Origin of the sequence: Streptomyces sp. NPDC048612, assembly GCF_043199295.1 — a bacterium.
Classification (GTDB): domain Bacteria; phylum Actinomycetota; class Actinomycetes; order Streptomycetales; family Streptomycetaceae; genus Streptomyces.
In genome coordinates this window covers 81062-194423 of the sequence record NZ_JBICVV010000012.1, presented here as the reverse complement: position 1 = coordinate 194423, position 113362 = coordinate 81062, and the positions used below count along the sequence as shown (strand labels likewise).

The window sequence follows — 113362 nt, the reverse complement described above, 5'->3', positions numbered from 1 at the left end:
GGTCCAGGCGAGGACGCGGCCCCGTCGGGTCATCCGCAGCTTGCCCGGCTTACGGGAGCCCTCCCCGGTCCGGCGCTCGGAGCCGGCGGGCCTGCGGCGCGATCCGGCGCCGGACGCGCGGGAGCCGCCGGAGCCACGGGAGCCGTCGCCGGATGAGCCGGGTGCGCCGTCGGCGCCCCGTCGGGCCGGCTCCTGGTGCGTCTGCTTGTCATGCACGCCGATGGCCCCTCTGGTCCTTCTGATACGGGTGATGCGGATGCTGCGGTACGGAGGGCGCGGTGGCTCCGGCGGCCGGCGGGACCGGCGGCGTCGGCAGCGGAGGGCGGATCGGACACCGGCGCCGGGCGGCAGCATGGGTAGGGCGGCGTAACGCCGCGCCTGCGGACCGGTGTTGCCGGGCGGGGTGAAGGCCCGTCACCACAGCGCGTCCGCGCCGTCCGGTCACTGGGCGGCGCTCCGGCCCGGTGCCCCACCGTTGTCCGGGTATGCGGCCTCCACCGGCTGACCGGCCCATCGCACCTCCGCCTCCGTGGGCGGGAAGTCCCAGGTCAGGAGTCCGCACCTCGTCGCCATCTCCCCCTCCGGCCACACCTGTTGCGCAGCTGCGCGCACTCTACCGGGAAGTTCTACAGGGTTGTAGAAGTCGCCTGGTGCGGAGCGGGTGCCGCGCGGTGCGCCGGGTCCGGCCCGGTGAGGTCAAGCATCAGTGTGCACTCAGAGCGGAGTTGCTGCCTTCAGAACGACGAACAGCGCAACCGCTGCGTTGAGCGCGGAGAGCGCGGAGGCGGCCGTGCCCGCCGCGGCGACCAGCGCCGCCAGACCCGCCGGGGTCAGCGCCGGCGGCCAGTGACGGGCCGGCGGCACGGGCCCGAGCAGCGCCGCCACCCGGCGCGGCACCGGCCCCGGTTCGGGCGCGGCGAACTGGGACAGTCCCACGGCCGCTGCGGGCCGCGCCACCAGCGCCGCCCGGCCCACCGCACGGGCGGTCAGCCGCCGGTCACCGACCGCCCGCGCCGCCTCCTCGTCCGCCCAGCGCTCGGTGGCGAAGGCGACCGCGGAACGCAGCGGCAGCAGCAGCGGGTTGACGCAGCCGGCCAGGCGGACGGCGAGCAGGTAGCGATGGTGACGGCAGGTCAGATGGGCCCGCTCATGGGCGAACAGGGCGCGCCGCTCGTCCTCGTCCAGGCTGCGCAGCATGCCGCGGGAGACCACGATCCGGCCGGGCCGCGCCGGACGGCCGGGGCGCGCGGGGGAGCCGGGCACGGCATAGGCGTACGGATCGTCGTCCGGCAGCATCGCGGGGCCGGCGCCGGCCGGCAGCGGCTCCAGCGCCCGGTGGGCACGGGCCCGGACCCGGCCGTACCGGCGCAGCGCGCCGGCGCACGCGGTGAGCGCGGCGGCCAGCGCCGGGATGGCGACGGCGCCGACCGCCTCGGCCTCCGGGACGGCGGCCCGTACCTGGGGATCGGACCAGCCGTCGGGCAGCGGGTTGCCGGGCAGCTGGGCGGTGCCGACGACCATCAGCAGCCCCAGGCAGAGGGTGCTGCACAGGCCGAGGACCGCGCCGAGCAGGGTCAGCAGCCGGGTGGTGGCGCGCGGGTGGAGATGCTGTTCCGCGAGCCGGGCGATCGGCAGTGCGGTGAGCGGCAGGACGAGCGGCAGGAACACGAAGACGCCCACCGGTCAGCCTCCGCGTGCTTCGTCCGAGGGGTGGTGGGGGGCCGGTTCCGGGCCGTCGCCGGGGCCGTCGGCCGTGGCGCGGGCGAGGAGCGTGCGCAGCAGCTGCTCGTCGTGGGTGGAGAGCGCGGAGACGAAGCTGGTCAGGACGGCGTCCCGGTCCGGTTCGCCGTCCAGGACGCGGCGCATCCGCAGGGCCGCGAGACCGGCCTCGTCGGCGGCCGGGGTCCAGACGTAGGCGCGGCCGGACCGCTCGCGGGTGACGGCCTGCTTGGCGTGCAGCCGGGACAGGATCGTCATCACGGTCGTGTACGCGAGGCCGCCGCCGAGCCGTTCCTGCACTGAGGCGGCGGTGGCCGGGCCCGGCGCCTCGTGCAGCGCGGCCAGCACCTGGGCCTCCAGCTGGCCCTGTCCGCGCCGGCGGACGCGCTCCGGGCCGGAGCCGCCGGCCCCGTCAGGACCAGGGGTTTCCCCGCCGCCCGGCGCCTCGCCGAAGGACTTGCCGCCCACTGTCGTCGCCTCCCGTCGCGCCGGGTGTCCCGCCGGCCGGGACGTCCGGGCATCTTACTGAGTGGCCGGATCGGGACGGTGGTGCGTCCGGCCCCGCGCCCGCGCCGTCATTTCCCGGCGCTTTACTTCTACACTCCTGTAGATTTTGAGGCTGACCCGGAACGCAGGCAACACCTGGAGGAAGCCATGGGAGTCTCGCTGGGCAAGGGCGGCAACGTCTCCTTGTCGAAGGAAGCACCCGGACTGACCGCCGTCACCGTCGGGCTCGGCTGGGACGTGCGTACGACCACGGGCGCGGACTACGACCTGGACGCCAGTGCGCTGCTGTGCACCGAGGCGGGCAAGGTCGCCTCGGACGCGCACTTCGTCTTCTACAACAACCTGACCAGCCCCGACGGTTCGGTGCGGCACACCGGCGACAACCTGACCGGCGAGGGTGAGGGGGACGACGAGTCCCTGGAGGTCACGCTGTCGGGAGTGCCCGCCGAGATCGCGAAGATCGTCTTTCCGGTCTCCATCCATGAGGCGGAGGGCCGGGGGCAGAGTTTCGGACAGGTCCGCAACGCGTTCATCCGTGTCGTCAACCAGGCGGACGGGGTGGAGCTGGCCCGCTACGACCTGAGCGAGGACGCCTCGGCCGAGACCGCGATGGTCTTCGGCGAGCTCTACCGGCACGGCGCGGAGTGGAAGTTCCGCGCGGTGGGCCAGGGCTATGCCTCCGGCCTGGCGGGCATCGCGGCCGACTTCGGCGTCAATGTCTGAGACCGGTCCTCCGGGCGGGGAGGGCGACTGCCGCCCTCCCCGCCCGTCACGGGCGCGAGCACGGCCGTCACCGTCTACAGCCCCGTAGAAAAGGCCTGGTCACAGCAGCCTGGCCCCAGGGAAACGGCCCATAACCCCCCATAGAGGGATGTGCCGGGCCGCTGCGGGGTACCGTGAAGACACCAAGGGACTCGGGGACCACAACACCGGGCGCGTCCGCCACCGCGGCCCGCCCGAGTGAGGTGAACACCATGCAGACTCTGTGGACCGTGGTCGTGCTGCTGGCGCTGGTGGCGCTGGGGGCCCTGTTCATCGCCCGGGTCAACGCCCAGCAGACCGGACGGATGCCCACCCACCGGTACGCGGACTGGAGGGAGTCCGTACGCCACCGGAGGCACAAGCGGCCCCAGGGCGAGGCCCACCCCGAGACCCCGGCGGCCGGACCGCCGCCACCTCCCGGCGCGGCGGGAAACGACCGGTGACGTCGACCGCCCGCTCCCTCCCGTCGGCCCGGGACTACGACGGGGCCGCCCCGTTCCCCGACGACGGCACCGCCGCCCCGCCGAGCAGCGGCCGGCGGATGTACGTGACGGTGACCGGCATCATCGTCGTCGCCCCGTTCGTCGGCCTGGCCGTCGGCATCCCCCTCCTGTGGGGCAGCGTCGTCGGCCTCACCGACCTCGTGCTGCTGGCCGTCTTCTACGTCATCAGCGGCCTGGGCGTCACCGTCGGCTTCCACCGCGGCCTCACCCATGGCAGTTACACGGCCGGCCCCGTGCTGCGCGTCGCGCTCGCCGTCGCCGGGTCGCTCAGCTTCCAGGGCGATGTCATCGACTGGGTTGCCACCCACCGCCGCCACCACGCCTATACGGACCGCCCCGGCGATCCGCACTCCCCCTACCGCTACGGCACCAGCCTGCGCGGCCAGCTGCGCGGCCTGGTCCACTCGCACATCGGCTGGCTCTTCGGCGACGACCCCACCTCGCACCGCCGCTTCGCGCCCGACCTGCTCGCCGACCGGGGCATCCGCGCGGTGGACCGGTCCTTTCCCCTGCTGTGTCTGCTCACGCTCGGCCTGCCGTTCGCGCTGGGCTGGGTGCTCGGCGGCTCCTGGGTCACCGCGCTGACCGCCCTGCTGTGGGCGGGGTTCATCCGGATCGCGCTGCTGCACCACGTCACCTGGAGCGTCAACTCGCTCTGCCACCTCATCGGTGACCGGCCCTTCCGCACCCGGCGCCACGACCGGGCGACCAATCTGTGGCCGCTGGCCCTGCTGTCGTTCGGCGAGAGCTGGCACAACACCCATCACGCCGACCCGACCTGTGCCCGGCACGGTGTCGACCGCGGCCAGCTCGATGTGTCCGCCGCCGTCATCCGCCTCTTCGAACGCCTCGGCTGGGTCCGGGACGTGCGCTGGCCCGACCCCGAACGGTTCGCGGCCCGCCGCCTCAGGAGCACCGCATGACCACCCCCGGGGACCCTCCCCATCCCGGGCGGCACCCCGCGCCGCCGCCCGTCGCCCGTCTGGCGATCGCCCCCCACACCGCGACGGCCCGGCGTCTGAACGGCCTCTGGTGGCCGCACTCGACCGACCTGCTGGCCGAACTCCCGGAGCTGCTGGCCGCGTTGCCCTTCGACTGGCCCCGGATCACCCATGCCACGGTGAACGGTGCGGTGTGGGCCGCCCTCCCCTCCCACACCCTCGTCGCCGGCCATGTCGTCCGCCTGCGCAGGACCACCGGCCGCCCCGGCCCGGACACCCTCTGCCTGGTCTCCGCCGGCCACGGCCGCTGGGACCTCCTGCTCATCCCGCCCGCCACCCCCGAGCCCGAGGCCGTCCGCAGGATGGCGGAGATGGCCAGCAAAGGGGAGTCGACACCGGCCTGACCAGGGCAGACGCGGCAGATCCCGCCCGGAGCGCGGGCCGCTTCGCCCGGCCCGCGCCGGGCACCCGACGGCACCTTGCCCAGCACCCCCGGAACGGCATCCACTGATCGGCCGACCGAGGGTGCGGCCGGTCCGCGGCCGGTCCCCGGCGGCCCCGGCTACTGCGTACGAGTGGTGTTCATCCGAAGAACGCCGCTCCGGGGGCGTCGGTACGTGAATCCGCCCATTACGTACTCATCATAAGAAAACGCAACAGAAGCGGCGCCATCCCAGTGGTGCACCGGAAGCGGCGCGACTGCGGCGAAGCGACAGAGGAAGCACAACGAAGCAGACGGAGTGGATCTCTCGGGGAGATCCCGACCGAAAGTGAGGGGCCATGGCTGCGACCAAGGTCATGAAGTTCTGGGCGGTGTGCCTTGCCGTCCTCGGCAAGCTGCTGGCATCGCTGGGTGTCTCCGCGACGGCATCGGCCGCCCGCCGGGACGCCGCACTGTACGAGCGGACCCTGGGCAAGGAGAACGCGGGCACCGAGGCCCCGGGCGGGAACGCCCCGGAGCCAGGACGCGGCGCCGCGCCGGACCACGATCCACAACCGGGCACCCGTGCCATTCCCGCACCGCGCACCGTCCCGCTCCACGGCCAGGCCGGCCCCGCCCGGCGGAGGTTTCCCCGCCCCGAGCTGCCGCCCACGATCAAGCAGCGCATCAGCGCCGAGGCCCATGGCACCTCGCCGGGCATGCGCAGCCGCCTCGCCATCGGCTCCGACGCCGTGACCGACGACGGTCACACGCCGCCCGCAGGGACCGCGCCGGCCGCCGGCCAGGACGCGGCGGACGCCCGCTCCGCGGTCATTCCGGCCGCCCGCAACCGTGCGCACACCGCCCGCTACGTCTGAACCGGCCCGCCGCACACCCCGTTTGAGGCATGCGCGGCGCACCTGGTCCGCGCGCCGGCACGGACGTGCACCGTACGCGGCGATGAACCCTCGAAGGCGCCGGGACGGACACCGGCCCGCAGCGACGGGCGGCCCGGCACAGCGACAGACAACCCAGCGACGGACGGCACAGCGACAGACGGCGCAGACGCAGCAGTTGGGCGGGACCGGCGATTGCGGTGAGTCCCGCAACGGCGGCGAGCCCGGCAACCGCGGTGAGCGCGGCGGTTCGCGACAGCCACGGCGGCGCCGGCGGTGACCGCTTCAGGCACCCTCTCCGCCACCCTTGCCGTCACCTTTTCCAGTACCGCAGAACCACCGGTTCTCCGACACCGCAGAACCCTCGGCCCAAGTGCCCCGACTTACCCGTGGCGCAGCAGCGGCGTATCGGCTTTCGCCGCGTCATGCGCGTTGTTTCTTAGCCTTCTTACCGAGCCCCAGCAGCGCGAACAAGGTCTCCGCTGCGCCGACGATCGCCATTATCAGTCCGGCCTTGTGCAGCGAGACGACCGGGGTTTCCACCTCTTTTGTGGTCAGCCAGAGGACCAGGCCGACGAGTGCCAGAACAATTCCTAAGACAACGCCCTTCATGGGATTCCCTCATTCCGTGTGATGGTGCCGGAGTCGTCGTACGGACCAGGATTCCGTCCGGCCGGCACCGGTGGATCATCCGCAGGTAGGCACTTTCCGCCCGCGGTCTGCCACTTTCTCTGTACTCCCGCCCGGGTCCGCGGCCGCGCGCCCGGAGCGTTCGCCTGCGCCCCCGCGGGGTTATCCCGTACTGCCGTTCCGGGGCAGCGGGAGCACCGCCCGTACCCGCCAGCGGCCCGGGGCGGTGGGGTCCGGGCCCGCGTCGAAGCTGCCGCCGACCAGGGCGGCCCGCTCGGACATCCCGGTGAGCCCGGTGCCCGCACCGGTGATCAGCTGCTCCAGAGGGCGCTGCCCCGCCCGGCCGCCGGGGCGGGCCAGCGGGCTCTCCACCGAGAGGGTCAGCTGCCCGCCGCCGGTCTCGCAGCGGATCTGCACCTGCCCCGCCGAGGCGTGCTTGAGGACGTTGGTCAGCGCCTCCTGCACGATCCGGTAGGCCGTCACCTCGATCACCGACGTCACCTCGGGGAACCGCTCGGGGAACGCGGTGTGCAGGGTCAGCGCGGCCGCGTCGGCGGCCGGGCGGGCCTGTTCGACCAGCGCTTCCAGCGCGTTCAGCTGCGGCCGGTCCCAGTCGTCGGCCTCCCCCCGGTCGGACCGCAGCAGCACCACCATCCGGCGCATCTCGGCCAGCCCCTGCACACTGTTCTCCCGGATGACCGAGAGCGCCTGCCGCACCGGATCGTCCTCGGCCGCGCCGTCCTTCCCCTGCCGGGCCTCGGTCAGGGAGAGCACGGCGCTGGAGTGAATGGCGATGGCGCTGAGGTGGTTGGCCACCAGATCGTGCAGCTCACGGGCCATCCGGGTGCGTTCGGTCTGCAGGGCGGTCTTGCGGTCCAGCTCGGCCAGCCGGTCGATCTGCGCGGCGCGCTGCCGCTCGGCGTCCGCCCGCTCCTTGTGGTTCCGGATCAGCACCGCCGTCCATACGGGAGAGACGAGCAGCACCGCGATGATGACCCCCGTCGTCACGCCCTGGGCGCGGTTGTCGAGGACGACCAGGGCGACGGTGGTCACCAGCGTGACCGCCACGCTCCCGGACTGCAGTACCCGGCACAGCCACGGCGCTCCGTACAGGGCCGCCGCGTAGAGCAGGTCCGTGAAGACGAAGAGGGGGGCCAGGGCGCCGTCGGCGGTCATCTGCACGGCGACGGTGAGCGTGCCGACGACGAGCGCGGCCACCGGCAGGGTGCTGCGGAAGGCGGTCGCGGTGCACAGCACGAGTACCGGCAGCACGGCCTGCCAGACGGGGATGTCGCCGCCCATGACCGGCGGCCCGCCCACGACGTAGAGGATCAGACAGCCGGCGAGGAAGCCGACGGCGAGTCTGAGGTCACGGAGCGGCAGGGGGACGCGGCGCGCGTGCGTAGGGGGGAGAAGGCGTGACCACACACTAGGACGGTACGTCGGCCGGTGGCCCGTACTCCTGCCCCGGGGGCCCGAATTCCGGGCGGTATCCCCTCCATCGAAGGATGTAGCCGGGCCTCGGCGGATGGGAGGACTCCCCGTCGGCCAGGGCCCGTTCCGGCCCCGTGGCGCACCGTGGTGGGGTTCCCCGCCGCGCACACCGGAATTCCTGGGACCACCCGGGTGAAACCCCCGCATGTCGCGGCTCCCGGACACCGGGTAAACCATATTGCCGGGTTAGTTGGTGCGTGCCCACCGGTCGTGGCGAGTAGCGCGTCACGGCGTTGCCGGAGCACAGCGGAGGAATGCCGTCATGCCGTCACCCCTCGCCAAACGGTCCGTCGAAATGCTGCTGTCCGTGCTGCTGGTCGTGCTGGGTGTGCTGGGCACGGCCGGCCCGGGTGCCGCGGCGGCCGGCTCGTCCGCCGGCCCGGCGCCGGACTGGGAGCGCATCGCCGCCTGCGAGAGCAACGGCCGCTGGCACATCAACACCGGCAACGGCTACCACGGCGGGCTGCAGATCGACCCCGCCACCTGGCGCGCCTACGGAGGCCGCCGCTACGCCCCGCGCGCCGACCTCGCCACCCGCGACGAGCAGATCGCCATCGGCGAGCGCATCGTCCGGGACCGCGGGCTGTCCGCCTGGCCCAACTGCGCCCGGACCACCGGCGGCGACGACGGCTCCGCCCGCGCCGCGGACCGGAGCACGCCGGACGATCCGGCCCCGCGAGCGGTCCCCCGTACCCGGGGTCTCAGCGCCCAGGGCCACGCCACCGCCCGCAGCTATGTGGTGCAGCCCGGCGACTGTCTCTCCGTCATCGCCCAGCGCACCCACGCCCCGGGCGGCACCAAGGCGCTGTACGACCTGAACAAGGACACCCTCGACCAGGGTCCGGACCACATCTACCCGGGGCAGCGGCTGCGGCTGCGGGGGTGAGACCGGCGCCGGACCCCGCCGCCGGGGGCGCCGGGGAGGGCCGACACGGTGAATCCGCTGATCGGTGCGAGTGAATGCGTGGGACGGGCCGTTGCGCACGCTTGGTGGATGGGGGCACGGCCGGTAGCAAGACCGCGGGTACCAACCGCGACGTGCAGGAGCACACAGTGAAGAACATGGCACGCATCAATGTTGTGATCGCAGGGGCTTGCGGTCTGCTCCTGGCCGTCGGCGGGGCCACACCCGCGCAGGCCTGGGACGGGCCGTTCGACGGGGACGGGGTGTGGAACAGCGACACCATCGCCAGCTTCCACGCCGGATTCACCTGCCGCCACCGGGCCAGGATCTGCATCAACGGGCCGCTGAACAGCGGAAACGTCCGGAACTCGCAGAACGTCCACCTGTCCGGCAACAACAGCAACAGCGGTAGCCCGACCAACGTCAACGGCAACACCAACGACGACGCGGGCGGCACCACCGGAGCCGAGAACAAGACCAGCAACAACCTGCAGCACATCGGCCGCGGCGGCCGGCAGAAGCTGTGACCCGACGCTGATCCGCCCCTCCGGCCCCGGCGCGCTCCCGGGGCCGGAGGCGTGTCCGGCCGGTGCGGTGGGCCGGGAGCCGCACGGCGTGCGGCGTGCGGGGAAACGGCGAGCGCCCGGCGGAGTCCGCCGGGCGCTCGGGGAACGGCTGGGGAAGCGGCCGTGGGCCGGCAGCCGTCCAGGGGTCGGGCCGTATCAGCGCAGGAGGCCTCCCAGGATGCGCTGCACGCTGTTCGCGCTGCCCGAGGAGGCGCCGGTCGTGGCGTTGGCGCTGTTGGTCGACCCGTTGGTGTTGGCGATGTTGCCGCTGTTGTTCGGGTTGCCGTGGTTCAGGAAGTTGCCGCTGTTCAGGCTGTTGCCGCTGCGTACCGGACCGTTGATGCAGGGGTGCGGCGACCGGAACACCGGCGACTTGTAGTTGAAGTCGGCGAGGCGGTTGTTGCAGACCACTCCGGAGACCATGCCCGCCACGGTGCCGACGTCGGCGCCCACGGCGGCTGCGAGCAGCGAATCGCCGGGGATCACCTGGGCCTGGGCGACACCGCTGCCGAGCAGCACCAGCCCGCACGCCCCGACGATGCTGCCCGCCTGCGCAATTCTTCTCACGTCGCTCCTCGCCTCGTCGTCCTGCGGATGCCAGACGTATCGTCCTGCCGCGGTCGGCCCGCGACGGTGTTCAACCCGCGAGGAGCAAAACCCCCGGCGGCCACAATCAGCCGGGTGGCCCAACACGTCGCGGGGCTTTCGCGCGACGGCCGGCCGAGTGCGGGCAGGCGGAGGGGGCCGGCGGCGGTCCGGGGCGGGCGGACCGCGGCGGGGCGGGCCGCCGGGCGCGGGGGCCGTCCGGCGCCCGGCGCACCGGGCTCAGATCACCAGCCGCTCCGGCATGGGCTGCTCGACACCGTCCAGCTCCAGCGTGCACCGGGGCATGGAGGGGACCAGATGCGGCTGGCGCAGCAGGATGCGGAAGGGGTGGGCGGGCTCCTCGGGGAGTTCGCCGGTCAGCACGTTCATCCCGGCGCTGTGTTCCTTCTGGTAGGCGACGACCTTGCCGTCGACCAGGAGCTCGATCTCGCCGGACCGGCCGGGCCCGACGTTCACCGTGATCGAGTGGTCACCCTGGTCCAGATGGAAGTGGTGGCTCTGCCCCATGACGCACCTCCGGCTCCTCGGTCGAGACCGGCGGCGCGGTCCGTACCCGCCGCGTGCCGGTCCGTCCTTCCAGCGTAGGTTCCGCGAGCGACAATTGTGGTGGGTGCCGGGCGGCCGGTTCACGGAGCGCGGGTCGGCGAGACCTGCCCGGGAGGACCGGGCGCCGGGCCGGCAGGAGACGACGATGAACGGCTCGGTCCGCGTCGGACAGGTGGTCGGGGTACCGCTGCGTATGCACTGGAGCGTGCCGCTGCTGGTGGCCCTGTTCGCGTACGCGCTCGGCCGGCAGGGCCTGCCGGTGTGGACACCGGGGCGCTCGGACGCCGTGTACGCGCTGGCCGGCGTGGTGGGGGCGGTGCTGCTCATGGGAAGCCTGCTGCTGCACGAGACGGCGCACGCCGCGACGGCCCAGCGGAGGCAGATCTCGGTGCAGGACGTGACGCTCTGGGCGCTGGGCGGGACGACCCGGATGGGGCGGCCGCCGACCGCGCGGGCGGCCTTCGCGGTGGCCGTCAGCGGGCCGCTGGCCAGCCTGGTCGTCGGCGGGGTCGTGCTGGGGGCCGGGATCGGGCTGCACGGGCTGTCCGGGTGGGCGGTGCCGTCGGTCGTGCTGGCCTGGGTGGGCTGGGCGAATCTGTTCCTGGGGGTGTTCAACCTGCTGCCCGCCGTGCCGCTGGACGGTGGGCGGGTGGTGCAGGCGGTGCTGTGGTGGCGCACGGGGGACCGGGAGCGGGCGGACCTCGCGGCCTCCCGGGGCGGCCAGGTCATGGGCGTGCTGCTGGTGGCCGCGGGCTGGATCTCCGTGCTGCGCGGGGCGCCGGGCGGGCTGTGGATCGTCTTCGTCGGCCTCTTCATCATGATCGTCGCCGGTGCGGAGCGGCGCCGCGCGGGCCTGCACCGGGCGCTGCGGGGCATCCGGGCCGGCGAGGCGATGACCGGCCCGGTGGACACCGGCGCCGACTGGCTGACCGTCCAGCGCTTCATCGACGAGGTGGCCGTGCACTCCCGGCACTCCGCGCTGCCGCTGCTCGACTTCGAGGGCCGCCCCAGCGGCCTGGTGCAGCTGCGCCGGCTCGCGACGGTCCCGGCCGCGAGCCGGGAGACGCTGCGGGTGCGGGAGGTCGCGACCCCGCTGTCCCAGTGCGCGGTCGCCGCCCCCGACGAGCTGCTGACCGAGGCGCTGGACAAGCTCAGCCTGCGGACCGGCGCCCGCATCCTCGTCGTGGACTCCGGGCACCTGGTCGGGATCGTCACCGGCAAGGACATCTCCCGGCTGATGCGGCGCGACACCCTGGGCGGCACGGGGAGCGGCTGACCGGGGGCTCCGGGGGCTCTTGGGGTGACGCGGCGGGCGCGCGCGGCGGCCCGTCGGCGCCCACAATGGTGGTACGGAACGCCCCCGGGGGATACGGGGCCTGCCGGAGCGGAGGCCCGGACGGGACAGGGGTATGGAGTACGTCACCGTGACCGCGCTGAGCCACCCCGGGCTGCTCCGCGACCACAACGAGGACAGCCTGGTGGCCGGCCCCTGGACGCTCTGCGGCACCATGACCGAGAACCCGCAGACCCTGGCGTTCCCGCTCGGCACCCCGCTCGTCGTCGCGGTCGCCGACGGCATCGGCGGGCAGCCGGCCGGCGATGTGGCCAGCGCGCTGGCCGTGCGGCAACTGGCGGCGCTGGGACCGACGCTGGACTCCGCGGACGCCGTCCGTGACGCCCTCGGCCTCTGCAACGACGCGGTGTACGCGGCCGCGGGCCAGAACCCGGAGCTGAGCACCATGGGGACCACGGTCGCCGGTGCCGTCGTCCTGGCGGAGTCGCTGCTGGTGTTCAACGTCGGCGACAGCCGGGTGCTCGATGCCACGACGGACGGTCTGCGCCAGGTGAGCGTGGACGACAGCCCGCCGCTGTCCCCGGGGCGGCGCACCACCTCGCTCGTCACCCAGGCGCTCGGCGGCACCCCGGAGTTCACCGCCGTCACCCCGCACGTCAGCGAGGCGCCGCTGTCCGCGGGCGACCGCTACCTGGTGTGCACCGACGGGCTGACCGACCCCGTCCCGGAGGACGCCCTCAACGACCTGCTGCAACTTCACACCGGCGGCCGGGCCGCCTTCGAACTGTGGAAGTCCGCCATCGAGGCGGGCGGCCCCGACAACATCACGCTGGCGCTGATCGTCGTCGGCGAGTAGGGCGGGGGAGCGGGCCTGGGGCTAACCCCACCCCACCTGTGAGGACTGCCGGATGGGCGGCGGGGAACCGCTCAACCACCCTTGTTCCATGACGACTTACGCCCCTCGCGCCCTGCTCCTCGCGCTCTCCGCCGCCACCGTCGCGGCCACCCTGACCGCCGCCCCAGTGGCCCGCGCCGAAACCCCCCGCACCCAGGGGCCCGCCCTCACCTGGCGGCCCTGCGCCCAGCCCGGCGGCCCCACCGGTCAGGAGTGCGCCCGGCTGCCCGTACCCCTCGACTACCGCGACCCGGACGGCCCGCAGCTCACCCTCGCCGTGACCCGGGTGCGCAGCGAGCGGCCCGCGGCCCGGCGGGGGACGCTGCTGGTGATCCCCGGCGGGCCGGGCGGGTCCGGGGCGAGACGGCTGGAGACGAAGGGCCGGGCGCTGCAGAAGGCGCTGGCCGGGACCTACGACCTGGTCAGCTTCGATCCCCGCGGGGTGGGCGGGAGCACGCGGACGGGCTGCGCTCTCGACCCCGGCGACCGGCATCTGGTGACCTTCCGGTCCTGGCCGGCGCCGGACGGAGAGATCGGCGGGAACGCCGCCCGCGCCCGGCGCATCGCCGAGGCCTGCCGCCACAACGGCGGGGCTGTGCTGCGCAGCCTCACCACCGCGAACGAGGTGCGCGACATCGACCGCCTCCGCCGGGCCCTGGGCGAGGAGAAGCTCTCCGCCTGGGCGTCCTCGTACGGGACGTACGTCGGGGCGGTGTACGCGCAGAAGTTCCCCCGGCACACCGACCGCTGGGTCCTGGACAGCATCGACGACCCCGATCCGTCCCGGGTGGCGCGCGGGTGGCTGGCGAACATGGCGGTGGGGGCGGACGACCGGTTCCCCGACTTCGCGGCCTGGGCCGCCGATCCGGCACGGGAGCACGAGGGGCTGCGGCTGGCGCGGCGGCCCGAGGACGTCCGGCCGCTGTTCCTCGCCCTGGCGGCGAAGCTGGACCGCGCGCCCAAGGACACCACCACACCGGGCGTCCCGCTGACCGGCAACCGGATGCGGCAGGCGCTCCAGAACGCCCTGCAGAGCGACGGTCTCTTCGCCGGGATGGGCCGTCTCGTCCGGCAGGCCCAGGACCCGGCCGCCGTGCCGGTGCTGCCCGACGCCCTCGCCGGGCCGATGCCGGACGAGGACGCGGCGGTCATGATGGCGACCATCTGCAACGACGTGCGCTGGCCGGCGGCGTCGGTGCCCGCCCATCGGCGCGCGGTGGCCGCCGACCGCGCCCGGCACCCGCTGACGGCCGGGATGCCGGTCAACATCACGCCGTGCGCCTTCTGGAAGGCACCGGAGGAGCGGCCCACCCGGATCACCGCCGACGGCCCGTCCAACATCCTGATGGTCCAGAACCGCCGGGACCCCTACACCCCGTACGCCGGCGCGCTGAAGATGCGCCGGGCCCTCGGCGACCGGGCCCGGCTGCTCACGCTCGACCGAAGCGGCCACGGCGGTCACGGCGCCTACCTGGACAACGGCACCGCCTGCGGCGACCGCACCGTCAGCACCTTCCTGACGACGGGCCGGCGGCCCGGGACGGACACCGAGTGCGCCGGGTGAACACGGTCCGGGCAGCTGTCAGGACGGTCCCTCGGACCGGAGCCGGATTCCCTTGAGGGCGGTGTCGAAGACCGGGCGGTACTTGGTCCACTCCGCGTTGGGCGCGCACAGATAGACCACGTACTGCGTGCCGTCGGAGCCGCTGAAGGCCACCTCCGCGGCCCGGAACTCCCGTGCCGAGCCGTCGAAGGTGAACTCCCAGTAGCCCGCGGGCCGTCCCCGGAACGTCGTGGGGTCCATCCTGACCCGCTCATAGCCCGGGTTGTCCCGGCGCGTCTGGTCCTCCTCGGTCTCCCGCCAGTGCCGGACCGGGTCGGACGCGCCGGCGAACGGGACGATGTTGACCCGCAGGCCCACCCGTTGGAGCGGGTGCACATAGGCGATGTCACCGCCGGGCGGATGCGACAGCTTCCAGCCCTTCGGCACGGGGAGGGAGACGCCGTGCCCCGGCTTCTGGAAGACGTATCCCGAGGGCAGCGGTGGCGGCGAGGAGGGCGGGGGGCTGGACGGGCCGGAGGCCGGGGACGATCCGGCCGGGCGGGGGTCCGTCGCACCGGCGCCGCCCCAGGGCCACAGCAGCACCCCGCCGGCCACGGAGGCGGCGACCGCGGTCACCGCGGCACTCCACAGGGCGGCACGGCGACCGCGCCGCCCTTTCCTGGCGGGGACCGCGGGGACCTCGGCGGGGTGCGGCCGGGTGGGCTGTTCGACCGGAACGGCCCGGGTGACGGACACCTCCTGGCCGCTCAGCAGGCGCTCGGCCTCATGGGCGGCCAGGCGTTCCCCGGGTTCCTTCCTCAGCAGCCCCTCGATCACCGGGGCCAGCTCACCGGCGCGGTGCGGAGGCGGGTACTCCTCGGTGACGATGGCGTACGCGGTCTCGATCGCGGTGTCCCGCTGGAACGGGGGGCGCCCCTCGACCGCCTGGTACAGCGTCGCCCCGAGGGACCACAGGTCGGAGGCCGGGCCGGGCTCGGCGATGTTGCTGCGGAGGCGTTCCGGCGCGAGGTACTGGATCGACCCGACCAGTTCGCCGGTCCGGGTCAGGGAGGGGGTGCCGGACTGCACGGCGATGCCGAAGTCGGTGAGGACGAGCCGCCCGTCGTTCCCCAGCAGCACATTGCCGGGCTTGACGTCCCGGTGCAGCACCCCGGCGTCGTGCGCGGCGCGCAGCGCGGCGGCCATGCCGCGGCCGATCCGCGCCGCTTCGGCGGGCGGCAGCGCGCCCTCGCGCTTCACGAGGTCGCCCAGGGTGACCGAGGGGATGTACTCCATGACGATGCACGGCAGGCCCTCGTCGTCGACGACGTCATGCACCACGATCACATGGGGGTGGGTGATCCGGGCGGCGCTGCGGGCCTCGCGGCGGGTGCGCTCGTAGAGCGTCTCGATCTCGTCGTCGTTCAGATGCGGCGGCACCAGCAGCTTCTTCACGGCGACCGGCCGCCCGAGCAGCTCGTCCTCGGCGCGCCACACCGTGCCCATGCCGCCCCGCCCGACCCGCTCCACCAGCCGGTACCGGTCGGCCACGAGCCGTCCCAGATCGGACACCGTGAGTTCTCCTCCCCCGCACCGGTTGAACAGCCTGCGGGAGCACCTTAGCCCGCGTATTCGAACGCGCCGAGGGGTGGCGTTCACGCGGTCGGCGCCCGGCGCCGGGGCGGTCCGGCGGGGCTTCTCCGCGGGGCGGCAACTGCCGTGAGAGCCGCCGTCGTTCGTCACCGGGCGGCGGCCACGGCCGTCGTCGCGGCCGCCGCGGGCGGATGCCTGGGTGCCGGTATGGCGCCTCCGGTGGTGCCGCGATGGCGCCACTGATGCCATTCATGCGCCAAAGTGACTTGCCATGGCGCCACGATGGTGCCACTATGGCGTTATGGACCTCACGCCCTACGTCGACAATCTCCGGCACGAGCTCGCGGTCGCCGCGGACGCGGGCGGAGACGAAGCCCGCGCCCTGGCCGAGCGGCTCACCACCCCTCTGGAGTCGGCCGTCCGGCTCACGCTGCTGAACGCCCTCTCCTCCGCCATGACCGAGATCACCCGTGACCTGGCGCCCGGATCGGTCGATCTGCGGCTGCGCGGACTCGACCCCGAGTTCGTGGTGACCGTGCCGTCGCTCCAGGACCCGTACGGACAGGACGAGTTGCCCGAGGCGGCGGCGAACGAGCCCCGGGCCGCGGTGCCCACGGCTCCTTCGGACGCCGACGAGGGCGGCACCGCACGGATCAACTTCCGCCTGCCCGCCCCCCTCAAGACCCGGGTCGAGGAGGCCGCGGGACAGGAGGGCCTCTCGGTCAACGCCTGGCTGGTGCGGGCTGTCTCCACCGCCCTGGAGCCGGGCGCCCCCAGCCGCAGCACCGGCCGCGGCCCCCGCCGGGGCCATCAGGGCTACACGGGCTGGGTCCGCTAGGTCGGCCGGCCGATCGGTGGCCGGCGGTCGGCCGACGGGGAGCGGCCGCCCGCCGGCCATCACCGGGACCACCGCCACCCCGCTCGTCACCCCCGCCACTCACCTCTCCACTCACCACTCGTTTCCTTCACTCACCCGCCGCCCGGCGGGAACTCACTCCAGCCATGAGGACGGCACAGCCATGCCTGCTTTCGACACTCCCGAACCGCTCTCCGCCACCATCGAACTCGACCTCGGCTCCGTCCGGATCACCGCGAGCAAGCGCACCGACACGGTCGTCGAGGTGCTGCCGAGCGACGCCACCGCGGACGCGGATGTGCGGGCCGCGCAGCAGACCAAGGTGACCTGCTCCGGCGGCAAGCTGCTCGTCAAAGGCCCCCGGAAGCGCTCCCTCTTCGGCAAGCCCGGCTCTCTGGACGTGACCGTCGAGCTGCCCTCCGGCTCGGACCTCCTGGGCACCTCGCCCATGGCGGACTTCACCGTCACGGGCCGGCTCGGCGAGTGCCGGCTCAAGACCTCGCTCGGCGACATCCAGATCGACGAGGCGGAGGCCGTCAACCTCCGCACCGACTACGGCGACATCCGGCTGGTCCAGGCGTCGGGCGACGCCGAACTCATCGGCGCGGGCCGGATCGACGCCGGCCGGATCGAGGGTGCGGCACTGGTCAAGAACGGCAACGGCGACACCGTGATCGGCGAGGTCACCGGCGCCCTGCGGGCGAACGCGTCCAACGGCCTCATCTCCGTCGGCGTCGCGCACGCCGGAGTCGACGCCAAGTCCGCCAACGGTGCCATCCGGATCGGCGAAGTGGCCCGCGGCCAGGTCGTGCTCCGGACCGCCGCCGGTGACCTGGAGGTCGGCATCCGTGAGGCCAGTGCCGCCTGGCTGGACGTGGCCACCGGCATCGGCCGGGTGCAGAACGACCTCGGGGCCACCGACGGCCCCGGCGACAGTGCCGAGACCGTCGAAGTGCGCGCCCACACCAGCATCGGCGACATCCTGATCCGCCGCTCCTGACCCGGCCCGGCCGCTCGCGGCCGGCCATGACCCACACGTCACCTCACCGGACCAGAACGGGACTGTCATGATCATGACTTCCGCGCCCGCCGTCTCCGCGGCGATCAGCGCCACCGGGTTAACCAAGTCCTACGGCGACAAGGTGGTGCTCGACGGCATCGACCTGCACATCCCCGAAGGCACCGTCTTCGCCCTGCTCGGGCCCAACGGCGCGGGCAAGACCACCACTGTGCAGATCCTCTCCACCCTGCTCCCCGCCACCGCCGGCCAGGCGCGGATCGCCGGCCACGACCTGGTGCGCGAGGCCGACGCCGTACGCACCGCGATCGGCGTCACCGGCCAGTTCGCGGCGGTGGACAACCTGCTCACCGCCCGGGAGAACCTCCTCCTCATGGCGGACCTGCACCACCTCGACCGGAGTGAAGGCCGCCGCCGGGTCACCGAGTTGCTGCACCGCTTCGAGCTGACCGAGGCCGCCGCCAAGCCCGTCGTCACCTTCTCGGGCGGGATGCGCCGCAAGCTCGACCTCGCGATGACCCTCGTAGGGGACCCGCGCATCATCTTCCTCGACGAGCCGACCACCGGCCTCGACCCCCGCAGCCGGCGCACCATGTGGGAGATCATCCGTCGCCTGGTCGCCGACCAGGGCGTCACCATCTTCCTGACCACGCAGTATCTGGACGAGGCCGACCAACTCGCCGACCGTATCGCCGTTCTGGACGGCGGCCGGCTGGTCGCCGAGGGCACCGCGGACGAGCTGAAGCGACGGATTCCCGGCGGCCATATCCGCCTCCGGTTCGCCGACCCGGCCCACTACTCCTCGGCCGCCGCCCTCTTCGACGCCACCGCACACGACAGCGAAGCGCTCACCCTGCGCGTCCCCGGCGACGGCAGTGTCACCGCCGTGCGCGCCGTCCTCGACGCCCTGGACCGGGCATCGGTCCGCGCCGAGGAACTGACGGTGCACACCCCCGATCTCGACGATGTCTTCCTCACCCTCACCGGCCGCGACAGGTCCATCGGCGAGGCCAACTCCCCGAAGGAGACCGCCCGATGACCACCATGGCCTACGCGGCCCGCGACGCCCGGACGATGCTGCGGCGCAATCTGAAGCATGCGCTGCGCTACCCCGCCATGACGATCTCGGTCGTCGCGATGCCCGTCCTGATGCTGCTGCTCTTCACCTATGTCTTCGGCGGTGCCCTGGGGGCCGGCATCGGCGGGACGGCCGGCGGCCGCAGTCCCGACTACATCGACTACGTCGCCCCCGGCATCATCCTCATGGCCGCGACCTCGGGCTCCCTGGTCACCGCGGTCGGCGTCTGCGTCGACATGACCGAAGGCATCGTCAACCGGTTCCGCACCATGGCGATCTCCCGGGCGGCCTTCCTGACCGGGCATGTCGTCGGCAGCGTCCTCCAGACACTGGTCAGCATCGCCCTCGTCATAGGCGTCGCGCTCCTCATGGGTTTCCGGCCGCACACCACACTGCTCGGCTGGCTCGCCGCCGCCGGTCTGCTCACCCTGCTCACCCTGGCGCTGACCTGGCTGTCGGCCGCCATCGGCCTGGTCGCCAAGAATCCCGAGACCGCCAGCAACATTCCCCTGCCGATGCAGTTCCTCCCCTTCCTCGGCAGCGCCATCGTCCCGCCGGAGTCCATGCCCACCGGGCTGCGCTGGTTCGCCGAGTACCAGCCCTTCACCCCGGTCATCGAGACCCTGCGGAGCCTGCTGATGGGCACCGGCGCAGGCAGCAGCGCGCCCGCCGCCGTGGCCTGGTGCATAGCCCTCACCCTGGCCGGCTACCTGTGGGCACGCACGGCCTTTCACCGCAGCGCCACCCGCTGACGGGCCGACGACCGGCCGACCAGCCGGTCCTGGCCCACGGGCCGATCCCGCCGCACGGGCCCGATCCCGGACCGCCAACCGATCCCGGACCGCCAACCGATCCCGGTCCGCGCGCCGTTTGCAGGCCGCCCCGGAAGGTCGCCCCGCAGTCCCGCAGTCCCGCACGCTGCTCCACGGGCCACTTCACTGCGCACGCGCCGTCGGCAGCCATCGCGCACCCCTCGCACAGCCACCGCGATTCCCGCCTCCTCGTGCACGGGCCACAGGCGCCCCTCGCCCGTCCCCATGCACAACCACCCTCCCTCACCGCGCACTTCACCGCGCCTACACCGTGCCCTTCGCCAGTGCCCCGGCACTTGAACCAGCGCATCGGGCGGCTCTCCGCCCGGCAGGTCGCTCGGCGCCTCGCCCGGTGCTCCGCCCAGTGCATCACCTGGCACTCCGCCCGGCACCTTGCCCGGCACCTCACCTGGGCCCGTCACCTGGCCCGTCACCCGGGCCCGTAACCCAACTCTCCGCCCAACTCCTCACCCCGTCTCTGCCCAGCTCTCCGCCGTATCCGTATCCGTATCCACCCGCACCGGAGGACCCCATGCAGCACGAACCGTCCGCACCCACCGCACCCGCCGTACCCACCGAAACCCCCGAAGCCGCCGCCGAGCGGGCCGTTCAGGAAGCAGCGGCGGAGCCCGAGCCCGTGACGCTGCCCCCGCTGGTCCACGCCGCGGGCCGTCCCTTCGACCCGCCCGCCGGGCTGGCGGAGCTGCGCGAGCAGCAGCCGCTGCGCCGGATGCGCTACCCCGACGGCCACGTGGGCTGGCTGGCCACCGGGCACGCCGTGGTCCGGGCGATCGCCGCCGACCCCCGCTTCAGCTCCCGGTACGAGCTGATGCGCTACCCCCTCCCGGGCGGCCCCACCGGCGCCCTGCCCCCGGCGCCCCTCGGCGATCTCACCGGTATCGACGCCCCGGAGCACACCCGCTACCGGCGGCTGCTGGCCGGCAAGTTCACCGTCCGCCGGATGCGCCAACTCACCACCCGCGTCGAGGAGATCACCGCCGAGCACCTCGACGCCATGGAGCGCCAGGGGCCGGTCGTCGACCTGGTGCGGGCCTTCGCCCACCCCGTGCCGGCCCTGATGATCTGCGAGCTGCTCGGTGTGCCCGAGCACGAGCGTGCGCGCTTCCAGGAGCACACCGCGGTGCTGGGCAGCCCGGACGCCGGGATGGCGGAACAGATCGCCGCCCTGACCACCCTCGCCGAGTTCGTCCGCGCACTGGTGGTGGCCAAGCGGGCCGGCCCCACCGACGACCTGCTCAGCGACCTGACCACCAGCGAACTCACCGATGACGAACTCGGCGGTATCGGCAGCTTCCTGCTGGCCGCCGGTCTCGACACCACCGCGAACATGCTCGGGCTCGGCACGTTCGCCCTGCTGAGCCACCCCGAGCAGGCCGCCGCCCTGCGCGGCGACCCCGGCCTCGCCGACCAGGCCGTCGAGGAGCTGCTCCGCTATCTGAGCATCGCCCACACCGGGATGCGGGCCGCGCTGGAGGACGTGGAGCTGGACGGCCGGCTGATCAAGGCGGGCGAGACCGTCACCCTCTCGGTGGCGGCCGCCAACCGCGACCCGCTGAAGTTCCCCGACCCCGACACCCTCGATCTGCACCGTAAGGCGAGTGGGCATCTGGCCTTCGGCCACGGCGCCCACCAGTGCCTGGGGCAGCAACTGGCGCGGGTCGAGATGCGGGTCGCCTTCCCGGCGCTGTTCCGCCGCTTCCCGACACTGCGGCTGGCCGTCCCGCCCGAGGACGTACCGCTGCGCGACGCCATGAACATCTACGGGGTGCATCGCCTCCCCGTCACCTGGGACACCCCTCACCTGGGGGACACCCGTCACCTGGGACACGTGGGCAAGGAGGAGTCCGGTGCGGCTGAGCATCGACCGTGACCGCTGTATCGGCGCCGGGATGTGCGCCCTGACCGCCCCCGAGGTGTTCGACCAGGACGCCGAGGACGGCCTGGTCCTGCTCCGCACCGACGCGCCGCCACCCGCGCTGCGCGCCACGGCCCGGCTGGCCGCCGGACTCTGTCCGGCCGCCGCCGTCACCGTGACGGTCACCGACCAAGCGGGAGCGGGCAGTTCGCCCCCTGCCGACCAGCCCTCCGACCCGTAGCGCCGACAGGCGACCCGCCCCTCGACCGCCGCTCGACCCGCCCCCTGGCTCGACAGGCGGCCCGCAAGCCGGCCCTGTCCGTCTCCCCGCCCGGGACAGGGAACCCGACCGCTCTCCCGCACGTCTTCCGGCTTGTTGGCATGTCGGTCCCTGGAGGAACCCGGTGGAACACAGGATGTTGGGGCAGCGGTACGAGCTGGTGGAGCAGCTCGGGCAGGGCGGCATGGGGGCGGTCCACCGGGCCGTCGACCACCGGCTGCGCCGTACCGTCGCCGTCAAGACCCTCTCCGCCGAACTGGCGATGCAGCCCGAGTTCCTCACCCGCTTCCAGCGGGAGGCGCATGCCGCCGCCGCGCTCAACCACCCCGGAGTGGCCACCATCCACGACGTGGGTGAGGACGCCGGCAGCGGCGCGGCCGAGCCCTATCTGGTCATGGAGTACGTGGCGGGCCGGACCCTCAGCCAGGTGCTGCGGGACGGCCCGCTGCCCGTACCGCAGGCCGTCGACGTCACGTGTCAGGTACTGGCGGCGCTGGAACACAGCCATGGGCACGCCATCGTGCACCGGGACATCAAGCCCGCGAACGTCATGCTCACCGCGTCCGGCGCGGTCAAGGTCGTCGACTTCGGCATCGCCAAGGCGCTGAGCGAGGCGGCCACCCGGCTGACCGGCACGGGCGTGGCGGTCGGCACCCCCGCCTACCTCGCCCCCGAGCAGATCAACGGCAGCGACACCGACCACCGCACCGACCTGTACGCGGTGGGCTGTCTCCTCTATGAGCTGCTGACCGGGCGTCCCCCGTACACCGGGGACTCACCGTTCTCCGTCATGCACCAGCATCTGGCCGCGGAACCGGTGCCGCCCTCCCAGCTGCGTCCGGAACTCCCGCCCGCCCTGGACGCGGTGATCGCCCGCGCGCTGGGCAAGCGCCGGGAGGACCGCTTCGCGGACGCCGCCACGATGCGGTCCGCACTCGCCGCCGCGCCCCGCTCCGCACCGGCTCCGCACGCTCCCACCCCCACCCCCACCGCACTCGACCCCGCGTCCGCCGCCCCCGCCCCGGCGGTCGCCCCGCCCGCCCCCGCCGGGAGCGCCCCGGCCGCGCGGCGGGCCCGACGGCGGCCGGCCCGGGTGGTGTTCCGGCCGACGGCCGAAGGCGCGGTCGCCCTGCTCGGCTGTCTGCTCTCCCTGGTCATATCCCGGACCGACATGATCGAGGTCGGTCAGTTCTCCCGGGTCGCGCTGCTCGCCGCCGTCGCCGGATCGTTCCTGCTGCTGTGGTCGGCACGGCTCGCCTGCGCGGTGGCCTGGGGCCCGGTGGCGGAGGCCGTGGCGGTGTGGTCCGAGCTGGCCCGCGCCAACATCGGCTGGGAAACCCACTACGTCATCATCGCCCTGGTCCTGGGCGTCGTCGGCGCACTCTGCCTCGCCGCCGGCTACAAGGACGAGCACACGGGCGGCTTCGCGCTCGTCGCCTTCTGGTTCACGTCCCTGGCGTCGGTCTGGTTCTTCCTCGACGACCTCCGCAAGATCGGCGTCTTCTACGTCCTGCTCCTCGCCGTCACCCTCACCATCGGAGCCCAGGTCCTCAAGACCCGCATCCGGCCCCCGTCACCGGCCCCTGCTGCCGGACCACTCGGCACGCAGCACGCCGGGACCGCCGCACCCCCGGTCGCCCCTTCAGCCCCAGTCGCCCCGGCCGCAGCACGGGCAGCGGCCGGCCGCAGGAGCCGCTCGGCCAGGTAGCCGACGCGGCCCGGTGCCGGCAGGGGAATACCTGCGGCCAGGCCCAGCCCCTTGAGCGGCCATCTCCTCCGCCCACGCGCGGGCGAGGCGACTCTCAGGGGCACGCGGGGCTCACCGGCAGAGGCTCGCCGGTACGGGCTCGTGGGCAGGGGCACGACGGCAGGTGCATGCCGGTACGGGCACGCCAGTCGGGGCTCGTCGGCAAGGCACGCCGTTACGGACTCGCCGACAGAGGCTCGCCAGGTACTTCAGGGACTAGCCGGGCACGTCACCGACGCGCCCGCATCCGCATCCGAATCCGCCTCAGCCCACGCACACAACTCCCAGCAGACACACATGCACCGGCGAGGACGACTCCGCCTCCGGCGCGGTCGGTGTGCTCGGGCTGGACGGCGCGGTCTGCCCCGGGGAGGTGTCCGAGCCGGAGCCGCCGGAGCTGCCCGAGCCGCCGGAACCGCCGGAACCGCCGGAACCGCCGGTGGCAGCGGGCGCGCTGGTCGCGGGAGCCGCGGCGTCGGTGTGCGCGGGGTGCGCCTTCCGCTCCGGTGCGGAGGCGGCGGGTGCATTCGCGCTCGGGGCCTCCGCGGTGTGGGACGGAGCGGACCGCGGCTGCCGGTCCGCCGTGGCGGGCGGCGTCGAGGCCGTGGTGGGGCGCGCATGCCGGCCGGACGGGAGCGACGGGCGGGCGCCGGGGTGTCGCGAGGCCTGCTCGTCCGACCGGTCCGACGACGAGGCGGCGGGCTCGGTCCGGGGCGTGGACACGCTCTCCGGCTCGGGCATCGAGGCCGCGTGGGTGCCGTTGGAGGCGGGCTTGTTCTGGAGCAGGCTGACGGTCAGACCGCCGCCGACGAGGGCGAAGGCGGTAGCGGCCGCGGCCCTGCGCCGGTGCTTCTTCCACCGCGCCAGCTGCCGCCGCCGAGCCGCCCGGCCCTGCCCGGTGGCCGAGGAAACCGCGGCACCGCCATCCACGTTGCCGCCCACACCGCCATCCGCACCGCCATCCACACCGTCAACCGAGCTCATCGCGCCCGCCGAGCCCATCGCGGCATCCGTGGTCTCCGCCCGCGCGGCTCCGGTGGCTCCGCCGCCGAACAGCGTGGCATCGGCGCTCCGGTCCTGGTACCGGCCCTGCCGGGACTCCGCCACCGCGGCAGCCGCGGCGGGGGCTTCCTCCGAAGGCCAGGACTCCCATGTCGCCGCGGCGCCCATCGCGCTCTGCCGACGGTGCGAAGGCGGGGCGATGTCCGGCGCGTAATCGCCACATCCCGGACAGACGAGCGCCCCGTTGAGGCTGCGACGGCACGACGAGCAGTAGTCCATCAGCGATCTTTCTGTGCTGGCTGCGTCGCCAGGGACGCCGGCGATCTGATCGAGCTGATCCAGTTCGCACGCGGGATCGAGCGGGCAGTAACGCTAACGACACCCACCGAGGGCCACGCGAAGGCCGTGTGACGCTTCCGTGCAGATTTCCCCTCGCCCCCGCCCGCACTCCGGACATGTCACGACGCGCGCCGGACCGAGAGTCCACACCTCCCTCTAATCAAGCTTGACTAGTCCTGCTCGCGGCTATACCTTCCTTCGCGTAGTCAAATTTGATGACTGGTTCCTCGGGCGGCCGACCGTCGGTCCGCCCGCCCGCCAAGACCAGTCGAGGAACCCGTGAGGAGTCTGCGTGACCTTCCTGCCGGATGCCGGATACGTCCCGACCGAAGAGGACCGCGCGAGCCTGGACGCCTGGTTCGCGGAGTACGACGCCCAGAGCGGACAGCGCAACGTCTCGAACATGGCCGACCTGGCGGTGTTCCCCCTCAACCTGGTGAGTGATGACGCGGCAGGCAACGGCCGCTCGGCGCAGTGGGACCGCGAGCAGTACCTCGCGACGATGACGCAGGTGATGGGCGAAGGCAGCGAGGACATCACCTTCGAGTCCACCCGCACCCCCGTCTTCCTCTCGCCCGTCCTGGCCGTGGTCTTCTCCGACTCGACCATGACCATGGACGGCCGGAGCCGGCAGCTGCGCTACGCCGACATCCTGATCAGGAACAACGGCACCTGGGCGTTCCAGACCATGATCCAGGGCGGCTGGGGCGACAACCTCTGACGGCCGGCCCCCGAGCGACGCCCCGCACCGTCACCGGCGGTGCGGGGCGTGGTGCTGTGCGGCGGGGGGCAGTCCGGGGCTTGGGCAGGGGCATTACCCCGGCCAGGAGGCGGGAGCCGTGTCGCTCAGTCCTGGGCCCAGGCTTCCTCTTCCTCGCGGGTGGTGTCGTAGGTGTGGCGGGCGGCGGTCACGGCTGGGAGGTGTGCCTCGGACCAGTCTGTGATGGCGGCGAAGAGGGGGGTCAGGGTGCGGCCCAGGGCGCTGATCTCGTACTCGACCCGCGGGGGGATTTCCGCGTGGTACGTGCGGATGACCAGGCCGTCGCGTTCGAGCCGGCGCAGCCGCTGGGTGAGGACCTTGGGGGTGATGGCCGGCAGGTGCCGCTGCAACTCGTTGAAGCGCAGCCGTCCGTGGTGTTCCAGCACCCACAGGATCGGCGTGGTCCAGCGGCTGAAGATCAGGTCGATCACCGGGTTGATCGGGCACACCTGATCCACGGATTCGGACACGGCTGCTCCTCGCCTCCCTGGCCCTGAGTGCGGCGAGGCCGCCTTCCCGGAGCCACTTTCCCATGGGAAATCACTATATCCGGGAAAGTGAGATGAGGGCGGGGTGCGTGGCAGGGCTGAGTTCGTGGCCGTGCCGGGGTGGCGCGGCCTTCCTCGCCCCTCATTTCGTGGTGACGCAGCTCACGTGCTGACCAAATGACGATTCTGGTCAGTCTGGTCTTACGCTGAAGCCATGGACATCACGAACGACAGTGGTCATGGCCGTCGTGCCCTGGTGGTCGGGCTCGGGATCAGCGGGATCGCCGCCGCTCTGCGGCTGCGGCAGGCCGGCTGGGACCCGGTCATCGTCGAGAAGGCCGCCTCCCGGCGGTCCGGCGGATACTTCATCGCCCTGTTCGGGGCGGGCCGTTCGGCCGCCCGGCGTCTGGGCATCCTGGACGGACTGACCGACCGCACGCCCCGCGACGGCGCCAACTTCACCATCGACCGCGTCGGCAACCGGCGCCTCGGGCTCGGCTACACGGACCTGCCGGGCAAGCCGTGGATGATGCTGCGCGGCGACATCGAACAGGCCGGTTTCGACCAGCTGCCGGCAGACCTCGACATCCGCTACTCCACCGTGCCCACCCATATCCGGCAGGACGCCGACGGCGTGGACGTCACCCTGGCCGACACCGCGGCCGGTACCTCGGCCACCGAACGCTTCGACCTGGTCGTCGGCGCGGACGGGCTCCGCTCCACCGTGCGGCAGCTCGCGTTCGGGCCGCACGAGAACTATCTGCGCCGGCTGAACTACATCGTGGCCGCCTTCCAGTTGAACGGTCCGGTCAGCGGCGTCTCCCCGGACGACGGCACCATCCTGCTGGAGCCCGACCGCTCGATGTGGATCTTCCCGTTCGCCGACCGTCCGCCGAGCGTGCTGCTCAGCTACCGGACCGACGACGTGGACGCGGAGTTCAGCGCGTCACCGGCCGAGCGGGTGCGCGCGGCATTCGGCCACGGGCCGACCGGCCGGACCCTGGGGGAGGCCCTCGACGCCCTGGAGACCGCCGACGACCTCCTCTTCGACTCGGTCGAGCAGGTCCACATGGACCGCTGGCACCGCGGGCGGGTGGTGCTCCTCGGCGACGCGGCCTGGTGCGTGACGCTCTACGCCGGCATGGGCGCGTCGGCCGGGATCGCCGGGGCGGACCTGCTCGGCACCATGCTGGACCGCCACCCCGGCCATGTCGGGCGCGCCCTGGCCGAATGGGAGCACGCGCTGCGGCCCTATGTGGAGCACTACCAGCACAACGGGACCCAGCAACGTCGGTTCTTCGTCCCGGCCAACCGCTTCCAGCTGGCCTTCCGCAGGGTGATGACGAGGGGGATGCGGACGCCGGCGACCTCCCGTGTGATCCGCCGCCTTCAGGCGCGGGGCAAAACAGCCCGCTTCAAGGAAATGGACATCGCCCGAGCATGATGGCTGCCGGACCCGCGTCTGCGGGTCCGGCTCCGCTCAGGCAAGGAAGTGACCATGGCAGCACTCGTCGAACAGGACTCCGCCAAGGCCGCCCGGATTCTCACCGTCGCACGGGAACTGGTGCTCAAGCGGGGGGTCAAGGGCGTGACCGTGGCGGAGATCGCCGAGAAGGCGCACGTCGGCAAGGGCACGGTCTACCTGTACTGGGGCACCAAGGAAGATCTGCTGGTCGGCCTGTTCGCCCGGGAGTTCCTGGCCGTCGTCGACGGCACCATCGATGCGCTGACCGCCGACCCCGACGCCGCCCGGCCCCACCGGCTCTGCCCGCAGCTCGCCCGCAACGGCCTGGAGCGTCCCTTCGTACGCGCCCTGCAGACCGGCGACTCCGACCTGCTGGGCGTCCTCACCCAGCACCCGCGCAGCACCGAACTCATCCACCAGCTGGGCCCGGCGGCGCTGATGTACACCGTCCTGCCGGTGTGGCGTCAGCACCGCCTGGCCCGCGCCGACTGGCCCCTCGACGAGCAGGCCTACGCCCTCCAGGCGCTCATGACGGGCTTCGTGCAGAACGCCACCCGTGCCCACACCCTAGGCAGCATCACCGTCGACACCCCCGACGCCGTCATGGCCGCCTCGGTCACCGCCCTGCTCGGCCCGGAGGAAGCCACCGCGTCCGGCCTCCGCGCCACCGCCGACGAGGGCCTCCGCCTCCTCGGCCACCGCCGCGAACTCGTCCTGGCCACGATCGCCACGGAGTAGGGGAGGCGGTACGTACCGGGGCGGGCGCGGCGGGCCGAGGAACGGGGACCGCCCGCCCGCTTGCTCACCCGCTCGCGCCTCACCCCTCTGAAGGGCTGTGCTGCTCGCTTCCGGGGCGGGGTAGCCGGGTCGCCATCAGTGCCGCGGCCAGTGCGCAGCAGGCTGCGACGGCGAAGGCCAGCGCATCGCCGTGGGCGAGGGCGTCGGCGCCCGTCGCGCCGCCCGCCGCCGGGTGCGACCGTGCGTAGGTGGCCGTTCCGGCGGCGGCCAGGGTGCTCAGGGCGGCGAGCCCGATGGCACCGCTGACCTGGCGGGTGGTGTTCAGGATGCCCGCGGCGAGGCCGGCGAGGGCCGGCGGGACCCCGCTGGTGGCGCAGGCCGTGACGGGGGTGAAGGACGCGCCGATGCCGAGCCCGAAGACGACGCCCGGCAGGCCGACCGTCAGGACGTACGGGCCGTGCCCGCCGAGCGTCAGCGCCAGCAGGCCGAAGCCCACGGCGGCCAGCGTCAGTCCGCCGACGGCGACGGCGCGGGCGCCGAACCGGGGGATCAGCCGCCCGGTCAGCAGGCCGGAGACCATCAAGGCGACGGCGACCGGCAGAAAGCCCAGGCCCGCGCGAAGGGGGCTGTAGTGGTGCACGTTCTGCAGATGCAGGGAGAGGAGAACCGGGCTGGCCAGGAAGGCCAGGCCGAGCAGGAACATGGTGGCGTTGGCCACCCGGACCGGACGCCTGCGGATCACCGACGGTGGGACGAGGGGCTGTTCGGCCCAGCGCGCCTGATGCACGGCGAAGAGGACGAGCGCGGCGCATCCGGCGGCGACGGGGCCCCAGACGCGGGCCGCCGCCCAGCCGTACGTGGCCGACTCCATCAGCCCGTACAGCGCGGCGGCCAGCCCGAGGGTCACCAGCGCCGCGCCCGGCAGATCGAGTCGCGCCCGGCCCCGTTCCCGGCCCGGCTCCTGGCCCCGTGCGTCCGCCCGTACGTCGAACAGGACGCGCCAGGCGGTGGCGGCGACGACCGCGCCGAACGGCAGGTTGATCAGGAACACCCAGCGCCAGTCGAGGAGTTGGGTGAGTATTCCGCCCAACACGGTGCCGGCAGCAGCGCCCACCGCGCCCACCGCACTCCACACCGCCAGGGCCCTGGCCCTCCGGGTCCCCTCCGGATAGGTCTGGGTGATCACGGAAAGGGTGGTGGGCATCAGCAGTGCCCCGCCCAGGCCTTGCACGGCGCGGGCGGCGAGCAGCGGACCGGCGTCCGTGGCGAGACCGCCGACCCCGCTGGCCACGGTGAACAGCGTGATGCCGGCCAGGAGGGTACGCCGCCGTCCGTACAGATCGCCGCAGCGTCCGCCGAGCAGCAGGAAGCCGGCGAAGGCGAGGGTGTAGGCGTTGACGACCCAGGGCAGCGTGGTGGGCCCGAGGCCCAGGTCGGCGCGGAGGGCGGGCAGGGCGACCGAGACGATCGTCGCGTCGAGGATCACCAGGAACACCACCAGGCAGGCCAGCGTGAGCAGCAGGCCGTCATGGACGGGCCGGGGTGGCTGTGCGGGCCGGGACAACCGCTTCGGCCGGGATAACCGCGTCAGCCGGGATAACCGCGCCGGTCGGGATGTCCCGGCAGGTGTGGGCTGTCGTGCGGGGGCGGACTGTCGTGTGGGGATGGACTGTCGTGCGGGCATGGCGGCACCTTCCGGAGTGGGAGGGAACGGCACGGAAGCGGAACGGCACGGAAGTGGTCGGAAACGGAGCGGCGCGCGGCGGGTGTTGAAGGCGCGGCGAGGTGCGTCAGGGGCATGCGCCGGAGCCCCGGACAGCGCCGAGTCCACAACAACTCAACTCAGGTTAGGTTAACCTAACTCATTTGTGAAACGGTTTCACTAACCACTCCGAGGCGCCTCATTAGGCTGAGGGCCATGCCCGCTCCCACGCCCGCGCCCACCCCCGGCCGCAGGCCCGCCGCCCGCTCGCCCCGGCCCGGTCGTCCCGCCGTGATCGACCGGGACGCCATCGTCGCGGCGGCGCTGGCGATGGATCAGGACCAGCTCACGATGCAGGCCGTCGCCCGCCGCCTGGGCGTGGCGACCTCCGCGCTCTACCGCTGGGTCGGCGGCCGGGAGGAACTGCTCGATCTGGTCAGCGCCGAGCTGAGCCGGCGCATCGTGCCCCGCCGTGAGCCCACGGCGGACGACTGGCACGACTGGCTGGCCGAACTCGCCCACGCCATCCGCCGCGAGTTCCGGGCGGTGCCCGGCTTCGCCGCCCGCGCCCTGACCGGCGGCCACCGGGCAGCGGGCCACGACGCCATCGCACACGGCGTGGTCACCGCCTTCACCCTCGGCGGCCTGTCACCCGAACGCGCTCACCAGCGCTGGTACGTCTTCGCCACCGCCGTCCTGGGCTGGCTCGCCGCCGAGGAATCCGGCCGCTTCCCGGCCCAGCCCCCGATGGACTTCGACGCCCTGGTGGAGGTGTTGCTGGCGGGGGTGCGGGGGTGATCGCTCCGTAGCGGGCCGAGAGGCAGAGCCTGCCGGGCTGCCGGACCGTCGGGCTACCGGACCGGCGGGGTGGTCACTACTTCCAGTACTTCGCCACCGCCTGTGCGTACGCCACCCGGTGGTCGAGCCTGTCGCCCCGGACCCGGAAACGGCCGCGCGCGGACTCGGTCATGGCCACCCGGCCGAAGAACTGCCCCGGCCGCTTCCAGGCCGTCCGCAACGGGGCGGTGACGGCGTCCGGCGGCGGGGAGTCGGAGAACACCAGGGCAACCAGGTACAGGAGGTAGAACGGCAGCTGCACCAGCCACAGGAGCAGCGACGGCACGGTCCCTTCCCGCCCGTGCAGCACAGTGCCGTCAGGCAGGTGGATCTCGTACAGGGGCCGCCACCACTTCTTCTGCCGTGGCGGCAGGGACAGTTCGGCCAGCTGCTCGCGGTCCGGGGTGAGCACGGCGAGGCGCCCGCCGTTCTTCCTGACGACGACGGCGAGCGGCGAGGCGCCTTCGGGATCGGCGGCGAGGGCGAAGCGCGGCGTGCACCCCTCGGGCAGGGACCAGCCCTCGGGGACGCCACGGTGCACATGCACGGGGGCGGAGCCTCGGGGACGCAGCTCATAGTGCGTCCCGTAGGAGTGGCGGGTGAAGGCGAGTGTCATGGACCGTGTTCCGTCTCGTCGCGTCGATGCGGGCCGCCGTTGCCGGCAGCGGCATTCAACAGGGGTGACGGGCCACGGGGTTGGCCGCCCTCCCCAGTGCGCGACATCGAGAGCCTGGGCACGGCTGAGACGGGCGGTGGCTCGGCACAACGGGGTGGTTCGTTGATATCCCCCTCACCGTCCTGGGACTTCCCGTACCCATTCCGATGCGTCCGCGAGAGAGGGGCCTGAGACCTCGTCGGCGCCGGCCGTGTGCAGAAGCCAGCGGAATTCGTCACAGGCGAAGAACGACTCACCCCAGCTGTCGACCCATACGCGTACCCGCCGTTCCTCCGCCGCCTGTGGCACGTCCGTCTGCGTCACGTCCCACCACGCCCAGCCCCTGAATTCGTTGTCCGGGGCGAACTCGAAGAGCCACCACTGCAGGTCCCACGGCTTGCCGTTGACCGCCGTGCGGTAGCGGTCCCTTCCGTGGCGGGAGAACTCCGGGATACGGCCCCCAGGGGCACCGCTGACCGCCGCGAACCAGGCGGGGATTCCGGCGGTCGGGAGGTCTTCGTCATCGAAGGACTCGGAAACGGCGAGGTCGAGTGCGGCGGAAAGGACCGACCGTACTCGACGGATGTAGTCGCGCGGGTCGGCCGAGGTGGCTACCGCGAATACGGCGAGCACCGGTGGTGCCTCCTCGGGAGAGGGCCGGGCCTCCACCCGCTGTCGTTCCCGGCGCAGGTCGTCGATCTCGTGAAGCAAGGGCACTCCTGTTGCAGGGCCTTGAGCGTAGGCCCCACCGCGGGGTGTGGCCCCCGTAGCCGCACCCCGCGTGCCTGTCCGCCAGCAGTGTGCTGCTGGACGGAACCCGCTGTCAGCTGAAGTGGAGGGAGCCTGTCCGGTCGAACATGCCGTGGTAGCCGAAGTGGGACGTCGACTCGCCCGGTCTCAGGGAGAACCTGGCGCCGGTGTAGTGGATGTGCTCGGAGAAGGTGACGGTGCGCTTGCCGGTGTTCCTGGCGGAGCCGATGCGGCCGATGCCCTGGGCCGGCAGATTGGGCACGCTGCGGGTGAAGGTCGTGTACCTGCCTTGGAAGTTGGGCTCCGCGAAGACCTGAACCTTCGCCCGGTCGGTCTTGAGCGGGCCCGCGGCGGCTGCGGGGCCGTCGGCGGCGGCCGGCAGTGCGGAGGTGAGGGTGAGGGCGGCTGCGGCGGCGCCGAGGGCGGCCAGGTGAGCGATACGCATGAGGACTCCTCTGGGCATTGGCTGGATGGCTGGTTATCGGGCGGATGCGCGGTGCTGGTGGTTCGTGCCGCCCTCTTGGTTCAGGACGCGGCGGGCGGCTGTCAGCCAGCGGTCCTTGCGGGTCTTCGCCGTGTCCAGGCGGCCGGTGTTCTGCCGGATCAGTCGGTGCTGGACGCGGGTCTCGGCCGCTGACCACACCTTCACCAGCTTGGTCGACTTCTGGCAGGCCACGTCGGCGCGGGCGGTGGCGCGTTCGGCCGGGGTGGGTTCGGACGTCTCCCAGCGCTTGTCGCCGGCAGCGGCGTAGGGGTCCGGGTAGTCGGAGCCGGTCTTCGCCATGCAGGTGTGCCACCGGCGCAGGGCGTCGCGTACTTCGGGGGTGCGCCGGGAGGTTTCCAGGGCGCTGCCGGTGAGCCGGTTGAAGGCGTGGAAGTCGAGTGGCGCGGTGTCGCCGACGAGTTGGCGGTCGGTGATCTTGAGGCAGCCGCCCTTGCCGGAGGGGCCGTAGGCCGCGCGCTGCACCTCGGCCGGGAGGGCCTCTCGGGTGTCCCAGGCACGGTTGCGCCGCACCACCGACGGCGGGTCGGGGCTCGGGTGGTAGCCGTGGCGGAGGGCCTCGACCTCGTCGGCTCCGTACCGTCGGAGGTTCGGTGGCTCGGTGTCCTGGGCGTCCACCCGCGGCAGGGACTTCCACTCCATCCCCCGGTTTTTCATGCACCGGCGCATGAGGATGTCCTGTGCGTCTTCCACGAGGTGGGTCTCGGCGATGGTCGACGCGTAGGCGTCCAGGGGAAGACGGAGCTCCCTGGCCTGCCGGGACACCGGCAGGGAGTGCGGGGCGGGGGTGGGCTCGTGCTCGGCGGCCGTGCAGGCGGTGGCGGTCAGGAGCAGCAGGGCGAGCGCGGTGGTGGTCCGGGCGCGGGAGGGCGGCATGGTGGCCTCTCGTCGTGCGGCGCGCGGTGCGCGTGGAGGGGGCGGCGGGGCAGCGGCCGGGTGCGGCCCCCAGGCAGGGCGGGGTGCGGCCCCCCGTTCGCCGCACCCCGCCCGTCAGCAGCTCTCCGTCAGCGGAGAGCAGGACGTCCGGTCAGCGGAACATGACGGAGGTCGTGGTGTCGGGCAGGCCGCGGTGGCCGAAGTGCGCCTCCTTGTCGCCCGGCGCCAGCGAGAACTTGGCGCCGTGCCCCTTCACGCCGGCGGCGAAGGTGACAGTGCGGTTGCCGAGGTTCTTGGCGGAGCTGATCGTGTTGTCCCAGCCGTCCTTCCGCAGGTCCCACATGGACTCGGTGAAGGTCGTGTTCCGGTTCTTGTACTTGGCGTCCTGCCAGACCTTCACCTTCCTCTTGGCCGCGAGCGCCCCGAAGTCAGACGCGTCCTGGGCGGACACCGTGTGGGACCGCTCGACGGACGGCTGGGTGTCGCCGGCGAAGGCCGGCAGGGCGACACCGAGGGTGAGGGCCGCGGCGGCGGTGCCCGCGATGGCTATGTGGCGGATTCGCATGAGGTGTTCCTTTGGCTAGCGATCACGTGGAAGGCGTGATCTCAGGTGAACTGTCAGGTCGCTCCGCGCTTCCCCGAAGCGGGGGAAGTGCGGTCCGACGAGATCGAGTTCACCGGCGGCGGAGTTGTTTAGCAGCCCCTCTGAGCTGCGCTAATCAATTCGCCGAGGCCGCTTCGGGCCCGCTCGCTTGCCGGTCACAGGGCGTTGCGGTCCGCTGACCTGGTGTTTATCGTGCATCGGGGACAACGGGGGAAGTTGGGGGAGGAAGAGGCGCATGGGGCGTCCGGAGAATCCGATCGATCCGCAGGAGGGGCCCCTGCCGCGCTTCGCCTACGAGCTGCGCAAGCTCCGGGACGAGGCCGGTGCGCCCGCCTACCGGGCGATGGCCCGGCGGGCCGGCTATTCCGCGGCCACGCTGTCGCAGGCCGCGGCCGGTGAACGGCTGCCGACCCTGCCGGTGCTCCTGGCCTACGTACAGGTCTGCGACGGCGACCCCGACGACTGGCAGCGCCGCTGGGAGGAGGCCGGGCGGGAACTGGCGCGCATCCCGCGCCCCGAGGACGAGAAGACCGACCCGCCCTACCGCGGGCTCGCACGGTTCGAGCCGGGCGACGCGGAGCTGTTCTTCGGCCGCGAGGACCTGGTGGGCCAGCTGGTGGAGCTGGCCGGACGGCACCGCGTCAGCGCCCTGGTGGGGGCCTCCGGCAGCGGCAAGTCCTCGTTGCTGCGCGCCGGTCTGGTCCCCCGGCTGCGCGATCCGGGCGAGGGGGCGGACCGGGTGCCGGCCGCGGTCCGGATTCTGACGCCCGGCCCGCACCCCCTCGCGCACGGCGCACGCCTGGAGCCGGCCGCCGGCCCGGGGGACACCTGGCTGCTGGTCGACCAGTTGGAGGAGCTGTTCACCCTCTGCACCGACCGTGAGGAACGGGCCGCCTTCCTCCGGAAGTTGCTGACCGCCTGCGGCGAGGACAGCCGGCTGCGCGTGATCCTGGCCGTACGCGCCGACTTCTTCGCCCGCTGCGCCGAACACGGCGCCCTGGCCGCGGCGTTGAAGGACGCTACCCTGCTCGTCGGCCCCATGGGCGGCGAACAGCTCAGGGCGGCGATCGTCCGGCCGGCGGCCGCCCACGGCCTGATCGTCGAGCGGGAACTGACCGCCCGCATCGTCGAGGAGGTCGAGGACGAACCCGGTGCGCTGCCGCTGATGTCCCACGCCCTGATGGAGACCTGGCGCCGCCGCCGGGGACGCGCGCTGACCCTCCCGGCCTACGAGGCGGCCGGCGGCCTGCGCGGCGCCCTCGCCCGTACCGCCGAGGACGCCTACCACCGGCTCACCCCCGCGCAGGCCGGCCTCGCCCGCCACCTCCTGCTGCGCCTGGTCGCCCCCGGCAGCGGCACCGAGGACACCCACCGCCCCACCCCGCGCGCCGAGTTCGCGACCGACGGCACCGCCGCGGGCGCCGACAGCGCCACGGTCCTCGACCAGCTGGCCCGCGCCCGGCTGCTCACCCTGGACGACGAGACCGTCTCCCTCGCGCACGAGGCGCTGCTCACCGGCTGGCCGCGGCTGCACGCCTGGATCGACGAGGACCGCGAACGGCTGCGGCTGCACCGGCGGCTGACCCACGACGCCACCGCCTGGCAGGAACTCGACCGCGACCCCGGAGCCCTCTACCGCGGCACCCGGCTGACGCGCGCCGAGGAGACCTTCGACGCCGCGGAGGGCGGCGCGCTCAACCCCCTGGAGCGGGCCTTCCTCGACGCGGGTGTCGCGGCGCGGGCGGCGGAGCGCGCCCGTGCCGCCCGCGCCGCGAGCCGGTCGTTCCACCTGAAGGTGGCCCTCGCCGTCCTGTGCGTGGTGGCCCTGGTGGCCGGCCTCGTCAACTGGCAGCAGCGCCGCGCCAGCGACCGGCAGCACACCCAGGCCGAAGCGCGCCGTATCGCCTCCGTCGCCGCAGGGCTCCGCTCCTCCGACCCGTTACGCGCCATGCGCCTGAGCGTTGCCGCCTGGCGGCTCGCCGACACCCCCGAGACGCGCGGCGCGGTGCTGGGGGCGCTGGCTCAGCGGGAGCGGGACGCCGAGGCGCTGCCCGACGGTGTCGAACCGGCCGAGGCACTTCTCAGCGGTGACGGACGGACGCTGCTGTACCACCCCGAGGGCGGACGCCTCGTGCACCACTGGGACGTTGCCACGCACCGGGAGCTGTCGGCCTTCCCCGTCAGGGACGAGTCGGTTTCGCTGGATGCGGCCACGCGTGGTGGCGGGGCGGTGGCGATGACGGACGGTGCCGGCGGCCGGCGCGTGTACGGCAGAGTGGGCGGGGAGATCCGTCTCCCGTCGGGGCCACCCGGTCCGCCGGTGTTCAGCGATTCGGGTCGGACCCTGCTGTACGCGGGGGCCACCGTCCAGTTGTGGGACTGGCGGCACCGGCGAGTCCTGTTCCAGCGCACGTTGCCGCGGCACAACGGGGAGTGGTTCTCCTCGGCGGTGAGCCCTGACGACCGGTATGTGGCGGTCTGTTCGCCGGAGATCCCCCTGACGGTGTGGGAGGTGGCCACGAAGCGGGCCGTGCCTCTGCCCCGTACGCTGCGGCACCGGCCGTGCGCATCGGAGTCCTTGACGTTCACCCCGGGCGGGCGGGGCCTGCTGTTCCTGGAGGGCGACGGGGGAGCCCGGGCACGGAGCCTCGCGACAGGACGTACGCAGTGGCGGATCAGGCACCCCGGCCTCACCGACGCCGTGCTGAGCAGTGACGGCACCCTGCTGGCCGGCCGGGACGCCGACGAGATCCTCGTGTGGCGCACCGGCAGGCCCGGCTCCCCGGTGCTGCGGCACCCGATCTCCCACGAGGACGTACAGCAGCTGCGGATCGACACCGGACACCGCGTGCTCCGGTATATCGGAGGGGGCGCGATCCGTACCCTTTCCCTCGCCCATCCCGTCCCCCGGGCGCGGGGTGTGGCACCCCTGCAAGCGGCACGGTTCAGCCCTGACGCGAGGCTGCTGGCCACCGCCGACCGGAACGGAGGCGACACCCGCGTCCGGTTGCTGGACACCCGCGACGGCAGTCTCTCCGCCGCGCCGCCTCCGGTGCGCTGCGCACAGGGGTGTGCCGACGAACCCTTCCTCGCCTTCCGCCCGGACGGACGCCGCCTCGCCTACGGAGCCCCGCTCGACGCGGGTGGACATCTGAACCTGTGGGACGCGCGTGCGCACCGCCGCATCCGTGTCCCGCGCGCCGTGCAAGGTGGCGCCGCGCCCCGGGTCACCACCGGCCTGTTCTCCGCGAACGGCGACTCCGTGCTGGCCGGCGACAACCAGGAATGCGCCTGCATCAGGGTCTGGAACCCGCGCAAGCGGACCGTGCGCACCGTGCGCCAGACCTTCGGGAATCTGCTGGCGGTACATCCCGACGGCCGCCATCTGGTCGTCACCGGGGGGTCGAACCCCGCCCGCCTCGTCGACCTGCGTACCCGCCGGATGCTGCCGCGCCTCCTCACCGGCGAGGGCACCACCGCCGCCGCCTTCAGCCCCGACGGCCGCTTCCTCGCCGCCGGGGATGCGGCGGGCCGGGTCACGCTCTGGGACGGGCGGGCCCGGCGCCAGCTCGGCCAACTGCCCGCCACCGGCGGCGGAACGGCGGACGGCAGGCCGGAAGCGGTGACCGCGCTGGCCTTCTCCGCCGACGGCGGAACCCTCGCCACCGCCGGGGACCGCGGCACCGTACGCCTGTGGGACGCGGCCTCTCACCAGCCCCTGGGCGGGCCGCTGCCCACCGTCCCCGGTGACCCGGTCCTCGCCCTGGCCTTCACCCGGGACGGCAAGGCCCTGCGCACCGCCGGCCGCCGCACCCCCGTGCAGACCCACACCACCGCCGCGGGCCGCGCCGTCCGCACCCTCTGCCACCGCGCCGACGGGGGCCTCTCCGCGTCGGAATGGCGTTCCTTCCTGCCCGGCGTCGACTACCGCCGCACCTGCTGAGGCGGCGGGACGGCGCGCTCCGCCGAGGCCCCCGGTCCGCCGAGGCCCTCAGTCCGTCGCCGGGCCGGCGTCGGTGTCCGCGGCCGGTGCGGGGGGCCCGGCCGGGGGAGTGCGTGTGGCCGTGCGGGCGAGGTTGTCCTCGATGCGCTGCAGGGCGTGCAGCGTCTCGGCCTGCTGGCCGGGGGTGAGGTCGCCGGTCGAGGCGCCTTCGAGTTCGGCCCAGATGCGTTCGACCTCGCGGCGCAGCGCCTGGCTGGCGGCGGTCGGTTCGATGATGACGACGCGCTTGTCGTCGGGGGAGGGGCGGCGGCGGACGAAGCCGGCGTTCTCCAGGCGCTTGATGCTGCGGGTCATGGTGGCGGCATCGGAGTCGACCAGGCGCACGAGGTCGGTCTGCCGCTGGGGGCCGAGTTCCCACAGGTGCATCATGACCAGCTCCTGGCCGAGGTGGAGGCCGAGGGGACGCAGGAGCTGTCCGGCGATCATGCGGTGCAGGCGGGCCACCCGGAAGATCGCGTGGCTGACCGGCCCCGCCTGGGCGGCAGCGGGCACCGGCACCGAGGCGCCGGGCGGCGTCGTCTTCTGCGGCTGACTCGGCGGTGTGTCCCGATTGCTTGTCCGGCTCATCACATGCGTCCTTTCCCGGCTGACCTTTGCCGGACAGTAATCCGGCTCACAGCTCGCCGGATGCAGCCAGGATAGCGACCCGCCGTGCTCCAGGGTGCCCTTGTGTTCAGTGGGTAGTTGCTGCACGTCAATGGGCGGTTTCCGGGCGGGCGGGTCGGCGGGTGACGTGGTTCACGCCAGGGCCGGGGAAGAGGTTGGCGCGTTTTACTTGTTCGGACAGGTAATGGTTTGCTGAGGAGCGCAGGCCGAGGGAGCGCCGCCCGTCCGGGCGGCCTCCCGCCCCTACCGAAGGAGTGATCATGACGACCGCGTTCGACCCGATCGAGCTGGGCGGCAAGCGTCTGGCCAACCGCATCGCGATGGCGCCGATGACCCGCAGCCGCGCCTACGGGCCGGGGGCCACCGCGACCGAGCTGATGGCGACCTACTACGCCCAGCGGGCAGGCGCCGGCCTGGTCATCACCGAGGGCGTCCAGCCGTCGGTGGTCGGCCAGGGCTACCCCGACACCCCCGGCCTGCACTCCGCCGAGCAGGTCGCCGCCTGGCGCCAGGTGACCGACGCGGTCCACCGCGAGGGCGGGGTGATCTTCGCGCAGCTGATGCACACCGGCCGGATCGGCCACCCCGGCCTGCTGCCCGACGGCCTGATCCCGGTGGGCCCGTCCGCCGTCGCCGCCAAGGGGCAGGTCTACACCCACCAGGGTCCCCAGGACTTCGTCACGCCGAAGGAGCTGACGCACGACGAGATCGTGCGGACGATCGCCGACTTCGCCGACGCGGCGCGCAACGCGATCGCCGCCGGCTTCGACGGGGTGGAGCTGCACGGGGCGAACGGCTACCTGATCCACCAGTTCCTCGCCCCCAACGCCAACCGGCGCACCGACGCCTGGGGCGGCGGCGCCGCGGGCCGGGCGCGCTTCGCCGCCGAGGTCACCACGGCCGTCGCGGAGGCGATCGGCGCGCACCGGACCGGCCTCCGGATCTCCCCCGGAACCCCCTTCAACGACATCGCCGAGACGGACCCGGCGGACCGGGAGGAGACCTACACGGGTCTGCTGGCCGCTCTCGCTCCGCTCGACCTGGCCTACCTGCACGTGCTCGAAGGTCCCGACCAGGGTCTGACCGCGCGCCTGCGCAAGGAGTGGCCCGGCACGTTCGTCCTCAACCCGTTCACGCACCCCGAGCCGACCGGCCACGACTCCCTCGGCCTGATCGAGAACGGCTCCGCGGACCTGCTCGCCTTCGGCGCGCTGTTCCTGGCCAACCCCGACCTGCCCCGCCGCCTCGCGTCCGGCGGCCCCTACAACGAGCCCGACCGCACCACCTTCTACGGCGGCGACGAGCGCGGCTACACCGACTACCCGGCCCTGCCCGCCTGACCGGGGTCACCCGCGGCCGGCCGGGTCCGCCGTGCCCCGGCCGGCCCCGGGCGCGGCGCACGGGCGGGCCCGGCCACCCCACCGGGCCCGCCCGCCGGTGCCCTGCCGCTCCCGCCCCCGCGCCCCACACCACCCGTGCCAGGAGGAACCCCCGTGAGCAGTGACCCCCTCTCCCCCGCACCGCAGCCGGACGCCCCAGCCCCGCTCGACGGCAAGGTCGTCGTCGTTCCCGGCGGCACCGGCAACGTCGGCGAAGGCCTCGTCCGCGCCTTCCTCCTCGCCGGCGCCACCGTCGTCGTCCCCGGCCGCAGCCGGGAACGCCTGGAAAGCCTCGCCGAGTTGACCGGCCCCCGGCTGGGCGAGCGCCTCGTCCCGCTCCACGCGGGATACGGCACCTTCGCCGAGGCGACGGAACTGGCGGACCGGATCGCCGCCGACCACGGGCGCGTCGACCATGTCGTGCCCTCCATCGGCGGCTGGTGGCAGGGCAAGGCCCTGTGGCAGGTCGGCGAGGCCGACTGGCAGCGGCACTTCGTGGCGACCACCACGGCCCATTTCGCCGTGGCCCGTGCCTTCGTACCCGGGCTCGACGCTGCCGGAAGCTACACCCTCATCACCGGATTCGCCGCCCGCGAGCCCTACCCGCAGGCGGGCGTCATCAGCATGCACGCGGCAGCCGTGCTGATGATGCGTGAGGCGCTGAGCGCCGACCTGCGCGGGCAGCGCCGCGTGAACAACCTCCTGCTCGGGCCGGTCCTCAGCCGCAGTCGCCCGAACGGCGACCCCTCGTGGCTCACCGCTGACCAGGTGGGCGAGGCCGCCGTGGCGGTGGCCCTCGCCCCCGCCGTCCAGGACGAGAGCATCCAGCTTGGCACCGTGCAGGACCTGCACAGGGAACTGGCCCGTATCCGCGCCTGAGGCTGGGGCTGGGGACAGTGCGCGGAAGGGAGCGCGCGGAAGGAGTGCGAGGAGATTGAACGGACCTCATGCGGCGGAGCCGTTGTCCGCGGACCCCGCCCTCACCAGCGCGTTCGAGGTGCTGGGCCAGAAGTGGAACGGGATCATCCTGCACACCCTGGCCCAGCGCCCCGCCCGCTTCGGCGAACTCCGCCGCGCCGTGCCCGGCATCAGCGACCGAGTCCTCAGCAGCCGGCTGCACGACCTCGTCACCAGCGGCCTCATCACCCCCACCCGCCTCCCGCCGGGCCCGGTCGCCTACACCCTCACCGCCGACGGACACGCGCTGACACCCGCCCTCGACCGGGTCGCGGGCTGGTGGAGAGGGCGGCGGGCGGGGTAACGGGGCGCCAGGCTGATGAGTGAGGGTGACGGGATATCCGATCCGCATTTCCTCAGGAATTGCGCAGGTAACTCGAAGGCGAGGCACTCCTGTTGGGCTGTCAGAGTGCCCGGGTGGACGTCACATTGTCGGGAATGCAGGCCCAGATGGAAGGCCGGCGTTATTCCTTCACGTTCGAGGTGGAATCCGGCCGGGTGAACACGGAGACGGTCGGCATCTTCGCGCCGGCCATGTGCGAGAAGCGCCTGACGCTCCCTTCTCGGCGACGAGTGAATTCCCGGCCTCGCGCCGTGGAAACGGGGCCTACGCTGGGGCTTTTCGATCAGCGATGCCCGTCCCCCTTCCCGGCGGACGGAAATTCGGCTGTTGGGCGTCGCTCACCTGGAATTCAGGCCGTGCCGCGGCGCTCTTGGCGCGGATAAACGGCCGTCGGGCGACGAACCGGACCCCTGCGGACACCGCCTCAATCACCCGCGTTTACCCACCCATACCGCCCGGTCGGCGCATGTTCCCGTGCACGGTGGCACATTCAGGGGCGGCCGCAGCCGTGGTCTCACGGGCTGTCAGACTTTGGGTGCACGTTGAACCACTTCCGGATCGGATACGTGGTCACCGGTGACACATGTATGCCGTACGTTCCGGGGAGATTCATGACGCGCAGAGGGTCGCTCATCACCGCGATCGCCGTACTGACCGTCGCGTTGGCCTTCGTCGTCGTCCAACTGGTGCGCGGCCAGGGGGAGTCCGGGAAGGAGCAGGCCGGGAAGGAAGCGGCCGCGCCGGGCAAGGACGCCGACACCGGGTCGCTGCGGGGTGTCGGGTGGTGGCCGCTGCACCGGTCCGGCACCGCGAAGGTGGGGGAGCGGGACGCCGTCGTCAGCGGGGGCACGCGGTGGACCGACGGTCCCGAGGGCGGTGCCCTGCGGCTGGACGGCACCAGCGGGTACGCGGACACCGGGTCCCGCATCGACACCGCGGGCAAGGACTACTCGGTCGCCGCACGGGTGCGGCTCACCTCCGAGGACATGAACGGCTTCCACACCGTGCTGTCCGAGGACGGCGACCGGTTCAGCACGTTCTTCCTCCAGTACGCGGGCCCGGACGAGAACTTCGCGTTCAGCTTCACCGGTGCCCGTACCGTCGCGGAGAAGGCCGGGAAGCCGCAGGCCGGCCGCTGGTACCACCTGACCGGCACGTACCGCCAGAAGGACCACCGGATGCGGATCTACGTGGACGGCCGGCTCGCGGGAAGCCGGGAGGCCGCCAGTGAGGTGAAGCCCACCGGCGGAGTGGTGGTCGGACGCGGCAAGTTCGACGGGAAGCCGGTCGACCACTGGAAGGGCGACGTCGCCGATGTGCACGTCTACGACCGGGAGCTGACGGGCGACCAGGTCAGCGCGCTTTCCTCGCACGAACCGGACTGACCGCGGGCATCGGCGCTCCCGCCACGGGGCGCCGGCCGCCGGAACGACGGCGGTACCGGGCGGGTTCACCGCCGCGGGATTCCGGCGGGCACGCCGTACGCAGCGGGCGACCGCCGGCGGCGGCGACCGCCGGCTCTCCCGCGGTGGCCGAACCGTCTTCCCACAGACGACCGGAGAGGAAAGGGCCTTGTCGGCCAGCGCTTCGACCGAAGACCGAATACCCCGCCCCCACACCGAGGAACTCCGGCCCCACACCGGGGAACTCCGGCCCGACGAGTTCCTCAGAGCCCTCTACCGGTTCCACGGCACCGCGCTGCTGCAGTTCGCCGCGCGGCGGCTGGAGGGCGACTGGCACCGCGCCGAGGACGTTCTGCAGGAGGTCGCGATCCGCGCCTGGCGCCACGCCGGGGAGTTCGACCCGACGGCGGACTCGGCGCGGCCGTGGCTGTTCACCGTGTTGCGCAACCTCGTCATCGACGGTCACCGGGCCCGCCAGGCCAGACCGCCGGAGGCCGGCGACCCGGAACTCGCCCACCTGCCGGTGTCCGACGGGGTGGACCACATGCTCACCTCCCACGTGCTCTTCGACGCCCTGCGGGACCTGCGGCCGCCGCAGCGCGAGGTCCTGCTGCACGTGTACTACCTGGGGCGCAGCGTCAACCAGACGGCCAAGGTCCTCGGGGTGCCGCCGGGCACGGTGAAGTCGCGGACGCACTACGCCGCCCGCGCCCTGCGGGAGGCGCTGTACAGCCGCGGGCTGTGCGCGGGCGGACAGGACCGCGACACCGGCTGAGGCTCGGGCTCAGGCGAAGCGTCCCGCGTGCCGGGTGATCTCCAGGCCGAGCGGCCCGGTGTCCAGCGATCCGCCCGTACCGGCCCGCCAGCGCCACCCCGCGGGTGCGTCGCCGAGCACCAGCAGCGCGTCCCCGCGCCGCAGGCCGTCCAACGCGCCCTCCCGTCGCGGGAGTTGTGAGGCGTCCACGACGAACAGGTGCGGCGCCTCGCCCCGGACGGCGATCCGGCTGCTGCCCTCGATCAGCCGGAAGATCTGGGTGACCTCGGACGACCCGGACTCCGGCTCTGCGCCCGCCGACGCCGCGCGGGCGAACGCCTCCTCCAGGCTGGCCGCGGTGTGCAGCCGCGAGGTCCGGGGCGCATCGGGGCCGAGGAGTCCGTCTCCGGCCAGGGACCCGATCAGGGTGACCTCGGCGAGAGCGCCCACCGGGCCGGCGAGCGCCTCGGTGACGACGGCCCGCGCCAGGCCGCGCACCTCCTCGTCCGGTCCCGCCACGGAGACCGGCCCCGCCGCCCGGGAGAGGTCGACCAGCACCCGGTCGGCGCCGTCCAGCCCCACCGTCACCGTCAGCGCGTACGGCAGGGCCGGTTCGCCCTCCGGGCCGGGGCGGTGCAGGGCGTCGGGCGAGATCGTCCAGCGCTCGCCGTCCGCCTCTGCGGTCCAGGGCGCGGGGGCGGTCTCCTCCGCACCGGCCAGCAGCAGTCCGAGCCGCTTCTCGGAGTAGACGACGGCGTACAGGTCGGGCAGCGACCGGCCGGAGCGCAGGCACTCGCCGGTCAGCCGGCGCAGGCCCGCGTTGACCACGTCCAGCGCTTCCCGCCCCACGACGGCGGCCGAGGCGGTGGCGGGCTTCGGCGGGCGGGGCCGCCGTTCGGTGACGACCAGCGCGGTCACCGCTCCGATCAGCGCCAGCCCCAGCACCACGGCCAGGACGTACCAGATCATCTTCTGACTCCTTGTCGGGGCGCCCCGGCGGCGGAGCCGGGACGGGCAAAAGCGGGGCGGCATCGCGGCGGAGTCGCGGCGCCGTGCACCCGAAGGCCACTACGGGGCGCGGCCGCGGACGGTTCACCGGCGCTCGGTGAGCCGTCCGGCAGTGGTCCGCCAGCCGCCCGGGAGCCGTCCGTGAACCGTTCGCCGACCGCCTCCGTAGGTCCCGTCAGTGGCACGGGAGCCGCCGAGCATGGCTCCCGCGGCCCCCGCATTCACGCCGGCTGGAGGACGTTTCGTGTCGTTGATGTTGACCGTGGTCGAGGGGGACGGTGACGCGTTCGACGTCCACCTCGACGCCGACCCCGACACGCCCGTGGGCGCCGTTGCGGAGGCGCTGGCCGGGGCGGGTGGCATCCAGCGGCCCCCGGAGGGCCTCGGCCTGTACGCCGGGGACCGGCTGCTGCCCGCGGATCTGCGGCTGCGGGACGCGCCGCTGCACCAGGCGGCCATCGTGGGCCTGGGCCGCCCGGCGGGCACCGCGTCGGCCGAACCGGCCGGACTGGTGGAGGTCCGTGCGGTCGGCGGGAGCGGGGCGGGCGCGGTGCACCGGCTCGACCTCGGCGAGTACCGGATCGGACTGGCCCATGACGGGACCGCCCAGGTGCTGCGCGCCGTACCGGACCGCCCGTTCGCCGTCCTGACCGTGGGTCCCGCCGGCCGCTGCCGGGTGGCGCCGGACGCGGCCGCGCCGGACGGCGGCCCCGCGCAACTGGACCGCGAGGACCTCACCGGGGCCACCGCCTGGCCGCCCGGAGCCCAGCTCCTCGTCGGCGGCTGCCTGCTCGAACTCGCCCTCCCGCAACGGCCGGACGCGGCCGTGCAGCCGTCGGAGGACGGCACCGGCCGGGACTACAACAGGCCGCCGCGGCTGCGGCCGGCCGAGAACGCCACCCGCTTCACCCTGCCCTCGCCGCCCGGGGCGCCCGCCGCCCGGCCGCTCCCGTGGATCACCGCGGCCGCCCCGCTGGTGATGGCGGTGGTCGGCGCGCTGGCCCTCGGCCGGATGCAGATGCTGTTCTTCGGGCTGCTCTCCCCGGTCGTGATCATCGGTAACTACCTGATGAGCCGGCGCAACGGACGCCAGTCGCACTCCGACACGGTCGCCGCCTACGAGGAGAAGAAGGCACGCATCGAGGGCGACGCGGAGCAGGCCCTGACGGCCGAACGCACCGCCCGGCGCCGTGGCTTCCCGGACCCGGCCGAGGTCGTCCTGACCGCCGTCGGTCCCCGGCGCCGGCTGTGGGAACGCCGCACCTCGGACGCGGACTTCCTGGAACTGCGCATCGGCACCGCCGACCTGCCCTCCGACGTGGTGCTGACGGACCCGACCAAGGACGAACACCGCCGCCAGGACCCGTGGACCGCCTACGACGTCCCGGTGACCGTCCCGCTGCGCGAGCACGACGTGCTGGGCATCGCCGGGGAGGGCCCGGCCGCGCGCGCCGTGGCCCGGTGGGCCATCGCCCAGGCCGCCGTCCTGCACAGCCCCCGTGACCTCCAGATCCACCTGCTGACGACCGGCGGGCCGGGCCGCGACGGCTGGTCCTGGCTGCGCTGGCTGCCGCATGTGCGCAAGAGGTCCGGCGACACCCCGGCGAGCATCGGCTACGGCACCGAGACCTGCGCCCGCCGGGTCGCCGAACTGACCGCGCTGATCGCCGAACGCGCCGGACGGGAGGACCGCCGGAGCCGGACCGCCGGGCCCGACGTGCTGGTCGTCCTCGACGGGGCCCGCCGGCTGCGTTCGCTGCCCGGCGTGACGCAGATCCTGCGCGACGGACCGTCCGTCGGCGTCCGCGCGGTCTGCCTGGACGCCGAGGAACGGCTGCTGCCCGAGGAGTGCCACGCCGTCGTCACCGAGGAGCCCGGCGGAACCGTGCGGGTGGGCCGCTCCGGGCGGGCCACCGTCGGGGGCATCCGGCCCGACGCGGTGTCGGTGGACTGGTGCCGCTCGCTGGCCCGGGCGATGGGGCCGCTGCGGGACCCGGGCGGGGACGAGGAGGAGGCCGCGGTGCTCCCCGGTTCCGCGCGGCTGCTCGACGTGCTCGCCCTCGACCCGCCGCGGGCCGACGGCATCCGGGCCCGCTGGACGGCCGGGGGCCGCTCGACCCGGGCGGCCGTCGGCGTCTCCCTGGACGGCCCGTTCTTCCTGGACCTCAAGCGCGACGGCCCGCACGGGCTGGTCGCCGGTACCACCGGCTCCGGCAAGTCCGAACTCCTCCAGACGCTGGTCGCCTCGCTCGCGGTGGCGAACCGTCCGGACGCGATGACCTTCGTCCTCGTCGACTACAAGGGCGGCTCCGCGTTCAAGGACTGCGTGGACCTGCCGCACACCGTCGGCATGGTCACCGACCTCGACGCCCACCTCGTCGAGCGGGCCCTGGTGTCGCTGACGGCGGAACTCACCCGGCGCGAGCACATCCTCGCCGCGGCCGGCGCCAAGGACATCGAGGACTACGTCGAGCTGCTGGAGCGCAACCCCGCGGGCCACACCCCGATGCCCCGGCTGCTCATCGTCATCGACGAGTTCGCCTCGATGGTGCGCGACCTGCCGGACTTCGTGAAGGGCCTGGTCAACATCGCGCAGCGGGGCCGCAGCCTCGGCATCCACCTGATCCTGGCGACCCAGCGCCCCAGCGGCGTCGTCTCCTCGGAGATCCGCGCCAACACCAACCTGCGCATCGCGCTCCGGGTGACGGACGCCGGCGAGAGCCAGGACGTCCTCAACTCCTCGGAGGCCGCCGGGATCTCGCAGAGCACTCCCGGCCGTGCCTATGTGCGCTTCGGCCAGAACTCCCTCGTGCCGTTCCAGTCCGGACGGGTCGGCGGGCGGCGGCCCGGTGCCGCCGCGGTCTCGCTGCCGGCGCCCTGGGCGGTGGCGGTCGGCTGGGAACGGCTCGGCGAGCCGCTGCCGTCCCGGCCCCGCGCCGCGGCCGCCCCCGCCGAGGCGGAGACCGACCTCACCGGACTCGTCGCGGCGATCCGCGAGGCGGACCGGGAGATGGGCATCCCCGCGCAGCACAGCCCCTGGCTGCCGCCGCTGCCCGAGCAGCTGGTCACCGCCGACCTGCCGCCGGCCCCGCCCTCGGACTACGACCTCGCGCCGGTCGCGTACGGCGTGGTGGACCTGCCCGCACAGCAGGCCCGGCTCCCCCTGGTGATCGACCCCGCGACGCTCGGGCACCTGCACATCATCGGCTCGCCCCGGCAGGGCCGGTCGCAGACCCTGCGCACCATCGCCGGGTCCCTGGCCCGTGCCCATTCCCCGGCCCAACTGCACCTGTACGGCATCGACTGCGGCAACGGCGCGCTGCTGGCCATGGAGGGCCTGCCGCACTGCGGCGCCGTCACCCAGCGCACCCAGCCCGACCGGGTGGCCCGGTTGCTCGCCCGGCTGACCGCTGAGCTGACCCGGCGGCAGGAGATGCTCGCCGCCCGCGGCAGCGCCGACCTGACGGAGCTGCGCCGCGCCCTGCCGGAGGACGAACGGCCGCCGCACCTCGTGCTGTTCCTCGACCGGTGGGAGGTCTTCGACAAGCAGCTCGGCGAGTACGACGCCGGGAACCTGCTGAACTCCGTGCTGACCCTGCTCCGGGACGGCGCGAGCGCCGGCATCCACCTGGTGATGACCGGCGACCGGGCGCTGTTCTCCAGCCGGGTCAACAGCTCCACCGAGGACAAACTCGTCCTGAAGCTGAACGAGAAGTCCGAGTACGGAATGATCGGCATCACCCAGCGGAACGTGCCCGACGAGATCCCGCCGGGCCGCGCCTTCCGCGCCGCCGACAAGGCCGAGGTGCAGATCGCGCTCCTCACCGGGAATCCGGAGGGCCAGGCGCAGGCCGCGGCGCTCCAGCAGATCGCCGAGGAGTGCCGGCAGCGGGCGGACCGGCTGCCCGATGCCACCCGGCCGTTCCGCGTCGACACCCTGCCGGACCGGCTCACCTTCGAGGAGGCCGCCCGGTTCGTCCCGGCCCGGCGCTCCGCGCGCTGGGCGCTGGCCGGCGTCGGCGGCGACGAACTCACCGCTGTCGGACCGGACTTCACCGTCACCCCGACGTTCCTCGTCGCCGGTCCCGCCCGCTCGGGACGCAGCACCGTCCTGTCGACGCTGGCGCTGGCTCTGCTCTCGGCCGGCACCCCGGTCGTGGTCGGGGCCCCCGCCCGCTCGCCGCTGCGCCACCTCGCCGGACGGCCCGGCGTGCTCGCGGTGTTCGACGACTCCGACCTCGACCCCACGGCCCTGGAGACGGCCCTGGCCGCCGCGCCGGACGGGGCCGTGGTGCTCCTGGACGACGCCGATCTGCTGCTGAAGACGAAGGCCGAGCCGGTCCTCACCCAGATCGCCAAGTCCGGTGCCGAGACCGGCCGCGGCCTGGTGATCGCCGGGCAGACCGACCGTCTCTCCTCCGGTTTCTCCGGCTGGCACACCGAGGCCCGCCGCAACCGGTGCGGACTGCTGCTGAAGCCGCAGAACATGAGCGACGGCGAGCTGATCGGCGTCAAGGTGCCCCGCAGCCGCCTGGGCGCCACCCGCCCGGGGCGGGCGATCCTGCACCTGGGCGACGGGGTGCTGCGCACGGTGCAGGTCCCGGAGACGGTACTCCCGGCACACGAGGGCTGATCCCACGGGTTGCGCGACAGAGGGCTCCCGCCGACGAGTTCGGCGGGAGCCCTCTGTGGTGTGCGGACGGCGTTCGCTACTGCGCGAGGCGCCGGCGTTGAACGCCGTCCCCGTTCAGATTCTCCTTGTGTACGCGGCTATGTCACGCGCAACCTCGAATTCGATACGGTTCGCGGCGTGAGAATCGGCGTCGCCCGAGTCACTTCGTGTTGCGCACTTGCCAGCCTTCTCCGTACATGTGGGCGCCCTGCTTGTCGTACACCGTGGCGTAGCACGAGAGGTACTCGGGAATCAGCGACGAGTAGTTCCGGTCGATGTCGGCGGCAACCTGGCCAGTGGCCCCCAGGTCCGCCCCGGAGACCTTCCCGTAGTGCGCGATGACCTCGTACTCCACCGTGTTTCCTGCTGCCACTTCCCTCTTCACCGTCCGTTCGATGGAGTTGAGGTGGTTCAGGTTTCCGGTCTTCGTCAACGGGGTCAGATTGCTCAGGGTGTGGCCCGGCCCGCCGAGATGCTCGTTCAGCAGATGTCCTTGCACCATCTGCTTCTGGAACCACAGCGCTGTGGGCCCCTGTCCGGTCGGCCACCAGGCGGGCTTAATCGTCGGGGGCTTTCCGGCCAAGTTGGAGTTGGGCCCCAGCTTGACCTTCATGGAGCTGCCGGCGCCGTTGGTCAGCGGGCCGTACGTCGCAGTGCAGGGCGCGAGGCCGAGGGGGTCGGTCCACGCCAGGGGATTCTTGACGTAGGTGTGGTGGTTGAGGGCGGGTTTGAGGCCGAGCGGGTCCGGCGTCGTGTAGCGGGCGGTCTCGGGGTCGTAGTGCCGGAAGTAGTTGTAGTGCAGGCCCGTTTCGGGGTCCTCGTACTGCCCCGGGAAACGCAGCGGTGTGTGAGCGATCGCGTTCCGATTGCGGGTGGTGACGCCCCACAGCGTGGCACTGGAGCGCCAGGCGATGGTGCCCTGCTCATCGACCAGTTCGGTGGGAGTGCCGACCAGGTCGGTGACGAGGGCGAAGAAACGGGAGTCGAACCCGTCCTGGCCTCCCGGCTTGCGCTCCAGCTGCGTGAGGGGGCGGTGGCCGTCGTGGTCCCAGGTGAGGATGACGCCGGTGGTGCCGTCCGTCTGCTCGGCGAGGCGCGTTTCGTCCCAGGTGAAGTGCACCGCTTCGGCCGCGGTGACGCCGTCCTCCGCCATGCGGTACTTGGCGGTGCGGCGGCCCATCGGGTCGTAGGCGTAGTGCCACCGGGTGCCGTCGGGGGTGACGCAGGCGACGAGGTGGTCCTCGGCGTCCCACTCGTAGCGCCAGATGTCGGGCTTCTTGGACAGGCGGTGCTTCTGCCGCAGCACCATGCGGCCCGCGTCGTCGTATGCGTACCGGACCGTGCCGGCGGAGAGCAGACGGGTGTCGGTGTAGGTCCGGGAGCCCCGGGCCTCGGTGCGCGGCGCCTTGTCGGGCCAGCTGGCCGCGGTCTGGTTGCCTGCCTGGTCGTAGGCGTAGGACTCGGTCCAGCCTTCGGCGGTGACCGTCAACGGGCGTCCCACCCGGTCCAGTTCCATCTCCTTGCTCGTCCCCCTCACCTCGTCGGTGATGGCGGAGACGTAGTTGTCCGCCCGGTACGCGTAGGTGCCGGCCCGGACGACCCCGCCCGGGGTGGTGAGCCCCTGTGCGACGGGGCGGCCAGCCATGTCCCAGGCTGTGGTCATGGCGACCTGCGAGGCGGTCGTGCCCAGTGCGCGGACGAGTTCATGGCCGAGGAGGTCGTGAGCGAACTCCATCCGGTGGCCGTCGGAGGTCAGGGAGGTGCGGTTGCCTGCCTGGTCGTAGGCGAGTTCGGTGTACGCGCCGGTGGGCGTGGTGCGGGAGGTGCGGCGCCCCATGAAGTCGTAGGTGTAGCGGGTGGTGCGTCCGTCGACGGTTTCCGACAGCAGGTTCCCCGAGATGTCCCGCTCGAAAGTGAGCGTGGAGGTGGGGGACACCGCGCGCAGGAGCGCGCCCGCGGCGTCATAGGTGTAGTCGGTCCGCACCCCGGCCGCGTCCTTGGACGTCAGCTGACCGAGTGCGTTGTACGTGTAGCCGATCTCCTCGCCGAGCGGTGTCGTGCGGGAGGTGATCCGGCCCAGCGCGTCGTGGGCGTAACGGATTTCGCGGTTGTCGAAGTCGGCCTCCTTGATGAGACGGCCGACCCGGTCGTAGGTGTAATCCCAGGTCAGGCCCTGCGGGTTGGTGACTCGGATGGGGCGGAGCTCGGCGTCGTGGACGAAGGTGGACCGGGCGCCGTCGGGGTCGGTACGCGCCGCGAGCCGGTCGAAATGCGTGTACTCGAAACGGGTGGTGGCGCCTGCGGGGTTGGTGTGCGTGAGGCAGTTGCCCTCGCCGTCCCAGGTGAAGCGTTCGGTGCGGCCGTCGATTGCCGTGCGCTCCGATACGCGGCCTTCGACGGTCCATACCGTGCGGGTGATCGCACCCAGTGGGTCGGTGAGGACGGTGGGGCGGCCGAACGAGTCGCGTTCGAGCCGGGCGGTTCCGCCGGAGGCATCCGTGAGGGAGAGGGGCAGACCGGCGGCGTCGTTGTCATACGTGGCTGCTGCGCCCGAGGCGTCCGTTGCGGTCGCGATGGCACCTGCGCGGTCGTGGGTGAACCTGAGGGTGCCCCCGTCCGGCCCGGTCATGGCAGTGGGATTGCCCCGCTCGTCGTACGCGCAGTGCCAGGTCGTCCCGTCGTGACCGGTCGAGGAGAGCGGGAGGTTCAGCTCGTTGTACGTCGCCGTGGACCTGCTGCCGTCCGGGAGCTCGATGACGGTGGGGTTGTGGGCGGTGTCGTACTCGTACCGGGTGGTGTGGCCGAGGGCGTCGGTGCGGGCGAGGAGGTGGTCGTAGCGGTCCCACTCGGAGGTGGTGGTGTGGCCCAGCGGGTCCGTCTCACCGACGACCTGGTAGCGGTCGTTGAGCTGGTAGACGGTGGTGGCGCCGCAGGCGTCGGTGTAGTGGGTGCGGTGCTCGACCGTGTCGTAGGACCACTGCGAGGAGAGGTAGCCGTCGGGGCCGACGGTCTCGGTGACGCGGTTCTCGTCGTCGTGGACGTAGCGGTACGTGGAGGCGTTCCGGTCCGTCCAGGAGGTGATGCGGGACTGCTCGTCGTAGCCGAACAGCAGGGGCCGGCCGGAGGAGTTGACGACGTGGGTGAGGTTGCCGTCCGCGTCGTGCTCGTAGGACATGACCTCGACGGGGCCGTCGGGTGTGGCGACCGAGAGGCCGGTGATCAGGCCGGCGATGCAGCGGACGTCGACGCGGTAGCCGCCGGAGTGCAGCAGCGTGGTCGGGGTGCCGTCTTCCAGGCGCTCGACGGTGACCTCGTTGCCGTTGCGGTCGTGCCAACCGCTCAGCCAGTACAGGCCGTTCTCGTCGTCGGGGTGGTCCGCGAAGGTCCGCACGAGACCCGTGTGCGGGTCGGCGACGCGATAGGTGGCCCGGTCCTCGGTGCCGGTTCCCGCACGGGCCAGCGGGAGACGCGGACCTTCCTCGGGTAGCACCCCCTCGCGCTCGCTCGATTCGGCACCGGGAAGCCCCGCATAGAACAGAATCGACCCGTCCTCCCGGGTCCATGACACCCGCCCCCGCTCGTTGACCTCCAGGCGCTCGTCGAGGGTGGAGGCCCAGGAGGGGCCGAAGAACTGGCCGTAGCGGTAGGACGACAGATACGTCCGGGAGACCGCGAGCGGCAGGACGCCGGGCAGCGCCAGATCGGTCTGCTGCAACAGCATTTCGCCGCTGGCCACATCGACCGGGTCGGTCGCGCACGTGCGCGTGTCGACGCCGCGGCCGGTGAGACGGGAGTTTGGCGATTTGACGGAGTTGGGCTTGACGTTCTTGAGGGCCGAGCCGATCCCCTTGACGCCCTTGAGGAGCGCGCCGCCGCCCGCGACCAGGCCGACGACGTCGAGGACGATTTCGGCGATGTTCCAGTCGCCGGTCTCGGCCATGATCGACATGTTGATGCCCAGTGATGCCGCGCCGGCGACGAAGGCCCCGATGGTGAGCGCGATCCCGAGTCCTTGCAGGCCGGGCACCAGCATTGCCAGCACGCCGAGCACGGCGCTGATGATGGCGAGGGCCTTGCTGAAGGCCTTTTTGATCTTGTCCCAGAGGCTGTAGCCGTCGACGGATTCGTCGCGGGCGTCGTCCAGTTTCCCGGCGGCGACGGCGGCGTCCTCCTCGCGGATCTGGCGGGCGTCCTCGGCGAGCATGCGGGCGGCGTCGAGGTCGGCCTGGGCGTCGTCGGCCCGTGCCTGGGCGCTGGACTGTTTGCTGTGGGCCTCGTCGAGGGCGCGGCGGGTGCCGGCGCGGGCTTCCTTGTCGTCCGGCGGGTGCTTCTGGCCGTCGAGGTGGCTGATGTCGGCGCCGGCCGCCTTGACCACGTCGGTGGCGGACTCGAGGCGGTCCTTTGCCTCGCGTCCCTTCTCCAAGGCGTTGTCGGCGTTGCGCTGCTGATCACGTAGCGAGTGGACGTAGGTGTCGAGCGCGCCGGCGGCCTGGTCGTAGGAGCTGTGCAGCTTGCGCACCTGGTTGGCCAGGTCGCCCAGCTTGTCCCGGAGTTTGTCCATCGTCTTGCCCTCGCCGACCTGGTTGTTCTCCAGGCCGGAGACGAGGGGCAGGGCGTCGCCCGCGTTGTCGGCGACGGAGCGGTACTGGCGGGCCAGATCGCCGAGCATGTCCGCATCGCCGGGGGTCGGGTCGTCCGAGAACCCGAAGACGTCTTCCCAATCGGACACCGCTGGACGCGCCATGGTCGCGACCTCACTTTCCCTGTGCTGCGTCGGTCGTGTCGGCTGCGTCGTCCGTGTCGGCCCGGCCGTCGAAGCGGAGCGACTCGGCGATCGCGTCGAAGACCTCGTAGAACTGCTCCGCCAGATCCACGTTGGGAGTGGAGCTGGCGATCACCAGGTAGTCGTGGGTGCGGGGCACCGGGACGAGGGTGTGCCGCACCGCGGTGGGAACCCGCTTCCCCTGGTAGTCCACGTCCTCGACGCGGGAGATCCGCCCGGCCGCCCCGGCATGCGGCAGTTCCACCAACTCCACCTCGCCGGGCGGCAGTCCGGTGCCTTCCGCCTCGGTGCCGAGCTGCACGCCGGCGGCCATGACGAGGTCCGCCAGATCCTCCGACTCCCCCTCGGGAACGGTGATCCGCAGCACCACCGTCGTGGCGCTGAGCACCAGCGGCTCGCTGCCCGCGCGGAGAATCCTGATCATTCCCGAGGCGCGCAGCGCACCCTGTGCATGCGCCTCGCGGGCGATGCGCCGGGTGTCGCGGATCAGCCCGTCCACCCGCTCGCGGGTGAGCTGGGGGGACTTCTCCACCTGTGCCTCGATGCGACGGCGGATCGACGCGTCCCGCGTGCTCGGGTCGAGGTCGAGATGCCACCACGAATCGGGGAACCTCAGGCTGTATTCCGCGGGCGCGGCCGCCTCCGGCTGCTCCGTGGTCGGTTCCGACATGGCGCTGTTCCCTTCGGCGCGACGTTCCTCCGTCACGCGTCCTGCTGGTCTTCGTCCAGCGACTTGATGGTCTCGTCGTCCGTCTGCGTGAAGTTCTCGACGATCGTGTCCGTGTTGTCGGCGAACGTCTTCACGTTGTCGTGAACCCGCTCGTGACCCGCCACCCACGCCTTGTCGAACGCGTCGAGGGCGTCCGCGAGCGTGCTGTCGCCGGCCATGCTCTTGAAGTCGCCCGAGCCGCCGGCGGCGTGGTAGAGCGTCGCGGAGTTCCCGATCAGATCGCCGATGTTCTGGAGCTCCTTGACGGTGTCCTTCAGGTCCTGCACGGGAACGCTGATGCGGCCCACCGGTGTCTCCTCTCCTGCTCCGGCCGTCCGGCCCCGCCCTCACCGCGAGGACGGGGCCGGACGGTACGGGGCACGTCAGCCGATGGCGCCGGACGTCTGGTCGTCGGTGTCGACGAACGCGTCGGCGACCTGCTTGATGAACTCGCTGACGCCCTGCAGGCCCTCGATCGCCTTCTCGGTGCCGTTCTTGTACTCCTCCCAGTACGGGCGGAACTTGGTCTCCGAGCCGGGGGTGGCGTAGGCCGCCTCGACCATCTCGTCCATCTTGGTGTTGGCCTCGTGCAGGCTCTGCTGCATCAGTTCCTTCTGGTTCTGCAGCCAGGTCGCCGCCTCCCGCATCTCGTCCGGGCTGATCTGGATGTTGCCGCCGGCCATGCCGATTCCTTCCCTCGCTGCGTAACGCCGCGGCCAACTGGGCCGCACACACGGGGCTGTACGGGGCACCCGCCGAGGCGGTTCACGGCTGTTGCGGAACGGTGACGAAAGCGAAGCGCCCGAGCCAGCGACAAAGTGGAGACGTCGAAACGAGCCATCGGCGCCTGACCTTTGGCGCTGCGGCCGCCGACGGTTGGCATGCCGACGGCGCCCCGGTGATGTCCTGGCGCCCCCGGCTGACGGGGCGCCGCCCGGTCGGGGACTGGGCCAGGAGCCTGAAATCCGTCGCTCTGCGGGGTCGCAACGTCGTGGGCGGCCGCACCACGAAACAGGATGAACGTGATCAACACGACAGCCGGAGTGGTGCACGCCGCCAGGTGGCGAATCGGGGGTTCAGGTCCCCGGACGCCTGTACCAAGCCGCCGCGTCCCACTCCGCTCCGCTGACATGCAAGGAGCACGTATGACGAAGGCGCCCCAGTCGGCCCCGACCCCCGCCCAGGTCACCATGACCCTCTCTGCGATCGCAGCCACGGCCGCGACCCCACGCCCGTCGGGTGAATCCCTGCGGGATCAGCTCCAGCGCGCCAGGCTCGGCATCACCGCGCAACTGAACAACGCCGGCCTCGCCACGGGCAGCTCGTGGGAGCTGATGTGGCTGGCGCTCAGCCCGGACAACGCGAACCTTGCGTACCTCGCCTGGAACTCCGACGGCTCGAACCAGATTGCCGTGGCCATCCGCGGCACGATCGGCAATCCCGTCGACATGATGGAGGACCTCGATGTCGGCACGGTGGTGCCGTTCACCGCCGGCGGTTCGACGGACATCGCCGTCTCGGCCGGTGCCATGGCCGCGTTCACACAGATCATCAACGCGCGCGGCATCACGGCGGTGGCCACCGAGCAGGCACCGGGCGGCGAGTCCGGCCGGCCGGAGATCGTCCTCCCTTCGGACGCAACGCTGGTGCAGGCGCTCTCCGCCCTCCTGACATCCGTACCGTCCTCCCCTCAGCCCACGATCTACGTGACCGGCCACAGCCTTGGCGGGTGCATCGCCACCACGCTGGGCACTTACCTTCAGGCCCAGACCATCCAGCCGAACACGCCGCGGCTGGCACTCGTCACCTTCGCCGCCCCCACCGCCGGCCTGAAGAGCTTCGCCGATTACGTCGGCTCCCGGCCGTGGAGCCTCAACGAGCGCTGGGTCAACGCATACGACCTGGTCCCGCGCGCCTGGTCCGAGCTGCTGACGGCCAAGAGCTGGTACCCGGCCCCGGGCCCGACGGCGAACGACGAGGTGAAGGGCCTGCTGACGGTGATCGACGGGCTCCGGAAGGACAACGCCTACGTTCAGCCCAATGCCGCCAACCCCAAAACGGTGAATGGCACCTACTCCAAGTACGACAGCGGGCTCGTCAACCACACCACCGCCGACTTCCTGGGCCAGGTCGCGTTCCAGCACGCCAACTCCACGTACCTGACCCTGCTGGGCGCCCCCGTCGTCCCTGCCGGCCCGGTGGTGACCTCGGTGAGTCCCACCTACGGGTGGGGCGGTAAGTCGGTCACCGTCACCATCACGGGCAGCGGATTCACCAAGGACAGTGTTGTCGACTTCGGCACGATCCCGTGCAGCGTGTTCAACGTCGACTCCGCCACGCAGATCACCGCGACCGCGCCCGACGGCCACGGCATCGTCGACGTTCGCGTCACCACGATGCTCGGCACGTCGCCCGCCGTTCCCCTGGGGCGGTTCGCCTACGACGGCGGCCCCGCGCCCGTGGTGGTCAGCGGGGTCTTCCCGCGCAGCGGGACGGCCGGCACTCAGGTCACCATCAGCGGCTCGGGTTTCGCAGCGGGGGCGGCCGTGCGGATCAAGGACGTCGCCTTGAGCGCGGTCACCGTCGCGTCACCGACCCAGATCACCGCGAAGGTGCCGCTTCGGCGGCCGGAGTGGAAGACGGTGGACATCACCGTGACGGTCGGCGTGGCCACGTCGCCCACCGGCCCGGCCGACGAATTCACGTACACGGGTTGAGCCCTGGGCGGGGCCGGCCGTGACCCTTCCAGGGAACGCCGGCCTCCACGCTTTGCTGAACCAGCGTGTCGGCATCGGCCTTGACGACATAGACCTCCCACGGCTCCTTGCCGGGGCCGTGCACCCACACCTTGTCCTGCACGGCGTAGCAGCACGAGGTGTCGTTCTCCTCGAACGTCGCGAGGCCGGCGTCCTTGAGCCGGGTCGTCGCGGCTGTCACCTGGCCGGTGGACTCGACTTCCACCCCGAGGTGGTCGAGGCGGGTTTCCTGTCCGGGCTCGCCCTCGATCAGTACGAGCTTGAGGGGCGGCTCGGTGACGGCGAAGTTGGCGTAGCCCTCGCGTCGCTTGGCCGGTTCGGTGCCGAACAGCTTCGAGTAGAAGGCGATCGACGCTTCGAGGTCACTGACGCGCAGGGCGAGCTGTGCACGGGACATGACGTGCCTCCGATCGGCGTGCATTGATGTCCTTCGATGCAAGCTTGTGCCTTGAATAGATGACTGTCAACATAGAGGGATGTCGAAACAAGAGCTTGTGGTGCTCGGTCAGGGCGACGAGGCGGGTGCGTGCTGCCCGGGGCTGTTGACCGCGCCCCTCGATGAGGGCCAGGCCGAAGAGCTGGCGAAGGTGTTCAAGGCACTGGGCGACCCGGTGCGGCTGCGCCTGCTGTCGATGATCGCCTCGCGCGCCGGCGGCGAGGTCTGCGTCTGCGATCTGACCCCGGCGTTCGACCTGTCGCAGCCGACGATCTCGCATCACCTCAAGCTGCTTCGGCAGGCCGGTCTCATCGACTGTGAGCGGCGCGGTACGTGGGTCTACTACTGGCTGCTGCCCGAGATGACCGACCGCCTCGCGGGCATCCTGACACGCCCCGCAGGCGAGCCGCTGCCCGTCTCCGCGGAGGCTGCCGAGGCGACCGCGTGACCGCCGCACCTGACACGGCGGTCGCCGGTCGCCTGTCGTTCCTCGACCGGTACCTCGCCGTGTGGATTCTCGCCGCGATGGCCGCCGGTCTCGGCCTCGGGCGCATCGTTCCCGGCCTCGGGGACGCCCTCGCCGAAGTCACCGTCACCGGGGTATCGCTGCCGATCGCGCTCGGCCTGCTCGTGATGATGTACCCGGTCCTCGCCAAGGTGCGTTACGACCGGCTCGACACCGTCACCCGCGACCGCCGTCTGCTGCTGCCCTCGCTCCTGCTGAACTGGATCGTCGGCCCGGCGCTGATGTTCGCGCTGGCGTGGCTGCTCCTGCCGGACCTTCCCGAGTACCGCACGGGCCTGATCATCGTCGGGCTGGCCCGCTGCATCGCCATGGTGATCATCTGGAACGACCTCGCGTGCGGCGACCGCGAGGCCGCCGCCGTCCTGGTCGCTCTGAACTCGGTGTTCCAGGTGATCGCATTCGCGGCGCTCGGCTGGTTCTACCTGTCCGTGCTGCCCGGGTGGCTCGGCCTTGAGCAGTCCGGCGGGTTGGGGTCTCCCCTGTTCGAGCGGAGCCGAGAGCTTGGGGACGTGTCCGTAGGGGAGATCGCCCGCAGCGTGCTGATCTTCCTCGGCATCCCGCTCGCCGCCGGCTACCTCACCCGCCGGATCGGAGAAAAGATCAAGGGGCGTACCTGGTACGAGTCCAAGCTGATCCCGCGCATCGGCCCGTTCGCCCTGTACGGCCTGCTCTTCACGATCGTCGTTCTCTTCGCGCTGCAAGGCGACGCGATCACCTCGCAGCCGCTCGACGTCGCCCGCATCGCCCTGCCGCTGCTCGTGTACTTCGCTCTCATGTGGGCCGGTTCCATGGCACTGGGGCGCTCCGTCGGCCTCGACTACCCCCGCGCGACGACGCTCGCGTTCACCGCCGCCGGCAACAACTTCGAGCTGGCCATCGCGGTAGCCATCGCCACGTTCGGCGCCACCTCCGGACAGGCCCTCGCCGGTGTCGTCGGCCCACTCATCGAGGTGCCGGTACTGATCGGCCTCGTCTACGTCGCGCTCTACGCCCGGCGCTTCTTCACCACCCGCACGCCCCTGGCAGAGGAAGACCCCGCGCATGCCTGACGCCCCCCTGCCCTCCGTCCTCTTCGTCTGCGTCCACAACGCCGGCCGCTCACAGATGGCCGCCGCGTTCCTCACCCACCTTGCAGGCGACCGGGTCCAGGTGCGGTCCGCCGGTTCCGCCCCCGCCGACGCCGTGAACCCGTCCGCCGTGGCAGCGATGGCCGAGGTGGGCATCGACATCTCGGCCGAGGCGCCGAAGGTGCTCACCATCGAAGCCGTGCAGGCGTCCGACGTCGTCATCACGATGGGCTGCGGTGACACCTGCCCCGTCTTCCCCGGAAAGCGGTACCTCGACTGGCAGTTGCCCGACCCCGCCGGACAGGGCGTCGAGGCCGTCCGCCCCCTCCGCGACGACATCGAGAAGCGAATTCGCGAACTGCTGGAGCAGCTCGCCCCTGAGGGGCAGGCGCGCGCTCGGCCTTCCGGCACGGACCGGGTGCGCGACGCCTGAACCGCCCCAGCCAACAAACCAGGCCCAGGTCTCCGACCTGGTCCTCAACTCCTCTGCGCGTCGGGAGTCCGTCTGGGCTGCGGTGAGGTCGGTGTGAGGCCGAATGAGTTCCGCAATGTGCGGCAAAGGGTGATTTGCGCATCGAGCTGCATACGGTGGGTCCTGGGCGGCGATCATGTCGCACCGGCCACCGTGAGGGGATCGATGTGGAGGGCAGCGACCGTGAGGGCGAGCCTCGTCGTGCCAGGCCGCAGCGACAGCCTGACAAGGCGACGGACAGCAGCCCGCCACCGCGAGGGAGTTCCGCACGTCGACGGGCCACCGGCGCCTCCCCCCTCACCGAAAGGGCTGCCACGCCCCGTCCCGGTCGTCGCCGGCGCCTTGCCGCACTGCTGAACACTCCGCCGCCGGGCCCCACACGGCCGGGCTTCTGGCGCAGTCCGCTGCGGGGACCGTGGCTGACGTCGGTGTTCGGGCTGATCCTCCTGGTCGGCATCACGGTGCTGTTCGTGACCGGACTGCTGTCCTACGCCGCGTACAACCCGAACCTGGCACCGGGCAACGACAAGACGCCGGGCAAGGGCTGGCTCGGCTTCTATCTCTTCTCCTGGCCGACCAGCCCGTACTGGCTCTACCGCCTCACCCAGGGAATCCACGTGACGCTGGGCGTGGTGCTGATCCCGATCCTGCTGGCGAAGCTCTGGTCGGTCGTCCCCAAGCTGTTCACCTGGCCGCCGGTGCGTTCACCGAGCCATGCGCTGGAGCGGCTCTCGTTGGTGCTCCTCGTGGGCGGTGTGCTGTTCGAGTTCGTCACCGGTGTGCTCAACATCCAGCTCCACTACATCTTCCCCGGGTCCTTCTACACCCTGCACTTCTACGGCGCCTGGGTCTTCATCGGAGCCTTCGTCGTGCACATCGCCTTCCGGATTCCCACCATGGCAAGGGCGCTGCGAAGCCGTCGTTTCCGGAGCGTCCTGCGTACCCCCGCCGCCCGCACGACGCCCGAAGCGGCGGATGACACCGGCCTGGTGACGCCCCACCCCGCGCCGCCCACGATGTCGCGGCGGGGCGCGCTCGGTCTGGTGGGCGCCGGCTCGCTGGCACTGCTCGTCGTGACGGCCGGGCAGAGCATCGGCGGGGCCCTGCGCAAGACCGCGCTGCTGGCACCGCACGGGCAGGAGCCAGGAAAGGGCCCCAATGGCTTTCAGATCAACAAGACCGCGGCGGAGGTGGGTATCCGTGCCCGCGACATCGGGCCCGACTGGCGCCTGGTCGTTCGCGGCCCCGGCCGGGAGCGGATCTTCACCCGCGGGCAGGTGCTGGCGCTGCCGCAGTACACGGCAGCCCTGCCGATCGCCTGCGTGGAGGGCTGGTCCACCGACGACCAGCTCTGGAGCGGGGTACGGCTCTCCGACCTGGCTGCCCTGGTCGGACAGCGGCAGAGCCCGCCGGGCGTGTTCGTCGAGTCCGCCCAGCGCGGCGGAGCCTTCAGCTCCACCCACCTGCGCGACAACCAGGTGCGTGACCCCAGGTCACTGCTCGCCCTGCGGGTCAATGGCGCGGACCTCTCCCCGGACCACGGCTATCCGGCGCGGATCATCGTCCCGGCCAACCCCGGTGTGCACAACACCAAATGGGTCACACGCCTCACCTTCGGAGCAGCACAGTGAAGGGCTTCCGCACCCGCTACGGCGCATCACCGCTGCACCTCTTGCTCGTGCTGTGTTCCTTCGCGCTGGCCGGCTATGCGGGACTGCGGTTGCTGAACGGAGACACGCTCGGCGTCGTCCTCTGGTTCGTGGGCGCCGCCCTCCTGCACGACGTGGTCTTCCTCCCCCTCTACACCGTCACCGACCGAGTGGTGCAATGGGCCTTCCGGCGCGGACGGGACGCGACGGACAGCTCGCACGCGCTGACAGGCCGGATCAACTACCTCCGCGTGCCTGTCTTCGTGGCCCTCCTGCTGCTCCTCGTCTGGTATCCGCTCATCCTGAACCGGGTCCCGGGCTTCACCTCGTACACCGGCCTGCCGGCCGAGGTGTTCTGGGGCCGCTGGCTGCTGATCACGGCTGCCCTCTTCGCAGCCTCCGCGGTGTGTTTGCTGGTCGCCATGTGGCGTGCGCGTGCGCCCCGGCCACGAGCGCACAAAGCCCCTCCGAAGGCGCCCGGCCGGCACCAGGCGTAACCAAGGCCACCAGTTCCGAGAAAGGGTCGGCAGGGAAATCCCGATGCCCCGCGCACCTGAACGCACCACACCGGCGGTCCTGGGCCGGGCAACCCGCCCCGGGCTTCCGGTCCGTCGGCCTGACCGCAGCCTGCTGTGGGACGTCCTGATGCCCACGGATACCACCGGCGCCACCCCGCGCGACCGGCTCCGCGCGGCGAAGGCACCTGCCCGGTGAGCACCGAAGAGCATGCGCCAGAGCTGCCGCCGGGCTCCGGGCCCCTGCACGAGGACCCGTATGCGCACGCCTTGCGGGACGGCCGGGGCCCCCTCTACATGCGCCGTATGGACGGCGGTGTGCTGTCGTCCGAGGTGGACCGCTGGTGCGCTGCTCCGGACCCCGCCGACATGAGCGTCCTGCGGCGGTGCAAAGGGGCGGTCCTCGACATCGGCTGTGGACCGGGGCGCTTGGTCAGCGCTCTCCGGGCGCTCGGCCACCTCGTGCTCGGCATCGACATCAACCGTGCCGCCGTCGCGCGGACCGCCGACACCGGAGGCGCGGCGCTGTGCCGATCCGTCTTCGAGCGGCTTCCCGGTGAGGGGCTCTGGAATACGGCGCTGCTCATGGACGGCAACATCGGGATCGGCGGCGACCCGCCGGCCTTGCTGGAGCGCATCGGGAGCCTGGTGACTCCTCGTGGAAGCCTGCTGCTGGTGGAGGCGGCCGCTGAGGACGTCGACGAACGGTTGCGTGTGCGGTTCGATGACGGCCGTGGCCGCCTGGGAGTGCCCTTCCCCTGGGCCCGTGTCGGCGTTGCCGCGCTGCGTCGCACGGCAGCGGTCACCGGGTGGCGGCCGGGCGGACACTGGTCGGTCGGCGACCGCCACTTCCTCGAACTGAAGCGGTCGGCCGGCTCCGGCCCGGCACACACACGGCATCAAGACTGAGGGAAGGTACGGCAGCGGATGCCGCGTTGCTGGATGGCGGCTCCCGGTACGGACCCAGGCCGTGCCGCCGTCACCAGCCGGTCAGCAACAGATGGTTGACGAGGAGGGCGAGGACGGCCTGGGCGGCCAGCCACCCGGCATGAGCCCGGCGTGGCAGCAGCGCGCAGGCGGGGAGCAGCCAGACCGCGAAGGTCAGCCAGATCCGTTCGGTCTCTGCCTTGCTCATTCCGGACAGATCCGCGAGCAGCATCATGCACAACGCCGCGGCGACCAGCACCGACAGTGCACCACGCCCAGCCGGTGACCTACGCCGCATCCCCCGCACGGCCGGCCGCAGAGGTCCGGCGGCTCGGCACAGACCCGCGACCGTCGCCAGGCCCACTGTCAGCACCTGAGCGGCCAGGTTGGCCCAGACGAAGTAGCCGTACGGGCGCACCTTGGCGGCACCCTGGTAATAGCGCTCGACGAGGGCCGTGTAGCCGTCGAGCCACCAGAACCCGGCGGCGGTGAAGGCCGCCACCCACGGCAGCACTCCCAGGATCACCAGCGGGAGGGGACGGGCCGACCGGGCGAGGAGGAGGACGGCGGCACCGAGTACGACGAGGACCGTCAGGCCGTAGGAGAGGTACCAGGCAAGCCCCATGAGCAGACCGGCACCCACAGCAGCGAGGCCGGGCATACGTGTGGTGCGGGTGGCCGCCAGCGAGAGCAGTGCCACCGCACAGGACGAGACACCGGCGAAATAGCCGTCGGCGCTGGCACCGATCCACACCGCCGCCGGGGCCAGCACCAGGAACGGGGCCGCCCGCCGGGCCAGTTGCTCACCACACAGCGCCCGCACGGTCACCACGACCGCGGCCGCGAACGACGACCCGACGGTGATGCACCAGGCTGCCGCCCAGGCGCCACCACTCAACCCGATACGGTCCAGGCCGACGAACGTCAGCAGTGCGCCGGGCGGGTGGCCGGCCACATGCGCCGGCCAGATGTGGGGCGAGCCGACCAGGATGTGGTGCGTGAAGTCCCGCAGGAAAGCGGGCACATCGTGCACGCGGTCGACCGCCCGCAGGTACTCCAGACTGCTGGTCAGCCGCCCGGCGACGCCACGCTCCCCACCGTCCACGAGCGCCAGCGACCACGTCCATGCCATTGCCGCGCCCCAGACGGCCGGCACCAGCGCCCGCCACGACAGACGCCGCGCAGTCGGCGGGCCGTAGACCACCACCAGCGCGGCGACGGCGAGAGCCGCCGGCGTCCCCGGGCCGGCATGCGGCAGCCACCACGCATACAGCGGAGGCCACCCCAGCCGCAGAATCCCCTCCGAACCGTAGACGGTCCTGTTGAGGAGTCGTCCGATGACCACCGCCAGCACGAACAGCACGACCGCGGCCACCACCGCCCACACATCGCGTCGGCACTCCCGCTTCTGCGCACTCTTCGCCACCGCGTCACCCTGAGCCGGGACGGCTGACCGTTCGCTGACCTTACGGTTCGACACAGCGGATCACATCGTTCGCGGTATGGGCGGCTCGGTCCGGCCGGCGGTGTGCCGCTCATCGTGATGGCCCGGCGGCCGGGCCGGCGGCAGCGGCACGGTCGGTCGCCGACGACCACCCCGACAGCCGAACAGGCCGTTGCGGCGCGAGCCGGTGGGCTTCAGCAGACCGCGGACCGCGGGGGCTTCGGCCTGCTGACGGTGGCGGCCGCATCGCCCGGCTCGGCCCAGCTTGCTGCGGGAGGCTGACGCATTCCCGGTGTTCCGGCGCCGTTCGGCCGCCGGGCGGGCCCGTGGCCGTACGGTCGGTGGCATGTTGGTCCTGGTCACCGGAGGTGCGGGCTTCATCGGTTCGCACGTCGTCACCGCCCTCACCGGCGCCGGGCACGGCGTGCGCGTGCTCGACGCGCTGTTGCCCGCCGCGCACCGCACGTCCCCGCCGATCCCCGACGGGGTGGACTGGAGACATGCGGACGTCCGCGACCCGGAGGCTGTGGCCGAGGCCCTGCGGGGGGTCGACGCCGTCTGTCATCAGGCGGCGATGGTCGGGCTCGGCAAGGATTTCGCCGACGCCCCCGCCTACGTGGGCTGCAACGACCTGGGCACCGCGGTGCTGCTGGCCGGTATGGCCGGGGCCAGGGTGCGGCGTCTGGTGCTGGCGAGTTCGATGGTGGTCTACGGAGAAGGGCGCTACGAGTGCCCGGAGCACGGTGTCGTACGGCCGGGGCCGCGCACGGTGGCCGACTTGGAGGCGGGACGCTTCGAACCACCCTGCCCGAGGTGTGGTGAGCCGCTCGTGCCCGGCCTGGTGGCCGAGGACGCCCCGCTCGATCCGCGCAACGTCTATGCCGCCACCAAGCTCGCGCAGGAGCACCTTGCCTTCGCGTGGGCGCGTGCCGTCGGCGGGCGGGTGGCCGCGTTGCGCTACCACAACGTGTACGGGCCCGGGATGCCGCGTGACACCCCGTACGCCGGCGTCGCCGCGCTGTTCCGGTCCGCGCTGGAGCGCGGTGCGGCACCGCGGGTGTTCGAGGACGGTGGCCAGCGGCGGGACTTCGTCCATGTCAGGGACGTGTCCCGGGCCAACCTCGCGGCCCTGGACGGTCTGCCCGGTCTGCCGGAGGGGACCACGCAGGCGTACAACGTCGGCAGCGGCGAGCCGCACACGGTGGGGGAGATGGCCGCCGCCCTGGCAGCGGCGCACGGTGGGCGGACGCCGGTTGTCACGGGGGAGTACCGGCTCGGCGACGTCCGCCACATCACCGCCTCCTCGCGCAGGCTGCGGGACGAACTGGGCTGGAAGCCGGAGGTCGCGTTTGCCGAGGGAATGGCGGAGTTCGCGACGGCCTCGCTACGAACCGGCTGACGTTCCCTCCGGCCCGGAATTCCGGCCCCGACGCACACGAAGGGCCGGCCCCCTCCCGTACGGATTCAGCGCCACCGAGTCTCGCACCGCCAGTCGGCATTCGGCGGAAGCAGCAGAGGGTGTCAGCGATCCGCAAATTCCCTTTTGCTCCCTATGAATCCTTTCTCCATAGAGTGAGCGGCATGACCGAGACATCCCCTTCTTCGGCTTCTCCTGTGGACGTGGTGCTGCCCTGTCTCGACGAGGCCGAGGCCCTGCCGTGGGTGCTGGGCCGAATCCCCTCGGGCTGGCGCGCGATCGTCGTCGACAACGGCTCCGTCGACAACTCGGCGGACATCGCCCGCGCCCTCGGGGCGCATGTCGTCCACGAGCCGCAGCGCGGCTTCGGCGCCGCCTGCCACACCGGCCTGACCGCCGCCACCGCCGACGTCGTCTGCTTCTGCGACTGCGACGCCTCCCTCGATCCCGCACTTCTGCCCGCTGTCGGCGGGCCCGTCCTCGACGGTTCCACCGACCTCGTACTGGGCCGCCGCAGGCCCGTCACACGCCGCTCCTGGCCACTGCACGCCCGCCTGGCCAACCTGGAACTGGCCCGTCTGATCCGCCGGCGTACCGGACTGCGGCTGCACGACCTGGGCCCGATGCGCGCCGCCCGCCGCCAGGCCCTGCTCGCTCTGGACCTGACCGACCGACGCTCCGGCTACCCGCTCCAGATGGTGGTCCGTGCCGCCGACGCAGGCTGGCGGGTGGCGGAGACGGATGTGCCGTATTACCCGCGCACGGGCCGCTCCAAGGTCACCGGTACCTGGCGGGGCACCTGGCAGGCGGTACGGGATATGCGGGCCGTCCTCGCCGAGCGGCCCGTCACCGGCCCGGTGTCCGCGGCGACCACCCCAGGAACCGGGCGGTGAGCGCCCGGCTCACGGACACGCTGCTGGTCATCGCCAAAGAACCGGTGGCGGGGCGGGTCAAGACGCGGCTCACCCCGCCCTACACGCCCCAGGAGGCGGCCGCTCTGGCCGAGGCAGCCCTTGCCGACACCCTGCACACGGTGCTCAGGGCCCGCGTCCGGCGCCGAATCCTGGTTCTCGACGGTGTTCCCGGCCCCTGGATGCCGGCCGGATTCGACATCGTGTCCCAGGGCGCCGGTGGCCTGGACGAGCGGATCGCGGCCGCCTTCGGCCACTGTGACCGTGGACCGGCCCTCCTGGTCGGGATGGATACCCCCCAACTGACCACGGACCTCCTTGCGCAGGTCGGCCGGGACGGCGCCGATGCCTGGTTCGGACCGGCCGCGGACGGCGGATTCTGGGCGCTGGGTTTCGCCGACCCGGCACGCGCCGCAGCCCTTGTACGAGGCGTGCCGATGTCCACCGACCGCACGGGGGCGATCCAGCGGCGCCGACTCGCCGAAGCGGGGCTGAGCGTGAGCGACCTGCCGGTGCTGCGCGATGTGGACACCGCCGCCGACGCCGTCGAGGTCGCCGCCTGCTGCCCGCCCGGCTCGCGCTTCACCACCACCCTGAACTCGCTGGCGGGGGCCGGGCGGTGAGCGGCACGGCAAGCGGCAACGACCCGGGCCCTTGCCGAGTGGACAACGCAGACCGCGGCCCGAAGGTGTCCGCAGACCGTGGTGGTACGGCCGAGGGGCGGGCCGTGGCGGCCGGCCGGCGGGGCTGCCGTGAAGTGTCTCGTCTCGTCAGGGCCGGGAAATCTCTGGCGAAGTAGACCAATCCGCCCGCGCGGGGGCTCCGAATCCCGGGCATGAGTACGCGACAGAGGACCCTTCTGCACGCGGCCCCGGGTGCGCTGAGCGGCCTGGTCGCCGGGTACGCGGCGCTTGCCGTGGCGGAGTTGGCCGCTGTCGCAGTGAGGCCGGAGGCCGGCCCGGTCACGGCGGTGGGCGGCGCGGCCATCGACCGTACGCCCGCGGTGGTCAAGGACTGGGCGATCCGGAACTTCGGAACCGACGACAAGCTGGTCCTGCAACTGGGCATCCTCGTCGTGCTCGCGGTCTTCGCGATGGCGCTCGGCGTGCTGGCGCAGCGGCTGCGGAGGGTGGCTTCGGCGGGCGTCCTCCTCTTCGGGGCGGTGGGCGCCTGGGCGGCCACGGGACGTCCCGACTCGCCCGGGGCGCTGGATGCGGTCCCTTCTGTGGTGGGGGCCCTGGTCGCGGCGGCGGTGCTCTATCTGCTGGCCGGGTGCCCGGCTGCGTCCGGCCGGCCATGGAAGGCGCCCTCGACGGCCTCGGGGATGGACCGCCGTGGCTTTGTCGTCGGTGTGGCCGGGGTGGCTGCGGCTTCCACGGGCATCGGGTTCCTCGGCTTGCGGCTGAATGCCGCCGGCACCAAGCAGGCCGCGGCGTCCCGGGCCACGGTGACGCTTCCCCCGCCCGACTCGGCCGCGCCGAAGCTGCCGCGCGGGGCGGATCTCAAGCTGCCGGGGCTGAGCCCGTTCACCACGGCCAACCGCGACTTCTATCGCGTCGACACGGCACTGACCGTGCCGCGCGTGGACGTCGGTACGTGGAAGCTGCGCATCCATGGCAAGGGGGTCACCCGGCCGCTGACGGTTGACTTCCAGGAGCTGCTGGCCAGGCCGCTGATCGAACGCGACATCACCATGACCTGCGTGTCCAACGAGGTCGGTGGCTCCTACGTCGGGACCGCCCGCTGGCTCGGTGTCAGGCTCGCCCAGCTGCTGCGTGAGGCCGGCGTGCGGCCCCCGTCGAAGGGCGGCCCCGCCGATCAACTCCTCGCCCGCTCCGTCGACGGCATGACGATCGGCACCCCGGTCGAGACGGTCATGGACGGACGGGACGCCTTGCTGGCCGTCGGGATGAACGGTGAGCCGCTGCCCTTCGAGCACGGCTTCCCCGTCCGCATGCTCGTCCCCGGGCTGTTCGGCTACGTCTCCGCGTGCAAGTGGCTCCAGGACATCGAGCTGACCACGTTCGATGCGTACGACGCGTACTGGGTCAAGCGCGACTGGGCAGCCAGGGCGCCCATCAAGACCGAGTCCCGGATCGACACCCCGAAGCCGTTCGCGAGCCTCACAGCCGGCACGGTGGCCGTGGCCGGGGTCGCCTGGGCCCAGCACAAGGGCATCGACGGTGTCGAGGTCCGTGTCGACGGTGGTGACTGGCAGCGGGCCGAACTGGCTGCCGAGGGCCCGGTCGACACCTGGCGGCAGTGGTGGTGGCGGTGGCCTGCGAAGTCCGGCACCCACACGCTCGAAGTCCGTGCCACCGACCGCACCGGCTACACCCAGACCGACAAGCGCGCCCGCCCCGTCCCCGACGGCGCCTCCGGCTGGCACTCGGTGGTGGTCACCGTGACCTGACACCCCCACCACAGACCACGCGCACCTCAGACAGACAACACCCTCTACATCGGGAGAACTTCCGTGAACGCTCTGCGTATCCGCCGTACCGTCCTTGCCGTCACCGCCGCCGCTGTGCTGCCGGTCGCCCTGGCCGCCTGCTCCGGCGACAAGGAAGCAGGGAACAAGGACAAGAACTCCGACATGTCCTCGTCCTCGGCCAAGCCGTCCAAGGACAGCGCTGCCGACGGCGGGATGAACGCCATGGCCAAGCCGTTCGGGCCGGCCTGTTCCGCCGTGCCCAAGGACGGCAAGGGCAGCTTCGACGGCATGGCCAAGGACCCCGTCGCCACCGCTGCCTCCCACAACCCCGCGCTGTCCACCCTGGTAAGCGCCGTCAAGAAGGCCGGTCTGGTCGACACCCTCAACAGCGCCAAGGACATCACCGTCTTCGCGCCGACCAACGACGCGTTCAACAAGATCCCCAAGGCTCAGCTGGACAAGGTCCTCGCCGACAAGGACATGCTGACCAAGATCCTCACCGGCCACGTCGTCGGGCAGAAGGCCGCGCCCAAGCAGCTCGCGGACGGCTCCTTCGACACGCTGGCGAAGAGCAAGCTGACCACGGCCGGTTCCGGGGAGTCCTACACGGTCGACGACTCCGCCAAGGTCGTCTGCGGCAACGTCCAGACCGCCAACGCCACCGTCTACATCATCGACAGCGTCCTGCTGCCGAAGCAGTAACCGGCACCCGCGGTGGCCCGGGCACCCGGGCCACCGCGGTGGGCGCCTGGTGTTACTACGGACTCAAGGCATGGTCGTCCCTCTTCGGCCGCAGCAAGGCCGGCGAACTCACCTACTACAGCTCCTTCGCCGGCCAGTCGAGCAGACGGGCGCCGATGACGGCGGTGTGCAGGGTGTAGCGGTGCACGGGGTCGGCCGGGTTGGAGCCGGTGAGCTGGTGAATGCGGCCCAGGCGATAGGTCAGTGCCCGGACGCTCAAAGACAGGCGCCGGGCGGCTTCCGCCGAGACACATCCCGAGTCGAAGTACGCGGTCAGCGTCTCCATCAGCGGTTCGGCGCCGCCGCGGGCCTGCCGGAGCGGGCCGAGGGCGCTGCGGACGAGGTCCGCCATGGCCTCGCGGTCCCGGGTGAGGACGGGGTAGACGAGAAGATCGGCGGCATAGAGGACCGGGTCGTCGAGGTTCATGCGCTCTGCCAGTCCGAGGGCGTTCAGGGCCTCTTGGTAGGACTGGACGACGCCGCCGGCGCCGGGGTGGGTGCGGCCTACCGCGACCCGGCCTCCGTCCGTGGCCGCGTGGGCCTGCTTGGCGAAGGAGGTCAGGACGTCCGTCTGGTCCCCGGGCGCGATGCAGATCAGGCGCCCGTCCTTGGTGGTGAGCAGTATCTGGCGGTCGCCGAAGCGCCCCAGGAGGGCGAGTTCCACGCGGCGTGCGACCGGGTCGGCCTCGGAGTAGGCGGCGGTGCCCTCGGCCACGGCGACGGCGTGAGCGTGGGAGAAGCGCAGGCCGAAGCGTTCGGCACGTTCGGCCAGACGCCCCAGGTCGGCGCTGCCGTGGAGCAGGTCGTCGATGAATTCGCGCCGTTCGGCCTCTTCTTGGCGTACGGCGAGGTGCTGCGCGCGCTCGAAGCCTTCGGCGAGCGCATCGACGACCTGTGCGACGGCGGCGAGGGCACTGTCGGCGTGCGCCGACGCGTGACGTGGCCAGGCGGCGCGGGTGACCGTGAGGTGACCGTTGATCAGGGAGCGCAGGCTGTGGCCCGCCTCGGCCGCCTGCTCGCCGGCCGTGCGCCGCGAGGCGAGTTCGTCACGGTTCAAGAGGCGCCCGGTCCGTGCCACTTCGTCGAGGGTCCGGTCGTATCCGTCCAGGAACTCCTCGGGTATCTCCCGCCGTGCCACTCGTCCCACCCCTTGGCCTATTGCTTGCGCTTTCTTAACACACGGGGCCGGAGAGGCTCGGCGCCGATGCGGAGACCGGCGGGGAGACAGGCAGGAGCCCGCCGACAGCAATCTGTCGGCGGGCTCCTGCCTTCCCCTGTTGGATGGTTAGTCGGTGATCGGGATCTGCCCGTTGGCGGCGGCCCGCTCAGGCACCGATGCCTCTGCCTTCGCGGTCCCACCGCGCTGAGTGACGCCCTTGAGCATCTCGGCGAAGTCGACGCCCGTGGTGGAGCTGAGCAACTCCATTCCCTGGGCGACGTTGTCGGCGACCGTACGGGACAGCCGGCCGGCGCCGTCCGTCGAGATCACGGTCATCTTGTCCACGGCGCTGAGCGGTTCGGACGCCTTGGCGACGACCTGCGGCAGCGCCTCGACCAGCATCTGGAGCATGGCCGCATCGCCGTACTGCGCGAACGCGTCGGCCTTCCTCTGCATCGCTTCGGCCTCCGCCGAGCCCTTCGCCGCGATCGCCGCCGCGTCGGCCTCGCCCTCGATCCGCACCGCCTCGGCGAGCGCCGCACGGTGCAGCTTCTCGCCCTCACCGGTCAGCCGGGCACGCTGGGCCTCCGCCTCGGCCTCCTTGACCCGGGCGACGCGCCGGGCCTCGGCCTCCTGCTCGGCCTGGTAGCGGGCGGCGTCGGCGGGCTTGCGGACCTTGGTGTCCAGTTCCCGGTCGGTCAGTGCGGCCTGCCGCTCGGCGACCTTCTCCTGCTCGGAGAGGACCTCCTGCTGACGTGCGGCTTCGGCGAGCGGACCCGCGGCATTGGCTTGGGCAGCCGCGGCCTCGGTCTCGACGCGGATCTCCGCCTGCTTCAGGTTGAACGTCCGCTCGGCGATGGCGATCTCCTCGGCCGCCTTCAGCCGGGCCTGCTCCGAAGCGCGCTTCGCGTTCGCCTCGGCGATGTCGGCCTCCTGGCGGGCGCGGGCGGCCTCCGGCCGGCCCAGGTCCTCCAGATAGGAGCCCTCGGTGGTGATGTCCTGGATCTGGAACGCGTCCAGAATCAGGCCCTGCCCGGACAGGCTCGCCTCGGCCTCCTCCGCGACCTGCCCGGCGAAAGCGGCCCGGTCGCGGATGATGTCCTCGACCGACATCCGGCCGACGATGGCCCGCAGCGCTCCGGAGAGCACTTCCTGGGTGAAGCCGACGATGCCGTCCTGCTGCTGCAGGAAGCGCTGCGCCGCGGCCCGGATCGCATCCTCGCTGCCGCCGACCTTCACGATCGCGACGCCTTCGAGGTTGGCCTTCACGCCGCGCAGGGTGACGGCACCCCGGACGGCGACCGGGATGTGCCGGCTCGACAGGTCCAGCGAGAACTTCTGCTGGACGAACGGGACCACGAAGACGCCGCCACCGACCACGACCTTCTGGCCGCTGTTGTCGATGCTGACCTGCCCGGTCTCCGGGTCGATGGACTTCTTGCCCCGCCGTCCGGTGATGAGGAACGCCTCATTGGGCCCCGCGACCTTGTAGCGGGTGATGACGACGAGGGCGAGCAGGACGAGGAGTACGACGACTCCCACGACGGCGGCAATGACTGGACTCATAGCGGAGATCCCCCCTGCCTTCCCAGGGGTCGGCAGATCGAGTGGTGGTGTGTGTTCGGTGGTCTGATGTGGGTGGTCCGGGTTCGGTGGTGGGAGACGGCTCCGGCCACCCGTCGAGGAGGGAGTGGCCTGCGAGGAGAAGGTGTCGGTCGGTCAGCGCTCGACGGGCCGGACGGCCACCGAGGTGGACGAGAGCGGCGCCTCCACCCAGACCTCAGCCCCTCGGGCCACGGGAACCGCGCTCTTGGCCGCCAGCTTCACGGGATGGCCCCCGAGACGAATCAGCACTTCCCCGTACCCGTCGGCGGGAATGGCGGTCACCACCGATCCCGCCGTGCCGATCAGGTCCTCCTGGCGCGGAGTCGCATCAGTCTGATCGCGCATCAGCACCCGGCTGAACTTCCATGCGAGCCAGCCGGCGGCGGCCCCGGCGAACACGCCGATTCCCGCGGCGGCACCCGGACCGAGGCCGGTGCCGCCCAGCAGAATCGCGCCGCTGAAACCGAACATCGACAGGAATCCTGCGATCACCGGAAGCGACAGCAGACCGTCGAAGAGCCCGTCCAGAGCCCCTCCGAAGGTCCCTTCGAGGACACCGTCAAAGACCAGCGAGAGCACGAGCAGCACGATGCCTGCAATGCCGAGGCCAAGAAACCAGGTCACCTTGAACGCCCTCCCCCGTTCCCTCAAATCGCTTGAACGGGAAGGATCGTCGCACGCACGACCGGTGCGGCACATTGCCGGTTTCCGGCAATCTTTACGCGTCTTTAATGCCGCCTCGTATCACGTCACCGGCTGCCGCTGCCCGGCCAGAGGATCACCTTCGGCATCGGCGGCCAGGTCCTGGGCAAGTCAGTGCGTGGCCCCGCCCGGACCAGGCCGGTGTCCTCCAGGACGTCCATGTGGTCCTGGACGGTGTTGTTGGTCTGGGTGGCCGGTCGCCGGATCAGGGTGTTCTTGGTGGTGGCGCGGACCTCGCCGATGGTGATGAAGATCTTGCCGTGGGAGGCGCGGAGCAGGTCGACGAAGAGCTGGTCGAACTCCTTCCCCCGGGCCTTCTCCAACTGGCTCACCCCGCCCTGCTGTTCGGCGGTGGCCCGGTCGGGGATGGGGACGCTCAGCGCCTCGGAGTCCTGGCGATGGCGGGCGGCGCCACGCTGACCTTTGCATTAGGCAAAGAAGCGGATTGAGGCAACGATGCTCACACCAGCCGACAGGCGAGGCTCATGGGCTACTATCCCGTTCCTTCGCGCCGCCTTCTGACCTTGTCCGTGCCGGGGGGCCTGGCCGGAGGCTTCAGAGGGCGTTTCGCGGGGTTGATGCCTCCTTTTCGTCGTGTGGCTCGGGTGAGGTCTTGCGGGTATGGGCTTCGGGCGTCGTAGTTGTGCGGTGCGGTTGAGGATGTGGCGCGGGATGACGGGGCTTCCGGCGTGGTGACCGCAGATGTGGAGCCGGGGGAGCGGAGCCGGCCGGAGGGGGCGGGCGAACACACGACCGACGGGGGATCATGACGGAGTATCTGGGGCCACTGGAACTGGTCGGGGACCGCTGGATCATCGGGGACCCTAAGCGGGAGGGCGGCTCGTGCCTGGTCCTCACCGCCGAGGGCATGGAGCAGCATGAGCCCGGAGCGCCGGAACCCCTGGCCGTCGTCCCGTGGTCCAAGTTCGTGGAGCTGGATATCCGAGCCACCTATCAGGCGTGGCACGCCACTCGCACCATGGGCGTGCTGGGCGTTCTCGGCGGCCACATGGAGACCGGCCGCAGTGGCTGTTCCGTGGGTGGACTCCTTCGCCACCCGTACGAGCCCTGGTCGGTGAACTACACCCATCACGAGCGCCCCTACACAGGCAACCACGTCTACGTGGTGAAAGCCCTGTTCCGGAGGACGTCCGAAGTGAGGGCATTGCACCGCCTGGGTGACCCGGAGTGGTTGGGGGCGGCTGTCACCCGGCTGGCGCCGTTGTCTGCCTGGTGGGCCCCCTCGCTGAATCGCCAGGTGAGGGAGATCATCGAGGACCTCAGCGCCTGAGTCGGTTCGGTGAGATCGGCCGCGAGGGCCGGGGCCACAGTCGCCGCCGGGGCGTTCGGCGAGCACTTCGGCCACGGATCGGGCGGTAAGCGTGCCCAGGTAGCGCCCTTGGGTGTCCGGGACCGGCAGTGCTCCGTGAACGGTCGGACCAACTGGTCTCCTGCTTCCTCGGGTCTTGAGGGTGATGGCGCCGCTGTTGCCGCCGGACGGTAGAAAGGGGGCATGGCCGAGAGCGGAGCCCCCATGAGGGGCGTGGACGACGTGGATGCCGTAACCCGAGCGGTGCTCACGGCGTCGAGGCTGCTGGTCGCGGTCTCCGCGCGGTCACTCGGTGAGGTCGAGGAGCGGGTGACGCTTCCCCAGTTCCGGATGCTGGTGGTGCTCGCCACGCGAGGGACCACCAAGCTGGTCGCGCTCGCCGAACTGCTCCAGGTCGCTCCCTCGACCGCCATGCGCATGGTGGACCGGCTCATCGTGGCCGGTCTGGCGGACCGTCAGGCCAACCCCGGAAACCGGCGCGAGACCCTGCTCCAGCTCACCGACGAGGGGCGGCGCACCGTTGAGGACGTCACCGCCCGCCGCCGCGCGGAGATCAGCACCATCGTCGAACGTCTCGCTCCTGCGCAGCGTTCCGCGCTCATCGACGCGCTCACCGCCTTCAACGACGCGGGAGGCGAACCGCCTGCGGATGCCTTGGAGCCGCATCCCCTGGGATGGGCCGACACCGTGCCGGAGCGCCGAAGCTGAGGCATGTGACGCGACCGTGTCCGTGGACCGTCGGGAGCGGGCAGGTGGCCCGCAGCCTGTTGGGTCAAGTGGGAGGATTGCGAGGGTGACGGTACGAACCAGTGACATTGAGAAAGCGGCAGGCGTGCTGCGTGCCGGAGGTCTGGTAGCTCTCCCGACCGAGACCGTCTACGGTCTGGGCGCCGACGCCGAGAATGCCGCCGCGGTCGCGCGTATTTTCCAGGTCAAGGGGCGTCCGCCCGCCCATCCGCTGATCGTTCACATCGGGGCCGCGGAGCAGCTGGACGAGTGGGTCGAGGACGTCCCGGAGGCGGCGCGTCTGCTGGCCGAACGTTTCTGGCCGGGGCCGCTCACGCTGGTCCTGCGGCGTGGTCGCCGGGTTCCCCTCGAAGCGACGGGGGGCCTGGAGACGGTGGCGGTACGGGTGCCCGACCACCCGGTCGCGCTCGCGCTGCTGTCGGCCTTCGGAGGTGGTGTCACGGCCCCGTCCGCCAACCGTTTCGGCTCGGTCAGCCCCACAACGGCAGGCCACGTGGGTGCCGAACTCGGCGAGGCGGTCGACTTTGTACTGGACGGCGGGCCCTGCGAGGTCGGTGTGGAGTCGACGATCGTCGATGTCACGGGCGATGTCCCGAGCATCCTTCGGCCCGGTGGGGTGACGCGTGAGGACCTCGAAGCGGTGCTGGGGCGCCCGGTGGCGGTCCCTGCGGCGAGCCGCGTGCGAGTGCCGGGTCAGCATCCGTCGCACTATGCGCCGCGGGCGAGGGTCGTTCTCGTCGAGCCCGAGAGGGTTGTCGCCGAAGCGGAACTCGCGCAGGAGTTCGGGCACCAGGTGGGCGTCTTCCTTCCCCCGTCCGTCGCCGACACACCGGTGAAAGCGCACGCCGTAGTGGCAGTCCCCACCTCGATGGGCGCCTACGCGCGCGGGCTGTACGGGTTCCTGCGCGAACTCGACCAGCGCGGATGCGATCTCATCGTCGCCTCCCTGCCGGCGGAGGAGGGACTGGGACTGGCGATCGCCAACCGGCTCCGCCGCGCCGCCGGGCCCCGGTCCTCCTCCGCCACCGGCCTCCAGGAGCCCTGAAGGCCGGGCGGGCGGCGCCAGGGGTCACTGTGTGGGGGCAGCAGCCCTGCTCAGACCGTGGGAGGCGACCAGTCGCGCACTGCCGTCGGCCAGCCGGTAGGACAGGCCCGCCACGGCAAGGCGGCCGGCCGCCACCCGCTCGGTCAGGAGGCGGGAGCGGTCCAGCAGCAGGTCGACGGTGTGCCGGATGTGCTCGTCAAGGATCTCTTCGGGCTGCTGGCGTCCGGCGGCGCGTGCCGCCAGCACGCTCGGGGTCACTCGCTCGACGACGTCACGGACGAACCCGGAGGGCACCTTGCCGCCGTCGGCGGCGTCGAGAGCAGCCGCGACGGCCCCGCAGGAGTCGTGGCCCAGGACCACGACCAGTGGGCAGTCCAGCACACTCACCCCGTACTCGATGCTGCCCAGCACCTCCGCACCGGCGACATGTCCGGCGGTGCGGACCACGAACAGATCCCCCAGTCCCCGGTCGAAGATGATCTCGGCGGCCAGTCGGGAGTCGGAGCACCCGAACATCACGGCGAAGGGGCTCTGGGCAGGTGCGGTCTCGGCACGACGTGCGGCGTCCTGGTTGGGGTGCTCGGGCAAGCCGCCCACGAACCGCTGGTTGCCGGCCAGCAGCATCTCGAAGGCGTCATCGGGGGTCGGCGTCAGCGTCTCGTTCATGGCGGCAGAGTACGGTCGGCCCCGCGCAAGCGCGCGGCCGGGGCCGCTGACGGCAGCCTGCTCACCTACGGTCTCGGCCGGCTGGGCGTGGCCACGAGCGGCGTGCCGGCGGGAGGCTGCGATGACGGCAAGGATCACGATGTCGAGGACCAAGGTCGTGCGGGCCACCCAGCGTGGCATGACGCAGATCGTGCAGATCGCGTCTCGCAATTCGAGATGACGACCGATCAGGTCGCCCTGGAAGGGCGTGCGAGTGTCAATTCGGCTCGGTAGTCGGTGAGTTATGGCACGCGACTGGCACGTGCTCCAGAAATGGTCTAGACAACAAACAAGCCCCAGGTCCCTGACCTGGGGCTTCCATGTGGAGCGGGTGACGGGAATCGAACCCGCGCTCTGAGCTTGGGAATCAACGGCGTCTGAGGTCACCATTGAGGGGCTGACCTGCGTGAACGCTGGCATTGAGGCAGGGTCGAGAGTGCCGGAGGGTACCCGTCTTGACCGTGATTGGCCGCCCGTTGGGGCACGCGGAGGGCGCAGCCCCGTGAGGAGGCTGCCAACTGCCGCCAGGCTTTCCTCGCGGAGAGGAAGAGGCGACTGCGGGCATGGGCGCGAAGGATCGGTTTCGGGCAGCAAAGGGCTCCGGCATGGTGATGCCGGGGCCCTCCCGCTGCCGGGGATCAACCAGCAGCCGTGCGGCCGCTGGCCGCGCCCGCGGGGTGGGCTTCCCCGGTGTGTCTTTCCAGGTCAGCTGCTGCGGGAGGAGTCGCCATTTGTACTTTACCTTCCGGAAGGTAAAGTAGAGCCATGACGGGAAACGCAAAACGCCAGATTCTGGACGGCGCGCTCGATCTTCTGCGTGCGGAAGGGGGTGGCGCGATCACTCTGGCCACCGCGGCCAAGCAGGTCGGGCTGACCAAGCCGGGGCTGATGTACCACTTTCCGACGAAGGAAGCCCTGATGCTCGGCGTGGTCGACCACGTCGCCGCCCGGTGGGAGGAGCTTCTGCTCGACCGCCTGGGGCAGCCACTTGAGACGGCCTCGCCGCACCAGCGGATTCGCGCCTACGTCGAGGTGGCACTGGCCGCGCAGTTCGATCGCGCGGACTTCGCGATCTACTCCGACGCCCTGTACCGCGAAGCCCTCACCGCGGCCTGGGTGCGCCGCTTCGAGGGGTGGCTCGACCTGCCCGACGACCTGCCGGCCGCGGCCCGCGGCAGGCTCACGGCCGCACGACTGCTGGCCGACGGCTATTGGATGGCCGCCGCAACCGATGTCTTCCCCGCCCTGGCACAAGACCGCGCTCAGGTGCTCGCGGTCGCCGAAGAGCTCCTGAAAGACGAGACCGCCTCATGAGGAAATGGCTGCTGCTCCTGGCAGCGATCCTGCTCGAAGCCATCGCCACCGTCTCCCTGCGGGCGGCCCTCGACCACCCGGCCTGGTTCGCCGTTGTGGCGATCGGCTACATCGGTTCGTTCGCCGCCCTGACCTTCGCCCTGCGTCAGGGAATGGGCCTCGGCGTCGCCTACGGCATCTGGGGCGCCTCCGGCGTCGCCCTCACCGCCATCCTGGCGACGCTCATCTTCGGCGACCCGCTCACCGCAACCACGGGCCTGGGGATCGCCCTGGTCATCGGCGGTGCCCTGTGTGTCGAACTCGGCTCTCAGGCCGCGCACGCCCGCAAGGAAGGAATAGCCTCATGACCTTGGTCTACCTGGCCGGCGCGATCCTCTCCGAGGTCGCCGCCACCCTGTCACTGCGCATGGCCGCGCGGGCCGGCAACAAGGGGAAGTGGTTCATCGGCCTGGGCGCCGGATACCTGGCCGCCTTCGCCCTGCTCACCCTCGCCCTGCACGGCGGACTGGCCCTCGGCGTCGCCTACGGCATCTGGGCCGCCTCCGGCGTGGCCCTGACCGCCCTCGCCTCCCGCATCCTGTTCAACGAACCCCTCACCAAGGTCATGAGCCTCGGCATCGCCCTCATCGTCGCCGGCGTCCTGACCATCGAACTCGGTGCCGCCCACTGACGCGACCGCCGGAGAGCCCCGCACCAACGCCCTCCAGCGCGACGCCAAGAGCCCAGCCGCCTACCGCCCCACGACCGCCGGACCGCCGCCCACGATCCGCTCCGTGCGTCGCCCGGGCACCGCCGGAGGCACCACATGACGACTCTGCTCGAACAGCGGTACCGCACCGCCCTGCGCCTGCTGCCCTCCTATTACCGTGCCGAGCGGGAGGAGGAGATGGTGGAGACCTACCTGCACGGGATCGACGAGCAGGACCGGGACGAGATGCGCCCCGCCTGGGGCGAGGTGGCCGGCATCGCCGCCCTCGCCCTCCGCACCCGGATGGGCACCGCCGGTGCCCCGGCCCGCTACGCCACGCTCGGCGCGACGGTGCGTCTCTTCGCGCTGCTGAGCGTGTTGCTGCACGCAGCCTCCGCCCTGACCGAACAGGCCATCCTCCTCACCTGGTTCCACGGCGCCCCCGCCCGCTACCGGGAGCTGTTCCTGGGCGGCTCCACCGGCCACGGCACCGCACCGGGGCTCTACGAGGCGGCGCTCTGGCTGCTCCCGCTGGCTTGGACGGTGGCCTACCTGGCGCTGCTGCGCGACCACCGGCGTACCGCCTTCACCTTCGCCGTCCTTGCGGCCCTTCCTGACCTTGCCGCAGTCATCCGACACTCCGTCGCCCTCTCGCTCACGACCGCTGCGCTCGCCTGGCTGACCGTCCTCGCCCTGTGCTGCGGCTTCCACCGCGACGCCCCACGCGCCCGGCTCCCGCTGGCCCCACCCGGGCTGGCCCTCCTGGGCACCTCCGCCTTCATAGCCGCGTTGACCATGCTGTGGCCCGGGATGGCGGACGCGGGAGGGGCCGCCGGATCGGCGTACATCGCTGCGGCCACCGTTTGCCTGGTCGCCCGCCGTCGGTCACCGAAGCGCGTGGCAGACCCCGAACTGCCCCTGGCTCTGGCCACGCTAGGCCTCGCCCTCCTCGTCCAGCGGACTCTCACCCTCGCGTTCCAGGTCCAAGACCACACCCCCAGCTCTCTCATCACCGCCTCCGCCGTTCAGGCGGGCATCATCGCCCTCCTGGCGGCAGCCCTCATACGAAGCGCTTTCTGTGGACGCGTGTGACGAGCAGCTGTCCTGACTGTCGGAGCTGCAAGGATCTATGCCATGGATGTTTCGAGGTCTGTCTACAGTGCAACTGATGCAGGCGAAGGGGAAGTTCGCCCTAGAACGGCACCGCCCCCGTACGCCATGATCCTCATCGAGAGGGGCAGCGGCGACCGAGCAACGCCCCCAGCCGTTCCCCGAGGGAACGAGCCGTCTCACGCATGCAGGGGATGGTCGCGATGCTCGATGATGCGCGCTCAACCACAGGCGGCGCGCGATGCCGGGGTTCTTCGCGGGTGCATCGTGCGGGCCACCCAGCGTGGCGTGATGCCTGTCATGCAGATCGCGTCTCGCAATTCGAGATGACGACCGATCAGGTCGTCCCGGAAGGGCGTGCGAGTGTCAATTCGGCTCGGTAGTCGGTGCGTTATGGCACGCGACTGGCACGCGCTCCAGAAATGGTCTAGACAACAAACAAGCCCCAGGCCACTGGCCTGGGGCTTTCATATGGAGCGGGTGACGGGAATCGAACCCGCGCTCTGAGCTTGGGAAGCTCATGTTCTACCATTAAACTACACCCGCGTAATCCCGCCTCTGTGCGAGAGCGGAACATCGTCGCACACTCTACCCCATCGCCGACCCGCGGTGCATTTGGCATGCCCGGAGGGCGTGTGGCGGGGGTGTGTTCCGGGGTGGGATGTGGGTGCGGGGTGCGGGAGTTGGGGCGTACGGTGGGGCGGCGGAGTGCCGCGTGTGGTGGCTTCCGGTTCATCCCCTAATGTGGCTTTTGTTGTCCACGCAGTTGGGAGAGGGACTTGATGGAGCGCACCGTCGTACGTTGTGCCGAGGGCCACGTGTTCAGCACCGCTTCGTTCCCGATGCAGACCACCGACCGGCTCGGTCCCGGACGGCTGTTGCGCTGCCCGCGCTGCGCTCGGCTGCGGCACTCGGTGCCCGTCGAGCACGCGAAGCGGTAGCGAGCGAGAGAAGCGAGCGCGGAGTGCGGAAGCGATCAAGGACACCACGTACTTCGTGAGGTTCGTGAGAGACGCCAGGCACTTCGTGGGAATCGTGAGAAAGGACGCCACGGCACTTCCGTGACAGTGGCGGCCGGGGCCCTGTGAGAGAGACAGGGGCCGGCGAGAGGACGAGGAGTGGGCGAGGGGCCCGGTCTCCCTGGTGGGGGGCCGGGCCCTCGTCGTGCGGGCGCGTATCCTCATCTGCGTGCTTCTCTCAGACAAGGACATCCGGGCCGAGATCGATGCTGGTCGGGTGCGTATCGACCCCTACGAAGAGTCGATGGTGCAGCCGTCCAGCATCGACGTGCGGCTGGACCGCTACTTCCGGGTGTTCGAGAACCACCGGTACCCCCACATCGACCCCGCCGTCGAGCAGCCCGACCTGACGCGTGAGGTCGTGCCCGAGGGCGATGAGGCGTTCATCCTGCACCCGGGTGAGTTCGTACTGGCCTCGACGTACGAGGTCATCACGCTGCCCGACGATGTGGCGTCCCGGCTTGAGGGGAAGAGCTCGCTGGGGCGGCTGGGGCTGCTGACGCACTCCACCGCCGGGTTCATCGACCCGGGGTTCAGCGGGCACGTGACGCTGGAGCTGAGCAATGTCGCCACGTTGCCGATCAAGCTGTGGCCGGGCATGAAGATCGGGCAGCTGTGCATGTTCCGGCTGACCTCGCCGACCGAGCACCCGTACGGCAGTGAGAAGTACGGCTCGCGCTACCAGGGGCAGCGCGGACCGACGCCGTCCCGGTCGTTCAAGAACTTTCACCGTACGCAGGTATGACACGGCCGCGTCGGTGTGGGCGGCGCGCTCAACAGGGCGGGCGCGTGGCAGAGGGTGTGGACACAGAGGGTCTGAGAGAGATACGTGAGTGACGTGCGGGAGAACCTGACGTACGAGCGGTTCGGCGGGGCGATCCGTGAGCTGGCGCAGACGATCGCCGATGACGGGTACGAGCCCGATGTCGTGCTGTCGATCGCCCGCGGCGGTGTCTTCGTCGCCGGCGGTCTGGCGTACGCGCTGGACTGCAAGAACATCCACCTGGTGAACGTGGAGTTCTACACCGGGGTGGGCACCACCCTGGAGATGCCGGTCATGCTGGCGCCGGTGCCGAACGCGATCGACTTCTCCGAGAAGAAGGTGCTGATCGCCGACGACGTCGCCGACACCGGGAAGACGCTGAAGCTCGTGCACGACTTCTGCCAGGGGACGGTGGCCGAGGTCCGCAGCGCGGTGATCTACGAGAAGCCGCAGTCGCTGGTGAAGTGCGAGTACGTGTGGAAGCGCACGGACGAGTGGATCAACTTCCCGTGGAGCGTCGAGCCGCCCGTGGTGCGGCGCGAGGGCCAGGTTCTCGACGCCTGAGGTCACAGAGCCGGCCGACTGCCGCTCCCGGTAAGGGAGTTGGGGGTCGGCCGGCTTTGTGCTGCGCCGCTTTCGGCCAATCCCGTTGCGGGTGTTCCGCTGTGGGCCGCCTCCGAGTACAACCCGCGGTGACGGCAGACGGAGGGGAGGCCCCATGGTGCGGGCGAGACGCGGGCGAGGGACGTTACGCGGGTGGAGACACGGGCCGGGTACGGGGCGCGGGCGGCTGCGGGCCGTCGTGGCGGTCTCGACGGCGGCGCTGACCCTGGTGGGCACGATGGCGGCGGGCGGGGCGAGTGCCGCCACCGGGGCCGCGGGGGGCGCGGAACGCGCCGGACCCGTGGCCACCCGGCCGCTGGCGCCCGCGCTGGAGCAGATCCGGGCGCGGGAGGCGAAGCGGCTCTACGGGGACCCGGCCGAGCGGCCCCTCGGGGAGCGCAAGACCTCGGTGATCTCGCTGGGGGACAGCGAGATCTCGGGGGAGGGCGTCGGGACGTACGAGCAGGGCACGGACGGGCCGGACAACTGGTGCCACCGGTCACCGGACTCCGCGATCCACCGGACCGGGATCGGCGCGGAGGTGACCTACAACGCCGCCTGCTCGGGCGCGGGCAGCGACAACATCGTGATCGGCGGCAGCAAGCAGTACGCCGATGAGCTGGTGCAGAGCGACAGCCTCGCCGTCGCGGCCCGTAACACCCGGCTGAAGATGGTCCTCCTGGTGGCCGGCGCCAATGACGACCTGCAGTTCGGGCCGGTGATGACGGACTGCGTCACCCGCTGGTTCCTGCTGCAGGGCACCTGCGAGCCGAAGTACCAGCCGGGCTGGCGGGCACGGGTCGACGGGCTGGTGCCCAAGGTCGAGCGGACGGTCGGCGACCTGCGGACCGTGATGCGGGACGCGGGGTACGCGGACGGCGACTACCGGCTCGTGGTGATGTCGTATCCGAGCCCGATCGGGCCGGACGTGGAGGACAACCCGCGGTACCCGGGCAAGCTGCCGGGCGGCTGCACCGGCTACACCTCCGATGCGGGCTGGGGGCGCAACGCCGCCGTGCCGGCGTTCGAGAAGGGGGTGCGGAAGGCCGCGCGGGACAGCGGCGCGACCTATCTGGACGCCTCGCGGCTGTTCCACGGGCACGAGGTCTGCATGGAGGACACCTGGGCCCGCGGGCTGTATGTGAACCTCTCCAACCCCTTCCCGCCGAACTCCAACTCGGTGCGGCAGTCCTTCCACCCGAACGCCCGCGGGCACGGCGCCTTCGCGTCCTGTCTGACCCAGCTGTACGCGTCCGGGCTGCGCGAGGCCTCCTGCGCCGACCCGGCGAGCACCGGGCAGCCGAAGCTGTACCCGGGGGCCTGGGACGACGCGTACCGGCCGCTGAAGAACGCCGCGACCGGGAGCTGTGTGGACGCGGCCGGGGGCGCCAGCCGCAACGGCACGGCGGTCGGCGGCTGGGACTGCCACGGCCAGCGCAACCAGGGCTGGTGGTACGACACGGAGCAGCGGTCGCTGCATGTCGAGCTGACCCAGGACCGGTGCCTGGACGTGCCGGGAGGGCGGTACGAGGCCGGGGCCGCGCTGGTGCTGTGGAACTGCTCGGGCACGGCCAACCAGCGCTTCGTACGGGCCGACGGTGGCACGATCCGGCCCGCCGCCGCGACGTCCCTGTGCCTGACGCTGGCCGGGGCGAAGGAGCCGCTGCGGCTGCAGGGGTGCGACGGGTCGGCCGGGCAGCGGTTCGCCTAGGAACGGGCCGTTCGCCCGACGGGCGAACGGGCGCGAGCCGCCGCATGGCGAGGGGCCCGCTCCGGAGCCGAGTGCTCCGGGGCGGGCCCCTCGCCGTGGCCGGTGTGGCCCCTACAGGGTGCCGAGCTTCACCAGGGCGAGCAGCGCGACCAGCTGGATCGCGGCGGCGCCGAGCGCCTTGGGCCACGGGAGGTCGTGCGACTTGCTGACCATGGAGGTGAGCAGATAGCCGGTGGCGAGCCAGGTCAGCCAGCCCAGGACCTGGACCAGGGTGCTGTCGCCGCCGAGGAACATCGCGAAGAGCAGCCGGGGCGTGTCCGAGAGCGTCATGATCAGCATGGCGAGGCCGATGGTCGGCTGCCAGGCGCCGTCGCCGCCGAGCTGGCGGGCCATGGTGTGGGTGACCGCGCCCAGTATCAGGCTGCCGACGATGAACATCACGGCGGTGATCCCGACCCACGGGATGATGTTGGAGAGGGTGGCGTTCAGCACATCCTCGCGGGCCTTGTCGAAGCCGAAGACCGCGAGCACGCCGTAGGCGAAGGTGACGATCAGCGCCGGGACCCAGACCGCGTGGTCGCGCATCTGCCAGAACGTGGCGTCGGGGCGCAGCACGATGCCCGACAGCAGCTGCTTCCACTCCAGCCGGGGGCCGGCCGGGGGCGCGCTGGTCTGGCCGGCGCGGTAGGTGCCGCCGGCCCCGTACTCGTCGGTGCCGCCGTCGTGGGAGCCGGCGGGCGGGCCGTAGGCGTCCGGGGCGTCACCGACGCTGAACTGCTGGGTGTGACCAGCGTTGTTGTCGTTCGAATACGGTGCGTAGGACTGCTGGGGTGGGTAGCCCCCGTCGCCGAAGTACTCGGGCTCGCCGTACTGCCCGTGCGGCTGCCCCTGCGGTCCGCCGCCGTACTGCTGCGGTGCCGGCTGCCACTGCCCAGGCGGCGAGGGGGGCTGCTGCCCGTACGGCCCTTGCTGCCCGTACGGTGCCTGCTGCCCCTGGTGCCCCTGCTGTCCGTTCTGCGCGGGGCGGGCATCCCGTCCGCGACCCATCCTGAATCCAGCCACGTACTCGAAAGTACCTGGTCCGCGTGGATCGGGTGGCGGAGCCGGGGGGTCGGGCCCCGGTTTGCTGCTGACCTGTGACATCCCCTAGGGGGTTCCCCGAGGGGGAACGGGGCCGCGGGGCGGTGTCCAGCGGAGGGTGAGGTCCGCCAGGTTCTCCATGTTGGCGCTGCCGTCGTTGGCGGCCACGACCCGGAAGCCGTGGTGGGCGTAGAACGCCCTTGCGTCGGTGTTGAGTTGAAAGACATACAGGTACAGGCCGTCGGGGCGGTGCCGGCGTGCCGCGGCGAGGAGGGCGGAGCCGATGCCGCGGCGCCGGACGTCGGGGCGGAGGTAGAGCTGTTCGAGCAGCTCGTCCTGGAGGGCCGCGTAGCCGAGGACCTCCGGGCCGCGGACCGCGACGAAGGTGTGACTCTGCGGCAGGACGATCTCCCGTATCCAGCGGGTGACCTCGTCGTGGGTACGGCGCTGGGGCGGCAGATAGGGCATGGTGGCCCGCCGTGACGCCTGGTGGACGGCGGCGATCGCGGGGGCGTCCGTGGGGAGGGCGAGCCGGATCGTGACGGGCGGGGCGGGCGGCGTCTCGCGGGGGGCGGGGCGTGCCGGAGCGCCCGGATCGTCGGCCGTGCCCGTGTCTGTGTTCATGGCCGTCATGCTCGGATGCGCCCCGGGGCCGGGCAACTGTATTAGCCACGGACCACAAATCGGCTGGTGGTCCGTCAGGGGGCCCTGAAATCCGCCGTGGTGAAGGAGAGGGCGGGCCGTGCGGAGAGACCTGACGGGCCGCCGGGGAGGACCGTCACCCGGTCGTGGGCGCGGCCGCGCCGGGTGAGGAGGACGAGGTCGGCGTGGCGGTCGCCGTCGAAGTCGGTGAGGGCGAGAACGGTGGAGTGCGGGCGCCCGGCGCCGGGCAGACGGGGCACGGCGAGGCGGTGGACGGTGGCGGACAGCCCGTGCGCGGTGCCGCTCAGCAGGGCGGGGCGGGTGCCGCCGATCACGAGATCCGGGTGCCCGTCGTGGTCCGCGTCGGCGGCGGCGAGGGTGGGCACGCCGCCGGTGTGCGTACGGATTCCGCCGGGGCGGCCGCCGACGGACAGCAGGCCGTCGGTGTCGGCGGTGACGGAGGTCACGCCCCGTCCGGCCGTGGTGAAGCGCCCGAAGACCGTGGCGTAACCGGGCGGGTAGGCGGTCCGGCCCGCGCGGAGCGGGCCCCGGGGGCCGCCGAGGGCGAGCCGGCCGCGGGCGCGGCGGCCAGGGTCGGCGGTCCGTACGAGGAGGTCGTCGGTGCCGTCGCCGTCGAGGTCGGCCGAGGACAGGGGCGCGGTGGTCGTCAGGGCGGTCCCGGGGACGGCGACGGGCGCGCCGGCCGCCTTCGGGGCGCCGGCGCGGGTGAACGGGCCGCGCAGATAGCTGATCCGGGGGCCGGTGGCGGTGACGGCCAGGTCGTCGGCGCCGTCGCCGTCGAAGTCGCCGCAGACCGGCTGGTCGGGCCACTCGTTGCCGAAGCGCGCCCGGTCCGGGATGCGCAGTGTCACGGCGCGGGCGGCGCCGAGGCCGCGCGGCGAGCCGAAGAGGAGCTGTACGGGGACGGGTGGGCGGCCGATGCCGTCGTAGGGCGGGTCGGTGGTGACGACCAGGTCGCTGAAGCCGTCCCGGTCGAGGTCGCAGACGGTCTCCGCGTCGAAGGACGCGGGGACGGCCCCCTTGGTGGCGGCGGCGTGCCGGGCCGGGATGAGCAACTCCCGGGTGGCCGGGGCGAGTCCGTGTGCGGAGCCGTAGACGATGCCGATGCCCGGGTCGTCGTCGTGGCCGCCGGCCGGTGCGAGCAGGCTGTCGAGGACGAGGTCGGGGTGGCCGTCACCGTTGAAGTCGTGGGCGGTGCGGCTGCCGTGGCCGGCCGGGACGGGGCGGGCCCGCGGGAGGGAGGAGGCCCGGTGCGGCGCGGCGGGGCGCGCGTCGCTTGAGGAGGAGAGCGGACCGCAGGAGCTGAGCAGAAGGGCCAGCCCGAGCCCCGCCGTCGCGGCGAACCGTCGTCCCATGCCGTCCCCACCCCGCCCGTCACTCGTGTCGTCCCTCGCGGCTCCCGATGCTTCCCGGTGGCCCGCCGCCCCGCAACGGCCCCGTACGGGACCGGAAAGGCCGGCGGCCGGGCCCCTGCGAGGGGACCGGCCGCCGGCCGACGCTGCTGTCCGTGCCGCTACTTCACCGGCTCCGGCTCCGGAGTGTCCTCCGGCTCCGGGTCACCGGCCGGGTCCACGGGCGTCCTGACGGAGTCCAGCAGCAGCTGGGCCACGTCGACGACCTGCACGGACTCCTTGGCCTTGCCGTCGTTCTTCTTGCCGTTGACCGAGTCGGTCAGCATGACGAGGCAGAAGGGGCAGGCCGTCGAGACGATGTCGGGGTTGAGCGACAGGGCCTCGTCGACGCGCTCGTTGTTGATGCGCTTGCCGATGCGCTCTTCCATCCACATCCGGGCACCGCCGGCGCCACAGCAGAAGCCGCGCTCCTTGTGGCGGTGCATCTCCTCGTTCCGCAGGCCCGGCACCTTGGCGATGATCTCGCGCGGCGGGGTGTAGACCTTGTTGTGGCGGCCCAGGTAGCAGGGGTCGTGGTAGGTGATCAGACCCTCGACCGGGGTGACGGGGGTGAGCTTGCCCTCGTCCACCAGGTGCTGGAGCAGCTGGGTGTGGTGGATGACCTCGTACTCGCCGCCCAGCTGGGGGTACTCGTTCGCGATCGTGTTGAAGCAGTGCGGGCAGGTCGCGACGATCTTCTTCGACGCCTTCGGCTTCTTGGTCGACTCGTCCTCGTCGTCCTCGCCGAAGGCGGCGTTCAGCGTGGCCACGTTCTCCGCGCCGAGCTGCTGGAAGAGGAACTCGTTGCCCAGACGGCGCGGCGAGTCACCGGTGCACTTCTCGTCGCCGCCCATGATCGCGAACTTCACGCCCGCGATGTGCAGCAGCTCCGCGAAGGCCTTGGTGGTCTTCTTGGCGCGGTCCTCCAGGGCGCCGGCGCAGCCGACCCAGTAGAGGTACTCGACCTCGGTGAGGTCCTCGACGTCCTGGCCGACGACCGGGACCTCGAAGTCGACCTCCTTGGTCCAGGCCAGACGCTGCTTCTTGGCCAGGCCCCAGGGGTTGCCCTTCTTCTCCAGGTTCTTGAGCATCGTGCCCGCCTCGGACGGGAACGAGGACTCGATCATGACCTGGTAGCGGCGCATGTCGACGATGTGGTCGATGTGCTCGATGTCGACCGGGCACTGCTCGACACACGCGCCGCAGGTGGTGCAGGACCACAGGACGTCGGGGTCGATGACACCGTTCTCTTCGAGCGTGCCGATCAGCGGGCGCTCGGCCTCGGCCAGCGCGGCCGCCGGCACGTCCTTGAGCTGCTCCTCGGTCGCCTGCTCGTTGCCCTCCATGTCCTTGCCGCCGCCCGCGAGCAGATACGGCGCCTTGGCGTGCGCGTGGTCGCGCAGCGACATGATCAGCAGCTTCGGCGACAGCGGCTTGCCGGTGTTCCAGGCGGGGCACTGCGACTGGCAGCGGCCGCACTCGGTGCAGGTGGAGAAGTCGAGCAGGCCCTTCCAGGAGAAGTGCTCGACCTGGGAGACGCCGAACTGGTCGTCCTCGCCCGGGTCCTCGAAGTCGATCGGCTTGCCCTCGCTGGTCATCGGCTGGAGAGCGCCGAGGGCCGTGCCGCCGTCCGCCTCACGCTTGAACCAGATGTTGGGGAAGGCCAGGAAGCGGTGCCAGGCCACACCCATGTCGGTCTTCAGCGAGACCGTGATCATCCAGATGAAGGACGTCGCGATCTTGAGGGCGGCGAAGAAGTAGGTGAGGTTCTGCAGGGTGCCGAGGCTCATCCCCTTGAAGAACGCGACCAGGGGGTACGAGACGAAGAACGCCGGCTCGTAGTGGTCGACGCCGTGCTGGGCGCCCTCCAGGGCGTGCAGCGTCACGATGCAGATGCCGACGATGAGGATGACGGTCTCGACGAAGTACGCCTGGCCGGTGTTGGAGCCCGCGAAGCGGGACTTGCGGCCCGCGCCGCCGGGCCGGCTCAGCTGCCGGACGACGATCAGGACGATGATGCCCAGGGTCGTCATCGTGCCCATCGCCTCGACGAACATCTCCCACGGCAGCCAGCCGCCGATGACCGGGATCAGCCAGTCGGCCTGGAAGAGCTGGCCGATGGCGTTGACGATCGTCAGCAGCAGGGTGAGGAAGCCCACCGCCACGAACCAGTGCGCCACGCCGACGACGCCCCAGCGGTTCATGCGAGTGTGGCCGAGGAACTCCTTGGCCACCGTGACGGTCCGCTGGGCGGGAGCGTCGGTCCGGGTTCCTGCGGGCACCGGCTGACCCAGTCGCATCTGCCGGTAGATCTGCAGGAGGGCGCGGCCGAACAGCGCCACGGCGACCGCGATGAGCACCAGCGACACGATGATCGCGGCGAGTTGCATGGGAGGCTCCTCGTACCTGCGAGAGCGGAAAACGGTGGGAACTACTAAGCGGTAACTTTTTTGGTCTGCCGCTGAGGTTACCCATTCTCCTCCGCCCCATGAAGCCGCCCGGCCGGTGATCTGCGTCGCGAAGGCAACCCTCTGTGCGACCCGGGCGTCCTGGTGTGGAGCCGTGGTGACGATAAGAGCGACATAAAACTTGAGCGCGTCCGACTCAGGTCTGTTGACAGGATTTCCCCGGTGCTGCACTCTTGAGCCTGTTCCACTCAAGTCAGCTGGAGGAATTGAAATGGCACGTGCGGTCGGCATCGACCTGGGCACGACGAACTCCGTCGTCAGTGTTCTCGAAGGCGGTGAGCCCACCGTCATCACCAACGCCGAGGGCGCCAGGACCACGCCGTCCGTTGTCGCCTTCGCCAAGAACGGCGAGGTGCTGGTCGGCGAGGTCGCCAAGCGTCAGGCGGTCACCAACGTCGACAGGACCATCCGGTCGGTCAAGCGCCACATGGGCACCGACTGGAAGATCGACATCGACGGCAAGGGCTTCAACCCGCAGCAGATGAGCGCCTTCATCCTGCAGAAGCTCAAGCGCGACGCCGAGGCTTACCTGGGCGAGAAGGTCGTCGACGCGGTCATCACCGTTCCGGCCTACTTCAACGACTCCGAGCGACAGGCCACCAAGGAGGCCGGTGAGATCGCGGGCCTCAACGTCCTGCGCATCGTCAACGAGCCCACCGCCGCCGCCCTGGCCTACGGCCTGGAGAAGGACGACCAGACCATCCTGGTCTTCGACCTCGGTGGCGGCACCTTCGACGTCTCGCTGCTGGAGATCGGCGACGGCGTCGTCGAGGTGAAGGCCACCAACGGTGACAACCACCTCGGTGGTGACGACTGGGACCAGCGCGTCGTCGACTACCTGGTCAAGCAGTTCCAGAACGGCCACGGCGTCGACCTGGCCAAGGACAAGATGGCCCTGCAGCGCCTCCGTGAGGCCGCTGAGAAGGCGAAGATCGAGCTGTCGTCCTCCACCGAGACGACGATCAACCTTCCCTACATCACCGCCTCCGCCGAGGGCCCGCTGCACCTGGACGAGAAGCTCACGCGCTCGCAGTTCCAGCAGCTCACCTCGGACCTCCTGGACCGCTGCAAGACGCCGTTCCACAACGTGATCAAGGACGCGGGTATCAACCTGTCCGAGATCGACCACGTGGTCCTGGTCGGCGGCTCGACCCGGATGCCCGCCGTCGCCGAGCTCGTCAAGGAGCTGACCGGCGGCAAGGACGCCAACAAGGGCGTCAACCCGGACGAGGTCGTCGCCATCGGCGCCACCCTCCAGGCCGGTGTCCTCAAGGGTGAGGTCAAGGACGTCCTCCTGCTGGACGTCACCCCGCTGTCCCTCGGTATCGAGACCAAGGGCGGCATCATGACCAAGCTCATCGAGCGCAACACCACGATCCCGACCAAGCGGTCCGAGATCTTCACGACGGCCGAGGACAACCAGCCGTCCGTGCAGATCCAGGTCTACCAGGGCGAGCGCGAGATCGCGGCGTACAACAAGAAGCTCGGGATGTTCGAGCTGACCGGTCTGCCGCCGGCGCCCCGCGGGGTCCCGCAGATCGAGGTCTCCTTCGACATCGACGCCAACGGCATCATGCACGTGACCGCGAAGGACCTGGGCACGGGCAAGGAGCAGAAGATGACCGTCACCGGCGGCTCCTCGCTGCCGAAGGACGAGGTCGACCGGATGCGCCAGGAGGCCGAGAAGTACGCGGACGAGGACCACGCCCGCCGCGAGGCCGCCGAGTCCCGCAACCAGGGCGAGCAGCTCGTCTACCAGACCGAGAAGTTCCTCAAGGACAACGAGGAGAAGGTTCCCGGCGAGGTCAAGACCGAGGTCGAGGAGGCCCTCACCGAGCTGAAGGAGAAGCTCAAGGGTGAGGACACCGCGGAGATCCGCACCGCCACCGAGAAGGTCGCGGCCGTCTCCCAGAAGCTCGGCCAGGCCATGTACGCCGACGCCCAGGGTGCGGCCGGTGCCGAAAGCGCCGCCGGTGCCGAGGGCGCCGAGCAGGCCAAGGCCGAGGACGACGTCGTGGACGCCGAGATCGTCGACGACGAGAAGCCCAAGAAGGACGGTGCCGCGTGACGGAGGAGACCCCGGGCTTCGACGAGAAGCCCGACGTCCCTTCCGACGCCGCTCCCGAAGACGCGGCGCAGGCCGAGTCCGCCGACAAGGCGGGCTCGGCCCCGGCCGGGGACGTAACGGACGTAGCGCTCCAGGCGCAGCTGGACCAGGTGCGTACGGCGCTCAACGAGCGCACGACGGACCTCCAGCGACTGCAGGCCGAGTACCAGAACTACCGCCGTCGGGTGGAGAGGGACCGGGTCACGGTCAAGGAGATCGCCGCGGCGAACCTCCTGTCCGAGCTCCTGCCCACCCTCGACGACGTCGGCCGTGCCCGTGAGCACGGCGAACTGGTCGGCGGCTTCAAGTCGGTGGCCGAATCGCTGGAGACCGTGGTCGCCAAGCTGGGTCTGCAGCAGTTCGGCAAGGAGGGCGAGCCCTTCGACCCGACGATCCACGAGGCGCTGATGCACTCGTACGCACCGGATGTCACCGAGACGACGTGCGTGGCGATCCTGCAGCCCGGGTATCGCATCGGTGAACGAACGATCCGCCCCGCGCGGGTCGCCGTGGCCGAACCGCAGCCCGGTGCCCAGGGCGCCAAGTCCGCCTCCGACGAGGACGCCAAGGCCTCGGACGAGGAGAGCGGTGGCCCGGACGAGGGCTGACGTGAGGACAGAATCGAAAACCGCGCGGAAGGAGGGACGTCGGGGATGAGCACCAAGGACTTCGTCGAGAAGGACTACTACAAGGTCCTCGGCGTCCCGAAGGACGCCACGGAAGCGGAGATCAAGAAGGCGTACCGGAAGCTCGCCCGCGAGTACCACCCGGACGCCAACAAGGGCGACGCCAAGGCCGAGGAGCGCTTCAAGGAGATCTCCGAGGCGAACGACGTCCTGGGCGACAGCAAACGCCGCAAGGAGTACGACGAGGCGCGCACGCTGTTCGGCAACGGCGGATACCGGCCGGGGCCGGGCGGCGGCGGCAACTTCAACTTCGACCTGGGCGACCTCTTCGGGGGCTCGCAGGGCCAGGCCGGCGGTGGCGGCGGCTTCGGCGGCGGTCTCGGGGACGTCTTCGGCGGCCTGTTCAACCGCGGCGGGGCCGGGGCCCGTACCCACGCGCGCCGTGGCCAGGACATCGAGTCCGAGGTGACGCTCAGCTTCACCGAGGCGGTCGACGGGGCCACGGTCCCGCTGCGGATGTCCAGCCAGGCGCCGTGCAAGGCGTGTTCCGGCACCGGCGACAAGAACGGGACGCCGCGGGTCTGCCCGACCTGCGTCGGCACCGGTCAGGTCAGCCGGGGCGCGGGCGGCGGCTTCTCGCTCACCGACCCGTGCGCCGACTGCAAGGGCCGGGGCCTGATCGCCCAGGACGCCTGTGAGGTCTGCAAGGGCAGCGGGCGGGCCACCAGTGCCCGCACGATGCAGGTGCGCATCCCCGCGGGCGTCTCCGACGGGCAGCGCATCCGGCTGCGCGGCAAGGGCGCCCCGGGCGAGCAGGGCGGCCCGGCGGGCGACCTGTACGTGGTCGTGCATGTCGACGCCCACCCGGTCTTCGGCCGCAAGGGCGACAACCTCACCGTCACGGTGCCGGTCACCTTCCCGGAGGCCGCGCTCGGCGGCGAGGTCAAGGTGCCGACCCTGGGCGGTCCGCCGGTGACGCTGAAGCTGCCGGCCGGCACCCCCAACGGCCGCACCATGCGGGCGCGTGGCAAGGGGGCGACCCGCAAGGACGGCACCCGCGGTGATCTGCTGGTCACCATCGAGGTGCTGGTCCCCAGCGACCTCGGCGACAAGGCGAAGGAGTCGCTGGAGGCCTATCGCGAGGCGACCGCGGGTGCGGACCCGCGGGCGGAGCTGTTCCAGGCTGCGAAGGGAGCTTGAGATGGACGGCCGGGGCGGGCAGCGTCGTAACCCCTATGAACTGACCGACGAGTCGCCGGTGTACGTCATCTCCGTCGCGGCTCAGCTCTCCGGCCTGCATCCGCAGACCCTCCGGCAGTACGACCGCCTGGGGCTGGTCTCGCCCGACCGCACGGCCGGGCGGGGCCGCCGCTATTCGGCCCGGGACATCGAACTGCTCCGTACGGTGCAGCAGTTGTCCCAGGACGAGGGCATCAACCTCGCCGGCATCAAGCGCATCATCGAACTGGAGAACCAGGTCGCGGCCCTGCAGCAGCGGGTCATCGAGCTGCAGGGCGCCCTCGAGGGCGCGGCCAGCGCGATGCAGCAGCGGGAAGCGGCGGTGCACGCCTCCTACCGGCGCGATCTGGTGCCGTATCAGGACGTGCAGCAGACCAGCGCGCTGGTGGTCTGGCGCCCCAAGCGGCCGGAGTGACGGCCGCGGCCGGGCTGCCGGTATCCGCGGTATGAGCTGACGAAGGGCCGGGGTGACCCGGCCCTTCTCGCGTCTTCGCGCCCGCCCCGCGCCCGTTCAGCAGCCGTTGTATCCCGCCGTCGGCATCGACAGCCGCCGGTGCACCTGTGACTTCCTCTCCAGGGTGTAGACCGGCTCGTCGAGGTCGGCGGTCTCCAGGCGGACACCGGCCGCGGCGCACCGCGCGGTGAACTCGTCCGCGCCGGCGATGGCGGTCTCCAGCGCCCGGCGATTGGGCGCCACGAACACGTCGACCAGGCCCTCCTCGACGTCACGCCACAGCGCGCCGTGGTCGGCGCGCAGCCGGTGCAGGCTGAGCCGGCAGGTCAGGTGGTAGTCACGGGCCGCCGCCCACTGCTTGCACATGTCGTGCTGGCTGCGGTCATCGACCAGGAACGGGTCCTCGTCGAGCTCGGACAGCGGCAGCAGGCAGGCGATCGCCGTGACTCGGACCGAGTTCATCGTGCCCTCCGGGGCGTGGCGACTGTGGGGGCGACGATACCCCCGCGAGCGGCCCGTGGAGGAGGGGCTGTACCGGGCGGCGAGGCATAGCCGCAGGCGTGGCAGATCTTCCAGCCGTCCTGATTGACCGCGAGCGGGCCGCCGCAGCGCGGGCAGAGCTCGGCGCGGGGGCGCGGCGGGGTGCCGGACGGACGGCGCGGAACGGTCGTCACGGTGCTCACTGCCGACGCCATACGGCCTCCCGCTGCTGTCTTTTGCCGGGGACAGGTCCGATGTCGTCCGTCATTGCGCGGAGCTGTTCGGTTCCCGTCGCTCTTGAGTACCAGGTGCGTGGCCCGGAGCGGAGCCGGAGGGACCGTTTCCGGCCAGGGGGCCGGAGGAGGCGCGCAAGAGGGGGGAGCGGGGGCTCGGGCCGGCGCTCAGGCCCGGCCCATCGCCCGGGTCACGGCGATCTCGATCATGACGCGGTCGGGGTTGGGCGTCGGGGTCCGGCCGTACCGCTCGGCGTACCTGCGCACCGCGTCGGCCACCGACTCGGCGTCCGTCCGCACCCGGGCCCGGCCCTCCAGCGTCGCCCAGCGTCCCCTGTCGACCTGGCACACGGCGACGGTGGCGCCGTCCGTCCCGGCGGCGAGGACGTTCTTGACCTTGGTGCTGTCCTTGCGGGTGATGATCCGCGCGATCCGCTGCCCGGCGTCGTAGGTGACGCCTACGGGAACCACATGGGGCGTCCCGTCCGTACGCAGCGTGGTGAGCGTCGGCATCAGATACTCGCCCCAGAAGGCGAGGTACTCCGGGCTGAGGGCGCTGAGGTCGTGGGCCATGGGGGCCAGCGTAGTTCGGGGCCCGGGGCTCAGAGGAAGTCGGCGGTCTCCAGGTCGAAGGAGAAGGGGGCGGGGAGGGGGAGGGGTTTGCCGAAGGGGGCGATGTGGGTGTTGAGGTAGTCCTCGCCCTCCGGCTCGCTGAACAGTGTGACCGCCGACTTGTCACGGTCGACCAGGAGATAGAGCGGAATGCCGGCGCGGGCGTAGCCATGGCGCTTGGCAACACGGTCCTTGTAGGGCTTGCTCGACGTCACCTCGGCGACCATGGCAACGCCGTCGCTGGGCATCCAGGGAGGGGCGCCGCGGAAGAGGCGCAGCGCGCGCGGGGCGATAGTGGCGTCGGGGATCACGTGGTCCGCGGGCCGGCCCGCCGCGTGGGAGAGGACGAGTCCCTTGTGCCCCGAGAATTGCATCGCGGTCGCAGACGACTGCATCACCTGCTCGAAGACGAGGCTCAGGTAGTCCTCGTGGTCGCCATCCGGCGGCGGTGTCACAGCGATCTCCCCCTCGATCAGCTCGGCCCGGAAACCCGTCGGGGTCTCCAGCGCCAGAAAGCCTTCCAGGAGGATGTCGTCCTGCGTGGGCATCGGCTCGTGTGCCATAGCCGTCATGCTGCACCTCCTTGTGGTCGAAGGCCAGTGTTGCCGGGTGGTGTGGGCCGTGACGGCGCGTTGGGCGGGATTCCCTCGCACGAGTGAGCGAGGGTGGGGTGGGCGGGTCTCCCGAAACAACATTGAGTGGAATAGACTCAACTTATCGCACGTTGGTATGTGCAGGATGAGGGCCGGAGTGGGTCCGGACCGGGCACTGTGGCCGTGCAGGACGAGACGAGGAGGATCGCGAGGACGTGGACGCCGAGCTGACCAACAAGAGCCGGGAGGCGCTGAGCGCCGCCAATGAGCGGGCGATCGCCGCCGGGCATGCGGACATGACGTCCGCGCACCTGCTGCTCGCGCTGCTGGCCGGGCAGGACAACGAGAACATCATGGACCTGCTGGCCGCCGTCGAGGCGGACGCCGCCGCGCTCCGCAACGGCGCCGAGCGCCAGCTGGCCGCGCTGCCCAGCGTGCAGGGCTCGACGGTCGCCCCGCCGCAGCCGGACCGCGATCTGCTCGCCGCCATCGCGGACGCCACTCAGCGCGCCAAGGAGCTGGGCGACGCCTATGTCTCCACCGAGCACCTCCTCATCGGCATCGCCGCCAAGGGCGGGCGCACCGGTGAGCTGCTGGGGCAGCAGGGTGCGTCCGCCAAGAAGCTGCTGGCCGCCTTCGAGGCCAGCCGTGGCGGGCAGCGGGTGACCAACGCCGACCCGGAGGGCACGTACAAGGCCCTGGAGAAGTTCGGCACGGACTTCACCGCGGCCGCCCGGGAGGGCAAGCTCGACCCGGTCATCGGCCGGGACCACGAGATCCGCCGGGTGGTGCAGGTGCTGTCCCGCCGCACCAAGAACAACCCGGTGCTGATCGGCGAGCCCGGTGTCGGCAAGACCGCCGTCGTCGAGGGGCTGGCGCAGCGGATCGTCAAGGGCGACGTCCCCGAGTCGCTGCGCAACAAGCGGCTGGTCGCGCTGGACCTGGGCGCGATGGTCGCGGGGGCCAAGTACCGCGGCGAGTTCGAGGAGCGGCTGAAGACCGTCCTGGCGGAGATCAAGTCCAGCGAGGGCCAGATCATCACCTTCATCGACGAGCTGCACACGGTCGTCGGCGCGGGCGCCGGCGGCGACTCGTCCATGGACGCCGGCAACATGCTCAAGCCGATGCTGGCCCGTGGTGAGCTGCGGATGGTCGGCGCGACCACCCTCGACGAGTACCGCGAGCGGATCGAGAAGGACCCGGCGCTGGAGCGGCGCTTCCAGCAGGTGCTGGTCGCCGAGCCGACCGTCGAGGACACCGTGGCGATCCTGCGCGGGCTCAAGGGCCGCTACGAGGCCCACCACAAGGTGCAGATCGCGGACTCCGCGCTGGTCGCCGCCGCCTCCCTCTCCGACCGGTACATCACCTCCCGGTTCCTGCCCGACAAGGCCATCGACCTGGTCGACGAGGCTGCCTCCCGCCTCCGTATGGAGATCGACTCCTCGCCTGTGGAGATCGACGAGCTCCAGCGCGCCGTGGACCGGCTCAAGATGGAGGAGCTGGCGCTGCGCAACGAGACCGACGCCGGCTCCGTCCAGCGCCTGGAGAAGCTGCGCAAGGACCTCGCCGACAAGGAGGAGGAGCTGCGCGGCCTGACCGCCCGCTGGGAGAAGGAGAAGCAGAGCCTCAACCGCGTCGGCGCGCTCAAGGAGAAGCTCGACGAGCTGCGCGGCCAGGCGGAGCGCGCCCAGCGCGACGGTGACTTCGACAGCGCCTCCAAGCTGCTCTACGGCGAGATCCCGGGGGTCGAGCGGGAGCTGGAGGAGGCGGCCGCCGCCGAGGCCGAGCAGGAGGCGTCCAAGGAGTCCATGGTCAAGGAGGAGGTCGGTCCTGACGACATCGCGGATGTGGTCGGCGCCTGGACCGGTATCCCGGCCGGCCGTCTCCTGGAGGGCGAGACCCAGAAGCTGCTGCGGATGGAGGAGGAGCTGGGCAAGCGGCTGATCGGCCAGACCGAGGCCGTCCGCTCCGTCTCCGACGCCGTGCGCCGCACCCGCGCCGGGATCGCCGACCCGGACCGCCCCACCGGCTCCTTCCTCTTCCTCGGCCCGACCGGCGTCGGCAAGACCGAGCTGGCCAAGGCGCTCGCCGACTTCCTCTTCGACGACGAGCGGGCGATGGTCCGGATCGACATGTCGGAGTACAGCGAGAAGCACAGCGTGGCGCGGCTGGTCGGTGCGCCGCCCGGCTACGTCGGCTACGAGGAGGGCGGCCAGCTCACGGAGGCGGTCCGCCGCCGCCCGTACTCCGTCGTCCTGCTGGACGAGGTGGAGAAGGCCCATCACGAGGTCTTCGACATCCTGCTGCAGGTCCTCGACGACGGCCGGCTCACGGACGGCCAGGGCCGCACCGTCGACTTCCGCAACACCATCCTCATCCTGACCTCCAACCTCGGGTCGAACTTCCTGATGGACCCGCTGCTCAAGGAGGACCAGAAGCGGGAGAAGGTGCTGGAGACGGTCCGTGCGTCCTTCCGTCCCGAGTTCCTCAACCGGCTCGACGACGTGGTGGTCTTCCACCCGCTCGGCACGGACCAGCTGCAGCGGATCGCCCGTATCCAGCTCGCCCACCTCCAGCGCCGCCTCGGCGACCGCCGGCTGACGCTGGACGTCACCGACCGCGCCCTGACCTGGCTCGCCTGGCTCGGCCAGGAGCCGGTCGTCGACGCCCCCGCCCCCGACATGTCCTACGGCGCCCGCCCGCTGCGCCGTCTGGTCCAGACGGCCATCGGCGACCAGCTCGCCCGCGCCATCCTGTCCGGCGAGGTGCTGGACGGGGACACCGTCCGGGTCGACGTGGACGGCGACGGGCTGTCGGTGGAGACGGAGGGACGGTCCGCGGGGTGACCGGCGGGGGCGGAGCGCCCGGGGCCGCGGCCCCGGCACACGTCCGGCCCGACGATCGTTGCCCCGGGCGACGCCTTGCCCGCATCCGCTCCGTCCGGGTTGCCACGACGGGGCGGATGTGGGGGAGGATGGCAGGGACCATACGAAGGGAATTCCACGGTGAGCATCGACCCGTCCTCGATTCCGAATTTCGGGGGCCAGCCCGAACCCGAGCCGTCGGGGCCTGATGGTCCCGTCGTGCCAGACCAGGACCTGGTCAAGCAGCTCCTCGACCAGATGGAGCTGAAGTACGTAGTCGACGAGGAGGGTGACCTCGCCGCCCCGTGGGAGCAGTTCCGCACGTACTTCATGTTCCGGGGCGAGGAGGAGCAGCAGATCTTCTCCGTCCGCACGTTCTATGACCGTCCGCACGGCATCGACGAGAAGTCGAAGCTGCTGGAGGCGATCGACGACTGGAACCGCCGGACGCTGTGGCCCAAGGCCTACACCCACACCCACGACGACGGCACGGTCCGTCTGATCGGTGAGGCATCGATGCTGATCGGCACCGGCGTCTCGCTCGAACACTTCGTGTCGAGCACGGTCAGCTGGGTCCGCGCCTCCATCGAGTTCGACAAGTGGATCGTCGAGCAGCTCGGCCTGGAGGCCGAGATCGAAGGCGACTCCGACGAGAAGCCGGGTGACGACGAGGCCTGAGCCCCGTCCGTCCCACACCCACCCCGCTGCACGGGCCCCGAAGCCGAACGGCTTCGGGGCCCGTGTGCGTTTGCGGCGGGGCAGTCGGCGGGGGCGCCACTCCGGCTCTGTGCGCCACTCCACTTCCTCCTGGCTTGATCATTTTCAGCCGCGCGTGGAACCGTTCTCGGTACATCACTCGTCCGTATGCCTGGAGTTGAGCGGACGCGGAGCCAAGGGGGAGGCCGGCGGTGTCCATCGAACTGCCAGGTGAAGTCATCTGGATCATGGACCTGATGGGCCTGGAATGGCCCGACATCGACGAGGACGAACTGCGGGCGTGGGGCGGCCATGTGCGGGAATTCGGCCAGGGGCTCGCGGAGGGTCCGCCCAGCACCACACGGTCCTGACCAATTGCTGTGAAGTGCTGGCCACGGCGCTGGAGGCAGCGGCCGTCGGCGTGGTCGTGGCCAAGGGCGTGGTCATCGCCCAACTGGTCATCACCGCAGTCGAGATCGCGGCGGCGGCCGCCGCGACCGTGGCGACGCTCGGCCTCGCCGCGGCCGCCGAGGCGGCAGCCATCGAGATCGGCAAACGCATCATCAGAGAGGTCATCCAGGAGATCGAGGACGTCCTCATCGCCGAACTGGTCTCCATGGCCATCGAGCCCTTCCAGGCCGAGATCGAGAAAGCCGTATCCGGCCTTGTCTTCAAGGGCGTGGACGCGGCGCTGGGTGCTGCGGGGGGTGCGGCATGAGCAAGGGGTTCAAGGCCCACCCTGACAATCTGGCGAAGGCGGCCAAGGACGCCCATGGTCACGCGGAGAAAGTAGAGCGGTTCAGCAGCAACCTGGACGCCAAAACCCGTGGCCGACTGCTCGGCAAGGGCAGGTTCGGCATGGTCGTGGAGAAGGCGGTCCGCCCGATCATCGATTCCATGATCACGGACATGTCCAAGTCGATGGCCAAGGGGCACCGGTCGATCGGCCACGGGCTGGACATCACCAGGAAGAACATCAACGACGCCGAAGAGGCGATACGCAAGAATATGCGGCGCCACCAGGACGACCGGGATGCGGTTCACCTGAAGATCGGCGACCGGGTGCTCGACGAGGACGACCTGCGGGACGGGTACAAGAAGCAGGTCGGTGAGCGCGTCGATGACCTCCGCAAGCAGGGGCACGGGCCGCAAAGGCACCTGGACCCGACCGATGAGATGTTGAAGGAGCGGCTGGGGATGCCTGCGAAGGTCCTTGACGGGGGAAATAACCACGTTCAGGACGATCACGGTAAGCCGAAATACCACCGGCTGGAAGGTGGTTATGTGCAGTCCACGGAAAAGGTGGACCCGGCGCACGGGCCCGATGCCAGGCAACGGCTGGGTGAAGATGCCTACCTGGATGCGGAGGACCCCACCAAAAAGCATAAGTGTGACGCCTTCTCCACCGCATTCGGCTCTGGAGAGGATGAGGCATTCATGCACGCCGAACGCTACAGCAGGAGTTTGCTGGACCCCGCCGACCCGGGGCGGCAAACTTTCCGATTCATGCCTGAGGATGCCTGGGGCCCCGAAGGGAACCACCACGAGAAATTCCGCGGTTTCTACATAGATCCGGATCGTCCCATGACGGGTGAAGCCGTAAACTATAAGCCGGTGGATTTTCGCGGGGCGAATCTATTTGCCTTTTATGAACCGGATGGCATGGGCGGGCACAAGCTGAAGACGATGTTCCCTGAGCCCAAGAAGGAGAGGAACGCATGAGCTTTCCGGATGCTGTTATTCCTCATTATGCTTCGGATCAGAAGGTGGCCGGGTTCTTCAGTGGTGCGCTGAAGGTCGAGTTCATCGATGAAATCCACACGATGAAACCAGGCGCAGTCGGGAAGACTCCGTACGCCCGGCATCTCAAGGAGGCATTGGAATACCTGCTGAGCGAACGGCCCGCCAGCTCGATGGACTGGGCGCTGATGACGGGAGTGTCGTTCTGGGAGGATGACCGTCTGTACGCTTACCTGCAGGATCTTTACGACTACTTCTATGGTGACCGTAAGGAGCCGCCGGTGGCCCCCGATCCGGAGGCGCCGCCGCCCGAGAAGTACTGGGCGTAACGGCGGCCCGGTGCGCTGCCAGGGCGCGCCCGCATGATCCCCATCCCCCGCGCCACCCGCTTACACGGACGGAGTCCCACGCTCATGTCGATCCGCGACGAACTGCCGCCCCGCACCGGCCCGTGGGCGAGCCGCTTCGACACCGAGGAGGCCATGGTCCAAGCGGACGACGCCCTGCGTGAGGCGGCGCTGAAGCATCACGATCTCTCGCCGATTCTGCCGTTCGAGGCGGTATACGGAGAGGGCGAGGAATGCCTGGGAAAGGCTACGGCGATCACGATCGACCCCAGGCAGCCGTACAGCCCCAGCGGTGAAGTGAACTACGTTTACGCGGACTTCTCGACGCGCGGCCTGCTGTACGGGGTGTACCGCCCGGTGCAGGACCTGGAGAGCGAGGACGGTCCGGAGAGCGCGGCCGATCTGCGGAACACCACGCTCTACCCGTACCCGGGCGGTTACGAGGAGAATGACCCGGTCACCGCCCCGCTGGCCGACCTCGGGCTGGACGTTCCCGGCGTCGACCGCCGGTTCGTGAACTTCTGCGCCGGAATGCTCGGCGTCGAAGCGGTCGACGACCTCGGCATGCTGCGGGAGACGTTCGACCTGGCCTGGCCCGACTATCAGGACACGATCCGTGCGGGGCTGAAGCATCTTGTGGCGAACCAGCCGATGACGGTGGAGCAGTGGTTCGACCTGACCTATGTGAAATTTGCCGACCAGCGGGAGCTGCGGGCCTATCTCGCGCAGGTCTATGCCTACCTCTTCGACGATTTCGAGGCCATGCCGGTCGCCCCTCAGTAAGCAACTGGTCGCTGCTTCTGCGGCGCACGCGAGGAGGCTGTCGGTGCCGGCTGCTCCGACGGTGCGCCGCAGAAGAGTGAGGCAGGGCTCGCGGCCCGGTCAGAGTTTGCCGAGCCGTTCCGCCGCCTCCCGTAGGACCGACTCCTGCTTGCAGAAGGCGAAGCGGACGTAGGGGGCGCCCTGGTCCTTGTGGTCGTAGAAGACGGCGTTGGGGATGGCGACGACGCCGATGCGTTCGGGGAGGGAGCGGCAGAAGGCGAAGCCGTCGTGGTGGCCCAGGGGGCGGATGTCGGTGGTGATGAAGTAGGTGCCGGCGGGGCGGAAGACCTGGAAGCCGGCGTCGGTGAGTCCGGTGGCCAGGACGTCGCGCTTGGCGCGCAGGTCGTCGCGCAGTTCCGCGAAGTAGCTGTCGGGCAGGGCGAGGGCCTCGGCGACGGCGTACTGGAAGGGGCCGGCGGAGACGTAGGTGAGGAACTGCTTGGCCGAGCGGACGGCGCCGATCAGCTCCGCGGGCGCGGTGACCCAGCCGACCTTCCAGCCGGTGAAGGAAAAAGTCTTGCCGGCGGAACCGATGGTGACGGTGCGTTCGCGCATGCCGGGGAACGACGCGAGCGGGAGGTGCTCGCCCTCGAACACGAGGTGTTCGTAGACCTCGTCGGTGACGACGAGGAGGTCGCGCTCGCAGGCGAGGCGGGCGATCTCGGCGAGCTCCTCGCGGGACAGCACGGTGCCGGTGGGGTTGTGCGGGGTGTTGAGGAGGATCAGGCGGGTGTTGCCGGTGACGGCGTCGCGCAGTTCGTCCAGGTCGAGGCGGTAGCGGCCGGACTCCGGGTCCGCGCGCAGGGTCACCGGGACGCGGCGGCCGCCCGCCAGCGCGATGCCGGCGGCGTACGAGTCGTAGTACGGCTCCAGGGCGATGACCTCGTCGCCCGGCTCCAGCAGCGCCAGCAGGGAGGCCGCGAGGGCCTCGGTGGCCCCCGCGGTGACCAGGACCTCGGTGTCGGGGTCGTAGGAGAGGCCGAGGTGGCCGTAGAAACGCTGCTGATGGGCGGCGACGGCGGCGCGCAGCTCGGGGATGCCGGGGCCGGGCGGGTACTGGTTGCCGCGGCCGTCGCGCAGGGCGCGCACCGCTGCCTCCCTGACCTCTTCCGGGCCGTCGGAGTCGGGGAAGCCCTGGCCGAGGTTGATGGAGCCGGTCCGCACGGCGAGTGCGGACATCTCGGCGAAGATCGTGGTGCCGAATTCGGCGAGGCGGCGGTTGAGCAGCGGTCGGTCCATGGGCGCCATCCTGCGCCGAACCTCTGGACTTCCTCAACTGTGCTTTGAGACGCCGGGGCCGGGGGCATCAGCCCCGCACAACGGAAATGAGACGGCCGTCGACGCGGACGGCCCACGGCGCCGGGCGGCGCCGGAGCGGCGCACAGGGCGCCGGACGGAGCGAGTGCCTCGCTTCGGGGGAATGAAAGGAGAGTGAGGCAAATGGGGATCGTGGTCTTCGTGGTGATCTGCGCGGGGGTGATCGGCCTGGTGGTGCTGGCCTCGCGCAGCGGTTCGGGCGGGGGTCGCGGACGCGGCTCCGGCGGTTCCAGCGGGGCCGGCGGCAGCTGGTGGGCCGGCGGTGACGGGGGTTCGGGCGGTGGCCACCACGGTGGGCACCACGGCGGCGGTGGCTGCGGCGGCGGGTCCTCGTGCGGTGGCGGTTCCTCCTGCGGCGGTGGCGGCGGTGGGGGTGGCTGCGGTGGAGGCGGCGGTGGCGGCAGCTGAGCCGACCGCGCCGGCTTCCGCGCCGACGGTGCGCGGCGCCAACTCCATATGTGCGGATGGCTAGTTGCTTGTCGCATATGCGCCCGGGGGGTGCTGGCCGAAGGGCCAACACCCCCCGGGCGCTTGGTCGTTGAACAACTGAACTGCAAGGCCCCCGCGCGGATGGAAACCCGGAGAAGATGGGTAAAAGCGCTGTGGGCGACGGGGCTTTCATGATTCCCTCTCCCCAGAGAATCCCCCACGTTCTCCGACCCCACGTGGGCGCGAGCCGGCAGGCAGTTGTACATCACTGATCCTTTTCGGGCGGGCCGGCCCACCATTCCACTGCGTGTTTTGCGGAGCCGACCCATGCTCACGACTTTGACGACGGCGTACACCGATACCCGTGCCTCCGACCTGGCCTGGGCGCTGGGCAGGGAACCCCTGCCCGCCCTGGCCGTACTCGATCTCCAACTCCAGGACGCGCAGGTGCAGTTGCGGCTGCTCGGCGCCTCCCACCAGGTGCTTCTCCAGGAGGAGCACGGCACCTGCTCCGAAACGGTCGCCTGTATGCCGGGCAGCAGCACGCCGCTGCCACTCGGGGTGGCGAAGCGGCTGGGGGACTGGGAGTACGAGTTCGCCGCCCATGTGGAGACCCTCTCGCGCGGCTCGTTCGCCGGCCGTGCGCAGGAGTTGCTCGCGCTGGTGGCCGAGCATCCGCACGGGCTCGCCGGTACGTTCCCCGGCTCGCCGCACGCCTTCACCGCGATGCTGGCGCAGCGCCAGCAGGGCCAGGTGCGCTGGCGGACCTGGCACGCGTACCCGCAGGAGGGCCGTCTGGTGGCCACCCGTACCCGCGTGGGCGTACGGGCCAGGGTCGCGGCGGTCTAGCGCGCCCTGGCGAAAAGTGACCGGTTCGGTCGGCGGGAGGGCGCGGGAGAGTGTGGGGCGCGAGGGGCGCGAAGGGAGTGCGCCGGGGGCTTGGGGGTTCGGGAGGGCGCGGAGGGCGGGGCGTGCGCGACGTGCGCGGTGCGGAGCGCCCTCGTGGCCCACGCTTCGGGAACGCCCCAACTGGGGCGTGTGGCCCCGAGGTCTACTCGTGTGGGTGACGGAGCGCCACAGAACCGTCACGTAGCGTTCACGTTATGATCGACCCGCCAGAGTCCGCTCGCACCGGCGCCGCCGGCCCGCCGGACGCCCTGCTGCCGGCGCTGCTGCCGGTGCCGGCCGGGCTGGGCCGGCTGCTCGTCCTCGCCGTCGTCTTCGTCTGCGCCGCCTGCGGTCTGGTCTACGAGCTCGAACTGGTCGCCCTGGCCACGTACTTGGTGGGCGACTCCGTCACCCAGGCCTCGGTCGTGCTGTCCGTCATGGTCTTCGCGATGGGCATCGGCGCGCTCCTCGCCAAGCGGCTGCGCTGCCGGGCGGCGGTCGGTTTCGGCGCGGTGGAGGCCGGTCTCGCGCTGGTCGGTGGCACGTCCGCGATGGCGCTCTACGCCTGCTTCGCCTGGTTCGGGCAGTCCCGCTCCGCGCTGGTCGGCTTCTCGCTGGCCATCGGCATCCTGATCGGTGCCGAGGTGCCGCTGCTGATGACGCTGATCCAGCGGGTGCGCCGGCAGGACGCGGGCGGCGCGGTCGCCGACCTCTTCGCCGCGGACTACGTCGGGGCCCTGGTCGGCGGGCTGGCCTTTCCCTTTCTGCTGCTGCCGGGCTTCGGCCAGCTGACCGGCGCCCTGCTCACCGGCGCCGTCAACGCGGTGGCCGGCGCCGTGCTCGTGCTGTGGCTGTTCCGCCGCGACCTCACGGCCCGCGCCCGCTGGGCCCTCCTCGGCGTCAACGCCCTGGTCCTCGTGCTGCTCGCGACGGGCGCGGTGCTGGCCACGCCGTTCGAGCGGGCCGCCCGGCTGGCGGTCTACGGCGCCTCGGCCAGGGTCGCGGTGCAGACCGGCGTCCAGGAGGTGGTGATGACCGGCGGGACGGGTGACGGAGCCGGTGCGGGGCGCGGGAGGAAAGGTTCCGGCGGACCGCTGGAGCTGTATCTCGACGGACGCCTCCGGGTCAGCGCGGAGACCGAGTTCCGCTACCACGAAGCGCTGGTGCACCCGGCGATGGCGGGCGGCCCGCACGGCCGGGTGCTGGTGCTCGGCGGGGGTGACGGCCTCGCGGTGCGCGAGATCCTCCGCTACCGCGCGGTCCGCTCGGTGACCGTCGTCGAACTCGACCCCGGCGTGCTGCGGTTGGCGCGCACCGACCCCGGTCTCACCCGCCTCAACCGGCGTTCGCTCGCCGATCCCCGGGTGCGGGTGGTGACCGCCGACGCCTTCGACTGGCTGCGGTGGCAGGACGGCAGCGGCGGCGGGCGGCGGGCGGCGTCGTACGACGTCATCGTCTCCGACCTCCCCGATCCCGGGATCACCGCGAGCACCAAGCTCTACTCGCAGGAGTTCTACGGCCTCGCGGCGCGGTTGCTGGCCCGCGACGGACGACTGGTGGTGCATGCCGGGCCGCCGGTCGAGCGCGCCCGCCTGTACTGGACGGTGGAGTCGACGGTCCGCTCGGTGGGGCTCGCGACGGTGCCGTACCGGCTGTCCGGCCGGCCCGCGGCCTTCTCCGGCGGCCCGGACCGCTCGGCGGGCCCCGTACCGCGCGGGGGTGCCGCGGTCCCGGCCGCCGCCTCGGACGGCACCCGCTACTGGGGCTTCGTGCTGGCCGCACGGCACCGGCCGTCGTTCGGCCTGGCCCCCGACGCGCCCCCGCTGACCGGCCTCAGTGCCGGGGAGCTGCGGGACGGCCGGCGCGCGGAGAGCCGTGACCGGCGGGGCGGGCTGCCGGCGTCGACGCTGATGCATCCGCGGTATCTCGACTGATCGCGCTGACCGCGGTGATCGCGTTGACCGGGGGAGCGGCCGCGGGTGGGGCGTGGTGCGGTGAGGCGCGGTGCCGGGCCCGGAGTGCGACCGTGCCGGGCCATGGGAGGGTGCCGGGCGGGCGGCGGGCAGTGGGGGCGGTTTCCGGCCGGTGCCGGAAATTCCGCCTGGGCGGGCACGGGGTCGCGGGCGCTGGGTAGGCTCCCATGTCATGGAGCATGAGGTGTACGTTCCGTTTCCCGTCGGGACCGTGCGGCAGGCGCTCATCGAGCCGGAGCGGGTGGCGCGCTGTGTCCCGGGAGTCCAGCTCGACGCCGATGCGGCCCCCGACTGTCCCAAGGGCCGGCTGCGGCTGCGTATCGGAAGCTCCACCATCACCTATCGCGGCACCCTGACGGTCGGCGCCGACGGCGGGCCCGGTGACGACGCGTCGGGCGACGGCGTGTCCGGCGACGACGGTGCGGCCGCCCCGGTGACCGTCGAGGCGAAGGGGACCGAGGCGCGGGGCGACGGGACGGTCGCGCTGACCCTCGTCGTACGGCTCGTCCCGGCCACCGACCCCGGTCCCGGTACGACGCTGCGCTGCTCCGGCACGGTCCACCGCGACGGCCGCCTCGCCGAGGCCACCGACCGGTCCGCCGCCTCGGTGGGCCGCCGGCTGCTGGACCGCTTCGCGGAGAACCTGGCGGCGGACCTGCGGCGACGGCCGGTGGCTGGTAGCGCCGGCCCGGCCGATGGCGGAGCGGCCGAGGACGCCGGAGCGGCCGACGACACCGAGGAGGTGGCCCGGACCGGGGTGTTCGACACCGAGGTGCCGCCGCCGTCCCTGGACCCGGGCAGCGACGAGGACGAGGACGCGGCGGCGGACCTCGACGCGGGCGAGGGGGCGGACGCGTTCCCCGCGCACCCCGGGCACGACTACGGCGACGAGCCGGACCGGCTCGCCCCCGCCGAGGCCGCGCACGCCCGCCGCACGATGATCGGGCGCAGCGCCGAAGAGGTCGACCACGCCCCGCCGCGCGGCCGGTACGCACCGGTGCCCGCGCCCGAGTCGGGCGGTCCCTCGGCGACCCTGCGCTGGGCGGCGCCCGCGGCCGCGCTGGTGCTGGCGTCCGCGGTGGTCGTCGGCCGGGTGCTGCGCCGTCGCCGCTGAACCGGGGCGGTGACGCGGGCGCGGTCCACGGCGACCGTGCCCGTACGGCCCCGGTCCACACGGCTCCCACGAGGCGGGTGGCGGCTGGTGCGGGCGGGCGTTTTCCCGGGGCTTCGGGTACGCGTGGGGGACGGCATCCGCACGTCGCATGGGGCACGGCCTAGGCTCGGCTTCGTGAGCACCGACAACACCACGCAGCGCACGGAGCGGACGCAGGCGCCGGAGGGCGTGCGACTGGCCGCCGGAGACACCGAACTGACCGTCCGGCCGGACCTCGGCTGCCGGATCGCGAGCCTCCGCGTCGGCGGCACCGAGCTGCTGCGGCAGGGCCCCCGATACGGCTGCTTCCCGATGGTGCCGTGGTGCGGCCGGCTCGACCACGGGCAGTTCCGCAACGGCGGCGAACTCCACCGCATGCCCCTCAACGCCGCGCCGCACGCCATCCACGGCACCGGCCGCGACCTGCGCTGGCGCACGGCGCGGACGAGCGCCACGGAGGGCGTCTTCGTCTATGACCTCCAGGACCCGGCGGCGCCCTGGCCGTACCCGGGGCGGGTCACCCAGCTCGTCGAACTCGCCGCCGACGGCGGCTCGCTCACCCTCACCCTGGGCGTCGAGGCGACCGCCGACTCCTTCCCCGCGCAGGCCGGCTGGCACCCCTGGTTCCTGCGAAACCTGGGGGAGGGCGGCCCGGACGTCCACCTCGACTTCGCGCCCGAGTGGCAGGAGGAGCGGGGCGACGACCACCTCCCCACCGGCCGCCGTATCCCGCCGACGCCGGGGCCCTGGGACGACTGCTTCGGGATGCCGCAGGGCGTGGAGGCCACGCTGACCTGGCCCGGCCGTCTGGAGCTGAAACTCACCAGCCGCGCCGAATGGGCAGTGGTCTACGACGAGCAGGAGGCCGCGGTCTGTGCCGAGCCGCAGACCGGTCCGCCGAACGGCCTCAACACCCTGCCGCGCCTGGTCACCCCGATCGACCCGCTGGAGATCTCCATGACCTGGAGCTGGCGGAGCCTGTCCGGAGGCACCGCATAAGCTCGTGCGCATGAGTGACGACGTGCGCGGCGCGCTGCTGCAGCAGATCAAGGACAAGGCCGTGGTGCACGGCAAGGTGACGCTTTCCTCCGGCAAGGAGGCCGACTACTACATCGACCTGCGCCGGATCACCCTGGACGGCGAGGCCTCGCCGCTGGTCGGCCGGCTGATGCTGGACATCACCGCCGACCTGGACTACGAGGCGGTCGGCGGGCTGACGCTCGGTGCCGACCCGGTCGCGACCTCGATGCTGCACGCCTCCGCGGCGCGCGGCGGTCGGCTGGACTCCTTCGTGGTCCGCAAGGCGCAGAAGGCGCACGGGATGCAGCGCCGTATCGAGGGCCCGGACATCAAGGGCCGCCGGGTCCTGATCGTCGAGGACACCTCCACCACCGGTGGCTCGCCGCTGACCGCCGTCGAGGCGGCGCGTGAGGCGGGTGCCGAGGTCGTGGCGGTGGCGACGATCGTCGACCGCGGTGCTGCGTCGGCCATCGCCGAGGCCGGGCTGCCGTATATCACGGGCTACCAGCTGGGTGACCTCGGCCTGAGCTGAGGCCGGGCGTCTGGGCACGCCGGATCGGGGCATTCGGCGCTGACCTGCGGCTTGGTCCAGGGGCGGCTGGTTTCACGTGAAACCGGCCGCCCACGGACTGGGACGGCCGGACAGGCAATGTGGAGCGAGAGGCCTCGTCTGGGAAGATGTGCAGCGGCGAAGTCCTCGCCCCCTGGTCAGGGCCAAGAACGCACACCCGCATACACAAGGAGCGGACAGATGCCCATCGCAACCCCTGAGGTCTACAACGAGATGCTGGACCGGGCGAAGGCAGGCAAGTTTGCCTACCCGGCCATCAACGTCACGTCGACGCAGACGCTGCACGCCGCGCTGCGGGGCTTCGCCGAGGCCGAGAGCGACGGCATCATCCAGATCTCCACCGGTGGTGCGGAGTTCCTGGGCGGCCAGTACAACAAGGACATGGTGACCGGCGCGGTCGCGCTCGCCGAGTTCGCGCACATCGTCGCCGAGAAGTACGACGTCACCGTCGCGCTGCACACCGACCACTGCCCCAAGGACAAGCTGGACGGCTACGTACGCCCGCTGCTGGACATCTCCGCTGAGCGCGTCGCCAAGGGCCAGAACCCGCTGTTCCAGTCCCACATGTGGGACGGTTCGGCCGAGAACCTGGCCGACAACCTGGCCATCGGCCAGGAGCTGCTCGCCAAGGCCGCCGCCGCCAAGATCATCCTTGAGGTCGAGATCACCCCGACCGGTGGCGAGGAGGACGGCGTCACCCACGAGATCAACGACGAGCTCTACACCACGGTCGACGACGCGCTGCGCACCGCCGAGGCGCTGGGCCTGGGCGAGAAGGGCCGTTACCTGCTCGCCGCCTCCTTCGGCAACGTCCACGGCGTCTACAAGCCGGGCAACGTCGTGCTCCGTCCCGAGCTGCTGAAGGACCTCCAGGAGGGCGTCGGCGCCAAGTACGGCAAGACCGCCCCCTTCGACTTCGTCTTCCACGGCGGCTCCGGCTCGACCCCGGAGGAGATCGCCACCGCGCTGGAGAACGGCGTGGTCAAGATGAACCTGGACACCGACACCCAGTACGCCTTCACGCGCCCGGTCGCGGACCACATGTTCCGCAACTACGACGGTGTGCTGAAGGTCGACGGCGAGGTCGGCAACAAGAAGACCTACGACCCGCGCAGCTGGGGCAAGCTGGCCGAGGCCGGGATGGCCAAGCGGGTCACCGAGGCCTGCGCCAACCTGCGCTCCACCGGCACCAAGATCAAGTAACCGGCACGGCCGTACCGCCGGCCGCCGCGTCACAGGGCTCCGCATCCGTCCGGGATGCGGAGCCCTGCGCGTACCGGGTCCGTTCGTGTGCCCGCCGGTCCGGTGCCGCGCGGGCGCGGGGGCGCGGGGCGGGGCATGCTCGCGGTATGAGCGAACCGAGTGCGCCCGGCGCGGTCCGGCTGGCCTCGGCCCAGGGCAGATGGGTGCTGCTGACGGCCGTGCTGGGGTCCGGGATGGCGCTGCTCGACGGCACGGTCGTCAATGTCGCGCTGCCCCGGATCGGCGAGGACCTGGACGCGGACCTGGCGGTCCTCCAGTGGACCGTCACCGCCTATCTGCTCACCCTTTCCTCGCTGATCCTGCTGGGCGGTGCGCTCGGCGACCGCTTCGGCCGGCGCCGGGTGTTCGTGATCGGTGTGGTGTGGTTCGCCGCGGCCTCCCTGCTCTGCGGGCTCGCGCCGCACGCCGGGGTGCTGATCGCGGCCCGTGCGCTGCAGGGCGTCGGCGGGGCGCTGCTCACCCCCGGTTCGCTGGCGCTGCTCCAGGCCGTCCTGCACCCCGACGACCGGGCCCGCGCGGTCGGCGCCTGGTCGGGGCTCGGCGGGGTGGCCGCGGCGGTGGGCCCGTTCATCGGCGGCTGGCTGGTGGACGGTCCCGGCTGGCGCTGGGTGTTCTTCCTGAACGTGCCGCTGGCTGCGGTGTGTGTCCCGGTGGCGCTGCGGCACGTACCGGAGACCCGGGAGCGCGGGGCCGGCCGGCACCGCGGCTTCGACGTACGGGGCGCGGTCCTGGGGGCGCTGGCGCTGGCCGGGGTGACCTATGCGCTGATCGCCGCGCCGAGCGGGGGCGCCGGGCCCGGAGTGATCCTTCCCGCGGTGGCCGGGCTGCTGCTCGGCGTGCTCTTCCTGCGGGTCGAACGGCGGCAGGACGATCCGATGCTGCCGCCCGCCATCTTCCGCATCCGCCAGTTCTCCGCCATCAACGCGGTGACGGTCTGCGTCTACGCGGCCTTCGGCGGCTTCTTCTTCCTGGCCGTGCTCCAGCTCCAGGTCGTGGTCGGCTACTCGGCGCTGCAGGCCGGTACCGCGCTGCTGCCCACCACCGTGCTGATGCTGCTGCTGTCCGCCCGCTCCGGCGAGCTGGGGCAGCGCATCGGACCGCGCATCCCGCTCACCGTCGGCCCACTTCTGTGCGCCGCGGGGCTGCTGCTGATGATGCGGGTGGGCCGGGGCGCCTCCTACCTCACCGATGTGCTGCCCGCGCTGGTGGTCATGGGCGCGGGCATGGTGACGCTGGTCGCGCCGCTCACCGCGACCGTGCTGGCGTCGGTGGACGTGGACCGGGCGGGCCTGGCCAGCGGCATCAACAACGCGGCGGCACGGGCCGCGGGCCTGATGGCGGTGGCCGCGCTGCCCCTGCTCGCGGGCTTCGGCCCCGAGGCCTACCGCTCGCCGGACGCCTTCGCCGCCGCCTTCCTGCGCGCCATGCCGCTGTGCGCCGGCGTCCTGGTGGCCGGCGCCCTGATCGCCTGGCTGACCGTACGCACCAACGCCCTACGCCCCGAACCGGGCGCCGAGGAGCCCTGCCACGCCAAGACCACCTACCACTGCGGCGTAAGCGCACCCCCACTGGACCCGGGCGAGAGCACCCCCCAACGGGAACCCGAGAGATAACGCCCGCCCCCACCAAGCATCTCCCCACCCACCCACGGGAGGGGACGGGCCTCGGGGGCAGGGTTTCCGGACGTAAAGCGAAGCAGTCCGGAAACCCTGCCC

Annotated in this window: 107 protein-coding genes and 1 tRNA gene (1 of these 108 only partly in view); 69 read left to right on the top strand and 39 right to left on the bottom strand. The window is 71.8% G+C overall.

The genetic code is table 11. The features are described 5' to 3' along the window. The 3 genes from ACGFN2_RS20445 to ACGFN2_RS20435 form a co-directional block, all read right to left on the bottom strand. Window positions 1-33, bottom strand: partial view of an LCP family protein gene (locus tag ACGFN2_RS20445; protein ID WP_362600877.1) — the 5' portion only. The gene continues 1296 nt to the left of window position 1, outside the view; the window shows 33 of its 1329 coding nt (coding positions 1-33); its start codon is at window positions 31-33; the stop codon falls past the left edge of the window. A gap of 681 nt (window positions 34-714) precedes the next feature. Continuing rightward, on the bottom strand, window positions 715-1680 hold the full coding sequence (locus ACGFN2_RS20440; RefSeq protein ID WP_393362343.1) for a M56 family metallopeptidase: 966 nt from the start codon (window positions 1678-1680) through the stop codon (window positions 715-717). A 3-nt stretch (window positions 1681-1683) separates the two neighbouring features. Next, on the bottom strand, window positions 1684-2187 hold the full coding sequence (locus ACGFN2_RS20435; RefSeq protein ID WP_393362340.1) for a BlaI/MecI/CopY family transcriptional regulator: 504 nt from the start codon (window positions 2185-2187) through the stop codon (window positions 1684-1686). Between the two features lie 186 nt (window positions 2188-2373). Between ACGFN2_RS20435 and ACGFN2_RS20430 the strand changes: the two genes are divergently transcribed. From ACGFN2_RS20430 to ACGFN2_RS20410, 5 genes are all read left to right on the top strand, one after another. Further along, window positions 2374-2949, top strand: a complete 576-nt coding sequence (locus tag ACGFN2_RS20430; protein WP_362600727.1) for a TerD family protein — start codon at window positions 2374-2376, stop codon at window positions 2947-2949. A gap of 251 nt (window positions 2950-3200) precedes the next feature. After that, window positions 3201-3431, top strand: coding sequence for a hypothetical protein (locus ACGFN2_RS20425; RefSeq protein WP_393362337.1), 231 nt, complete (start codon window positions 3201-3203; stop codon window positions 3429-3431). After that, complete coding sequence (locus ACGFN2_RS20420) at window positions 3428-4414, top strand: acyl-CoA desaturase (protein WP_393362334.1); 987 nt, start codon at window positions 3428-3430, stop codon at window positions 4412-4414. The genes ACGFN2_RS20425 and ACGFN2_RS20420 overlap by 4 nt, the downstream gene beginning before the upstream one ends. Further along, a complete protein-coding gene (locus tag ACGFN2_RS20415) occupies window positions 4411-4836 on the top strand; it encodes a DUF5994 family protein (protein WP_362600736.1) in 426 nt (141 codons plus the stop codon). Before ACGFN2_RS20420 ends, ACGFN2_RS20415 begins: the two co-directional genes overlap by 4 nt. Before the next feature lie 376 nt (window positions 4837-5212). Continuing rightward, on the top strand, window positions 5213-5731 hold the full coding sequence (locus tag ACGFN2_RS20410) for a DUF6344 domain-containing protein (protein WP_393362330.1): 519 nt from the start codon (window positions 5213-5215) through the stop codon (window positions 5729-5731). Window positions 5732-6172: 441 nt separating this feature from the next. Here the strand turns inward: ACGFN2_RS20410 and ACGFN2_RS20405 are convergent, their stop codons facing one another. Then, the gene (locus ACGFN2_RS20405) at window positions 6173-6361 is read right to left on the bottom strand and encodes a DUF5708 family protein (RefSeq protein ID WP_362600740.1); all 189 of its coding nucleotides are present in this window, start codon (window positions 6359-6361) and stop codon (window positions 6173-6175) included. A gap of 180 nt (window positions 6362-6541) precedes the next feature. Then, window positions 6542-7807: a sensor histidine kinase gene (locus ACGFN2_RS20400; protein WP_393362327.1), complete on the bottom strand. Its 1266-nt coding sequence runs from the start codon at window positions 7805-7807 to the stop codon at window positions 6542-6544. Between the two features lie 328 nt (window positions 7808-8135). Here ACGFN2_RS20400 and ACGFN2_RS20395 point away from each other — a divergent pair, with 328 nt between their 5' ends. After that, window positions 8136-8759 (top strand): transglycosylase family protein, encoded by a 624-nt coding sequence (locus ACGFN2_RS20395; RefSeq protein WP_362600745.1) that lies wholly within the window; start codon window positions 8136-8138, stop codon window positions 8757-8759. Window positions 8760-8926: 167 nt separating this feature from the next. Beyond that, entirely contained in the window at window positions 8927-9304 is a 378-nt protein-coding gene (locus tag ACGFN2_RS20390; RefSeq protein WP_362600883.1) for a hypothetical protein, read from the top strand. 195 nt (window positions 9305-9499) lie between these two features. Here the strand turns inward: ACGFN2_RS20390 and ACGFN2_RS20385 are convergent, their stop codons facing one another. Continuing rightward, window positions 9500-9910, bottom strand: a complete 411-nt coding sequence (locus tag ACGFN2_RS20385; RefSeq protein WP_362600748.1) for a hypothetical protein — start codon at window positions 9908-9910, stop codon at window positions 9500-9502. A gap of 258 nt (window positions 9911-10168) precedes the next feature. Further along, on the bottom strand, window positions 10169-10456 hold the full coding sequence (locus ACGFN2_RS20380) for a hypothetical protein (RefSeq protein WP_362600751.1): 288 nt from the start codon (window positions 10454-10456) through the stop codon (window positions 10169-10171). 184 nt (window positions 10457-10640) lie between these two features. Here ACGFN2_RS20380 and ACGFN2_RS20375 point away from each other — a divergent pair, with 184 nt between their 5' ends. The 3 genes from ACGFN2_RS20375 (at window position 10641) to ACGFN2_RS20365 (ending at window position 14248) form a co-directional block, all read left to right on the top strand. Continuing rightward, window positions 10641-11771 (top strand): site-2 protease family protein, encoded by a 1131-nt coding sequence (locus ACGFN2_RS20375; protein ID WP_362600754.1) that lies wholly within the window; start codon window positions 10641-10643, stop codon window positions 11769-11771. A gap of 133 nt (window positions 11772-11904) precedes the next feature. Beyond that, complete coding sequence (locus ACGFN2_RS20370; RefSeq protein ID WP_362600757.1) at window positions 11905-12645, top strand: protein phosphatase 2C domain-containing protein; 741 nt, start codon at window positions 11905-11907, stop codon at window positions 12643-12645. An 88-nt stretch (window positions 12646-12733) separates the two neighbouring features. Further along, entirely contained in the window at window positions 12734-14248 is a 1515-nt protein-coding gene (locus ACGFN2_RS20365) for an alpha/beta hydrolase (protein WP_393362322.1), read from the top strand. An 18-nt stretch (window positions 14249-14266) separates the two neighbouring features. Here the strand turns inward: ACGFN2_RS20365 and ACGFN2_RS20360 are convergent, their stop codons facing one another. After that, window positions 14267-15799 carry a serine/threonine-protein kinase gene (locus ACGFN2_RS20360; RefSeq protein ID WP_393362319.1) on the bottom strand — a complete coding sequence of 511 codons (1533 nt, stop codon included), beginning with the start codon at window positions 15797-15799 and terminating at the stop codon, window positions 14267-14269. A gap of 322 nt (window positions 15800-16121) precedes the next feature. Between ACGFN2_RS20360 and ACGFN2_RS20355 the strand changes: the two genes are divergently transcribed. The 7 genes from ACGFN2_RS20355 to ACGFN2_RS20325 all read left to right on the top strand — a co-directional run bounded on the left by ACGFN2_RS20355 (window position 16122) and on the right by ACGFN2_RS20325 (window position 23448). Next, the gene (locus ACGFN2_RS20355; protein ID WP_362600765.1) at window positions 16122-16658 is read left to right on the top strand and encodes a hypothetical protein; all 537 of its coding nucleotides are present in this window, start codon (window positions 16122-16124) and stop codon (window positions 16656-16658) included. Window positions 16659-16839: 181 nt separating this feature from the next. Further along, a complete protein-coding gene (locus tag ACGFN2_RS20350) occupies window positions 16840-17676 on the top strand; it encodes a DUF4097 domain-containing protein (RefSeq protein WP_393362316.1) in 837 nt (278 codons plus the stop codon). A gap of 67 nt (window positions 17677-17743) precedes the next feature. Beyond that, complete coding sequence (locus ACGFN2_RS20345) at window positions 17744-18733, top strand: ATP-binding cassette domain-containing protein (protein WP_393362313.1); 990 nt, start codon at window positions 17744-17746, stop codon at window positions 18731-18733. Then, entirely contained in the window at window positions 18730-19524 is a 795-nt protein-coding gene (locus ACGFN2_RS20340; protein WP_393362310.1) for an ABC transporter permease, read from the top strand. Before ACGFN2_RS20345 ends, ACGFN2_RS20340 begins: the two co-directional genes overlap by 4 nt. Window positions 19525-20116: 592 nt before the next feature. After that, on the top strand, window positions 20117-21475 hold the full coding sequence (locus tag ACGFN2_RS20335) for a cytochrome P450 (protein ID WP_393362307.1): 1359 nt from the start codon (window positions 20117-20119) through the stop codon (window positions 21473-21475). Continuing rightward, window positions 21453-21701 (top strand): ferredoxin, encoded by a 249-nt coding sequence (locus ACGFN2_RS20330; RefSeq protein WP_362600780.1) that lies wholly within the window; start codon window positions 21453-21455, stop codon window positions 21699-21701. Before ACGFN2_RS20335 ends, ACGFN2_RS20330 begins: the two co-directional genes overlap by 23 nt. 175 nt (window positions 21702-21876) lie before the next feature. Further along, window positions 21877-23448: a protein kinase gene (locus ACGFN2_RS20325; RefSeq protein WP_393362304.1), complete on the top strand. Its 1572-nt coding sequence runs from the start codon at window positions 21877-21879 to the stop codon at window positions 23446-23448. Between the two features lie 303 nt (window positions 23449-23751). Here the strand turns inward: ACGFN2_RS20325 and ACGFN2_RS20320 are convergent, their stop codons facing one another. Next, window positions 23752-24768 carry a hypothetical protein gene (locus ACGFN2_RS20320; RefSeq protein WP_393362301.1) on the bottom strand — a complete coding sequence of 339 codons (1017 nt, stop codon included), beginning with the start codon at window positions 24766-24768 and terminating at the stop codon, window positions 23752-23754. Between the two features lie 352 nt (window positions 24769-25120). On the opposite strand from ACGFN2_RS20320, the gene ACGFN2_RS20315 reads away from it, so the two are divergent. Next, window positions 25121-25549 (top strand): nuclear transport factor 2 family protein, encoded by a 429-nt coding sequence (locus ACGFN2_RS20315; RefSeq protein WP_393362298.1) that lies wholly within the window; start codon window positions 25121-25123, stop codon window positions 25547-25549. 125 nt (window positions 25550-25674) lie between these two features. Here ACGFN2_RS20315 and ACGFN2_RS20310 read toward each other — a convergent pair whose 3' ends face one another. After that, window positions 25675-26058 (bottom strand): winged helix-turn-helix transcriptional regulator, encoded by a 384-nt coding sequence (locus tag ACGFN2_RS20310; RefSeq protein WP_393362295.1) that lies wholly within the window; start codon window positions 26056-26058, stop codon window positions 25675-25677. 232 nt (window positions 26059-26290) lie between these two features. Between ACGFN2_RS20310 and ACGFN2_RS20305 the strand changes: the two genes are divergently transcribed. Next, window positions 26291-27520 (top strand): FAD-dependent monooxygenase, encoded by a 1230-nt coding sequence (locus ACGFN2_RS20305; protein ID WP_393362292.1) that lies wholly within the window; start codon window positions 26291-26293, stop codon window positions 27518-27520. A gap of 54 nt (window positions 27521-27574) precedes the next feature. Next, on the top strand, window positions 27575-28279 hold the full coding sequence (locus tag ACGFN2_RS20300) for a TetR/AcrR family transcriptional regulator (protein WP_393362289.1): 705 nt from the start codon (window positions 27575-27577) through the stop codon (window positions 28277-28279). A gap of 79 nt (window positions 28280-28358) precedes the next feature. On the opposite strand, the gene ACGFN2_RS20295 is transcribed toward ACGFN2_RS20300, so the two are convergent. Further along, complete coding sequence (locus ACGFN2_RS20295; RefSeq protein ID WP_393362286.1) at window positions 28359-29843, bottom strand: MFS transporter; 1485 nt, start codon at window positions 29841-29843, stop codon at window positions 28359-28361. Window positions 29844-30197: 354 nt separating this feature from the next. Here ACGFN2_RS20295 and ACGFN2_RS20290 point away from each other — a divergent pair, with 354 nt between their 5' ends. Further along, a complete protein-coding gene (locus ACGFN2_RS20290; RefSeq protein WP_393362283.1) occupies window positions 30198-30779 on the top strand; it encodes a TetR/AcrR family transcriptional regulator in 582 nt (193 codons plus the stop codon). Window positions 30780-30855: 76 nt separating this feature from the next. Here ACGFN2_RS20290 and ACGFN2_RS20285 read toward each other — a convergent pair whose 3' ends face one another. The 5 genes from ACGFN2_RS20285 to ACGFN2_RS20265 all read right to left on the bottom strand — a co-directional run bounded on the left by ACGFN2_RS20285 (window position 30856) and on the right by ACGFN2_RS20265 (window position 34166). Continuing rightward, window positions 30856-31434, bottom strand: coding sequence for a hypothetical protein (locus ACGFN2_RS20285; RefSeq protein WP_393362280.1), 579 nt, complete (start codon window positions 31432-31434; stop codon window positions 30856-30858). 174 nt (window positions 31435-31608) lie between these two features. After that, window positions 31609-32190: a hypothetical protein gene (locus ACGFN2_RS20280; protein WP_393362277.1), complete on the bottom strand. Its 582-nt coding sequence runs from the start codon at window positions 32188-32190 to the stop codon at window positions 31609-31611. Window positions 32191-32296: 106 nt separating this feature from the next. Next, window positions 32297-32668 carry a beta/gamma crystallin-related protein gene (locus ACGFN2_RS20275; RefSeq protein WP_393362274.1) on the bottom strand — a complete coding sequence of 124 codons (372 nt, stop codon included), beginning with the start codon at window positions 32666-32668 and terminating at the stop codon, window positions 32297-32299. Window positions 32669-32701: 33 nt separating this feature from the next. After that, complete coding sequence (locus tag ACGFN2_RS20270; protein WP_393362271.1) at window positions 32702-33601, bottom strand: hypothetical protein; 900 nt, start codon at window positions 33599-33601, stop codon at window positions 32702-32704. 151 nt (window positions 33602-33752) lie between these two features. Continuing rightward, window positions 33753-34166 (bottom strand): hypothetical protein, encoded by a 414-nt coding sequence (locus ACGFN2_RS20265; protein ID WP_362600820.1) that lies wholly within the window; start codon window positions 34164-34166, stop codon window positions 33753-33755. Between the two features lie 274 nt (window positions 34167-34440). Between ACGFN2_RS20265 and ACGFN2_RS20260 the strand changes: the two genes are divergently transcribed. Then, window positions 34441-38148, top strand: a complete 3708-nt coding sequence (locus ACGFN2_RS20260; protein ID WP_393362268.1) for a hypothetical protein — start codon at window positions 34441-34443, stop codon at window positions 38146-38148. 48 nt (window positions 38149-38196) lie between these two features. Here ACGFN2_RS20260 and ACGFN2_RS20255 read toward each other — a convergent pair whose 3' ends face one another. Further along, a complete protein-coding gene (locus ACGFN2_RS20255; protein WP_393362265.1) occupies window positions 38197-38775 on the bottom strand; it encodes a MarR family winged helix-turn-helix transcriptional regulator in 579 nt (192 codons plus the stop codon). 299 nt (window positions 38776-39074) lie between these two features. On the opposite strand from ACGFN2_RS20255, the gene ACGFN2_RS20250 reads away from it, so the two are divergent. The 5 genes from ACGFN2_RS20250 to ACGFN2_RS20230 all read left to right on the top strand — a co-directional run bounded on the left by ACGFN2_RS20250 (window position 39075) and on the right by ACGFN2_RS20230 (window position 43671). After that, on the top strand, window positions 39075-40154 hold the full coding sequence (locus ACGFN2_RS20250) for an alkene reductase (protein WP_393362262.1): 1080 nt from the start codon (window positions 39075-39077) through the stop codon (window positions 40152-40154). Window positions 40155-40307: 153 nt separating this feature from the next. Next, window positions 40308-41072: an SDR family NAD(P)-dependent oxidoreductase gene (locus tag ACGFN2_RS20245; RefSeq protein ID WP_393362259.1), complete on the top strand. Its 765-nt coding sequence runs from the start codon at window positions 40308-40310 to the stop codon at window positions 41070-41072. Window positions 41073-41127: 55 nt separating this feature from the next. Continuing rightward, the gene (locus ACGFN2_RS20240) at window positions 41128-41454 is read left to right on the top strand and encodes a winged helix-turn-helix transcriptional regulator (RefSeq protein ID WP_393362256.1); all 327 of its coding nucleotides are present in this window, start codon (window positions 41128-41130) and stop codon (window positions 41452-41454) included. Window positions 41455-42104: 650 nt separating this feature from the next. After that, window positions 42105-42878, top strand: coding sequence for a LamG domain-containing protein (locus ACGFN2_RS20235; RefSeq protein WP_393362253.1), 774 nt, complete (start codon window positions 42105-42107; stop codon window positions 42876-42878). A 187-nt stretch (window positions 42879-43065) separates the two neighbouring features. Continuing rightward, window positions 43066-43671, top strand: coding sequence for a sigma-70 family RNA polymerase sigma factor (locus tag ACGFN2_RS20230; RefSeq protein ID WP_393362250.1), 606 nt, complete (start codon window positions 43066-43068; stop codon window positions 43669-43671). A gap of 9 nt (window positions 43672-43680) precedes the next feature. Here ACGFN2_RS20230 and ACGFN2_RS20225 read toward each other — a convergent pair whose 3' ends face one another. After that, the gene (locus ACGFN2_RS20225) at window positions 43681-44619 is read right to left on the bottom strand and encodes a hypothetical protein (RefSeq protein ID WP_393362247.1); all 939 of its coding nucleotides are present in this window, start codon (window positions 44617-44619) and stop codon (window positions 43681-43683) included. A gap of 292 nt (window positions 44620-44911) precedes the next feature. On the opposite strand from ACGFN2_RS20225, the gene ACGFN2_RS20220 reads away from it, so the two are divergent. Beyond that, entirely contained in the window at window positions 44912-49291 is a 4380-nt protein-coding gene (locus tag ACGFN2_RS20220; protein WP_393362439.1) for an FtsK/SpoIIIE domain-containing protein, read from the top strand. 199 nt (window positions 49292-49490) lie between these two features. Here ACGFN2_RS20220 and ACGFN2_RS20215 read toward each other — a convergent pair whose 3' ends face one another. From ACGFN2_RS20215 to ACGFN2_RS20200, 4 genes are all read right to left on the bottom strand, one after another. After that, entirely contained in the window at window positions 49491-54059 is a 4569-nt protein-coding gene (locus ACGFN2_RS20215) for a DUF6531 domain-containing protein (protein WP_393362244.1), read from the bottom strand. 25 nt (window positions 54060-54084) lie between these two features. Then, window positions 54085-54783 carry a hypothetical protein gene (locus tag ACGFN2_RS20210; RefSeq protein WP_393362241.1) on the bottom strand — a complete coding sequence of 233 codons (699 nt, stop codon included), beginning with the start codon at window positions 54781-54783 and terminating at the stop codon, window positions 54085-54087. A 32-nt stretch (window positions 54784-54815) separates the two neighbouring features. Further along, window positions 54816-55130: a hypothetical protein gene (locus ACGFN2_RS20205; protein WP_260639542.1), complete on the bottom strand. Its 315-nt coding sequence runs from the start codon at window positions 55128-55130 to the stop codon at window positions 54816-54818. Window positions 55131-55205: 75 nt separating this feature from the next. Beyond that, window positions 55206-55505, bottom strand: coding sequence for a WXG100 family type VII secretion target (locus tag ACGFN2_RS20200; RefSeq protein ID WP_393362238.1), 300 nt, complete (start codon window positions 55503-55505; stop codon window positions 55206-55208). Window positions 55506-55967: 462 nt separating this feature from the next. On the opposite strand from ACGFN2_RS20200, the gene ACGFN2_RS20195 reads away from it, so the two are divergent. Next, the gene (locus ACGFN2_RS20195) at window positions 55968-57539 is read left to right on the top strand and encodes an IPT/TIG domain-containing protein (protein WP_393362235.1); all 1572 of its coding nucleotides are present in this window, start codon (window positions 55968-55970) and stop codon (window positions 57537-57539) included. On the opposite strand, the gene ACGFN2_RS20190 is transcribed toward ACGFN2_RS20195, so the two are convergent. After that, the gene (locus tag ACGFN2_RS20190) at window positions 57523-57975 is read right to left on the bottom strand and encodes an ArsI/CadI family heavy metal resistance metalloenzyme (RefSeq protein ID WP_393362232.1); all 453 of its coding nucleotides are present in this window, start codon (window positions 57973-57975) and stop codon (window positions 57523-57525) included. The two genes, ACGFN2_RS20195 and ACGFN2_RS20190, sit on opposite strands and share 17 nt — an antisense overlap. A gap of 79 nt (window positions 57976-58054) precedes the next feature. Here ACGFN2_RS20190 and ACGFN2_RS20185 point away from each other — a divergent pair, with 79 nt between their 5' ends. The 6 genes from ACGFN2_RS20185 to ACGFN2_RS20160 all read left to right on the top strand — a co-directional run bounded on the left by ACGFN2_RS20185 (window position 58055) and on the right by ACGFN2_RS20160 (window position 63152). Then, a complete protein-coding gene (locus tag ACGFN2_RS20185; protein WP_393362230.1) occupies window positions 58055-58462 on the top strand; it encodes an ArsR/SmtB family transcription factor in 408 nt (135 codons plus the stop codon). After that, window positions 58459-59589, top strand: coding sequence for an ACR3 family arsenite efflux transporter (gene arsB / locus ACGFN2_RS20180; RefSeq protein ID WP_393362227.1), 1131 nt, complete (start codon window positions 58459-58461; stop codon window positions 59587-59589). Before ACGFN2_RS20185 ends, arsB begins: the two co-directional genes overlap by 4 nt. Continuing rightward, window positions 59582-60040 (top strand): arsenate reductase ArsC, encoded by a 459-nt coding sequence (locus tag ACGFN2_RS20175; protein ID WP_393362224.1) that lies wholly within the window; start codon window positions 59582-59584, stop codon window positions 60038-60040. The genes arsB and ACGFN2_RS20175 overlap by 8 nt, the downstream gene beginning before the upstream one ends. Window positions 60041-60429: 389 nt before the next feature. Continuing rightward, window positions 60430-61710: a molybdopterin-dependent oxidoreductase gene (locus tag ACGFN2_RS20170; protein ID WP_393362436.1), complete on the top strand. Its 1281-nt coding sequence runs from the start codon at window positions 60430-60432 to the stop codon at window positions 61708-61710. Next, entirely contained in the window at window positions 61707-62225 is a 519-nt protein-coding gene (locus tag ACGFN2_RS20165; RefSeq protein ID WP_393362221.1) for a hypothetical protein, read from the top strand. Before ACGFN2_RS20170 ends, ACGFN2_RS20165 begins: the two co-directional genes overlap by 4 nt. Window positions 62226-62438: 213 nt before the next feature. Further along, the gene (locus ACGFN2_RS20160; RefSeq protein WP_393362218.1) at window positions 62439-63152 is read left to right on the top strand and encodes a methyltransferase domain-containing protein; all 714 of its coding nucleotides are present in this window, start codon (window positions 62439-62441) and stop codon (window positions 63150-63152) included. A 70-nt stretch (window positions 63153-63222) separates the two neighbouring features. Here ACGFN2_RS20160 and ACGFN2_RS20155 read toward each other — a convergent pair whose 3' ends face one another. Continuing rightward, window positions 63223-64596 carry a hypothetical protein gene (locus ACGFN2_RS20155; protein WP_393362215.1) on the bottom strand — a complete coding sequence of 458 codons (1374 nt, stop codon included), beginning with the start codon at window positions 64594-64596 and terminating at the stop codon, window positions 63223-63225. A gap of 364 nt (window positions 64597-64960) precedes the next feature. Here ACGFN2_RS20155 and ACGFN2_RS20150 point away from each other — a divergent pair, with 364 nt between their 5' ends. The 5 genes from ACGFN2_RS20150 (at window position 64961) to ACGFN2_RS20130 (ending at window position 70078) form a co-directional block, all read left to right on the top strand. After that, window positions 64961-66013 (top strand): NAD-dependent epimerase/dehydratase family protein, encoded by a 1053-nt coding sequence (locus tag ACGFN2_RS20150; RefSeq protein ID WP_393362213.1) that lies wholly within the window; start codon window positions 64961-64963, stop codon window positions 66011-66013. Window positions 66014-66195: 182 nt separating this feature from the next. Further along, window positions 66196-66924 carry a glycosyltransferase family 2 protein gene (locus ACGFN2_RS20145; protein ID WP_393362210.1) on the top strand — a complete coding sequence of 243 codons (729 nt, stop codon included), beginning with the start codon at window positions 66196-66198 and terminating at the stop codon, window positions 66922-66924. After that, a complete protein-coding gene (locus tag ACGFN2_RS20140; protein ID WP_393362207.1) occupies window positions 66921-67565 on the top strand; it encodes a DUF2064 domain-containing protein in 645 nt (214 codons plus the stop codon). Before ACGFN2_RS20145 ends, ACGFN2_RS20140 begins: the two co-directional genes overlap by 4 nt. Window positions 67566-67777: 212 nt before the next feature. After that, complete coding sequence (locus tag ACGFN2_RS20135; RefSeq protein ID WP_393362204.1) at window positions 67778-69355, top strand: molybdopterin-dependent oxidoreductase; 1578 nt, start codon at window positions 67778-67780, stop codon at window positions 69353-69355. Between the two features lie 63 nt (window positions 69356-69418). After that, complete coding sequence (locus ACGFN2_RS20130; protein ID WP_362602124.1) at window positions 69419-70078, top strand: fasciclin domain-containing protein; 660 nt, start codon at window positions 69419-69421, stop codon at window positions 70076-70078. 115 nt (window positions 70079-70193) lie between these two features. Here ACGFN2_RS20130 and ACGFN2_RS20125 read toward each other — a convergent pair whose 3' ends face one another. The 4 genes from ACGFN2_RS20125 to ACGFN2_RS20110 all read right to left on the bottom strand — a co-directional run bounded on the left by ACGFN2_RS20125 (window position 70194) and on the right by ACGFN2_RS20110 (window position 73963). Further along, window positions 70194-71255, bottom strand: a complete 1062-nt coding sequence (locus ACGFN2_RS20125; RefSeq protein ID WP_362602127.1) for a helix-turn-helix domain-containing protein — start codon at window positions 71253-71255, stop codon at window positions 70194-70196. A gap of 147 nt (window positions 71256-71402) precedes the next feature. Next, on the bottom strand, window positions 71403-72842 hold the full coding sequence (locus ACGFN2_RS20120; RefSeq protein WP_393362200.1) for a flotillin family protein: 1440 nt from the start codon (window positions 72840-72842) through the stop codon (window positions 71403-71405). Between the two features lie 153 nt (window positions 72843-72995). Beyond that, window positions 72996-73505 (bottom strand): hypothetical protein, encoded by a 510-nt coding sequence (locus ACGFN2_RS20115; RefSeq protein WP_393362197.1) that lies wholly within the window; start codon window positions 73503-73505, stop codon window positions 72996-72998. A 125-nt stretch (window positions 73506-73630) separates the two neighbouring features. Continuing rightward, on the bottom strand, window positions 73631-73963 hold the full coding sequence (locus ACGFN2_RS20110) for a DUF4142 domain-containing protein (protein ID WP_393362433.1): 333 nt from the start codon (window positions 73961-73963) through the stop codon (window positions 73631-73633). 386 nt (window positions 73964-74349) lie between these two features. Here ACGFN2_RS20110 and ACGFN2_RS20105 point away from each other — a divergent pair, with 386 nt between their 5' ends. From ACGFN2_RS20105 to ACGFN2_RS20095, 3 genes are all read left to right on the top strand, one after another. Then, window positions 74350-74874 carry a hypothetical protein gene (locus ACGFN2_RS20105; RefSeq protein WP_393362194.1) on the top strand — a complete coding sequence of 175 codons (525 nt, stop codon included), beginning with the start codon at window positions 74350-74352 and terminating at the stop codon, window positions 74872-74874. A 222-nt stretch (window positions 74875-75096) separates the two neighbouring features. Next, window positions 75097-75621: a MarR family transcriptional regulator gene (locus ACGFN2_RS20100; RefSeq protein ID WP_362602138.1), complete on the top strand. Its 525-nt coding sequence runs from the start codon at window positions 75097-75099 to the stop codon at window positions 75619-75621. A gap of 85 nt (window positions 75622-75706) precedes the next feature. After that, the gene (locus ACGFN2_RS20095) at window positions 75707-76705 is read left to right on the top strand and encodes an L-threonylcarbamoyladenylate synthase (protein ID WP_393362191.1); all 999 of its coding nucleotides are present in this window, start codon (window positions 75707-75709) and stop codon (window positions 76703-76705) included. Window positions 76706-76729: 24 nt separating this feature from the next. On the opposite strand, the gene ACGFN2_RS20090 is transcribed toward ACGFN2_RS20095, so the two are convergent. Further along, window positions 76730-77371, bottom strand: a complete 642-nt coding sequence (locus ACGFN2_RS20090) for a carbonic anhydrase (protein ID WP_393362188.1) — start codon at window positions 77369-77371, stop codon at window positions 76730-76732. A gap of 804 nt (window positions 77372-78175) precedes the next feature. Here ACGFN2_RS20090 and ACGFN2_RS20085 point away from each other — a divergent pair. The 4 genes from ACGFN2_RS20085 to ACGFN2_RS20070 all read left to right on the top strand — a co-directional run bounded on the left by ACGFN2_RS20085 (window position 78176) and on the right by ACGFN2_RS20070 (window position 80504). After that, the gene (locus ACGFN2_RS20085) at window positions 78176-78724 is read left to right on the top strand and encodes a TetR family transcriptional regulator (RefSeq protein ID WP_362602146.1); all 549 of its coding nucleotides are present in this window, start codon (window positions 78176-78178) and stop codon (window positions 78722-78724) included. Continuing rightward, window positions 78721-79071, top strand: a complete 351-nt coding sequence (locus ACGFN2_RS20080; protein WP_362602148.1) for an SMR family transporter — start codon at window positions 78721-78723, stop codon at window positions 79069-79071. Before ACGFN2_RS20085 ends, ACGFN2_RS20080 begins: the two co-directional genes overlap by 4 nt. Then, window positions 79068-79394: an SMR family transporter gene (locus ACGFN2_RS20075; protein WP_362602151.1), complete on the top strand. Its 327-nt coding sequence runs from the start codon at window positions 79068-79070 to the stop codon at window positions 79392-79394. Before ACGFN2_RS20080 ends, ACGFN2_RS20075 begins: the two co-directional genes overlap by 4 nt. 135 nt (window positions 79395-79529) lie before the next feature. After that, on the top strand, window positions 79530-80504 hold the full coding sequence (locus ACGFN2_RS20070; protein ID WP_393362184.1) for a hypothetical protein: 975 nt from the start codon (window positions 79530-79532) through the stop codon (window positions 80502-80504). A 490-nt stretch (window positions 80505-80994) separates the two neighbouring features. On the opposite strand, the gene ACGFN2_RS20065 is transcribed toward ACGFN2_RS20070, so the two are convergent. Next, window positions 80995-81068 (bottom strand) — tRNA-Gly (locus ACGFN2_RS20065). 642 nt (window positions 81069-81710) lie between these two features. Between ACGFN2_RS20065 and dcd the strand changes: the two genes are divergently transcribed. The 3 genes from dcd (at window position 81711) to ACGFN2_RS20050 (ending at window position 84618) form a co-directional block, all read left to right on the top strand. Next, a complete protein-coding gene (gene dcd / locus ACGFN2_RS20060; RefSeq protein ID WP_362602156.1) occupies window positions 81711-82286 on the top strand; it encodes a dCTP deaminase in 576 nt (191 codons plus the stop codon). 84 nt (window positions 82287-82370) lie between these two features. Further along, complete coding sequence (locus ACGFN2_RS20055) at window positions 82371-82868, top strand: phosphoribosyltransferase (RefSeq protein WP_260639525.1); 498 nt, start codon at window positions 82371-82373, stop codon at window positions 82866-82868. A gap of 277 nt (window positions 82869-83145) precedes the next feature. Then, complete coding sequence (locus ACGFN2_RS20050) at window positions 83146-84618, top strand: ricin-type beta-trefoil lectin domain protein (protein WP_393362430.1); 1473 nt, start codon at window positions 83146-83148, stop codon at window positions 84616-84618. Window positions 84619-84729: 111 nt separating this feature from the next. Here ACGFN2_RS20050 and ACGFN2_RS20045 read toward each other — a convergent pair whose 3' ends face one another. The 4 genes from ACGFN2_RS20045 to ACGFN2_RS20030 form a co-directional block, all read right to left on the bottom strand. Then, window positions 84730-85665, bottom strand: coding sequence for a Yip1 family protein (locus ACGFN2_RS20045; protein ID WP_393362427.1), 936 nt, complete (start codon window positions 85663-85665; stop codon window positions 84730-84732). Between the two features lie 99 nt (window positions 85666-85764). Beyond that, window positions 85765-86322, bottom strand: a complete 558-nt coding sequence (locus ACGFN2_RS20040) for a GNAT family N-acetyltransferase (RefSeq protein WP_362602159.1) — start codon at window positions 86320-86322, stop codon at window positions 85765-85767. 74 nt (window positions 86323-86396) lie between these two features. Further along, complete coding sequence (locus ACGFN2_RS20035) at window positions 86397-87716, bottom strand: VCBS repeat-containing protein (protein WP_393362179.1); 1320 nt, start codon at window positions 87714-87716, stop codon at window positions 86397-86399. A gap of 158 nt (window positions 87717-87874) precedes the next feature. Next, window positions 87875-90142 (bottom strand): (Fe-S)-binding protein, encoded by a 2268-nt coding sequence (locus ACGFN2_RS20030; protein ID WP_362602165.1) that lies wholly within the window; start codon window positions 90140-90142, stop codon window positions 87875-87877. A 289-nt stretch (window positions 90143-90431) separates the two neighbouring features. On the opposite strand from ACGFN2_RS20030, the gene dnaK reads away from it, so the two are divergent. Genes dnaK through ACGFN2_RS20010 form a run of 4 tightly spaced genes read left to right on the top strand, consistent with a single transcriptional unit; the run spans window position 90432 to window position 94607 of the window. Beyond that, the gene (gene dnaK, locus ACGFN2_RS20025) at window positions 90432-92288 is read left to right on the top strand and encodes a molecular chaperone DnaK (RefSeq protein ID WP_393362175.1); all 1857 of its coding nucleotides are present in this window, start codon (window positions 90432-90434) and stop codon (window positions 92286-92288) included. Further along, a complete protein-coding gene (gene grpE / locus ACGFN2_RS20020) occupies window positions 92285-92935 on the top strand; it encodes a nucleotide exchange factor GrpE (RefSeq protein WP_393362172.1) in 651 nt (216 codons plus the stop codon). Before dnaK ends, grpE begins: the two co-directional genes overlap by 4 nt. Window positions 92936-92980: 45 nt before the next feature. Beyond that, the gene (gene dnaJ, locus ACGFN2_RS20015) at window positions 92981-94153 is read left to right on the top strand and encodes a molecular chaperone DnaJ (RefSeq protein ID WP_362602174.1); all 1173 of its coding nucleotides are present in this window, start codon (window positions 92981-92983) and stop codon (window positions 94151-94153) included. A 1-nt stretch (window position 94154) separates the two neighbouring features. Then, the gene (locus tag ACGFN2_RS20010) at window positions 94155-94607 is read left to right on the top strand and encodes a heat shock protein transcriptional repressor HspR (RefSeq protein ID WP_362602177.1); all 453 of its coding nucleotides are present in this window, start codon (window positions 94155-94157) and stop codon (window positions 94605-94607) included. 96 nt (window positions 94608-94703) lie between these two features. On the opposite strand, the gene ACGFN2_RS20005 is transcribed toward ACGFN2_RS20010, so the two are convergent. From ACGFN2_RS20005 to ACGFN2_RS19990, 4 genes are all read right to left on the bottom strand, one after another. Beyond that, on the bottom strand, window positions 94704-95108 hold the full coding sequence (locus ACGFN2_RS20005; protein WP_362602180.1) for a hypothetical protein: 405 nt from the start codon (window positions 95106-95108) through the stop codon (window positions 94704-94706). Beyond that, window positions 95105-95341 carry an NADH pyrophosphatase zinc ribbon domain-containing protein gene (locus tag ACGFN2_RS20000; RefSeq protein ID WP_362602183.1) on the bottom strand — a complete coding sequence of 79 codons (237 nt, stop codon included), beginning with the start codon at window positions 95339-95341 and terminating at the stop codon, window positions 95105-95107. Before ACGFN2_RS20000 ends, ACGFN2_RS20005 begins: the two co-directional genes overlap by 4 nt. Before the next feature lie 186 nt (window positions 95342-95527). Then, the gene (locus ACGFN2_RS19995; RefSeq protein WP_393362167.1) at window positions 95528-95932 is read right to left on the bottom strand and encodes a pyridoxamine 5'-phosphate oxidase family protein; all 405 of its coding nucleotides are present in this window, start codon (window positions 95930-95932) and stop codon (window positions 95528-95530) included. 29 nt (window positions 95933-95961) lie between these two features. Further along, window positions 95962-96534, bottom strand: a complete 573-nt coding sequence (locus ACGFN2_RS19990) for a Uma2 family endonuclease (protein WP_362602493.1) — start codon at window positions 96532-96534, stop codon at window positions 95962-95964. Window positions 96535-96779: 245 nt separating this feature from the next. Between ACGFN2_RS19990 and clpB the strand changes: the two genes are divergently transcribed. The 7 genes from clpB (at window position 96780) to ACGFN2_RS19955 (ending at window position 102994) form a co-directional block, all read left to right on the top strand. Then, window positions 96780-99410 carry an ATP-dependent chaperone ClpB gene (gene clpB, locus ACGFN2_RS19985; RefSeq protein ID WP_393362164.1) on the top strand — a complete coding sequence of 877 codons (2631 nt, stop codon included), beginning with the start codon at window positions 96780-96782 and terminating at the stop codon, window positions 99408-99410. 159 nt (window positions 99411-99569) lie between these two features. Then, a complete protein-coding gene (locus ACGFN2_RS19980; RefSeq protein WP_362602192.1) occupies window positions 99570-100106 on the top strand; it encodes a YbjN domain-containing protein in 537 nt (178 codons plus the stop codon). A 230-nt stretch (window positions 100107-100336) separates the two neighbouring features. Further along, window positions 100337-100495, top strand: a complete 159-nt coding sequence (locus tag ACGFN2_RS19975; RefSeq protein WP_362602195.1) for a hypothetical protein — start codon at window positions 100337-100339, stop codon at window positions 100493-100495. Between the two features lie 14 nt (window positions 100496-100509). Further along, entirely contained in the window at window positions 100510-100842 is a 333-nt protein-coding gene (locus tag ACGFN2_RS19970; protein WP_362602198.1) for a hypothetical protein, read from the top strand. Then, complete coding sequence (locus ACGFN2_RS19965) at window positions 100839-101846, top strand: hypothetical protein (RefSeq protein ID WP_393362160.1); 1008 nt, start codon at window positions 100839-100841, stop codon at window positions 101844-101846. Before ACGFN2_RS19970 ends, ACGFN2_RS19965 begins: the two co-directional genes overlap by 4 nt. Beyond that, window positions 101843-102193: a hypothetical protein gene (locus ACGFN2_RS19960; RefSeq protein ID WP_362602204.1), complete on the top strand. Its 351-nt coding sequence runs from the start codon at window positions 101843-101845 to the stop codon at window positions 102191-102193. Before ACGFN2_RS19965 ends, ACGFN2_RS19960 begins: the two co-directional genes overlap by 4 nt. An 84-nt stretch (window positions 102194-102277) precedes the next feature. Further along, window positions 102278-102994, top strand: coding sequence for a hypothetical protein (locus tag ACGFN2_RS19955; protein ID WP_393362157.1), 717 nt, complete (start codon window positions 102278-102280; stop codon window positions 102992-102994). A gap of 99 nt (window positions 102995-103093) precedes the next feature. Here the strand turns inward: ACGFN2_RS19955 and ACGFN2_RS19950 are convergent, their stop codons facing one another. Then, window positions 103094-104272: a pyridoxal phosphate-dependent aminotransferase gene (locus ACGFN2_RS19950; RefSeq protein WP_393362154.1), complete on the bottom strand. Its 1179-nt coding sequence runs from the start codon at window positions 104270-104272 to the stop codon at window positions 103094-103096. 201 nt (window positions 104273-104473) lie between these two features. On the opposite strand from ACGFN2_RS19950, the gene ACGFN2_RS19945 reads away from it, so the two are divergent. From ACGFN2_RS19945 to ACGFN2_RS19910, 8 genes are all read left to right on the top strand, one after another. Continuing rightward, a complete protein-coding gene (locus ACGFN2_RS19945; RefSeq protein ID WP_393362151.1) occupies window positions 104474-104758 on the top strand; it encodes a hypothetical protein in 285 nt (94 codons plus the stop codon). A gap of 348 nt (window positions 104759-105106) precedes the next feature. After that, window positions 105107-105628: a DUF2617 family protein gene (locus ACGFN2_RS19940; protein ID WP_362602215.1), complete on the top strand. Its 522-nt coding sequence runs from the start codon at window positions 105107-105109 to the stop codon at window positions 105626-105628. Window positions 105629-105882: 254 nt separating this feature from the next. Then, window positions 105883-107601, top strand: a complete 1719-nt coding sequence (locus ACGFN2_RS19935) for a polyamine aminopropyltransferase (protein WP_393362148.1) — start codon at window positions 105883-105885, stop codon at window positions 107599-107601. A gap of 211 nt (window positions 107602-107812) precedes the next feature. Then, window positions 107813-108754, top strand: a complete 942-nt coding sequence (locus ACGFN2_RS19930) for a carbon monoxide dehydrogenase subunit G (protein ID WP_393362146.1) — start codon at window positions 107813-107815, stop codon at window positions 108752-108754. 174 nt (window positions 108755-108928) lie between these two features. Further along, window positions 108929-109792 (top strand): aldose 1-epimerase, encoded by an 864-nt coding sequence (locus ACGFN2_RS19925; RefSeq protein WP_393362143.1) that lies wholly within the window; start codon window positions 108929-108931, stop codon window positions 109790-109792. Window positions 109793-109802: 10 nt separating this feature from the next. Continuing rightward, complete coding sequence (gene pyrE / locus ACGFN2_RS19920; RefSeq protein ID WP_362602227.1) at window positions 109803-110345, top strand: orotate phosphoribosyltransferase; 543 nt, start codon at window positions 109803-109805, stop codon at window positions 110343-110345. A gap of 219 nt (window positions 110346-110564) precedes the next feature. Further along, window positions 110565-111587: a class II fructose-bisphosphate aldolase gene (gene fbaA, locus ACGFN2_RS19915; RefSeq protein ID WP_362602230.1), complete on the top strand. Its 1023-nt coding sequence runs from the start codon at window positions 110565-110567 to the stop codon at window positions 111585-111587. Between the two features lie 146 nt (window positions 111588-111733). Then, complete coding sequence (locus tag ACGFN2_RS19910; protein WP_393362139.1) at window positions 111734-113260, top strand: MFS transporter; 1527 nt, start codon at window positions 111734-111736, stop codon at window positions 113258-113260. Window positions 113261-113362 lie beyond the last annotated feature (102 nt).

Coding starts and splice junctions, on each gene's coding strand:
- ACGFN2_RS20430 (WP_362600727.1), top strand. CDS start 2,374: ATGGGAGTCTCGCTGGGCAAGGGCGGCAACGTCTCCTTGTCGAAGGAA.
- ACGFN2_RS20425 (WP_393362337.1), top strand. CDS start 3,201: ATGCAGACTCTGTGGACCGTGGTCGTGCTGCTGGCGCTGGTGGCGCTG.
- ACGFN2_RS20415 (WP_362600736.1), top strand. CDS start 4,411: ATGACCACCCCCGGGGACCCTCCCCATCCCGGGCGGCACCCCGCGCCG.
- ACGFN2_RS20410 (WP_393362330.1), top strand. CDS start 5,213: ATGGCTGCGACCAAGGTCATGAAGTTCTGGGCGGTGTGCCTTGCCGTC.
- ACGFN2_RS20405 (WP_362600740.1), bottom strand. CDS start 6,361: ATGAAGGGCGTTGTCTTAGGAATTGTTCTGGCACTCGTCGGCCTGGTC.
- ACGFN2_RS20395 (WP_362600745.1), top strand. CDS start 8,136: ATGCCGTCACCCCTCGCCAAACGGTCCGTCGAAATGCTGCTGTCCGTG.
- ACGFN2_RS20380 (WP_362600751.1), bottom strand. CDS start 10,456: ATGGGGCAGAGCCACCACTTCCATCTGGACCAGGGTGACCACTCGATC.
- ACGFN2_RS20375 (WP_362600754.1), top strand. CDS start 10,641: ATGAACGGCTCGGTCCGCGTCGGACAGGTGGTCGGGGTACCGCTGCGT.
- ACGFN2_RS20370 (WP_362600757.1), top strand. CDS start 11,905: ATGGAGTACGTCACCGTGACCGCGCTGAGCCACCCCGGGCTGCTCCGC.
- ACGFN2_RS20365 (WP_393362322.1), top strand. CDS start 12,734: ATGACGACTTACGCCCCTCGCGCCCTGCTCCTCGCGCTCTCCGCCGCC.
- ACGFN2_RS20355 (WP_362600765.1), top strand. CDS start 16,122: ATGGACCTCACGCCCTACGTCGACAATCTCCGGCACGAGCTCGCGGTC.
- ACGFN2_RS20350 (WP_393362316.1), top strand. CDS start 16,840: ATGCCTGCTTTCGACACTCCCGAACCGCTCTCCGCCACCATCGAACTC.
- ACGFN2_RS20345 (WP_393362313.1), top strand. CDS start 17,744: ATGATCATGACTTCCGCGCCCGCCGTCTCCGCGGCGATCAGCGCCACC.
- ACGFN2_RS20340 (WP_393362310.1), top strand. CDS start 18,730: ATGACCACCATGGCCTACGCGGCCCGCGACGCCCGGACGATGCTGCGG.
- ACGFN2_RS20335 (WP_393362307.1), top strand. CDS start 20,117: ATGCAGCACGAACCGTCCGCACCCACCGCACCCGCCGTACCCACCGAA.
- ACGFN2_RS20325 (WP_393362304.1), top strand. CDS start 21,877: ATGTTGGGGCAGCGGTACGAGCTGGTGGAGCAGCTCGGGCAGGGCGGC.
- ACGFN2_RS20320 (WP_393362301.1), bottom strand. CDS start 24,768: ATGGACTACTGCTCGTCGTGCCGTCGCAGCCTCAACGGGGCGCTCGTC.
- ACGFN2_RS20305 (WP_393362292.1), top strand. CDS start 26,291: ATGGACATCACGAACGACAGTGGTCATGGCCGTCGTGCCCTGGTGGTC.
- ACGFN2_RS20300 (WP_393362289.1), top strand. CDS start 27,575: ATGGCAGCACTCGTCGAACAGGACTCCGCCAAGGCCGCCCGGATTCTC.
- ACGFN2_RS20290 (WP_393362283.1), top strand. CDS start 30,198: ATGCCCGCTCCCACGCCCGCGCCCACCCCCGGCCGCAGGCCCGCCGCC.
- ACGFN2_RS20285 (WP_393362280.1), bottom strand. CDS start 31,434: ATGACACTCGCCTTCACCCGCCACTCCTACGGGACGCACTATGAGCTG.
- ACGFN2_RS20275 (WP_393362274.1), bottom strand. CDS start 32,668: ATGCGTATCGCTCACCTGGCCGCCCTCGGCGCCGCCGCAGCCGCCCTC.
- ACGFN2_RS20270 (WP_393362271.1), bottom strand. CDS start 33,601: ATGCCGCCCTCCCGCGCCCGGACCACCACCGCGCTCGCCCTGCTGCTC.
- ACGFN2_RS20265 (WP_362600820.1), bottom strand. CDS start 34,166: ATGCGAATCCGCCACATAGCCATCGCGGGCACCGCCGCCGCGGCCCTC.
- ACGFN2_RS20260 (WP_393362268.1), top strand. CDS start 34,441: ATGGGGCGTCCGGAGAATCCGATCGATCCGCAGGAGGGGCCCCTGCCG.
- ACGFN2_RS20255 (WP_393362265.1), bottom strand. CDS start 38,775: ATGAGCCGGACAAGCAATCGGGACACACCGCCGAGTCAGCCGCAGAAG.
- ACGFN2_RS20250 (WP_393362262.1), top strand. CDS start 39,075: ATGACGACCGCGTTCGACCCGATCGAGCTGGGCGGCAAGCGTCTGGCC.
- ACGFN2_RS20235 (WP_393362253.1), top strand. CDS start 42,105: ATGACGCGCAGAGGGTCGCTCATCACCGCGATCGCCGTACTGACCGTC.
- ACGFN2_RS20225 (WP_393362247.1), bottom strand. CDS start 44,619: ATGATCTGGTACGTCCTGGCCGTGGTGCTGGGGCTGGCGCTGATCGGA.
- ACGFN2_RS20220 (WP_393362439.1), top strand. CDS start 44,912: ATGTTGACCGTGGTCGAGGGGGACGGTGACGCGTTCGACGTCCACCTC.
- ACGFN2_RS20210 (WP_393362241.1), bottom strand. CDS start 54,783: ATGTCGGAACCGACCACGGAGCAGCCGGAGGCGGCCGCGCCCGCGGAA.
- ACGFN2_RS20200 (WP_393362238.1), bottom strand. CDS start 55,505: ATGGCCGGCGGCAACATCCAGATCAGCCCGGACGAGATGCGGGAGGCG.
- ACGFN2_RS20195 (WP_393362235.1), top strand. CDS start 55,968: ATGACGAAGGCGCCCCAGTCGGCCCCGACCCCCGCCCAGGTCACCATG.
- ACGFN2_RS20190 (WP_393362232.1), bottom strand. CDS start 57,975: ATGTCCCGTGCACAGCTCGCCCTGCGCGTCAGTGACCTCGAAGCGTCG.
- ACGFN2_RS20185 (WP_393362230.1), top strand. CDS start 58,055: ATGTCGAAACAAGAGCTTGTGGTGCTCGGTCAGGGCGACGAGGCGGGT.
- ACGFN2_RS20175 (WP_393362224.1), top strand. CDS start 59,582: ATGCCTGACGCCCCCCTGCCCTCCGTCCTCTTCGTCTGCGTCCACAAC.
- ACGFN2_RS20150 (WP_393362213.1), top strand. CDS start 64,961: ATGTTGGTCCTGGTCACCGGAGGTGCGGGCTTCATCGGTTCGCACGTC.
- ACGFN2_RS20145 (WP_393362210.1), top strand. CDS start 66,196: ATGACCGAGACATCCCCTTCTTCGGCTTCTCCTGTGGACGTGGTGCTG.
- ACGFN2_RS20135 (WP_393362204.1), top strand. CDS start 67,778: ATGAGTACGCGACAGAGGACCCTTCTGCACGCGGCCCCGGGTGCGCTG.
- ACGFN2_RS20120 (WP_393362200.1), bottom strand. CDS start 72,842: ATGAGTCCAGTCATTGCCGCCGTCGTGGGAGTCGTCGTACTCCTCGTC.
- ACGFN2_RS20105 (WP_393362194.1), top strand. CDS start 74,350: ATGACGGAGTATCTGGGGCCACTGGAACTGGTCGGGGACCGCTGGATC.
- ACGFN2_RS20100 (WP_362602138.1), top strand. CDS start 75,097: ATGGCCGAGAGCGGAGCCCCCATGAGGGGCGTGGACGACGTGGATGCC.
- ACGFN2_RS20090 (WP_393362188.1), bottom strand. CDS start 77,371: ATGAACGAGACGCTGACGCCGACCCCCGATGACGCCTTCGAGATGCTG.
- ACGFN2_RS20085 (WP_362602146.1), top strand. CDS start 78,176: ATGACGGGAAACGCAAAACGCCAGATTCTGGACGGCGCGCTCGATCTT.
- ACGFN2_RS20080 (WP_362602148.1), top strand. CDS start 78,721: ATGAGGAAATGGCTGCTGCTCCTGGCAGCGATCCTGCTCGAAGCCATC.
- ACGFN2_RS20075 (WP_362602151.1), top strand. CDS start 79,068: ATGACCTTGGTCTACCTGGCCGGCGCGATCCTCTCCGAGGTCGCCGCC.
- ACGFN2_RS20070 (WP_393362184.1), top strand. CDS start 79,530: ATGACGACTCTGCTCGAACAGCGGTACCGCACCGCCCTGCGCCTGCTG.
- ACGFN2_RS20050 (WP_393362430.1), top strand. CDS start 83,146: ATGGCGGCGGGCGGGGCGAGTGCCGCCACCGGGGCCGCGGGGGGCGCG.
- ACGFN2_RS20045 (WP_393362427.1), bottom strand. CDS start 85,665: ATGGGTCGCGGACGGGATGCCCGCCCCGCGCAGAACGGACAGCAGGGG.
- ACGFN2_RS20040 (WP_362602159.1), bottom strand. CDS start 86,322: ATGAACACAGACACGGGCACGGCCGACGATCCGGGCGCTCCGGCACGC.
- ACGFN2_RS20035 (WP_393362179.1), bottom strand. CDS start 87,716: ATGGGACGACGGTTCGCCGCGACGGCGGGGCTCGGGCTGGCCCTTCTG.
- ACGFN2_RS20030 (WP_362602165.1), bottom strand. CDS start 90,142: ATGCAACTCGCCGCGATCATCGTGTCGCTGGTGCTCATCGCGGTCGCC.
- dnaK (WP_393362175.1), top strand. CDS start 90,432: ATGGCACGTGCGGTCGGCATCGACCTGGGCACGACGAACTCCGTCGTC.
- dnaJ (WP_362602174.1), top strand. CDS start 92,981: ATGAGCACCAAGGACTTCGTCGAGAAGGACTACTACAAGGTCCTCGGC.
- ACGFN2_RS20010 (WP_362602177.1), top strand. CDS start 94,155: ATGGACGGCCGGGGCGGGCAGCGTCGTAACCCCTATGAACTGACCGAC.
- ACGFN2_RS20005 (WP_362602180.1), bottom strand. CDS start 95,108: ATGAACTCGGTCCGAGTCACGGCGATCGCCTGCCTGCTGCCGCTGTCC.
- ACGFN2_RS20000 (WP_362602183.1), bottom strand. CDS start 95,341: ATGGCGTCGGCAGTGAGCACCGTGACGACCGTTCCGCGCCGTCCGTCC.
- ACGFN2_RS19995 (WP_393362167.1), bottom strand. CDS start 95,932: ATGGCCCACGACCTCAGCGCCCTCAGCCCGGAGTACCTCGCCTTCTGG.
- ACGFN2_RS19990 (WP_362602493.1), bottom strand. CDS start 96,534: ATGGCACACGAGCCGATGCCCACGCAGGACGACATCCTCCTGGAAGGC.
- ACGFN2_RS19965 (WP_393362160.1), top strand. CDS start 100,839: ATGAGCAAGGGGTTCAAGGCCCACCCTGACAATCTGGCGAAGGCGGCC.
- ACGFN2_RS19960 (WP_362602204.1), top strand. CDS start 101,843: ATGAGCTTTCCGGATGCTGTTATTCCTCATTATGCTTCGGATCAGAAG.
- ACGFN2_RS19955 (WP_393362157.1), top strand. CDS start 102,278: ATGTCGATCCGCGACGAACTGCCGCCCCGCACCGGCCCGTGGGCGAGC.
- ACGFN2_RS19950 (WP_393362154.1), bottom strand. CDS start 104,272: ATGGACCGACCGCTGCTCAACCGCCGCCTCGCCGAATTCGGCACCACG.
- ACGFN2_RS19945 (WP_393362151.1), top strand. CDS start 104,474: ATGGGGATCGTGGTCTTCGTGGTGATCTGCGCGGGGGTGATCGGCCTG.
- ACGFN2_RS19940 (WP_362602215.1), top strand. CDS start 105,107: ATGCTCACGACTTTGACGACGGCGTACACCGATACCCGTGCCTCCGAC.
- ACGFN2_RS19935 (WP_393362148.1), top strand. CDS start 105,883: ATGATCGACCCGCCAGAGTCCGCTCGCACCGGCGCCGCCGGCCCGCCG.
- ACGFN2_RS19930 (WP_393362146.1), top strand. CDS start 107,813: ATGGAGCATGAGGTGTACGTTCCGTTTCCCGTCGGGACCGTGCGGCAG.
- pyrE (WP_362602227.1), top strand. CDS start 109,803: ATGAGTGACGACGTGCGCGGCGCGCTGCTGCAGCAGATCAAGGACAAG.
- fbaA (WP_362602230.1), top strand. CDS start 110,565: ATGCCCATCGCAACCCCTGAGGTCTACAACGAGATGCTGGACCGGGCG.
- ACGFN2_RS19910 (WP_393362139.1), top strand. CDS start 111,734: ATGAGCGAACCGAGTGCGCCCGGCGCGGTCCGGCTGGCCTCGGCCCAG.